Consider the following 115,343-nt stretch of genomic DNA (forward strand, 5'->3'; position numbering starts at 1 on the left):
GGTGCTGTCATGTGCTGTTGCGGCCCATGTGCAATGTACCGCCGGTCTTCTCTTCTTTCGCTGTTAGATCAATATGAGACGCAGCTGTTTCGGGGCAAGCCAAGCGACTTCGGCGAGGACCGCCATCTTACGATCCTGATGCTGAAAGCAGGCTTTCGAACGGAGTACGTTCCAGACGCCATCGCGGCAACAGTCGTTCCGGATAAGCTGCAGCCCTATCTGCGCCAACAACTCCGCTGGGCACGGAGCACTTTCCGCGATACGCTGCTCGCGCTGCGCCTATTGCCCAGCCTCGATCGCTATCTCACGTTGGACGTGGTTGGACAGAATCTCGGCCCATTGTTGCTCGCTATCGCTGTACTAGCCGGGTTCGCGGAGCTCGTAGTGACAAATACAGTGCCTTGGCCAGCGGCGATTATTATCGCCGGTATGACGATCATTCGATGCTCCGTGATAGCTTTTCGTTCTCGCCAACTTCGGTTTTTCGGCTTTTCTCTGCACACGTTCATCAACATATTTCTTTTACTTCCCTTGAAAGCTTATGCCTTGTGTACATTGAGCAATAGCGATTGGCTGTCGCGCAAAAGTGCTACCCTGCCCCACGAGAGCAAAAAGCCGATCATCCTCGCAAACCCGATCGCCAAAGCATATGGCACAGGCAGTTCGGGAACTGCGGAGCCAATTCAAATGGCGGCTCTTACGCGCGATTCTTCACAACTGGTTTAGTCTGGCAGCGTTCACAGCGCCGACCGACCGAGTACTTTGGGTAGCCGATTAGTCGTGAGCTTTGGCAAGATACATCATCGGTTAGAACGGGAAGTATCCGAAGGCGATCCGTAGCCTTTCGACCCTGTTTTTTGGGCAGGAGCGACACGCGTTTCTTCGGCTGTCATTTTCCAAAGGGGCCAGCACGGCTGCTCTGGACCAGAACCTCGAAAGTAAGCTGCCGGCCGGCCGATTGGCCTCCTTCAGCCTGAGATAGACCCATGTCCAATGTAGCAATCGACCTTAACGGCGTAACCAAGTCATTTGGCAACAAGCTCGTTGTGAACGGCTTGTCGTTCGCCGTTGCTTCGGGAGAGTGCTTCGGCCTGCTGGGGCCGAATGGTGCAGGCAAGAGCACGATTGCGCGCATGCTCCTCGGTATGACACGGCCTGACTCAGGTAAGATCAAAGTGCTCGGGGTGCCGGTGCCGGCACGAAGCCGCTTGGCCCGCAAGGGCATAGGCGTTGTTCCGCAATTCGACAATCTAGACCTGGAATTCACGGTGCGCGAGAACCTGTTGGTGTTCGGGCGCTACTTCGGCATGAGCACACGGGAGATTAAAGGGGTCATTCCATCTCTCCTTGAGTTTGCCCGCCTTGAGAGCAAGGCGGATGCACGTGTCGGCCAGCTATCCGGCGGCATGAAGCGGCGTTTAACGTTGGCACGTGCGCTGATCAACGATCCCCAGCTCCTCATAATGGACGAGCCGACCACCGGCCTCGACCCGCACGCCCGCCACCTAATCTGGGAGCGGCTCCGTTTTCTGCTGGCGAGCGGGAAGACGATCATTTTGACTACCCATTTCATGGAAGAGGCTGAGCGGCTATGCGATCGGCTATGTGTCCTCGAGCAGGGCCGCAAGATCGCCGAGGGCAGCCCTCATGCTCTGATTGAAGAGTATATTGGATGCAATGTGATCGAGATCTTCGGCGGCAATCCACAGGAGCTGATTTCGCTGATCAAGCCATACGTTCAACGCATTGAGGTAAGCGGCGAGACGCTCTTTTGCTATGCGCCCGATCCGGAGCAGGTGCGTGTCCAGCTTCGTGGGCGCGCGGGTCTGCGTTTTCTGGAGCGTCCACCTAGTCTGGAGGACGTTTTCTTGCGGCTAACCGGACGCGAGATGGAGAAGTGAATAATGGGTGAAGGTTTTGCGGCGGCCCTACCCGCCAACGCGTGGAATTGGATTGCGGTGTGGCGCCGCAACTATCTTGCGTGGAAGAAGGTCGCACTTGCGTCGCTTCTCGGCACTCTTGCCGATCCTCTGATCTACCTTTTCGGGCTCGGCACTGGCCTTGGACTATTGGTAGGTCGCGTTGAAGGTGCCTCGTATATTGCTTTCTTGGCAGCTGGCATGGTCGCGACAGGAGCGATGACCGCATCGACTTTCGAAACGATATACGCGGTTTTCGGTCGCATGCGCGACCAGGGCACCTGGGAAGCAATCCTCCATACACAACTTACCCTAGGCGACATCGTTCTCGGCGAATTGGCATGGGCAGCCACCAAGGCCTTTCTGGCCGGTACGGCAATTACCATTGTTGCTGCCACGCTAGGCTATGCCGCGTGGACGTCTGTCCCCTATGTGCTGCCGATCGTCGCTCTCACCGGGTTCGCCTTTGCGAGCTTGGCGATGGTCGTCATCGCACTCGCGCCCAGCTATCACTATTTTATATTCTATCAGACGCTCGTCATCACACCCATGCTGTTCCTGTCTGGCGCGGTCTTTCCAGTCGGCCAGTTGCCAGGCGCCTTTCAGCGCTTAGCGGCCTTCTCGCCACTGGCGAACTCTATCGACCTAATTCGTCCGCTGATGCTTGGTCACCTGGCAGACAATGTCGGGCTGCATATCGGCGCACTTTGCGTGTACGCGGTATTGCCGTTTTTCCTCTCGGCTGCGCTGTTTCGTCGACGCCTGCTGCGTTGACACTACTTACGACCGGCACGAGAAGGAGGCCCTCAATGCCGCATCGCGAACTGGCCGTCGGAGCTGGAGCCAAGCGTGGTGGCCTGGGGATTGTGGGTGGCACAGCAACACTAAAGCGGAGGCGCACTCAGCCATTGATGCAGGCACGCTCCGATCTTCGCTACTTACATGAGCGCGGATCTAATCCGCGTCGAGGACATGTCAGCCGAGCTTCTTGTGCCTGGCCTTCCCTCAACCCTCGCGATCACTATTAGCTGGAATTACATGCAATGACTCACCGCACGCCGACGCCTCAGCCTTTTGTCATTCTTGCTATGCCAAGGACCGGCACACATTATTTGGAAGAATTGCTAAACGAGCATCCGACGGTATTGAGTAACGGTGAGCTGCTCAACGAGTATGATACCAATTGGCCCGGAAAGGATCGCCTGCTACGCACCGATCGCGAGCTCCTCGAACAAGCCTACCTGAGCTATCCCATGAAAGACAAGAATGTGACGCATATTGGCTGCAAGATCAACGAGCCCCAGTTTCGCGATCGCCCAGCTTTTTTTGCGGAACTGACTCGTTGGCCAGCACTCAAGGTCATCCTTGTAACTCGAAACATATTGGAATCGCTGCGATCCTTTGTGCAGGCAAGGCAAAGCGGCCAATGGCTGAAGTTCAGTTCAGACAAGGAAGCCGCTCGGCCGCCGCGCGTCAGATTGTCAATCGATGACTGCGAGGCTTACTTCAAAGCCGCGGATGATTTTCACGCACGCGTCGAGCACTCCTTCACGTCGACCAACCTGCTTGTAGTCGAATACGAGAGCCTTCTCCATGAACCCTCTGCTTGCTTAAGAAAGGTTTGGGATTTCCTGGGCGCTCCAGCGCTTGAGCTATCTGATCGCGCCATCCTTCAGCGCCAGGAAACGCGACCCCTGGACCAAACGGTGCAGAACTTTGATGAGTTGCTGCTCCACTTCGCGGATGGACCTTACGCGCGATTCTTTGACGTCGGTGGCGGTGTCTGACTGCCCCCTCGCCGCCAGCAGTTCGCTTGCTGCCAGTGTCAGATTCCATCGCTTTCGGTGAACGCTGAAATCGGTTTCACACCGAGCCACCCGTGGGCTGCCGCCGTTGAGCTCAACAGGAATGGCGGCCGTTGCGGGTCCGAAGATCTCCCAGCCGAGTCATGACGCGTGGAGCGCCACGCGCCACGAAGAAATCAATCAGTCGACCACGAACAGGCCTGGCGAACGTCGTTGATGATGTCTGGCGGGGTGAGAGCCTGCCGAAGCCAAGCGTCCCGCCTTCTTGCCGTGAACTGCGAACAAAGGACTTAGTGAATGAAATACAGGCGCGATATCGACGGGCTCCGGGCGGTTGCGGTGCTGCCGGTTGTACTCTTCCATTTCGGAATCTCAGCAATTCCCGGTGGTTTTACCGGCGTTGATATCTTCTTCGTGATATCCGGCTACCTGATCAGCGGGAGTCTGCTGGACGACCTTGAAAACGGCCGGTTTTCGATCGTCAGCTTCTACTGGCGCCGTGCCCGGCGCATTCTGCCGGCACTGGTCTTTGTCGTGCTTCTCACTAGCATTTCGGCGTTGTTCATTCTTCTACCGTCAGATCTGCACGAGTTCAGTCTCAGCGTAATTGCAGCCTCGACATTTTGGTCGAACATCTATTTTTGGAAGACGTCAAACTACTTCTCCGTCGATGCCGCGCTCCGACCGCTATTGCACACGTGGTCTCTCTCAGTCGAGGAGCAGTATTATATCTTTGCCCCGATCCTGATATCCCTGATCTATCGCTATTTTGGGAAGCGTTGGCTGACGATACTGCTGCCGATTATTCTTGGCAGCTTCGTGCTGGCGGTCATGGCCACATCGGTTGCGCCAACGGCCGGATTCTATCTGCTGCCGACACGAATCTGGGAACTTATGCTGGGCGCCCTGCTGATGTTGAAACGGCCCTCGCCGCTTAGCAACCCTTTCCATATGGAACTGGTCGGGTTGGCCGGAATCGGCCTTCTCGCCATCGGATTCTTCGCGATTTCGGAGAACGACCCATTCCCCGGCTACAACGCCTTGTACCCGTGCCTCGGAACGGCCCTCCTTATTTATGCTGGCCAAAACACCTCTACGATCGCTACCCGGATGCTCGAAGTTCGACCGCTGGTCTGGATCGGCCTCATCTCGTATTCACTGTATCTTGTTCACTGGCCCATCAATGCATTCGCGCACTATCTTTCATTGCAAAAACTCGACCCGTCGATGACGGTCGCGATGACGGTTGCAAGCCTCGCACTGGCTGCATTTTCCTGGAAGTACATCGAGCAACCGTTTCGGCAGAAAAGGGCCTTCACCGCCCCGGTGCCCATCTTCGCCTTTTCGACGGGCGCGATCGCTCTTCTTTGTGTTGGGGGCGCGGCGGGGGCGCTCGGCAACGGATTTCCGCAACGGTTCCCGGACTATGCGCAGCAGCAGATACCTGCCGGCGATTGGGGGAATGGCATCTGTTTCAACGAGGGCTCCAGCCCGATCGAAAACTGGAATATCGAGCATTGCACGCGCACTCGCGGCTTTCCTGCAACTGTTTTGTTGTGGGGCGACTCCTTCGCCGCTCATTACGTTTCAGGCCTAGATGCCAACCAAAAGCAAATTCAAGCCAACATCGTGGAATATACTTATGCGGGCTGTCCACCCATTCTCTCTTACTTCTCCTATGCACGCCCGGATTGCACCCGGTTCAATCGGAAAGCCCTGAAGATCATCCAGGACGCCGGCATCAAGACCGTTGTTCTCAGCGGCCGGTGGACCGACTACGAGGCTAGAGGTTTCGACGGTCTCCAGCAAACGATCGATACGCTTCGTGACCTTGGCGCGCGTGTGTTTGTCATTGGCCAGTCGCCGCAGTTCATAACCGACGTTCGGAAAATCGCATTCTTCGCAAACCGCGAACATCTCAGTGATACGTCGTGGCCAATGGCCATGGATCCCAACATCAACGACCGTGTGCGCTCATTTACAAAAGGCGCCACTTTCATCGACCCGTTGAAATTCCTCTGCGATGCAGAACGCTGCGCGTACAGCGACGCCGGCCAGTTTCTCTATTTTGACTATGGTCATTTCTCTTCGACTGGGGCCGCGCTGGCAATTTCGAAATATTGGCCGGCTTTTCCTACAAACAAGGCCCCAGCCACGACGAAGTAGCGACTTGTGGCGGGCAAAGCGCGAGCGCGCCAAGAGAATCTCGACGTAATTGGTGGCTCAGTATCCGCGTGGTGCGGAGGTGATCTTTTGCTTGGGAGTGACAGGCTTTACACAAGTGCCGTTCTCGTTGATCAGGCATAATCAACTGTCTTACGGACCGAAAACAATGCCTTACGAGCTATGTCTACAATGGGACTGTTCGCCAGACCGTCCACCGCTGCCGCAGTCGTCAAGTTTGCGACCAGAAGCGTTCTTCGGTCTCTCCGCGAGCTACACCACGCCGCCGGGACATGATCCGAATGCACCCTCTGTGACCGACATGCTGCGCAAAGCGGCCATCCCTTCCAATTAGTCGTTAATGGTCAGAGGCGGTCGTCGTGTCCCAAGCAAGCCCTCGCTTGCCCGTATCTGCAAAGGTCTGTGTTTTCAGTGGTACAGGCATGGAATCGAAAAGTGGCCGGGAGAGTTTTCATGACAGAAGAAGCCGTCAGCAACATCGACACCCTCATCGAGCTCACCGCCGATGTCATTCCTTTGCCTTTGGAGCATCGGCAATTATGTCTGACGTGCGCCCACGCCGGCGCCTGGTCAAATGCCGTATGACCGATCTTTTTCATCAGCCCCGCCTCTTCCATGGAACTCCGGGCAATCCGCTGCCGGCAAACGCAGCCGGCGGCTTCTTCACCACGAGTGACGGCAAGAAGATCCGCTATGGGCTGTTTGCCGCGGTTAGCCGTCCGTTGAAGGGAACCGTGGTCATCCTGACCGGCCGCAACGAGTGCATCGAGAAGTATTTCGAGACCGTTCGCAACCTTGCCGACCGGGGGCTTGGCGTGGCAACCCTCGACTGGCGCGGCCAGGGCGCTTCCGACCGGCTGATCGGTGACCGCCAGCGCGGCTACGTCAGGAGCTTCTTCGACTATACCGGCGATCTGGAGCAGTTCTTCGAAGAGATCGTGCTGCCCGATTGCCAGGGACCCTACTACATACTGGCCCATTCCACCGGGGCGCTGATTGCGCTGCTCGCAGCGCCCTCGATGGCGAACCGCGTGCGTCGCATGGTGCTGATCGCGCCATTCCTCGCCGTGCCCAACCAGTCGATTTCGGTTAAAACCGTTCGCCGCATCTGTTCGCTGTCCTGCCTTCTCGGCCTTGGCCGGGTCAATGCCGCATGGGGTCCGCCACCGAAGGAATCTGTGCCCGTCTCCATGAACAAGCTGACCAGCGATCCGGCGCGCTATCGGCGCAACACGCTGATCTATGAAACCTATCCGCAGCTGGCGCTCGGCGGCCCGACGATCCGCTGGCTGAAGGCGGCCGCGGAGGCGTCCCTAATCGTCAGCGACCCGGATTTTACGGCGAAGATCCAGGTGCCTTTGCTGATGATCGCCGCCGGCGCCGATCAGGTCGTCTCGACCAGGGCAGTTGAAGCTTATGCGAGGCGTCTGCGAGTCGGCTCGTTGCTGATGATCGACGGCGCGCGCCATGAGATCCTGCAGGAAGCCGACCTCTATCGCGGGCAGCTGCTTGCTGCATTCGACGCTTTCATCCCCGCAGCCGGTGACGCCTGAGTTAGTTACCAGTGCCGGCTTCAGCCCATGCGGGCGAAATCCATGATCCGGTTGGTTCCCATGTCTTGGCGCCGACCGGCGAAAAAATCTGCTACTAGCGCGACGACCTCTCGGCGGCGGCACGCCGCATCAAAGGCGCAGGGAAGGCACGGCACCCTGCACCGCCATGTCGGACGTAACGACGCGGTCTGGCTGGACGTGTGGACCGACGCCCATGCACACGGACGGATCACCGTCCGTGACGACGGGAGATAGGTGCGGCACAATGTTACCAAGCTGACGCGCAGGCACGAGGCGGCCCAGCCTGTCCCGTGGACGATGGGTGACGCGCCGAGGGACTAAACGCGATGGTCAGGCAATCGTCGGACTGGCGATCGAAATCACCCGACTTGCCGGCAAACCTAAGCGCGGCCAGAAGGGAGGTCCATGACATCCGCAATGCAAAGCGAAAATGCTGAACGCCTAAGGCGACCGGCGCGTCAGTCAGGCGATGCTTGCAGCCGCTTCCCCGAGTCGTGGTAGGCTGAGCGCGCCCAATCGCACCTGATGAATATTGGCGGGGCTTCCGCACGCGGGCGGCTTGGGCGTCTACGATGTCCGCAGAAAGTGATCTGGCGGCCGAAAGCCGCGTTAATCGATTGATTGATATGCGGCTGCCTTAATAGAGACCAATTTAGTTGAAATCCGAATGCTGAATTCGGTGCTGGAACATGGCGCAGACGAGCCAGCGAGAGAAGAGGCCGGTTCCGCTTCCATCAGGTTCGACCACGAGTGTTCGGCGACTTGCCTTTCGACAACAGGCTTTTTACTGAACAGACGCCATGCGCCGCCGTCCGCGCGTATTTGGCTTCAAGGCCGCATCCGATCACCTGGTGCGTGCATGGAATAGAATTTACCGCCTGCCGATCCTCTTTCCATCCGGGGCGGCTGAAGATCACGCCTGTTGATGAACGGGCCTCCTGTGGATTGGCACGAGAGAACGCTTAAAGTCCATGAACATCGCGCTTACGCATCTGCAGCGGCTTGAAGCCGAATCCATCCATATCTTTCGCGAGGTTGCGGCGACCTTCGCCAAGCCGGTCATGCTCTATTCGGTCGGCAAGGATTCCTCCGTGCTGATGCATCTTGCGATGAAGGCGTTTTATCCGGCCAAGCCGCCCTTTCCCTTTCTCCACGTCGACACGACCTGGAAATTCCGCGAGATGATCGCCTTTCGCGATCAGATGGCGCAAAAACTCGGCTTCGATCTCCTGGTCCATGTCAACGGCGACGGTGTGCGCGATAATATCAATCCCTTCGACCATGGCTCGAACACCCATACGCATGTGATGAAGACCGTGGCGCTGCGCCAGGCGCTCGACAAATACGGCTTCGATGCAGCCTTCGGCGGGGCGCGGCGCGACGAGGAGAAATCGCGCGCCAAGGAGCGGATCTTCTCTTTCCGCAATGCCCAGCACGTCTGGGATCCGAAGAACCAGCGGCCGGAGATGTGGAAGATATTCAACACCCGCATCGCGACCGGTGAATCGATCCGGGTCTTTCCGTTGTCGAACTGGACCGAACTCGATATCTGGCAGTACATTCTCCAGGAAGACATCCCGATCGTGCCGCTCTATTTCGCCAAGGAGCGGCCGGTCGTCGAACGTGACGGCATGCTCATTCTGAGGGATGACGACCGCATGCAGTTGCGTCCCGGCGAGACGGTGGAGAACCGGCTGGTGCGGTTCCGCACGCTCGGCTGCTATCCGCTGACCGGCGCGATCGAATCGGCCGCCGACACGCTGGAGGCCATTGTCGGCGAAATGCTCACCGCGCGCACCTCAGAACGGCAGGGCCGCCTGATCGACCGTGATGAAGCCGGCTCGATGGAAAAGAAGAAGCGCGAGGGGTATTTCTGAGCATGCGCCACATCACGGCCGAGAGCCTCGCCCCCACCGACGGCATTCGCGACTATCTGGCGGTGCAGGAACAAAAATCGCTGCTGCGCTTCCTGACCTGCGGTTCCGTGGACGACGGCAAGTCGACGTTGATCGGGCGCCTGCTTTCGGACACCAAGCAGATTTTCGAGGACCAGCTTGCTGCGCTCGAGCGTGATTCGCGCAAGCACGGGACGACGGGCGACGACGTCGACTTCGCGCTGCTGGTCGATGGCCTCGAGGCCGAGCGCGAGCAGGGCATCACCATTGATGTCGCCTATCGCTTTTTCGCCACGCCAAAACGCAAATTCATCGTTGCCGACACACCCGGCCACGAACAATACACGCGCAACATGGCGACGGGCGCGTCGACTGCCGATCTGGCCATTGTGCTGATCGACGCCCGGCAGGGCGTGCTGCGCCAGACAAGGCGCCACTCGATCATTGCCTCGCTGCTCGGCATCCGGCACATTGTGCTCGCCGTCAACAAGATCGATCTCGTCGGCTTCGACAAGGCGGTGTTCGAACGGATCATCGAGGACTATCGGCAATTTTCGCACAAGCTTGGCTTCGAGACGATCGTGCCCATCCCGATGTCTGCCCGTTACGGCGACAACGTCACCAGCCGCTCGGATAAGACGACGTGGTATTCCGGCCCGACGCTGATCGAACATCTGGAAGCCGTGTCAGTCGATGAAGCCGTTGTCGAACTGCCGTTCCGTTTTCCGGTGCAGTATGTGAACCGCCCCAATCTCGATTTTCGCGGTTTTGCCGGCACGATTGCGTCCGGCTCGGTCTCACCAGGCGACGAGGTCGTTGTCGCCAAATCCGGCAAGTCCGCTCATGTCAGGCGCATTGTCTCGCATGGCGGCGATCTGAGCCAGGCGGTGGCCGGCCAGGCCATCACCCTAGTTCTCGACGACGAGGTCGAGGTCTCGCGCGGTAACATGCTGGTGTCACCTGCGGCGCGGCCGCAGGTCGCCGACCAGTTCGCCGCCAACATCGTCTGGTTCGACGAGCACGCGCTGCTGCCGGGCCGCTCCTATATCCTGCGGACCGAGACCGATCAGACCAGCGCTACCGTCACCGACCTGAAATACCGCGTCAACGTCAACGATTTTGCCCATGAGGCGGCCAAGTCGTTGGAAATGAACGAGGTCGGCATTTGCAACATCTCGACGCGGGCGCCGATCGCCTTCGATACGTTCGCCGAGAACCGCACGACCGGCGCCTTCATCCTGATCGACCGCATCACCAACGCCACGGTCGGCGCCGGCATGATCCTGCATTCGCTGCGCCGCGCCGAAAACATCCACTGGCAATCGCTCGATGTCGGCAAGCACGGCCGCGCCGATCTGAAGAACCAGCGACCTGCCGTGTTCTGGTTCACCGGGCTCTCGGGGTCGGGCAAGTCGACCATCGCCAACCTTTTCGAGAAGAAGCTGTTCGCCACCGGCCGCCACACCTACATCCTGGACGGCGATAATGTCCGCCACGGGCTCAATCGCGATCTTGGCTTCACCGACGCCGACCGCGTCGAAAACATTCGCCGCGTTGCCGAAGTGGCGCGCCTGATGGCCGATGCCGGGCTGATCGTCATCGTTTCGTTCATTTCGCCATTCAGCGCCGAGCGGCGCATGGCGAGGGAATTGATGGCCAGCGGTGAATTCGTCGAGGTGTTTGTCGACACACCCTTTGAGGAATGCGCCAGACGCGATCCGAAGGGCCTCTATGCGCGGGCATTGAATGGCGAAATCAAGAATTTCACCGGCGTCGATTCACCGTATGAAGCCCCGGAAAACCCCGAAATCCATCTCAAGACACTCGGCAAGTCTGCCGAGGAGATGGTAGAGGCCCTGGAACTCTGGCTGAACGAGCGCGACATTGCCGAAAACCAATACGATAGCGGCGGCGGTATCTGACGACGAAGCGATGCTGCATAACGCGCACGCTCGACGGTGAGCCGCTGGCCTACGGCAAGCGCAACGAGAGCGATGACGAGGACTACGCCAATCCGCATTTCATCGCCAGCGGCAAGCGCTAAATTTTGACTGGACCCGGACCGAGCCCCTCCGTCTAGAAAAGAAAGGCGCCTCGGCGAAGAATACTATCCGCTCCGATCGGCGATTCAGCGTTATTACAGCCCCAGCTTCCTCTTCAGTTCCGCGTTCTCCTTGCGCAGGCGTTCCGCGAGCAAACTCTTCAGTCGCTTGTTTTCTTCCTCAAGCGCGACAAGGTCCTTCAGATTGTCACCATCCGATGCAGGCGCCGCAGCCTTCTTCCATTGATAGTAGGTCTGTTCCGAGATGCCGGCCTGCTTTACGGCGCTCTTGTGAGTGGCGCCGCCACTGATAGACTTCTCGATCTGCGCGAGCATCTGGGCGCGCTCCTTTTCAGAGTATATCTTCCGCCGCACGGCCGCTGCTGGTGCTTTCTCCGCCTGAGACGGCGTATTGGCGGCATTCTTCCGAGCAGGCGGCTTGGGCTCAGCCTTCGCCTTCCGCGATCGTGGGGCTTTCTTCTTTTCAGGCGTCTCCACTTTGGCTGCCGATTCCGTTGCAGTTACTGATTCAACTTCCAGGGGATTTGCCATGAGGTACTCCGCTCGCGATTTGTGTATTTGTTCAGCATCAATCGCCACGACACTAGAGTCAATAAGGCGACGATTTGGCAACTCCATCTCGTTGAGTTCCCTTGTTGTCTCAGCCATTGCTGCGGAGAGATCGACATCACTCCAGATGGAACGGCTCCGTTTTTGAGAACTGCGCTTTTGTCTGATCTCCACAGTGAACGCTCGGGTCTGCCGCCTCATAGTTTCTTCCTTATTGGACAAGAACTGCGCAGGAAGTCGGCAAATGACGATTGAACGTCTGGCGCTTCCTCTGTCGCCCGAGGTATATGGATCCGACCGTCCGAGCAAGCCTGCTGGCGACGCACCCCAGAACAGACCGGTTCCTATGAGCAAGCAGGATACTTTCTAGCTTCAAATTAGCCACTGGTCGTCCGTCTCCCAATCATCCGCGTACACAGTTTAGCATTTGTTGGGCCACAGAGAGCGCGCCCGCCGCATCTTGGAAGCGGGATCCGCGTCCTGCACACGGCTGCCCGGCTGGATGCCCATAGCTGGGTCTCGATAAGTACGGTATGAGCCATCCAAATGACTTGAACGGGCGGAGCAAAAAGCATCTGGCGGCCAATGCTGTAAAAGTCTGTAATTGAGCTACTTGAGGAGCCTGATTATTGCGTTCTCGCAATATCAGCAATCGCGAGCTCTAGTAGACGCCTCCTGACAAGTTCCTTCAGCTTCTTTAGCGCTATCTGTCCATCACTGGGGGAACTCAAGCTGCAACACGTCCGGGAACCAATCAATGAATGAGGAGCGTAGTTCCAGCCCACCGGTCGGGGTGGAGCCGGTACCTCCATCGAGGCGAGCGTTGTATCTTGCTGCAATGCCGCACCGGGCACGAGACTTTCCACACGCCTACATCGAGCGCGGCCAATTTCAGGGCATGGATCAGGGGTACGCGCTCTACGATCTCGCCATCAGAGTCACTCCAAAAAGGAAATGTCACCGAGATCCAATCCAAGCGGACGAATACCTTCGCTCCAAGGGACCCGACTCGGGAGGTCTGCGGACAAGTCGCTAAAAGCAAGCCCGAAAGCCAACCGAGTGACTGACATCTGCTCGCGGTCGCGATACGGCGGACCAGCGCCGCGATTTTCGGACCGAATCAAGGCGTCCTTCGAAGGGCGGCTAACATCGGAGACCCTAGGCCAGTTCGCATTGAACTGCATGTCGGCGAGCGCCGCGATCCAAATCGTATTGTCCATGACCTTTAGAGGGTCCCAATCTGGGCATATTGACAGGGTTGAACGACATCGGTGCGACGATCGTCGATCAGCCGGACGCCAAGCCGATGTCCGATCAGGCGGGAGGGAATGGCGTAGTTGACCTTGCGCAAGGTGCAGCTGACGTTGCCCCCAGTTTCTATCCAGTTTTGAGTTCGTTTCCGGCGTGGGTTGTGCCCTGCTGGGCGGGTGAAGCGACGGGCGCTGGCGCGGAGCCTTTGGCATAGCGCAGCGCGAGCGACCGTCGCGGGTTGAAGGTGCTGGCGAACTCGGCCGGTGTCTGCCAGGCGATTTGGGAGTGCGGCCGCGCGGTGTTGTAGTCGGCGTGCCACAGGGCGATGGCTACGCGTGCCTGAGCCAGCGAGGTAAACAGCGTCTCGTTGAGCAGTTCATCGCGCAGTCGGCCGTTGAAGCTCTCGATGAAGCCATTCTGCATCGGCTTGCCGGGCGCAATGTAATGCCATTCGACGCGGCTCTGATCCGCCCAGGCGAGGATGGCGTTCGAGGTGAACTCGCTGCCATTGTCGCTGACGATCATCCTCGGCCGGCCCCGCTCGGTGATGAGCCGGTCCAATTCGCGGGCAACCCGCATGCCCGAGAGAGATGTATCAACGATGAGTGCCAGGCACTCTCTCGTACAGTCGTCGACGACGGCCATGATGCGGAAGCGGCGCCCGTCGATTGAGCTGGTCCGATACGAAGTCAAGCGACCAGCGCTCGTCGGGCCTCAGCGGCACCAGCATCGGCGCCCTGGTCCCGATCGCCCGTTTGCGGCCGCCACGGCGGCGAACGGCGAGCTTCTCCTCCCGATAAAGCCGATAAAGCCGGAACAGCTTCTTGTGGTTCACGACCAGGCCCTCCCGCCTCAGCATCACGAGAAGACGCCGGTAGCCGAACCGACGACGCTCCTGCGCGATCGCCTTCATCCGTTCGCGAACCTCGCGGTCGTCCGGCCTGCTGGTCTCGTAGCGAACCGTCATGCGGCAACAGCCGATGGCTTTACACGCCCGCCGTTCGCTCATCCCGAAGCCTTCCTTCAGGCGAGCGACAGCTTTCCGCTTGGCCGCGGGCGTCACCATTTCTTTCCCACAAGATCCTTCAACGCGGCATTGTCGAGCATGGCGTCGGCCAGAAGCCGCTTCAGCCGCGTGTTCTCGTCCTCCAGCGCCTTCAGCCGCCGAGCCTCGGACACATCCATCCCGCCGAAGCGGGCCTTCCAGTTGTAGATCGACGCGTCGCTGACGCCGTGCTTGCGGCACAGATCGGCAACCGATACCCCGGCCTCGTGTTCCTTCAAAATTCCGATGATCTGCTCTTCAGAGAAGCGGCTGCGTTTCATGTCCTGGTCCTCTCGATGGGCCAGAACGAACTTCAAACCGGATTAGATCAGAGGGGCAAGGTCACAGCCACTCGTCCGCAGGGCGCACATTCCAAAAGAGCCATCCGAGTTGGAAGGGGTTTGTCCCCTGCAGGTCGAAACTCAGAGCGTCGCTCTCGTATTGCTGACCCTCCTCCTAATAGCGAAGGGATCAACGCGAAACAGCTGGAACCCCGCTCCCAGTGGCCGCGCTTAGCGTACGGTCCAAGCCATGGAAGATCGAAAGGCACCAAAGTCGCCGCTGGTTTCAATAGTCGCGCGATCCAACTTTGATTCGGCTTCCGCGCGGCGCCCTTCGCCGAAAACTCACAGAGCGAACTACCGTTCAGGCACTTCCCGCCGACCAAACTGGGCGGGCGTCGCTGGCGAGACTAGGCCGGACGAACGACTGGCACGAAAGGTGCCGAAAGAGCTTTCCCCTAACGTGAAGGGGCTGTGCTTTCGCGCCGATTCCAAACCTTTTGCTCTTCGCCCCTCCCCTTGCCGTCTTGACTAGTACGAGCCTACAGCCTATCTCACCGCCACGTTAGCACTCGCCATTGGTGAGTGCTAACCCGCTCCGGCAACGGACAACATTCAACCTCCGCACCAGGACATCCAAAATGGCAAAATCGAATTTCCGCCCGCTTCATGACCGCGTGGTCGTTCGTCGGGTCGAATCCGAAGCGAAGACCGCGGGCGGGATTATCATCCCCGATACGGCTAAGGAGAAGCCGCAGGAAGGCGAGATCATCGCCGTTGGTTCCGGCGCCCGCGACGAAGCCGGCAAGCTCGTCCCGCTGGACGTCAAGGCCGGCGATCGCATCCTGTTCGGCAAGTGGTCGGGCACCGAAGTCAAGCTCAATGGCGAAGACCTTCTGATCATGAAGGAAGCCGACGTGATGGGCATCATCGGCTGACAAGCCGCTACCTTTCATCCGCACCATCCAATCTGAATTTAGGGCGAAATGCCCAAGGAGTAAAAAATGCCGGCAAAAGACGTAAAATTCTCCCGCGACGCTCGTGAGCGCATGCTGCGCGGCGTCAACATCCTCGCCGACGCGGTGAAGGTCACGCTCGGCCCCAAGGGCCGCAACGTCGTCATCGACAAGTCGTTCGGTGCACCGCGCATCACCAAGGACGGCGTCACCGTCGCCAAGGAAATCGAGCTTGAAGACAAGTTCGAGAACATGGGCGCGCAGATGGTCCGCGAAGTGGCTTCGAAGACCAACGACATCGCCGGCGACGGCACCACGACCGCGACCGTTCTGGCGCAGTCGATCGTCCAGGAAGGCCACAAGGCGGTTGCCGCCGGCATGAACCCGATGGACCTGAAGCGCGGCATCGACCTCGCGGTTAGCGACGTCGTCGCGACGCTGATCAAGAACGCCAAGAAGATCAAGACCTCGGAAGAGGTTGCCCAGGTCGGCACCATCGCCGGCAATGGCGATGCTTCGGTCGGCTCGATGATCGCCGAAGCGATGCAGAAGGTCGGCAATGAGGGCGTCATCACGGTCGAGGAAGCCAAGACCGCCGAGACCGAACTCGAAGTCGTCGAAGGCATGCAGTTCGACCGCGGCTATCTCTCGCCCTACTTCGTCACCAACGCCGACAAGATGGTTGCGGATCTGGAAGACGCCTACATCCTTCTCCACGAGAAGAAGCTCTCCAACCTGCAGGCCATGCTGCCAATCCTCGAGGCTGTCGTGCAGACCTCGAAGCCGCTGGTCATCATCTCGGAAGACGTCGAAGGCGAGGCCCTGGCCACGCTCGTCGTCAACAAGCTGCGTGGCGGCCTGAAGATCGCCGCCGTCAAGGCGCCGGGCTTCGGTGATCGCCGCAAGGCCATGCTGGAAGACATCGCCATCCTCACCGGTGGCCAGGTCATTTCCGAAGATCTCGGCATCAAGCTCGAGAATGTCGGCCTCAACATGCTCGGCCGCGCCAAGAAGGTGTCGATCTCCAAGGAGAACACCACCATCGTCGACGGCGCCGGCAAGAAGGCCGAGATCCAGGGCCGCGTCGCCCAGATCAAGCAGCAGATCGAGGAGACCACCTCGGACTACGACAAGGAGAAGCTGCAGGAACGTCTCGCCAAGCTGGCGGGCGGCGTTGCCGTCATCCGCGTCGGCGGTGCGACCGAGATCGAAGTCAAGGAAAAGAAGGACCGCGTCGACGACGCCCTCAACGCGACCCGTGCGGCCGTCGAAGAAGGCATCGTTCCCGGCGGCGGCGTCGCACTCCTGCGCGCTTCGCTGAGCATCAAGGCTGTCGGCGCCAACTCCGACCAGACCGCTGGCATCGCCATCGTGCGTCGCGCGCTGCAGGCTCCGGCCCGTCAGATCGCGGCCAACGCCGGTGCGGAAGCATCGATCGTTGCCGGCAAGATCCTCGAGAACACGGGCGCGACCTTCGGCTTCAACGCCCAGACCGGCGAATATGGCGACATGATCGCCATGGGTATCGTCGATCCGGTCAAGGTCGTGCGCACGGCTCTCCAGGACGCGGCCTCGGTCGCCGGCCTGCTGGTCACCACCGAAGCCATGATCGCGGAGGCTCCGAAGAAGGAGTCGGCTGGCGGCGGCATGCCTGGCGGCATGGGCGGCGGCGGCATGGGCGGCATGGATTTCTAAGGTCCACGCAGCTCGACAATCTCGATGGGCGGCAGTGATGCCGCCCTTTTCTCTGGCGCGGAGCCAAGCCGGCTGCCCGATCCACAAGGCTACATACGGCTGCACTTTCACGACGGACACCAATGACTGACTTCATCCTGTTCGCCATAGTCGGCTTCCTCGCCCAGGCGGTTGACGGCGCGCTAGGCATGGCCTATGGCGCGATCTCCTCCACCGTGCTGCTCTCCTTCGGTGTTCCGCCGGCGCAGGCTTCCGCCGCGGTGCACGCGGCGGAAGTGTTCACCACGGCCGCTTCAGGCACGGCGCACCACTACCACCGCAATATCGACTGGAAGCTGTTCTGGCGGCTTGTACCGTTCGGCATTCTCGGCGGCTGCCTCGGCGCCTTCGTGCTGACCTCGTTCGACGGCGACATGGTGAAGCCCTACGTCACGACCTATCTCGCAGTGATCGGGTTCTGGCTGTTCCTCCGGTCGTTCCGGAAGATCCCCAGCAATCCGGTTCCTACCCGCCTTGTGGCGCCGCTGGGCACCGTCGGCGGCTTCCTCGACGCGGCAGGCGGCGGCGGATGGGGTCCGATGGTCGTGACCGGGCTGCTCGGGGCCGGCGCGCCGCCCCGCTACGTGATCGGTACTGTCAATGCGGCCGAGTTCCTGATCACGCTTGCGGTGTCCATCGCCTTCATCGTCGCGCTCCTCACCGGGCACTGGCAGGAAGCGGGGGCGCTGTCGACACATGCAAGCTCGGTGCTGGGGCTGATCGTGGGCGGCATAGTCGCCGCCCCGCTTGCCGGATGGATGCTCAAGGCGATCGCCGAGCGGACGCTTTTGCGGCTCGTCGGCTGCCTGATTATGCTGCTCGCTTTGTTCCAAACCGCCCAACAACTGGGATTAGTCTGACCTAAGCAAGCCGACTGCCCTCATGACCGGCGTAACCGAAGTGAATCGCGGAGGCGACTTGCCACCCTGGAACCTGATCCCACCGCTCATGACACAACATTGGATCCGCAAAAAGGCGCCGCCGGGTCGGTAACGTTGGGATAGCGCAGATGGCTTGAGGAGCGGCGACAACCGTGGGGCTGAGGGGAGAATCAGACTCCGTTTGCGCATTTCGTAGGTGCGATGCTGCGCCACGGACGGCGGTGGTGCGAGTTCACCAAGCTCAATCGCGAGATGCTGAAAGTTACGCGTTTGGTAGATCTGCCGATGCGCTTTGGAAATCCAATACGCAGGAGCGTATTTCGCGCTTACGCCCACAACATCAAACCGGTGGAACCGATCGAGACGGTGGTGTCAGCAAGGCCGGCGGCACCATGATGCGAACCGGGCTGCTTTCTTCCAGGGAGACATCGATTTCCACATGGCAGCCAATGGCTGTTCCTCTCATAACGCTGGAGCCGATCGCTCGGACTCCGGTTCAACACCTTCATTCTGAGGGACAGCCACCCAACCTGGCCAAGCTCGGGAAACCGGCCATTACGGCATCTAGGCGCGTGCACCATGCTGCCTTAGCGGGCATGTTGTCGTCAGGTTCTCGACAGCTCTATGGCAGATGCAAGCCCAGCTTCAAACGGGCTTATATTACTGAAAGTGACGACGGATGGATTTAACCTCGACCAAGCGGGTACGCGGACAATCGAACAGGGCCGGCCTGCAAGGGAGCTCACCGGCGGCTCCGTCCGCAGGTACGGCGGCCTTTGAGCGGCAACTGAGTGAGATCGCCAATTCAGGCGGAGGTGGTGGAGCAATGCCGGCCGGCTCGGCGCCGCAGCCGAGTCAGTCGAGTCGACTTTTGAAAAGGCTCAGCAAGCTCCCTCTTCATCCCGAGGATCCTCCGCTTATTTTGGGGTTTGAGGAGGCGCTCATCAAGGCTAATGCCGCCGAGAAAACCGTCAACTCCTATGTAGGTGTTCTTGTGAGCTTTGGCCACTGGCTCTTCGCAAAGAATAAAGATCCCATTAAGGATCGGCTCGATAAGCAGTCGCTGGTCAAGGATGCGCGCGAGTTCATCGGAAAGGGTGACTCCGCAAAACTCTTTGCGGCGATTGGTCACCTCTCGACGGGGGGCGTAGTGCGGATCCGCGCTAATAGTCCGTATCCCCAAGACGCGGCTCTCATCAAAGAGTATAGAAACGAAGCCCGGATACGTAGCGGCGGGAGGATTGTAACTGCTCTTAGGAGCTTCAGTGACTATCTGCGTCAAAACAACAAGAAGGGCATTGTTGGTCGGCTTTCCGACGAGGCGTTGGATAGAGATGCCGAGGGCTATAGGAAGGACTGCGCTGATCCAACGATCGGATCCGCACTGGCTCAGCTCCGAAAATCGGACGCCGGCGCTACAGCGATGGAGCTCGAGCGCCATATTCCCCCCGTTCCTGATCCCGAAGACGCGGCACTGACGGAGCCGAGGCGGGGCGGCGAGGCGATTGCGCAGCACAGCGCGTCGCAGGAAGTCGGCAGTTGGCCAGAGAAGCTTGCTGCGGCAGCCCACGATCAGGATGTGCTTTTGGGGCTGATGGACGAACAGGGCCTGTCGTCTTCGGCGCCGCAGCCGGCTCGGTCAGCTCGGCTTGGCAGGAACCAGCCTCTCTATCCCGAGGATACTCAGCTTATTTTGGGGCTTAAGGAGGCCCAGGAAGCGGCTCTCATCAAAGAGTACAGAGACGAAGCAGCGATACCGACCAGCAAAAGGAATGCAACTGCCGGCAAGGCGTTGGCCGGTGGTGATCAAAGGATCGGCTCCGCACTGGCATCTCTCCGAAAACCGGACGCCGGCGCTAAAGCAATGGAGCGCGAACGCCATATTCCCCCGGTTCCTGATCCCGAAGACGCGGCACTGATGCAGCCAAGGCGGGTCGGCGACGCCGCTGCGCAGCACAGCGCGCCGCACGAAGCTAGCGGTTGGCCAAAGGAGACGGCTGCGGCAGCCCACGATCAGGACGTGCCTTTGGAGCGGATCGACCAACCCGGCCAGTCGTCTTCGGCGCCGCAGCCGGCTCAGTCAACTCGGCTTCGCAGGCAGCGGCCTCGGGAGCAGAAGCCTCTCTATCCCCAGGATGCTTCCCTTATTTTGGACCTTGAGAAGGCTTTCATCAAGGCCAACGCCTCCGACCACACCGTCAAGAATAATGTAGGCATTCTTCGCCGCTTTGGTGGCTGGCTCTTCGAAAAGAACAAAACGAGCATTGTTGCTCGGCTCAACAGCACGTCGCTGTCCGATGGCGGTGGGGTGCTCGAGTTCATCGGAGAGGGTGATCCCAGCAAACTCGTTGCGGCATTAGATCATCTCCGGACCTTTCAGTCGACGGGCAGAGTCGTGCTGCGCGCAAGCCGCGCTAAGCGCAATCCTCGCCCCCAGAACGTGACGCTCATCAATTCCGAAGGCGCGGCGCCGACGGAGTCGAGGCGGGTCGGCGACGCCGCTGCGCAGCACGGCGCGTCGCACCAAGCTGGCAACTGGGCACAGAAGCTTCCTGCGAAAGCGCACGATCAGGATGTGCTTTTGGGGCTGATGGACCAACCCGGCCTGTCGTCATCTCTCGAGCCCGCAGCGCACCATGACCAGGCACCAGATCCCGGAGTGTCCAATCACCAGCGGTCCCCGGACGAGCTGATGGGGGCACCTGCCTGGAGCAACCTGCTGCCAAGCGAGGAGGTCCTCATCGAGGATGAGCTTGACACAGCTGAGTTGCGCCCAGCGAAGAGGCAGCGGATCCTGGACGATCTGCAAGGCCTTGCCGCCGAGCGGCAGCTGAGCGAGATCGCTAATTCAGGCGGTCGCCTGCTGTCGCCGGCCGCCACCCATCAACTGGGTGCATCGCCATGGGAGGCGCGGCCGATGATGCAGGGGAGCGGGTACGAAGACGCCGCGGCGCCGCATGCGATCGCGACGTCCGTCGGGGACGCCGCTGCGCAGCAGGGACCTGTCAGTTGGCCATCGGTCGGCGCGGAAGGTTACGATCAGGATCTGATGGTTGAAGACGGCCCACCCTGGTCCGGAGTTCCCCCTGAGCAGGCGCAGGACATAGCCCAAGCTGGATGGCAGGAAGCTGCCAGGTCCACGTCAACCTGGTCGCTGCAGATGCCGCTCAACTTTGATTGGAGTATGTGGCCAACCTCGGAACCAGCGCCAGTGCACTATGTCAGGGCTCGCTCAGAGACCTACGGCGATTTTGAGGCAGCGGTTGATCCCAATCCGCCCGGGCCAGTACCGGGTCATCACCAGGACGCTCGACAGCCCGGCTCGCCGCTGGCGCTTTCTCCACTGCCAGACTCCTCGGACGAGGAAGCTATGGCGTGGTTGAGCGAGGAATTGGAACGGCGGCAGATGCTCCGCGATACGGAGTGGCAGACCATGATGCAAGGGACAGGGTCCGCCGCCGTTCCGGGGGCGGGAGAACCCAATGAGGTTCAGCTCATCCATCACCCTCGACCTCGGCCCATGGGTGAAGCTGCGCCAGCGGCACCGGCAAGAGCTCCCCAACCCGCCTCGCCAGTCACCGCCAGCCTGCCAGGCACCTACCGCGGTCTTCCAGTGGTTGATGTGACGCTGACGACCAGTTCCTCCGATGCTCAGATCGGGGCGTTCGGTCCGACAGCCTCGTCCAAGGTCGCCAACGGATCTGTGCTCGGCGCCACCGAGTGGCTGAGCGACGCCCATATTCAGAGGGATTACCATTTGCTGGAGGGGCAACTGCAGGGGATCAATCCGGAACTCGCCGCCCGGACACGGCTGGTGGATCCGTCGGTATCCCATCTCCTGCGTCATGTGGGGTCGAACACCGCGCAACACACATTGCAGTCCATCTATAATCAAAACACCGCCCCGGCCGACTTCCTGTTCCTGTCCGTGAACAATGGCACTCTTGATAGGCCCGGCACCCATTGGTCGCTGCTGCTCGTTGATCGCCGCGAGCCGGAAATACCGGTCGCCTATCACTACGACTCCCGCCAGCGAGAGGGATACAACGACGGGCCTGCAACACAGCTCGCAGGACTGCTGAACGCCACCTTGGCGCCAGCCCGCATGGCCCGACAGCCGAATGATTACGACTGCGGCGTGTTTGTGCTGGAGGGCACGCGGGCGCTGCTTGGACGCTTGCTGGACGGGCAGCGGCCAGAGCACGAGCCGCTGCAACTCGACGACCTCGTCGCCGATCGGCCGGCGCTGCAAGACCGGCTGAGGCGGCGCTTGCCGCACGAGCAAGAGCCCCGGCAGCTGTTGGATGATGAACCCGCCTCCCCACCAATGATGGCATTCGAGCCAGGGGAACTGCGGCAACTGTTGGAGGACGAGCCCGCCTCCCCACCAATGATGGCATTCGACTCAGCGGAACTGTGGCGACTGTTGGAGGACGAGCCCGCCTCCCCACCAATGATGGCATTCGAGCCAGGGGAACTGCGGCAACTGTTGGAGGACGAGCCCGCCTCCTCTTCACCACGAATTAATTCGACCCGACATGCGCGAACGGACGGTGTTCATCAGCCAACCCAGGCGCCGTGGCCCCCTCAACGCAAAACGTAACTTTGCGGTAGAGGAGCGGTCATTATTGGTGGCGCCGTGCGCCTTTCCACCCGGACGGGCGGGTGGGAGGGGATGGAGTGACTGATGACGATCCTGTCATCGCGAGGACTTCCCTCGCTAGAAAGCGCAGCACGCGTGCTGGTGCTGATCGGCGCGACACCCGGAATGCAAGAAGGAACCGATCGGCTTCAAGGTTGGCGTGCGCGAGAGTGTGCAGAGCTGGCGTGAGCTGTTGATCGGGATGTGTTGCAACATTTTGCCACTCGCGAGTGTGGAGTGCACCCCTATTGTGAGACAGAAAAATTGCGAGACAATTCCCTGCTCGTGAGTTCAAGTGCGGCATTTTCCGACGGTGTCGACAAGGTCTTTTCGTATTCCTCCGGGGTGAGATAGTCGAGTGCTGAATGCAGCCTTTGCCGATTGTAAACATCTTCAATGAAGCTCGCGATACGCCGCCGCGCATCTGGTGCATCGCGATAGGCCAATCCTGCGACTTCTTCCTGCTTCAAGGTTTTCATGAAGCTTTCCGCGCGTGCGTTATCATAAGGGTTCCCCACCCGGCTCATGCTCGGCTGGATCCCATGCCCATGGAGGATATCAGAATAGGTGGTGCAAGCGTATTGAATGCCCCTGTCCGAATGATGGATCAAACTGCCGGGAACCGGAACACGTGCGGAGATCGCCATTTTCAGGGCATCGACAGCAAGGCTGGCCCGCAAGTGTAGTTCGAGCGCCCATCCGATGACCTTGCGACTGAATGCATCGAGCACAACCGCCAGATAGGCGAACTGCTCGGCAAGGTGCAAATACGTGATGTCGGCGACCCAAAGCTGGTTGACGTATAGAAGTTTGTACTTGATCGGACAGTTGGCGTCTGAGAATGGTCGGTTTTGCCTGTCCGATAGGATCAGGCAGCGATCATTTTCTCCTTCGCCAGCGGGGCGGTTTCAAGGAAGGTCTGCATCGGCGTCTTGCCGAAGCACCAGCGGCCCTGATGTGGGCGCTGCTCATTGTAACTTCTGACCCATTCATCCAAATCGGCCTGCAGCTCCTCGATCGAGCCGTAGATCTTCTTCCTGAAGGCGACCCGGTAGAACTCGTCCAGCACCGTCTTGTGGAAGCGTTCAACGATGCCATTGGTCTGCGGGTTCTTGGTCTTGGTGCGGGAATGATCCACGTCCTCAACCGCCAGATAGAGCTCGTACTCGTGGTGTTCGGGATTGCCGCAATATTCGGTGCCGCGGTCGGTCAGCACCCGGCTTAGCTTCACCTCGTGGGCGTCGAAGAACGGCACCACGCGGTCGTTGAGGAGATCGGCGGCGGTGATCGGCGTCTTGCGGTCATAGAGCTTGGCGAAGGCGACCTTCGAATAGGTGTCGAGGAAGGTCTGCTGGTAGATGCGTCCGACCCCCTTCATGTTGCCGACATAGAAGGTGTCCTGGCCGCCGCAATAGCCCGGGCATTCACTCTCGAACTCACCATGCGCCTCCTTGTCCAGCTTGGCCTTTTCCAGCGCCGCCAATTGGCTCTCGGTGAGCACGATACCGTCCTTGGCGACCTTGGCCTCCAGCGCCTTCAGCCGCTTCTTCATCGTCTCCAGATCGTGACGCTGCCACACCCCGCGGACGCCCGACGGCGAGACCGAGTGGCCGCGCTTGCGCATTTCGTTGGCGATGCGGGTCTGCCGGGTCTGCCCATAGGCGGGATATTCCAGCGTCAGCTCGAGGATGATCGCCTCGACCTCGGGCGGCGTGCGGTTGGCCAGCAGCGGCTTCCGGCGCGTCAGTTCCTGCAGCGCCAGTTCGCCGCCGGTCTCGTAAAGCTCCCTGAAGCGGTAGAAGCTGTCGCGCGAATAGCCCATCATCTTGCAGGCCTGGCTGACATTGCCGAGCTGTTTGGCCAGCTCCAGCAGCCCCACCTTGGCGCGGATGATCTTTTGGTCCTTGGTCATGTCAGATGTCCTTTCCAACGCCGAGGCCGGGCGCTGCGAACCCTGACCACTCCGCGCCCGGCCTCGGCTCAAGCTTCAGCCTAGGACACCGTCTGTCAGATAAAGTTTAAACTTTTACATCGGGAAAGGCCGAGACCCGTTCGCGCAGATAGTCGACAAAGGGAACGATCTTGTTTGGCCGCCCCGCCTGTCGCGGGCCATAGGCGGGAAGTTCGAGCCCGCGCTCGATGTATTTGCGGACCGTCTTGGGATCGCGGCCCGTTCGCCGGGCAATCGCGGTCACGGACAGGCCCTGACGGTGTAGATCCAATATCATCAGAAGTTCTCCAAGTTGGACCACCAGCACCGCTCCGATTCCGATCAAATCGGGACGGACTATCGACGCCGGAGCGAAAGCCGCCAGTTCCGGGACGCGTCCCGGAACTGGCGGCAGCAGCGCCAACTAGGGAATTTTCGATGCCCACAATCAGAAAATATTCATCGCCCGATGACAGGCATTAGATTGCCACACGTCCGCAGCTGCTCACGCCAGGCATATAAGCGTTGGCGGTGAATACCCAGTTCATCAGCTAATCGGCTGACGTTCTCCCCGTTTTGCATCCGCAAGAGCATGGAGAGCTTCTCTCGTTCGCTAAATCTCGGCTTTCTTCCAACCATTTCCAGTTCCTGCAATCCAGAAACTGTCCCCTATTTATTTGTCTCAGTCGAGGGGTGCACTCCATCACTGTCCGGGATTTAGCGAAAAGGGTGTCCGGGATTTACCGAAACACGCACTTCTGCCGTTTGACGAAAGGCTTCACATAGGCGGGTGCGATCAGCCGCACGGTGTGGCCGAGCTTCCCGATATCCCGACCCCAATAGGGGGCACCCGGGCATGCCCCCATTGCCACCAAACACGGTGGCTCGGCGGCAAAGAAAGCCAGCACCTGGTCGCGCCGCAGCTTCCTACGGAAGATGACCGCTCCGGCAGAGCTCGCTCCGTGTGCTTGAAAGACATTCTTGGCCAGATCCAGGCCGATGGTGTTAACTTCCGTCATGGGCGCCTCCTTTGAGTGGCTGAGAACACCTCCACTCTGGCACATCGATGCCGTCGGGGGGCGTCCACATGGGGTAATCGCGGGAGCGACGCACCCTCGGAACCAATCATAGCCTTGGAGGGTGGCTGTTCCCCGATAAGATGAAAGTACGGGCTCACGACTCGACGCCGGGCCCAAGCATCGAATGGAGAACAGCCATGGAAGAATATATCGGTCTCGACGTGTCGATGAAAGAGACGGCGGTATCGATCCGCCGCGAAGGCAAGCGCGTCTGGCGCGGGACGTGCGCCTCAGACCCAAAGATCATTGCCAACCTTATCCGCAAGCGGGCGCCGGCCGCAAAGCGCGTCGTGTTCGAAACCGGCCCGCTGTCAGTTTGGTTCTATCATGCGCTGCGCGCCGAGAAAGTGCCGGCGATCTGCATCGATGCTCGCCATGCCAAAGCTGCGCTCGATATGGCGCCGAACAAAACCGACGCGAACGACGCCGACGGTTTGGCGCATCTTGCAGAAGTAGGGTTCTTCCGTGAGGTGCGGGTGAAAGGATTCGACAGCATGCTGACCCGCACGCTCGTGGCGGCACGCACCCGGCTGGTTCGGATCACCACCGAACTTTCTAACCAGATTCGTGGAATCATGAAAACGTTCGGCCTGCTCGTTCCTGCAGGCAAGGGGACCACGTTCGAGAAGAACGTTCGGCGCCTTCTTATCGATCACGAGGAACTTGCTCCTATCGTGCTGCCGATGTTGGAGGCCTGGCGCGGCATTCGCATCCGTGCCGCCGAGCTTGGGCGCCAACTCGTCGCAGATGCACGTCAGAGCCAGGCATGCTGCATACTCATGTCGATCCCCGGCATCGGCGCTATCACCGCAACCTCGTTCGCCACTGCCATTGAAGATCCGGGCAACTTCAAGAAGTCCCGATCTGTGGGCGCCTGGATAGGCCTGACGACGCGCCGCTACCAATCCGGAGAAGTCGATTATGATGGCCATATATCCCGACGCGGCGACCGCCATTTGCGAGGGCTTCTCTATGAAGCAGCGTCGGTCATTCTGACGCGTAGCTCAACCGAAAGCACCCTGCGCACATGGGGACTTCAACTGCGGGAGAGGATCGGCTTCAAAAGAGCTGCTGTGGCTGTGGCGCGCAAACTGGCGGTGATAATGCACACGATGCTTAAAACCGGTGAGCTCTTTAATCCGAATGCGGGAGCCACAGCGTAAAACCGGATAGCGTTCAGACTCTGAACGCCTGAGGCGTCCCTGCCGGGACGTGAGCCGAGCCATTCCGCTGATGGGGTTGCACAGCTGTCTCAGCGAAGTGCGTCGTCCACATTGAAGGCTCGCCCCGCGAAGCTCCATCATGCGGCGACCAATGTCGACCGCGAAGACAACCATGCACCCGGCAGCGTCGTCTAACAAACTTCAGGCTTGACGCCCCAACTGCGATTAGACAACCCCATCACTGGAAGACCACGACCTTCACCGGTGCGCTGCGGCTGACGGGCATGACTGCGCCCTTCGTCTACGACGGCGCTATGAACGGCAACGTGTTCCTGGCCTATGTCGAGCAGGTGCTGGTCCCGACATTGTCGGAGGCCGACGTAGTCGTCATGGACAACCTGCCCGCTCACAAGGCCGCCGGCGTGCGCGACGCGATTGAGGCCGCAGGCGCGAGCCTGCTCTACCTGCCGCCCTACAGTCCCGACTTCAAATCCGATTGAGAACGCCTTCGCCAAACTCACGGCGCTGCTGCCAGCAAAGGCGGAGAGAACCATCAAGGCTCTGTGGGACGCGGTCGGCGCGGTCGTCGACCTCTTCACCCCAGCCGAATGTGCCAACTACTTCAAAGCCGCAGGTATGAACCGGATTAAACAGGACGTGCTCTAGGCGCGTGCACCATGTTGCCTTAGCGGTCACGTTGTCGTCAGGTTCTCGACAGCTTCTCTGTGTCAGATGCAAGCCAGCTTCAAACGAGCTTATATTACTGAAAGAGACACGCATGGATTTAACCTCGACCAAGCGGGTACGCGGACAATCGAACAGAGCCGGCCTGCAAGGGAGCTCACCGGCGGCTCCGTCCGCAGGTACGGCGGCCTTTGAGCGGCAACTGAGTGAGATCGCCAATTCAGGCGGAGGTGGTGGAGCAATGCCGGCCGGCTCGGCGCCGCAGCCGAGTCAGTCGAGTCGACTTTTGAAAAGGCTCAGCAAGCTCCCTCTTTATCCCGGGGATTCTGAGTCTATTTTGGCGCTTAAGCCGGCCCTCATCAAGGGCAACGCTGCCAAGAACACCGCCAGGAACAAAGTACGTTCTCTTCTCAGATTTGGCCGGTGGCTCTTCGAAAAGAAGAAAGATCCCATTAAGGATCGGCTCGACGAGCAGTCGCTGACCGATGATGCGCGCGAGTTCATCGGAAATCCCAATCCCGCGAAACTCCTTACGGCAATAGGTCATCTCCGGACTTTGCAGTCGACGGGCGGCGTCGTGCCGGTCGCAGGTCGCGTTGAGTTGACTCCGTATCCGGAGGACGCGGCTCTCATCAAAGAATACAGAGATGAAATAAAAGAGTACGGACGCAAAGCAGCGATACAGACCGGAAGAAAGAATGCAACTGCTCTTAGGAGCTTCAGTGACTACCTGCGTCAAAATAACAAGAAGGGCATTGCTGGTCGGCTGTTCGACCGAGCGTTTGATCCAGACCTCAAGAGCTATAAGAAGGACGCTGATGGTTATCAGGACATCGGTTATGCACTGGGTTGTCTCCGAAAATCGCGTGCTGGCGCTAAAGCGATGGAGCGCGAACGCCATATTCCCCCCGGTCCTGATCCCGAAGCCGCGGCACTGACGGAGTCGATGCGGGTCGGCGACGCCGATGCGCAGCACAGCGCATCGCAGGAAGTCGGCAGTTGGCCAGAGAAGCTTGCTGCGGCAGCCCACGATCAGGATGTGCCTTTGGAGCTGATGGACGAACCCGCCCGGTGGTCTTCGGCGCCGCAGCCGGCTCAGTCAGCTCGGCTTCGTAGAAAGCAGCCTCTCTATCCCGAGGATACTCAGCTTATTTTGGGGCTTAAGGAGGCCCAGGACGCGGCTCTCGTCAAAGAGTACAGAGACGAAGCAACGATACCGACCAGCAAAAGGAATGCAACTGCCGGCAAGGCGTTGGCCGGTGGTGATCAAAGGATCGGTTCCGCACTGGCATCTCTCCGAAAGCCGGACGCCGGCGCTAAAGCAATGGAGCGCGAACGCCATATTCCCCCGGTTCCTGATCACGAAGACGCGGCACTGATGGAGCCAAGGCGGGTCGGCGACGCCGCTGCGCAGCACAGCGCGCCGCACGAAGCTAGCAGTTGGCCAAAGGAGACGGCTGCGGCAGCCCACGATCAGGACGTGCCTTTGGAGCTGATGGACCAACTCGGCCTGTCGTCTTCGGCGCCGCAGCCGGCTCGGCTTCACACGGAGCAGAAGCCTCTCTATCCCCAGGATGCTTCCCTTATTTTGGGGCTTAAGGAGGCTTTCATCAAGGTCAACGCCTCCGCCAGCACCGTCAAGCATAATGTAGGCATTCTTCGCCGCTTTGGTGGCTGGCTCTTCGAAAAGAACAAAACGAGCATTGTTGCTCGGCTCAACAGCAAGTCGCTGTCCGATGGCGGTGGGGTGCTCGAGTTCATCGGAGAGGGTGATCCCAGACCACTCGTTGTGGCATTAGATCATCTCCGGACCTTTCAGTCGACGGGCAGAGTCGTGCTGCGCACACGCCGCGCTCGCAATCCTCGCCCCCAGAACGTGACGCTCATCAATTCCGAAGGCGCGGCGCCGACGGAGTCGAGGCGGGTCGGCGACGCCGCTGCGCAGCACGGCGCGTCGCACCAAGCTGGCAACTGGGCACAGGAGCTTCCTGCGAAAGCGCACGATCAGGATGTGCGTTTGGGGCTGATGGACCAACCCGGCCTGTCGTCATCTCTCGAGCCCGCAGCGCACCATGACCAGGCACCAGATCCCGGAGTGTCCAATCACCAGCGGTCCCCGGACGAGCTGATGGGGGCACCTGCCTGGAGCAACCTGCTGCCAAGCGAGGAGGTCCTCATCGAGGATGAGCTTGACACAGCTGAGTTGAGGCCAGCGAAGAGGCAGCGGATCCTGGACGATCTGCAAGGCCTTGCCGCCGAGCGGCAGCTGAGCGAGATCGCTAATTCAGGCGGTCGCCTGCTGTCGCCGGCCGCCACCCATCAACTGGGTGCATCGCCATGGGAGGCGCGGCCGATGATGCAGGGGAGCGGGTACGAAGACGCCGCGGCGCCGCATGCGATCGCGAAGTCCGTCGGGGACGCCGCTGCGCAGCAGGGACCTGTCAGTTGGCCATCGGTCGGCGCGGAAGGTTACGATCAGGATCTGATGGTTGAAGACGGCCCACCCTGGTCCGGAGTTCCCCCTGAGCAGGCGCAGGACATAGCCCAAGCTGGATGGCAGGAAGCTGTCAGGTCCACGTCAACCTGGTCGCTGCAGATGCCGCTCAACTTTGATTGGAGTATGTGGCCAACCTCGGAACCAGCGCCAGTGCACTATGTCAGGGCTCGCTCAGAGACCTACGGCGATTTTGAGGCAGCGGTTGATCCCAATCCGCCCGGGCCAGTACCGGGTCATCACCAGGACGCTCGACAGCCCGGCTCGCCGCTGGCGCTTTCTCCACTGCCAGACTCCTCGGACGAGGAAGCTATGGCGTGGTTGAGCGAGGAATTGGAACGGCGGCAGATGCTCCGCGATACGGAGTGGCAGACCATGATGCAAGGGACAGGGTCCGCCGCCGTTCCGGGGGCGGGAGAACCCAATGAGGTTCAGCTCATCCATCACCCTCGACCTCGGCCCATGGGTGAAGCTGCGCCAGCGGCACCGGCAAGAGCTCCCCAACCCGCCTCGCCAGTCACCGCCAGCCTGCCAGGCACCTACCGCGGTCTTCCAGTGGTTGATGTGACGCTGACGACCAGTTCCTCCGATGCTCAGATCGGGGCGTTCGGTCCGACAGCCTCGTCCAAGGTCGCCAACGGATCTGTGCTCGGCGCCACCGAGTGGCTGAGCGACGCCCATATTCAGAGGGATTACCATTTGCTGGAGGGGCAACTGCAGGGGATCAATCCGGAGCTCGCCGCCCGGACACGGCTGGTGGATCCGTCGGTATCCCATCTCCTGCGTCACGTGGGGTCGAACACCGCGCAACACACATTGCAGTCCATCTATAATCAAAGCACCGCCCCGGCCGACTTCCTGTTCCTGCCCGTGAACAATGGCACTCCGACTAACCCCGGCACCCATTGGTCGCTGCTGCTCGTTGATCGCCGCGAGCCGGAAAGACCGGTCGCCTATCACTACGACTCCCGCCAGCGAGAGGGATACAACGACGGGCCTGCAACACAGCTCGCAGGACTGCTGAACGCCACCTTGGCGCCAGCCCCCATGGCCCGACAGCCGAACGATTATGATTGCGGCGTCTTTGTGCTGGACGGCACGTGGGCGCTGGTTGGACGATTGGTGGAAGGGCAGCGGCCAGACCGCGAGCCGCTGCCCCTCGACAACCTCGTCGCCGATCGGCAGGCGCTGCAAGACCGGCTGAGCGGGCGCTTGCCGCACGAGGAAGAGCCCCGGCAGCTGTTGGATGATGAACCCGCCTCCCCACCAATGATGGCATTCGAGCCAGGGGAACTGCGGCAGCTGTTGGAGGACGAGCCCGCCTCCCCACCAATGATGGCATTCGACTCAGCGGAACTGTGGCGACTGTTGGAGGACGAGCCCGCCTCCCCATCAATGATGGCATTCGAGCCAGGGGAACTGCGGCAACTGTTGGAGGACGAGCCCGCCTCCTCTTCGCCACGAATTAATTCGACCCGACATGCGCGAACGGACGGTGTTCATCAGCCAGCCCCGGCGCCGTGGCCCCCTCAACGCAAAACGTAACCTTGCGGTAGAGGCGCGGTCATTATTGATGGCGCCGGCGCCTTTCCACCCGGACGGGCGGGTGGGAGGGGATGGAGTGGCTGATGACGATCCTGTCATCGCGAGGACTTCCCTCGCTAGAAAGCGCAGCACGCGTGCTGGTGCTGATCGGCGCGACACCCGGAATGCAAGAAGGAACCGATCGGCTTCAAAGTTGGCGTGCGCGAGAGTGTGCAGAGCTGGCGTGAGCTGTTGATCGGGATGTGTTGCAACATTTTGCCACTCGCGAGTGGCAGGAATGCTTCAACAATTTCAGAGGATTGCGAATGCCAGCAGGCTCGCACGGGCGTCAGATATCAGCTCAAACTGAACGGGGCGACCTGTTTTTTTGCTGCCATCGCACGTGTGCGATCTTGAGGCCGACGACCACTGAGGGGCGGCTGTCATGGTAACGATTTCCTGGGTAGCCGCCAGACGAACGACCAAGGAAAATCGAGCCGGCATAGCTGCCTCGACGGACATCGATGCGGCATGAGGAGGTAGACGAAGCGCAGCATCTCGGTGGAATGCTGATTCTCACGCATCCTCGTATCGGACGTTCAAGGACACAGCCGACATTGCCTGTGCCGGTTCGATCCTCGCTGCAATAGGGGCGAGTGTCGATGTGCCTGATCGTTCGCGCCCACTACAGCAGTTGATTGGCACGAACCAGCAGGGAACGCGCGTGTTCAGATTTTCTAGAAAACCACCGCGAGCATGAGTCATATCAGATATTCGGGATCAGGCATGAGGCCACAAGGCAAAATTCTGGAAAACGAAGCCGATCTTCCTCTTCCAGACAGGGTCGTTTGTTACTGCTTGAGGTATAGAGATGAGTTTTGCGGTATCCCTCGTCGGTGCAATTCTTCGGTCAGGCAGCGTTTTCGGAGCGCCCCCATAAAGGTTCGCGTGGGCAATTGCACTCATTGTCGGCTTTATGACAACAACGGACATGAAGCGCGAGCGTATCAGAGTGGTCCCATTGTTATAAATGGATTTCCTGGATTGGTTCGCCATTTGCTTGGCTAATGCACAACTTCCCGATCAGCAGGATACTTCCGTGAACAGCCCTGGCAAACATATAGTCGTCACCGCGACATACGAGACACTTCGGCTCCACCGCGAGGGTCAGGCAATGGCCTTCGACGCCATCGGCGATCGCTATGACGAGGCCTTTCCGCACAAGGAACGCCAAGTCCTGGCGGGCGAATGGCTGATCAAGTCCTTGCCGACGGGTTCCCGGGTTCTGGATCTTGGCTGCGGGACCGGCGTCCCAACCGCACGTCAATTGCTCGACGCCGGTTTGGAGGTCGTGGGTGTCGACCTGTCTGCCGTGATGGTGAAACTCGCCCGCGAGCATGTTCAGGGCGCGACGTTCCATCAACTGGAGCTTGCTGACTTGCGACCCGGCGGGCCGAGGGACCTCGGCCGATTCCAGGCCGTTGCGGCCTTCTTCTCTCTGCTGATGCTTCCACGAGTGGAGATTCCCCTCGCGCTAGCGACGGTCCGTCATCTGCTCGCTCCTGGGGGCTTGTTCGCCCTCTCGATGGTGGAGGCGGATGTGGACGATTTCCCAGTCCCATTCCTCGGAAATACTATCCGGGTCTCAGGCTATCTGCGAGAGGAGTTGCGTATGGTGGTCGAAGCGGCAGGGTTCACAATCGTGCAGGAGACGTCTTCCGCCTGCGTCCCTGCAGTGGCCGACGTGCTGCCGGAGGAACAGATCTTCCTCTGCTGTGAGTTGCGCGGCTGAGTGCGAGCCAGCGTTGACCATTCAGCCCGACGAAGGCAGGGCTGTAGCTCCGCTTCGTATCGGCCACCTGCAGCTTCGCGAGAGCGCGCATTGCCTCACCGTGGAATGCGCCCGCGCAACGACCCGACGCCTGAAGACTGTCGGCGAGGGCCGCCAAATCGCTCGCAAGCTTATCCACCATCACATGCGCCCTCTTCGACCTTGCTGAGATGGTCCTTCATTTCCGGCGAAGTCGCGGCCGCCAGGATGCTTCTGCCTCCCAAGGCACGTGGACCAGGCTCTGCGCGGCCTGCAAGGAACACCATAGGCTTGTTGTCAGCGAGCACGCTGGCAAGTTCTGTCAAGCTGCAAGCAGCAGCCTGCCATCCAGGCGGAACTTGCCATGGCTCATATTTGGCCCGCTGTAGACTGACCAGTCGAGATGCACGAAACCTTTGTCGGCGGCCAGCGCGCAGCAAGCGGCACCGATCGCCGATCCGCTGTCGTTTGGAAACGGAGGCACCCAGACTGCGTCGAATAAACCGCTCGCTCGAAGGGCGCTGTTCCATTTGATATTCAGCCCGCATCCGCCGGCGATGCACAGGTTTCGCGTTTCGGGAACCGAGTGCCACGCAACGCGCTTGTCATCTCCCGGACGAGAAGACGCTCTACAAAGGCATGGAATGAAGCAAGTATGTCCTCGGGCGTTTCGGGGATTAACCGCGACGCGCTTGCATCGAAGAAGTCGTGCACATCCGTGAGTAACGCGTCTTCGCTGTGGCTGTTGTTCCTGTAGCCAAAGGCAAGGTCCGTGTCGCCGGCGAAATGGTCGTCGTAAAGCTCCTGAAACACATCTACGATGTGTTCATGGACCGCCCCGAGCGCGATATAGGCCATCAACTTGCCGGCGATACCGAGATTCCAGCCAGTCCGCAGTTCTTGCCTGTAAGGACCGAAATGTTGGCCCGCGGCGGCATAGGCATGACCTATCATCGGAAACAGGCATCCGATAAATCGGACTCCGCTTGGCTCGACATAGTAAAGCCGCGGAAAGATGCAGCCGTCCCATACCAGACAAAAAGCCGGTTCCTCTGCTTTGGCGAATGAGCTGGGGCAGTATGCGGAGGCCACGTGGCCAAGAACATGCGGGTAGCTTTCATAAGAAAATACCCCATTGTCGAGCACGAGACCCGAACCTTGATAGGTCTTCAGGGACTTTCGGCATCCCACTCCACATATGGCGCGCCGTTGAGAGTGATAGGGGAGCCCTTACTGAGAACCTGGAATTCCGACTCGATCTCACCGTCCCATCCGTCAGTGACGAACCGGTCAACATCGGCGGAGCGAGCCCATGTTCCGCCAAAGCGGCGACGACAGTCTCAAGCCGCTCGATATGTTGGTATGGTGGATTATTGTCGAGCTTCTCCTGCTCGATGCAAAAGACCAATCGGCCGTCTTCCACGACAGCGATTCCCCCGTCGCGCGTCAGCTTGATACCGCAAATGCGCATAGTAGATCCATGTCGAGGTCAGTGTAAGAACAACCGCAGAAACGGGCTGGAAAGCATAGGCGTGGACTTTCATGTCGCGCTATGCGGCAGCATGAGGGATCTGTAAATTCGATTTGGATATGAGGCATCCCCGCGGTGGATGATAAGGTTTGCCGCCTGATTTAGAACAAGATGACTGGCACGCAAAAATCAACGGAATTGCGCGGCACCACCCGCGCCACGCGAACTCGGAGATTTCCTCATGGAGAACGGAGGTCGCGCCAGCGAGTACTGAGTCTTCTCTCCTCAAACGGCGTCGAATTCTCAGATGAATATGCTAAGAAGCGTCGGGCTGATGCCGAGCAAGGATGCACCGACAACTTTCTCTATCCTAGGTGTGCCCCACACGGCCGAATGGCGAGAGGCGGATTTTGTTCGTCTCGCCCCTTTACCGGACGCTAGGAGCCTGTCCAGATAGCTTCGGCATATGGCTTGCGATGCCCTCACTGAAGCGGTTAGCTGGATCCGGTTTGCGCTCGCCACAAGCGAGCGTAAGCGCCTTCAGTTGTCAGCAGATCGGTATGCCGTCCCTCCGCAACGACCCGGCCCTTGTCCAAGACCACTATTTTGTCGGCCCCACGGACGGTGCTGAGTCGATGAGAGATGACGATGATCGTCTTGCCGTCCCGACGGAGGTCCTCAACCACCCGCAGGACAGAGGCCTCGGCGACCGAGTCGAGCGATGAGGTCGCTTCATCCAGGATCAGGATCTCCGGATCTCGATACAGAGCCCGAGCCAACGCGAGGCGTTGTTTCTCGCCCCCGGATAGGCGCACGCCGTTCTCGCCTAGATAGGCCTGGAAGCCGCCGGGCCAGCGCTCGATCGCCTCCCACAGCCCTGCTTGGTCGCAGATTCGCTGGATCTTCTCGATGTCCGGCTCGAACTCGCCAAGGGCGATGTTCTCGATGACGGAGCCCGAGAACACGTCGATCGATTGCGGCACCGCAGCGACAACCTTGCGCAGAGATACGGTCGAGAGGTCCTGGATAGCATAGGAGCCGATCCGGATGTGCCCACCCTCGAGCGGGTAGACATTCTGCAGCAGCGCCGCAAGGGTGCTCTTGCCCGAGCCGCTTTCACCCACCACCGCAGTCATTCCTCCGCGGGGGAAGGTGACGCTAAGATCCTGGAAAAGGTCCAGCTGCCCGCCATAGCGGAATGTGACATTCTCCAGGTGGATGTCGCCAATGCCGGATTTGGTGGCATCGATGCCGCCACTGCTTTCCGGCTCCAGGTCGAAGATATCGAACAGGCGATCTGCCGCTATAAAAGCATCCTGAACGATCCGGTTGGTCTGGATGAGACTGGCAACCGGCCGGGTGACATAGCCCAGCAAAGTATAGCAGGACAGTAATTCGCCGGGCGTGACGGTTTGATCCAGGGCAAGCGTCGTTCCGAACCACATCAGCACGATGGTGAGTAGATTTGCGAGTAAAGTCGAGGTGCTGTTTCCGAAGATCGAGATCAGGCCGGAGCTGTAGACGGAGTGCAGCATCTTGATGAAGCGGGTCTCCATCTTAAAGTTGGCGAAGCCCTCCATGCCGGAGGTCTTGATCGTGGAGACAGCTCCGAGTGATTCCACCAGTTGCGTCTCCAGTTCGGCAGCGTTCTCCATCATGGCGCGCTGGCGACCCCTATTCAGCCGGTTGATGGTCCAATAGACTGAGAGGTACAAGGGGATGGAGACCGCCACGGCCAAGGCGATCTTCCACGAGTAGATGAACATCAGCCCTAACGAGAACAGTATCGTTAGCACGTCGACGAACATGTTGATCGAGACGTCGTTCAAGAAGCTCCTGATCTTCACCGCGTCATTCATGCGGGAAATGATTTCGCCCATGCGCATGCTGTCGAAGAACTTCTGAGGCAAGCTTAGGATGTGATTGTAGTAGCCGAGGATCAGCAGGACGTCGATCTTCTGCCCCGTTTGCAGGACGAGCCGGTTTCTGAGGAGATCGAGTAGGATCTGCACGACCGAGATCAGCAGCATGGCGACGCTCATCAGGTTGAGCAGGTTGCGGTTGCCCGCTGTAATCACATGATCGACGATCTTCTGGACGTAAATGGCCGTCGAGAGGCCAAGGATCGTCGCCACCAGGGCCCCGACGAGAGCCTGCGCCATCGCCCCCTTGTGTGACGCAAGCAGACTCGCGAATCGAGCAAGGCGTGAGGTGGTCTGGTCGCAGCGCTTAAAGGTATCTGCCGGAACCAGGAGCACCAGGGCGCCAGTCCATTGCTTTTTGAATTCCTCATGCGCAAGCTTGCGGATTTCACCATAGGCTGGGTCCATAACGGTGACCCACCTGGCGTCGATCGCCTGGATTACGACGAAGTGGTGCAGGACCTCGTTGACGATTACGTGCGCGATGGCAGGCTTGGGGATCTTGTATAGGCTGTCGAAGCCACCCTTCACCCCCTTGGCGACGAAGCCCAGCTTCTGAGCCGCTTCCGTGAGCCCTAGGATCGTGGTGCCCGAGCGGCCGGTCGAGGCATACTGCCGGATCCGCGACAATGGCAGCTTGTAGCCGTAGAAGGCGGCGACAGAAGCAAGGCTGGTGGCCCCGCAATCGGTGATGTCGCGCTGCTTGAACTTGATGACCTTGCCCGACATGGCGGCTCGCTGACTGTTTGGAAGTCAAAGATCAGTGGCGGCCCGCCAGCAGCGGATTGAGCCAATCATCGACCTCATTGTAGAGGAGTTCCAGGAGCGTGCGGTCGCCCAGGAGGAAGCGGGCCCGCACGGTCATCCCTTTCTTCAGGTGACCGATCGCCCCGTGCTTTAGGGCGAGATGGCGGCGAGAGAGTGCGCAACGGACCTTGAAGACCACGCTCCCGTCATGGAGAGTAAAGTCCTCCGCCACGTCCAGCACTGTCGCGTCAATGACACCCCATTGATTGGAGTTGAAAGCATCCACTTGCAGACGCACCGACTGGCCCGGGCGCACAAAGCCGATGTTGTTGGGCGAAACGTAGATTTCCGCCACCAGTTCGCCATCCGGCGAAACCCAAGCGACGGTTTGCCCGGCCTGGACATAGCTGCTGGGGGTGAGACCTGAGAATTGCTGGAGAGCGCCTGACACGGGGGCTCGAATGCGTGTCAGATCCCGTTCGTTCTCGAGTTGATGCAAGGCGGCCGTGAGCTCCTTGCGCCGTAGGTTCACATCCAAAAGCTGCTGGTTCCATTCAGCGGATTTGCGCCGCACGAGGATCTCGCCCTGAACCTCGATTGTCTGGAGGGCGAAAGCCTTTTCCTCAACGGCCTCTGCGGGAGCTACAGCAGCGGAGAGCAGGCGCTTAGCACGCTCGAGTTCCGCGGCGGCATTACTGCGGGCATATTTGTTCTCCCGCAGCAGGTTGAGGAAATGTGCACGCTCGGCCGTGGCGGACTCGGTCAAGAGGCGGATCGGGTCCTCGGCTTGCGTACCGGAGGAGATCAGGGTTTCGAGGTCACGGGCAAGATCGCTCCTTGCGCGAATATCGCCTCGAAGCGCTCTGAGCTTTTCCTCAACCACCTCATCATCGAGGGCGAGGATCTCTTGCCCCTGAGCCACCAGATCGTTTTCAACGGCAAGGATGCGGGAGATGCGTCCCGAGACGGGCGCGACTAGGGGCGTCTTCTCGACAGTGGGTCGAATGATACCGGCACTTTGGACAGACACCGTTATAGTTATGAATGGCAGCGACGCCAATGCCGCAGCCACAGAGAGCACAATCACCTTGTAAATGACCAAAGATCGCCCTGATCCTCGGGCAAGGATGCTCTCTGCAGTGTAGCGGCCGATTCCAGAAGAAATGGGAACTTCTGATCTATGTTCACTCATAGTTGGGTCTGTACTTGCGTTCTATCCGTGTATCTGGCGTAATACCCCTTCCCCTACAGTTGCAGCTACAAAAGCTAGTAGCGTAACAGCTGCCCAAATTACTCCCCAAAATAGGCCTCCCGAAATTGTAGATGCTTCTTCGGGAGTCAATTCGGTCACATTATAACCTGACAGATCCGCCTTCATTGTTTCTCCTTTCCTAAAGCTCAAATGAGAGGACAAATCAGTGATTTCCGTCGACGGCTTTTGCGATGATGCTTACAGCTGCAAGGCCGAACGTCCCCAAAAACGCAAAAACTAGTGCCCAAATCATCCCTCCCGAAATCGCAGATGCTTCTTCGGGAGCCAATTCGGTCACACCATAAGCTGACATTCCCGCCTTCATTGTTTTCTCCTTTCCTAGAGCTTAAAATCAGCAATGCACGGTCGGCGGCGTGTGCCGCCGCACAAGGAGAACATCAAGAGTCGTGCCAAATGCACAGGAAGCCCCAGAACAGCGCTTATGCATTTTGAATCAACGGCTTAATTGAGAGCGCGGCGGCAGGGCGGGCCGAACATCGCCGTGTCGCGAACTCGACAAACCCGACAGTAGGGCCAACTCAAGGTACGTCGGTCGCCTTGGTTGGCGCTGGGGTTCGTATGTCGAGCCGTGATCGGACGTCCATTATGGAACCGAAGCTTCGTCATCGAAGGGACGCAGTGGAAGCGGAACTCGGGGTTAGCAACGTCAATGTCATTGAGGTCCCTGTCAAGCAAGCAATGATAAGGGCAGCCGACAGTGCCGTGCTGGTAGCCGACAGTTCTAAGTCAGGTAAGAGGCCATTCGCGAGGGTCTGCGGGATCAACGAACTTACGCAGATCGTGACCGACGGGCGTGTGGCTCCTGAGCAGCGCGAGGCATTCGGCGACAAGCTCAACATTGGGTTTTGTTGCAACGACTGAGTTGGGCTCAGGGAGGATTGGTGCGCGGCTGGTGAGGCAGCGAGAATGGAGAACTGTTCGGTCAGGGATGGGTTCGGGTTTGAAGGCGTACCTCGCCTGTGGCTTGCGCATCATGTCATCATGCGAGATTTGTTTGTACGTAGTCTGCGGAGCCTGCCTGAGCCTATCGGCGCAAAGGCGAAGGCGCTGTTGCCATGCCATTCCGAAATCTGAAGCTCGCTGCCCCGCAGTTCCATCCACAGCGCATTCGCGTCCCCGTCATTTCGAGCGATGGCTTCCGTCATCTACGGCCGCAGCTCTGCGACGCGGCTGTCGTCGGGGGCGAGCACTGATCGCACGTCGCGCCAATACGCGTCGTCGATGCTGGCGACAGAGAAGGAGAAACTTGGAAACGCTGTCGTCAACGCTCCCGCAAGTGCCGCCTCTTCGGCACCGTCCGGAAGCGCGGCCAGGGCAGCCTCGATCGAGGCACGGTCGGGGCAGCTTGGCGGGCGTGTTTTCCGAAATCTCAGCCATACGACAACCTTATCATTTCGGCCCCGTTTGGTCATCCCATGGCCTTGCCGGCCGATCTTTCGAAGTATCTCGGTCGCCCATCTAAACTAACGGGCTCCGCCGTTCAAAAGGAACCCCTTCATTGATGCTTCTGCGGTGAGCGCTCGCCGGGCTGAGCTGGTCAGGGTTGCGCCGCCCAAGCGAGCGCGGATCGGCTTGGCGACGGCCTGATCATCAGGCGCGATTCTTGAAGCGCCAGGATTCGTTGCCGGTCTCGATGATCTCGCAGTGATGGGTGAGACGGTCGAGCAGCGCAGTTGTCATCTTGGCGTCGCCAGCGAAGACACTCGGCCATTCGCCGAAGGCGAGGTTGGTGGTGACGATGATCGAGGTGCACTCGTAAAGCCTCGAGATCAGATGGAAGAGCAATTGTCCGCCGGCCTGGGCGAAGGGCAAATAGCCAAGCTCGTCGAGAACGTCGAAGTCGAGCCGGGTGAGGTAGTCGGCGATGCGTCCTGCTTTCCCGCACAGTGCTCGGTTTCCAGGCGGTTGACGAGATCGACGACGTTGAAGACGCGCCGCGCGAGCCGTTGCGGATCAGGGCCCGAGCAATGGCGATGGCCAGATGCGACTTGCCGGTTCCGGGCAGACAGGGCTCATAATGCCCGTTATTAGCAAGACAACGGAACACGGATATTCGCTACGCCTTTCATCCGCGCTCTGGCGAGGAGGCGGTCGTGGTCGCACGGCAGCGCTATTGCGGTCCTGCCATTGATCGAGGCCCTGCTCAGGGAAGCGGCGAAGAAGGCGAGGGAGGCGGATCATGAAGATCACGCCTGAGGATCTGGCGCGCGGTGCCTATGTCTATGGGCGGGACTGGCACACATTAGTCGAGTTTTGCGGCTTCGTCGGTACGCTCATCACGTCATTCCAATGACCGGCTGTTGCTCGGCATGAAGGGCACGATGAACGGACAAATGATGCGTGGGAACAAAGCGCGTTCAGCGGCGCTATCGACGGGATTATGGTCCATACATGCCGATCGATGGCGTCTTAGCAATTGCAGTGAATTTGAGAATCCGGCTGCTCGGATTCTCAGTTTTGGCGGTCGGCGCTTCTTTCGCTGATCGGGCAATTGCGGAAACTGCACGAGATCGTCAGCGAAATGGATCGCCAGATTCATGCCTGGCATCGCTCAGAACTGAGCCGACGCCTGGAGACAGTTCCGTCATTCGATCTCTCGGAAATGCGCGAGGTCGCGAGATGCGCGCAGCCCCCCGAAGTGCTAGCCTTGGCCAAGCGGTGCCACGACTGACCGGGCCATTCTGGATGCGCCGACGAAACGATCCGGCAGCGAAAAAGGCATCCGGGCCTGGAAACTGGGAAAGACGGTGGGCAACCGACACTACTGCCGGGTTTGTCGAGTGAGCGACACGGGTTGTCGGCTTGGCTCCTGCTCTCCCCATCATTCAAGTCATTGAATAGTATCGAGAACACTTTTCTGGGGCTTTTCCTGCGCAGTTGGCACGACTTTTGAAGCTTCCTTCTAGAATGGCGGCAGGAGCTGCCGACCGATTTCACGTCGTGGATAATATCGCGATCGATGGAACGAAGGGAGGAAAGCAGCATGCCACATCTGCGTCGGCTGCCTATACCATCGGAAAGAGGGCGTGACATGCGGAACCCGGGCGGCAATACAAGCGAATGTGTATCTACGCTTCGTGACCTCATTTGCACCGGTGACGGACCGTCATTCCTTATGGAAGCCCATGACGCGCTCTCCGCGGCGATCGCGCAGCGGTCCGGTTTCAAGGCGCTATGGGCGTCCGGCCTCTCGATCTCCTCCATCCTCGGCTACCGCGATGCGAACGAGGCCTCTTGGACCCAGGTGGTCGACGTCGTGGAACGGATGGCGGACGCAGCGGAAATTCCAATCCTCGTCGACGGAGATAGCGGATTCGGCAATTTCAACAATGCCCGTCTTCTCGCTCGCAAGCTGCGGCAGCACGGCGCGAGCGGCGTTTGCCTCGAAGACAAGGCGTTCCCGAAGATGAACTCCTTCGTCGGTGACCGCCATCCGCTGGCGGAGATCGGCGAGTTCTGCGGTCGCCTGAAGGCGGTCAAGGACCAGGTTCCGGATCCGGAGTTCGTTCTCGTCGCTCGAATCGAGGCGCTGATCGCCGGATACAGTCAGCAGGAGGCGCTTGCACGAGCGAACGCCTATGCGGACGCCGGCGCCGATGCGATCCTGATCCACTCCTGCAAGTCCGATGCGGAGGAGATCTTCACCTTCACGCGAGCCTGGCAGAACCGACTGCCCGTCGTGATCGTACCGACAAAATACCACCGTACGCCCGTTGCTGATTATCGGGCGGCCGGTATTTCCACCGTCATCTGGGCCAACCACAACGTGCGCGCCGCGATCTCGGCGATGCGTCAGGTGTGCGACCGCATCATCCAGGAAGAGAGCATTGCCGGTGTCGAAGGTGAAGTCGCGACGCTCGACGAGCTGTTCGAACTGATGAACTACGGCGAGCTCTCAGCGGCAAATGAGAAATACCTTCCTCGGGCAGTGGACGGCCAAGGACCGCAGCGAGGGGTTCCTTCGAAAAGGATGGATGGAGACGCGCATGTTGGCGCAACGGACAAACTTGTTTAGATCGTCGGGGACAGCGGCCGCCCGCGCCGCGGCGAAGGCTGCCGCTGATGCCGGGGTGGAGATTGTTGATCTCACGGCCGGCGAGATCTGGAGCGATCTGGCACCGACGATCCGGGACGGAGCGATCGAGGCGATTCGACAAGGCGTGAACCGCTACACTGACACAATCGGCTCGATGGAGTTGCGCGAGGCGCTGGCACGGAAGGTATCAGTCGAGACGGGGCAGCTTTGGCGGGCCGATGAGCTGGCCGTGACGAACGGCGCCAAGCAGGCTCTTTTCAACGTGGCGATGACGCTGATCAATCCCGGCGACCAGGTCATCATTCCCGCGCCCTACTGGACAACATTCCCAGCGCAGGTTCAGATCGCCGGCGGCACCCCAGTACATATCGACACGCGAGGAAACGGCTACGTTCCACGGATCGACGACATCCAACGCGTAATCACGCCGCTAACCCGGGCCATCGTCGTCAACACGCCCGCCAACCCCAGCGGCGCCGTCTACGACGCGGAGACTCTTTCGGGCATCGCCCAGCTGGCGATGGATCGGGACCTCTGGATCATCTTCGATGAATGTTACGGCCCCTTCACCCATGATGGCCATCGGCATCATCCGGTTGTGTCACTGACCCCCGAGGTCCGGACCCGGACGGTGATCGTCAATGCCTTCTCCAAAAGCCTGGCCCTCACCGGCTGGCGCGTTGGCTATCTCGTTGCGCCGAAAGAACTGATCTCGGCTGTCAAGGCGCTTCAGTCGCACACGACATCGAACCCGAATGTAGTTGCCCAGCATGCCGTGCTGCACCACCTCCGTGAGGGAGATGGCGCCTTTGAAGCCCGGCTCAAGTGTCGATTGACGGCGGCGCGGCAGGCTGGGCTTACTGCCCTCTCCGAGCTGCAGCTCGTGCCGATACCTGAAGCACAGGGCGGGTTCTATTTCTATCTCGATCTGTCCAGCCTGTTGCGGCCGACGCTCGCCAATGATGACGCCAGGACAGCCGACGACATCGTGGCCGCGCTGCTCGCCCAGGCCGGCGTGGCCGGCGTGTCAGGCACTGCCTTCGGTGATCCCATGGGGCTCAGGCTCTCCTATGGCGTTCCGCCGGAGCAACTCGAGGTGGGCCTCGAGCGTGTCGTTGGCGTCCTTAACGGCTGGAACCGAAAGAATCGTCGTAGCAAGCGAAATAGAAGGGCTTAGACCCATGACTGCAATTGCTCCGAGAGAGGCGGTGATTCTTGCCGCCGGGTTTGGCTCGCGCCTGCGTCCGCTCACCGATCTGCGGCCGAAGCCGCTGGTCGAGGTCAACGGCACGCCGATCCTTCACAACGCCTTGCAGAACCTTGAGGCAGTCGGCGTAAGGGAGGTGACGATCGTTGTCGGCTATCGCAAAGACGCGATCCAATATTCCTGCGGCCGACGCTTCGGTGGGCTCGATATCAATTATGTCGAGTCGACGGTCTTCGACCGCACGGGCAGCGCCTATTCGCTGTGGTTGGCCCGGGATGCGCTTTTGGCCGGGGGCACCTATCTGCTCGAAGGCGACGTGTTTTTCGAACCGGAGGTGCTTCGCTACCTGACGCTGGACGACGCGGACAATGTCGCGGCCGTCGCGCCGTTCAGCCCGGAGATGGAAGGCTCGGCCGTCGTCCTGACGAACGGCGGTTACATTGCCGAAGTGCGGATGAAGCAGACGGCAGCGAATCTCAATGATAGTTCGCCGCCACTCTTCAAAACGATGAACCTGATCCGCTTTTCCGGAGAAGATTTGCGCCGGACGATAGTTCCGTATCTCAATGACATCATAAGCGCTGGAGCCGTCAAGTCGTATATCGAGGAGCTGCTGTCGAATCTCATCCAGCTGAAAGGGCTCCGGATCGCGGCTGGCAGGTGCGACAGCCTCAAATGGTACGAGATCGACAATGAAGCCGACCTGCGCATCGCGGAGGCAATGTTCTCGACCGCGCGCGAGATTGCCTGCTGACCGCAAGCCTGGGGAATGGAAGATGCTTCGCTACCTCGTTGATCCCGCCAATGCCATCACCACGGTCGGGCTACTGTGCTCCTCGATTGCTCTCTATTTCACATTGGCGGGCCACATCGAGCTGGCGGTCGGCGCTGCCCTGTGGGCCGTTCTCGCGGATCACCTGGATGGAGTGGTCGCCGGCAGAACCCGAAACCGCTCGCCCGACATGGCGAAGATGGGGAAGAGCCTCGACGGGTTTGGCGACATCATGTATGGCGCCATCCTTCCCGCGATCATTCTCGTGCAGCTGAATGGCGCCTCGCACGTCTCCTTCTTCGTCGCCACGGCGCTGCTGCTCGCCGGTGCCATTCGCCTGAGCTATTTCGCGAATTTCGGAAAGTCAGATGACGGTCGGTTTTTCGGTGTGCCGCTGTCCTACGACATTCCCTTGATGGCCGCCTTTGTCCTCGTCCAGCCCTTCCTGCCCGCGGCGACGTTCCTGCCGGCCGTGAACATCGTCTTCGCTCTTTTGAGCCTTGCCCACGTGGCGTCGGTTCGCGTGCCATCGCCGAACCGGGCCATGTACTTAGCGATCACGCTCTTCGCCGTCACCGCGTCGACGATCCTCGTTCACCGGGGGACGGTGTGATGCCCGCATTGCCCCTCTCCACTGACGCGTCGATCTTGTTTCCGCCAAAGCTCAAGTCGCCCCGGGTGGATCTACCGTTCATTCGGCCAACGCTGGCTAGTCGCCGAGCAGCCGATGTGCAAGGCATCGACGACGTAGGGTTTTTGCTGTCGCGATCGGAAGGTCCATCTAGACGAGCCATCCCGCCTGTTTGATAGGCGTGATCATATCGCGGCCCGCACGGCGCGGATCACCCGCGACAGATGCCTGTCGCCGGCGTCGAGGCCGAGACTAGCGAACGTCGCAATGCCCCTAAGATACTCATCGGTCACTGCTCCAGGCCGGGTCATCATTCGCAAAGGCATCTGTCCAAATCTCAAATATCAGCATGTTCCAAAGCGTCTGGAACCGCGCCTTCGTGAAGCTGTCTTTGCTTTCGCATATACACGCCTGCACATCGCCAAGTGATACGATCGCATGTCGTTCAACGCGGTCCTTCGTCAGGTACCTTCGCGAGAGTTCCAATAGGGCGTCGCGCATGTCGCCATCATAGCGCAATTGTTGAATCCCCTTCGGGCGCTGAAGAATTTCAGGAGGAAGCAGTTTGCTGATGCTCTCCCGGAAGAAAGACTTGACGTGAGATTCCGTCACTTTTTGTTGAGCGGGGAGGCGTAGGGACAAGTCGAGCAAGGATCGTCTCGATAGCGGCATAACCAACTCAAGTTCCGCGCGTGAAGCGAGCAAGGTCTGCGCACCGATACGTTCGTCCCAGTCAGTGAGTGATTGGCGAAGATTGTCGAAAAGGAGGTCTTTGGGACCTTCTTGATTAGCTGGCTTGATATCTAGCGATCCTGATTGGTCCTTGCGCGAAAGGTCATCGCGCGCGTTGTTCATCCTAAGCCAAAGATCCCTATGGTAGGGCATGCCGCCAAAAAGCGTGTCGCTGAGATTGCCAGAAAAAAGCGTTTGCACGGATCTTGACGCGTCTCGCCACAGGGCGAAAAGGCACGGAAACTCATCATAGCCGCCCGGATTACCCAGAGCTCGTACGGCTTCCTGCATGAGGGAAGCCAAGTCTCGCGCGCCGACGATAATTTCATGATGCTCCAAGCCAAGATGGGAGGCGGTCGCGCGGGCACCTTGGATCTCCGGATCCTCCTCGCCGTAACCAACGGTGAAGCTCCGTATTACACGGCGCGGATCGGCTTCTTTCAGCAGCGCTGCGATCGCGGCGGAATCGATGCCGCCGCTGAGTGAAACGCCGATATCGCCATGTGAACGTTGAAGTGATTCCGCCACAATCCGACGAAGAAGCGACAACAATTCGTCGGACGACAGTAAGTCTCTGGGCTGAGTATACTCATTCGCCTGAGGCGGCAGGCGACGAAGACTGTGCAACGCACGGTCGAATATCTCAACGAAGCCAGCTCGCGCCGGCCGTATATCGCGATGGAAGGTCAATCCAGCCGGCGCCCAACCACGCTCAATGAATGCACGAACGGCAGCGACATCGAAGGCGGGATGAAGTTCCGGAAGCTTGCATAGTGGTGAGTAGGTCGTGGAAAATGCAATGCCAGACGGAAGATGTGCGATGAACAGCGGACGGGTACCGAAGGTATCCCGTGCAATGTGCAATCTGCCACTCGCGGCGTCGTGCAGCGCAATGGCATATTGACCATCAAGGTCGTCGAACGCGTCTTGTCCGCGTGATCGATATTCCTCCACGAAACGATCAGGATCGAATGCAATGCGCTGACGCTTTTCCGTCGCAATATAAGCTACTTCATCGAACAACAGACTCACACCACCACGGCGGAATTGCGAAAGTTCATTTGGCAGATGGTTATCATCGGAACGAGCTTCACCTTGTTCGTTACGTTCGCAGCTGACTAACTCGCTGGCCACAGAGAACTCGCCGTGCTCGTACCTGCCTATGATCGCTGTCATTGCATTCCGCCCCACTCTTTACTCGCGTGAAGAGTGCTCCCGCCGACGACGTTGAACATCCTGCGGCCTTCCAGGCCTGTCGGCTAGGCGGTCCAGCCGGTCCGCCGATTCAGCTTGTCCGGTCTGCCGACTCATACAGCCTCCGATTCATTGACGACGTCTCGCTGAAGCGTTCGGAGAACCCGTGCATGGACCGTGCCAGAGAAAGAAACACTTCAAAGTAATGAGTTAGAGGGATTTACCGCCTGTCGTAGATCCGACATTGATCGGATATAGGACGCCGCGCGGCGGGCGCCCTTCCCATCACCACGAAGCATAGGGGTCACGTATGACGGCAGTTCGACCGAATTAAAGCTTGAGAGCAGACGTAGACGAGCTCGTTGAAGTAGTGGTTGGGCAGGGCGTGTTAGACCGCCGGGTGTCATGACATGCGCCAGAAGCCGTTGGCGACCCGCAGCACTCGCGGCGGCGGACCTCGGCAAGCCGGCGACTGAAGGCGGCGGCTCCGTCAGATCAGCGATGTCGCCGTATAGTTCGGTCTACCCGCTTCATGGAACGTAGGCCACCGCCTGTTCTGGAAGGCGATCGGCTTGATCTTGGCCGGGGCGTGAAGACCACAACGCGCAAGAGTTCGTCCGGGCAAGCGGCAAGCCAATCCCGGCAGGCCCTGCCGCTGGCACTTCGGGCAATGCATGCCGGTTCAAGCGCAGCCATGTACGGCCGAGCCGGCGCTAAACTTCTGTGGGCCAGGGTGCTGCCGGTTCATGTCCTGGGTCACCACCTGGCGATCGTCCCCGATTCCTTTGTTGAAGGCCTGCCTCTGCGCAAACATGCGGCCTACCCTTCCGCCGTCCCGCTCTCGATATAAGTCGAGGGTCCAACGTGAACACGCCGAAGAACCTGCCTGAAACGGCCAAGCCCCACATCGAAAGCTTCACTGCGAATTTCGGGGGCAGCCTTATGTCTTGGCTCAACGATTTCGGTCAGAACGCGGCCGGTCATGCTTCCCGGCTGCGCTATTCTAAGTAGATGCAGAATGGTCGGTGCAAAATCGCAGATGCCGGAAGGGGTTGTGGAGACGGAACCTGCGGCAGGGAAAGCTGAACCAGCGATGATTCCCAGGGCGGCCAACTCCTTCGGATGCAGACCACCATGGACGCCTAGACAGAGGTTGTCTTCGTAGAAAGTACCGCCGACAAGGCCGAATGGATCGATACTGTCATTCGCGCGGAAGGAGAAAGACACATCCGGTGCGCGAGAATGATCGATAAAGACCAGATGTTTGCCAAGGCTTCCCGGGGCGATGCCCTCGGTCTCGTTCTTCGCCTGGGTAAAAACCGGCCCGCACCACGGCTCGCCGGTGATCGTCGCCACGATCCGGGCGACCCGTTCGTCGCTTGGGTCAGCGAGATAGAGCGCGCCGACCTGCCCGGGCACCACCACGACATCGACGTCTAGTGCGGGTGCGGTACCGGGTCGGTAGCCCGCACGACGCAGGCTGTCGACGACCGAAACCTGGGTTTGACCCGTGATGTGTCCGTGGTCGGAGATCGCGATGACCTGTACGCCTTCAGCACGTCCCTCTGCTTCCCACCAGTCTAGCACCCGGCCAAACTGGCGGTCGCAATGCGCGATGATCGACCGAGTTGCCTCAGCGCCTGTGCCATGGAAGTGCGAAGTGATGTCTGGCTCGCCGTAGGAGAGGACTGTCACATCAGGCCGGTATTTCGGCCAGACCACCTCAAGAAATGCTGAGGTGATCCAATCTTGGCCGGCCTTGTCAGGCTCGGTGCTGGGCGGATCTGGCAGCAACGGCCCAAGCAACTCTTCGGCTTCAGCCAGCAGATCGTCCGGCGTGCAGGCCCCGCGGAAATGCCCTGAAAGCCGAACCTGCCGGAAATCCTCCGCCTTGTGGTGGAAAAAGCGAGTCGTGCCGGGCGAGTTGGTGGCCAAGACGGCAAGACTGCGACCGTCCGAAGCGAGGATTTCCCCTAGCGTCTGTGTGGACATCAGCCGCCCACCGCTTTCGAGGTCAAGCTTGCGCAGGAGAACCTCGTCTGCTGTGTCGATGTAGCGGGACGGAGTTACCGAACGGTCGACATATTTGTTCCCAACCATGCCATGCCGGCTCGTCGTCGAACCGGTCACGAAACTGGGAAAGGCCGAGCGGGTTTCGCTTGGATAGACCGTGCGATGGTTCGACAAGGTGATGCCATAGGCCTGTAGTCGGCAGAGGTTCGGTGTCAGGTCGGGTGCGACCAGGTCAGGACGCAGGCCGTCGAAGCTGACGATGAGAAAGCGCATACCGTGTATCTCGCAGTCACGTTTGACAAAGACGCCATTTCGCTAGCAGTCGCATATCGCGAGCTCACGCGACAACGACCAGCATGGTTCGGAAGAGTCGGCGCCGATAATGAATTGATCTTCCAGCATGAACGCTCCGAGGCCACGGATATACCAGGGCAACTCATATGCGAGCACCATGCCGGGCTCGATTTCCGTCGTTTCATCCGCCGAGATGAACGGCCATTCCTCGACGAATATCGACGCCCCGACACCGTGGCCAAAATGGCCGCGACAATACATGTCAAACCCTTGCACATGCATTGTCTTCATCGCAGTCGTATAGACCTCTCGCAATGGCACCCCGGGGCGGAGGCGTTCCAACCCGGATTCGAACGCGATACGCAGGGCACCGTAAATTGCCTGCTGATCCGCGCTCGGCCGACCGAGCACAGCGGTGCGTGCGCAATCGGAAGTGTAGCCGTCAACGACACAGCCAAGATCGAGACGGATCACGTCTCCTCGTTGTGCCGGTCGGCCTTTGCCGGTCGCTCCAGGTCCGATCGTGATGGCGCCGTTCGGCAAAACCGGGCCATGGTATCCCAGCTCGGCTGCGCGTTGCGCAGAGGCCGTGCGGAAAATTGAGAACAGCTCGTCAGCGGTACGGCCGGGCCGGATGTGGGCGATGGCCGCTGCCGTGCCAGCTTCGGCTGATTGGGCAGCGAGCTTCAGCCGGTTGATTTCGCCGGTGGACTTGATCATTCGAAGGCGACCGACGAGCGTCGAGGCATCCGACCAGCGAACATTGGGGCATGCTTCATTGAACAAGGCTTGGTCTTCAACCGGCAGGAAAGCGTTTTCGGTTCCGAGCCGTGCAGTTGAAAGCCCGCGGCCGGCCAGGGCCCCAGCAAGCAGCGCAAATGTTTGTTTGCGGTCAAAGGTTGCTGGTCTCAGACGCACTTGCTCTGGCGGGCGAGCGGTCGAAAGCCGCTCAATGAGATACCCATCGGGGATCTCACTAATGTCGATCAGATCGACCCAAACAGGAAAGGTGACGATGTCGTCAATTCCGGAAGCAGCTCGGAATTCTTCAGCGTAGAAATCGCCGATAATCGCGGTGATCGGCTCTCGTGAATCGGCGGGCACGATCACAAAAGCAGCGCCAGCCCGTCGCCAGCCGGCCGCGCTGCCTGGGCGTGCTCCTGTGCCATAGATGATCGACTCGGGTTGGATTAGTATGATTCCGTCCAGCCCATCCTGCTCCATGAGGATCTGCGCACGCTTACGATTAAGTGGGCGGAGAAACACCATTGATGTATTCCTATTCATAGAAACGGTTCTAGTGGCCGTTCCCACATGCAAATCTTTTAGTTGGCGCTGCTCAAACATCCGACGGTCGTTTCGGCGCTCTGGACTGAGGAGGCTGAACACCAGAACGAGGCAGCTGTATGGGCGTCAACGTGGGCCGTTATCCAACCGGTCGAGCAGCCAGTCGCCCAACAAGCTGATGGAGAGTGTCGTCGCGACGATCAGCACAGCAGGCGCAAGCATGATCCAGGGCGCACGTGTCATATACTCCCGGCCATAGCCGAGCATGTTTCCGAGGCTCGTCATCGGGGGCTGAACGCCAAGGCCCAGAAAGGACAGGCTGGTTTCCATGAGGATGATCTCCGGGAAGGTCAGCGTCATGGAAACAATGAGCGTCGACGAGATATTCGGAAGGATGTGCCGCAGATATACCTGCATTGGGCTCGCACCCAACTGACGAACAGCTCCGGCGTAGCCTTGCGCGCTGGCGGCGACCGCAAGCCCGCGTGCGATACGCGCGTAGCGTTCCCAGCCATAAAGTCCCATCAGTCCAATGAACAGCGGCAAAGCGTTTCCGAAAAACGCAAGCACCGACAGGGAAAGGATGAGGAAAGGCATGGCTGCCTGAAAGTCAGCGAGCATCAGGATGAACTGCTCGACGCGCCCACCAAAGTGGGCCGCAGCAAAGCCCATGGTCGTGCCCAAGCACGCCGAAATCAGCGTTGCCCCAAGGGCGACCAGAATTGAGATACGAACAGATACGATCAGTCGCGATAGAATATCGCGTCCGAGTTCGTCTGTTCCAAGCACATGGTGAGGGTGTAACGGCGAGGCCAGCCGGTTAGGCAGATCAAGCGCGGTGTATTGGTACGGGGCGATTCCATCAGCGAGCAGCGCCACTATGACGATAAAAACGATCCAGAGCACGCTGGCGATGACGGAGAAAGGAATTCGGCGGTGTTTCGTGGTCTCTCGCGTGCCAGTCGCCGTTTCGGTTACTTTTCCCATCATGTTCATTGCTCAGCGCCCCCCGGTCGAGTTCGCGTTGGCCAGGCGCGGATCGAGGATGCCGTAGAGGAAGTCCACGATGAGGTTGGAGACCACCATTGTGGCGGCCACCAGCAGGAGAATACACTGCACAACCGCCAGATCGCGGGCTGTCACCGACACAACCAGCAGATTGCCGACACCCGGCCAGGAGAACACGCTCTCGACCACAACCGAACCAGCGATCAGATTGCCGACCATGAAGCCGACAATGGTAACGGCAGGAATTGCGGCGTTCGGCAGGGCGTGACCACGCACAACCGCGGCCCAGGGGATACCCTTGGCACTGGCAGTGCGAATGTACGGCTGCCCCAGTACCTCCAGCATAGCGCTCCGAATGAACCGTGCGAGCACGGCAGCACCACCAACGCCGAGAGTGATGATCGGCAGGATTAGATGCTGCAGACTGCCCGTGCCGCCGGTCGGCAGCCACGCAAGCCAGATTGCAAGGACTTGAACCAATACGAGACCGAGGACAAAGCTCGGCACCGTATATCCTGCGACCGCCGTGACCATGACGGCACGGTCAATGGCGCTGTCCCGATGCAAAGCGGCATAGATACCGGCTGGAATACCGATGGCCAGTTTCATCAGAAGTGCAGGAAGGGTCAGCATAAGCGTTGCCGGGATACGTCCCAGAACAAGGTCAAGCGCAGGCCCGCCTCCACGCATCGACCGGCCGAGTTCGCCCTGAAAGATCGCTGCGAAGTAATGGAGATATTGGATCCAGAGTGGCAGATCCAGCCCCCACTCCCGGCGAAAGGCGGCCATGGCCTCGGGCGAGGCGTCGTCCCCCATGACGCTGCGGGCCGGATCTCCCGAGAGCCTCAGGACGATGAAGGCGAACGTGACCACCAGCGCGATGGTCAGAACGGCACGCAAGACACGGATAGCAAAAAACCGAAACATCAGGTTTCAACCTTCTTGCTCGGCGGGTTGGTATGGACGGCATGACAAGCAACGGATCGTCCGTCCGGCAGAGTCGAGAATGTGGGGGAGACTCTCACGCACTGCGGCCGCGCGATGGAACAGCGAGGGTGAAACGCGCAGCCGGTCGGACGGGCTGCAGGGTTGGGTGGTTCGCCTTTGAGCATGATGCGCTCGCGCGTGCGCCGGCCTACAACAGGTACCGCTGAGACAAGCGCCTTAGTATAGGGGTGGGTTGGGCTCGAGAGCAAAAGATTTGTCTCGCCATATTCAACGATACGACCGAGATACATCACAGCCGTATGCTGACTGACCTGGCGAACCACTTTCAAATCGTGACTGATGAAGAGGAGAGTAAGACGTAGGTCCTTTTGAAGGTCCATGAGTAGGTTCACGACCTGGGCCTGGATCGAGACGTCAAGAGCCGAGACCGGCTCATCGCAGACCAACAACGCCGGTCGCATGATAAGCGCCCGAGCAAGAACAGCACGCTGACTCTGCCCACCCGACAGTTGATAAGGCAGGCTCGAGGCATGACTCGCATTCAGGCCAACTGCATCGAGCATAGCCAGCGCTTCATTGTTCCGCTTCGATGCAGACCCGATGTCATGGATGTCCAGTGGTTCCCTGACCTGATTGAGGATCGACAGTCGGCGGTCCAGCGCGGCGAGTGGATCCTGGTGGATCAGTTGCATATGCGTGCGCATGCGGCGCCACGCTGGTGTATTGGCGGGCGGCAGTTCAGTACCTCGGAAGAGCACATATCCGCTGTTCGGCCGTTCAAGGCCGAGCGCGATCCGTCCTGTGGTTGATTTTCCCGATCCTGATTCGCCGACGAGAGCCAGCGTCTGCCCCTCTTTCAGAGACAGTGAGACTTCATCAACAGCGTGGACAGGCACCTTTGTTCCGAAGAGCCCCTTCCGCGTCGAATAGCTGCGCGAAATGCCGTGCAGGTCAAGAATGCTTGCAGTCATGCCGGCACGCTCGCCTTTAGTTTTAAGGGCTGCTGGGCCTCCGTGGCGGGCCCTGCTATGCAGGCGGAGAAGCGGCCGGCTTCGGTTTGCGTGAGTGGCGGAATGGTCGCGTCACAAACCGGCATGCGTTGCGGACAGCGGGGCGCAAACGGGCACCCTGGAGGCACGTTTGCCGGCTCCGGCACCTGGCCCTCGATGGGAATGAGCCGTTTCAACGCGCCTTCGAAAGGCGGCAAGGCCGCAAGGAGCCCCTGCGTATAGGGATGCCGCGGACTGGCAAAAATCGAGGCTGACGGCGCTGTCTCGACGATGCGGCCGCCATACATCACTATGATGCGCTCGCAGGTTTCGGAAACGACGCCGAGATCGTGGCTGATGAGAACAAGAGCCATGCCCGTCTCGCGCCGAATGGTAGTCAAGAGGTCCAGTATCTGGGCCTGGATTGTCGCGTCGAGCGCGGTGGTCGGCTCGTCGGCAACCAGGACGTCCGGCTTTCCGGCGAGCGCCGTGGCGATCATGACCCGTTGGTTCTGACCGCCGGACAGTTCATGGGGATAAGCGTCGAAGCGACGTCCCGCGTCCGGCAGGCCAACGAGCTCAAAAAGACGTTTTGTCTCGCCCCGAATGTTCGAGCCCGACACCCCCTGATGTCGCGCGAGAACTTCGCCAATCTGCCGACCAATTCGGATGACAGGATTGAGCGCGCTGGACGGATCCTGGAAGATCATCGCCACGCGCCCGCCCCTAATCCGGTCGAGCCGCATCGCTGATGCGCCACGCAGTTCTTCGCCTTCCAGCCGAATGCTTCCCGACACTGTAGCCGTGCGAGGCAGCAACCCGAGCGCAGCAAGCCAGGTAACGGACTTGCCGCTACCTGACTCGCCGACAATACCGATTGACTCGCCCCGTGCGACCGTGAGGTCGACCCCCCTAATTACCTGGACGCCGCTGAAGTCGACGGAGAGGCCTTCGATCGTGAGCAACGGTTGCGACGACGAAGCCGCCGGCAATGCGGATGCTGGTGCAGTGCCGGCGAGATTTGCCATCGCCGTCCCTCCTCGCGTGGGCATCAGTTTTGCGTATAGGCGGCGTTAAATGGACCGAAGTTCAGGTCAAGTGTCTGCCCCGGGACCCAGGCGATATCCTTGCGCTTGCCATAGAACTGACCGGAGCCATGCAGCAGGACGCAGGGCGGATTCTCGTGATCGATGATTTCCAGCATCCTGCGGATGACCGCGCGGCGAGCCGCTGCGTCCACCGTTGATTTGAGTTTCTCGCCAAGAGCGAAGAATTCCTTGTCTTGCCACATGCCCAGCTTCGGAAGTTCGCCGTTTGGACCCAAGAGACGCCAAGCGTGGGCCAACAAGTCCGGAAAGATTGCCGTGGTCGAATTGTCATAAATCGCGTTGATCGGCTTCTGTTGAATCTGGGCGAAGTTCTCCATCATCTGGATTTCGACATTGAGGCCGACGGTCCGCCACATCTCGACCATGACCTGAGCGCCGGCCACCTGATTGGGATAATAGTTGTTGAGAAGTTTGTACGTGACGGTTTCGCCGTTGTAGCGGCTTTCGCTAAGAAGTTCTCGCGCCAGGTCAGGATCGTAGGCAAGAGCAGCAAAGTCCTCGATATAACCTTCTCCGAAGCTGGGGAACTGAAAGCCGTTCGGCACCAGAACTCGGTTCTGCCACAGCGCTTCGACCAAGGCCTTACGGTCGAGCGCCAGGCTGAGCGCCCGCCGTACGCCGACCTTTGAGACAACGGGTCCCGTTGTGTCGATCGCCAAAGAGCGCGTATTCTGGACCGCGCCACCTGCTACTTCGAGCCCCTGCTGGCTTTCGATGCCAGAGAACATGTCCGGCGAGAGGTCGGTGATGAAACCGACTTCGCCCGCAGTGAGCGCGTTGATACGTGAAGCAAGCTCCGGGATTATCCGATACTCGATACCAGCGTATGGCGGCTTTCCACCCCAGTAGTCATCGAATGCCGCCAGCACGATGTTCACGTCGAGCGACTGGCTGACGATGCGATACGGACCGGTGCCGACGGGCGCAGCGATCCACTTGTCCCAGGATCCCGCGGCTTCATAAGCGCGGCTACCGACGATTTCCGATGCCCAGGAGGCGAGACGCATCTCCAAAAGCGCATCATCGCCCTTAGCGTGAACGAGGACGGTGTGGTCGTCGGCAATTTCAACGCGGTCAACGGTATCGAGCGTTTGCATGGCGACGGTCTTGCCGGCCTTACCGGGTCCGAGCAGATGATCGGGGCTGAGCGAAAAAGCGACGTCGCGGGCGGTAAAGGGACTGCCATCGTGAAAGGTCACGCCTTTGCGCAGGAACAGGCGTAGCGACTGCCCGTCAACGCGCTCCCAGCGCTCGGCGAGTGCCGGGCGTAATGCCATCTTTTCCGTCTGATCAAAGCCAATGAGCGTATCGAACATCTGTGGGACGACGCGTCGCGTGGCTGTACTGTTGTAGAGGACTGGTTCAATGGCCGCTGGGAAGCCGGACATGCCGATCCTAAGCGTGCGGCGATCGGCGTCCTGGGCCTTCGCTGAAGGTACTCCAGTCATTGTCAGAAGACCGCTTGCCGCCCCGGCTACCAATAGATTGCGTCGCGTTGTCAAAAACATGTGCGTACCTGTCTCCTGTGCAGCTTCGCGAACAACCACGTCGCTCCGGGCTTGTGGGATCTCTTTCTACGCCCACGGATACTCTCTCAGTCCAGCCGAGCGCGGCGGAAAACCACCTCATTGATGAACTATTGTCGCGGCAGAAGATCAAAGCATTTTGTTACAGGCAGGTGACATGTATCGAATATTGCGATAGCAAACCATCGATTCCGGATGGGTTGCCGCGCGTGCTCAAGGGGGGGATTTGGCCGAGGAAAAAGATCTTTCGCTCAACGCCGTTCGGGCTTTCGTGCAGGTCGCACGCGACAAGACCGTCACCAGGGCCTCGAAGACGCTTGGCATCACCCAGAGCTCCGTGAGCCGCCACATCGCGGTGCTGGAGGAATATTTCGGCGCCAAGCTGCTCGAACGGCGCGGGCGTCAAAGCCAGCTCACGGATTTCGGGCGGCTGTTCGCCGATGCCGTCGCCGAACCTCTCGAGACGATCCTCTTCACGGCAATGCGGATGCGCCGCCGCGGTGACAGGAAGGATGCCAACCGGCTCGTCGTCAGAACCTCGCTCTCGACCTTCGCCTATACGCTGCTCATTCCCAACTTGAGCGACTTCTCGAAGGAAATGGGCGGCGTCACGGTCGACGTCATCAGCACTCTGTCGGCCCCTGCTTCGGACGACAGTTTCGACGTGCTCCTCACCCGGGACCTAACAGTGAGCGAACCGGCGGATCGCTGGGATTTCTATGACGAGCACCTCGTCTGCGTCGGATCGCCAAACTGTGTCGCCGGCCGCGGGCTCGAAGCGCTGCGCACCACCCCGATGATTGCCGTCACCTCGCGGCCGGACATCTTGCCGATCTGGCTTCGCGGCATGGACCTGAAGACGTCGGATATTCTTTCGGGGGCGCGCTACGACCACCACTATCTGGCCCTCCCGGCGGTAACGACCGGCCAGACCTTGCTGGTGACACCCTATATCATCGTAGCGGACCTGATCAGGCAGTGCCTTCTGGACGTGCTTCCCGGCTCGCGGGCACCGAGCGGCATGCAATATCGGGCCTATGCGGTCGATCGCAGCGGCAACCCCGATCTCGCCCGAGCCTTCTGCCGCTGGCTCACTAGGCTCTGCCGGAAAAAGACCGAAGAGGAGAGCACCGGGAAATAAATCCTGGCCGCAATGATGCATCGCAGAACGCGATCCTTTTGGCCGCTTTTCGCGATGCCAAAACTAGCGAGCTTGGGGCGCCCCATCTAGCTCTGGGCATAACTCGCTGCTTTGAGGAAAGTCCATTGCCCTTACTCGCCAAAAGACTGCAGGCCGTCCGACCCTCCCAGACAAAGGCCATGACTGCCAAGGCGTGTGCCTTGCGCGAACAAGGTGTCGATATCGTCACGCTGAGCCAGGGCGAACCGGACTTCGACACGCCAGAGGCCGTCCAGCAAGCCGGCATTGCCGCCATTCTCAATGGCAAGACGCGATATACCCCGGTTGCTGGCGTCAAGCCGCTGCGCGAGGCGATCCGGCAGAAGCTTCTCCGCGACAACGGGCTCGATTACGACATCGATCAGATCACCGTCGGCTGCGGCGCAAAGCAGGTGGTCTTCAACGCACTTTTCGCCAGCCTCGACACCGGGGACGAGGTCATCATCCCTACGCCCTGCTGGGTTTCCTATCCCGACATGGTGCGGCTTGCCGGCGGCGAACCGGTGCTCGTTCCCTGCCCTGAGCGGCTGGGTTTCAAGCTGAAGCCACAAGATCTCGCGGCAGCTATCACGCCGCGCACCAAATGGTTGATGCTGAACTCGCCGAACAATCCGACCGGCGCGGTCTACTCCAGGGCCGATCTGGCCGCCCTGGCCGAGGTCCTACGCCGACACAGCCATGTCCACGTCCTTTCGGACGATATCTATGAAAAGCTCGTCTATGACGTGCCCTTCGCGACGATGGCCGAGGCCGCGCCGGACCTCATTGAAAGGGTGCTGACGGTCAACGGCGTATCGAAGTCCAGCGCCATGACCGGCTGGCGCCTTGGTTACGGGGCTGGTCCGAAAGAGCTCATCAAGGCGATGAACACGATCGAGGGCCAGACCTCGTCGCATACAAGTTCCATCTCGCAATATGCCACGATCGAGGCCATTGCCGGCAACCAGGATCACATCGCCGAGTTCGTGTCCGCCTTCCGAAAGCGTCGCGATCTCGTCGTGGAGCAAATCAATGAGGCCGAGGGCCTGAGCTGCCGCGTGCCGGACGGCGCGTTCTATGTTTTCGTCTCCTGCGCCGGCGTCATTGGCAAGGTGACCGCCACGGGCAAGGTGATCGAGAGCGACATGGATTTCGCCATGTATCTGCTGGAGCAGTTCGGTGTCGCCGTGGTGCCCGGCAGCGGGTTCATGGCCTCACCCTATATTCGCGTTTCCTATGCCGCATCAGAAGACGAGTTGAAGCGCGCCTGCGGCCGCATTTTCGCCGCCTGCACCGCCCTGTCCACAAGCGAGAAGACGTATGAGCAAAGCGAAGCAACTGCGTGACCGCATGGCCGAACGCGGCCTCGTCCGGATCATGGCCGCCCATAGCCCGCTTTCGGCCGTCCTGGCCGAGGAAGCCGGTTTCGACGGGATCTGGGCCTCAGGCTTCGAGCTCTCCGCCCTTTACGGTCTGCCGGACATGAGCCTCATCTCGATGACGCAGCACCTTGACATGCTGCGGGCGATCGCTGGCCGGTCGTCGCTGCCGATCGTCGCCGATATCGACACCGGCTACGGCAATGCGATCAATGTCATCCATGCCATCTCCGAATATGAACGCGCCGGCGCCTCGGCGGTTGTCATCGAGGACAAGACCTTCCCGAAGGTCACCAGCCTCGCCGCCGGCGGCCGCCAGGAACTACTTCGGGTCGAGGAGTTTCAGGGCAAGATCAACGCGGCCATCAGCACCCGCACCGACCCTAACTTCCTCGTCATCGCTCGGACAGAAGCGCTGATCGCCGGTCTCGGCGAAGAGGAGGCCCTGAAGCGCGCAGCAGCCTATGAAGCGGCCGGCGCCGACATGATCCTCATCCACTCGAAACAGAAGGCGCCGGACGAAGTTGAAAGCTTCGTGCGTGCCTGGAGCGGCAAGGCGCCGATCGTGATCGTGCCGACGGCGTATCCGGAGATGAACGAGGAACGTATCAAGGCGCTCGGCAGGATCGCGATCGTGATCTATGGCAACCACGCGATCCGCGCTTCGGTCACGGCGATGAAGGATGTCTTCGCGCGTATTCTCAAGGATCGCGGCATCCACAACGTCAACCTAGACATCGTTTCCGTCGAGGAGGTGTTCCGTCTGCAAAGGATGGATCAGGTCAAAGTCGACGAGGACCGCTTTCTGGAGTAACGGCCGACCGAACATTGTGTCTGACTCTGACCAGTGGATGAGCTGTCGCCATGACGAAGCGAGAAATTTGCCGGCTGCGGGAAGTCGTCCAAGCCGACATTGGCGCGACGAGGCCGCACGGCTGATCGCTGTCGAGGTGGAACTCATCCTGCGAGGTCAGAACGTGCCGATGACACGAGAGACCATTGGATGTGGCGGGAGACGTGCTTGTGCCAGTTTCGTGGGCGATCCGGCACAAGCCGTGCAACGACCTTCCCGCGCCGGGTGACGGCGATTTCCTCGCCCGCCTCGACCTCAACCAGCAAGGCCGAGAACCGGGATTTTGCCTCAACGACGGCAATGTTCTTCATGACGCCCCCAAAAAACTGACCATATGGCCAGAATATAAGCGAAGGTGACCTGTCGTCCAAGCGGTCAGAACACGAGCTGCTCAGAATGTCCGCTAAGGTCGAACGGAGCATGAACATCATGCCGCCCGTCGGATTGGTGCTGGCAAGCGAAGCGATCGACGCCTTCGGGCATCTGGTGCTCAGAATCCCAGGTGAGGTTGATGTGTTCCCAACTGCGTGGCGATACGTGTTTGAGTAGGTCATTCGGGATAGTCCGCACTGCGCAGGTGCGTCGCTGCTTGGTCAAGATAGACGGAGTTCCATGAACGATGGCGCTGACGACGAAATTGAGACCGGAAGCGCGGGATGCCTTGGCTCTAGAATCCCACTTAGTCGGTGGATGCCGTTTCAGGGACTGACCCTCACGAAGCCCTCCCTTTCGCAACGTTCAGGTTGGTCCCTCAGACTGACAGCCCAACGCCGGATTGGGCAGTAGGGCGCCCCTTGTTCCACTGATGAGCACTTTGCACAATTGCGCTGTTAACTAAATCTTTTAACCCGCCAATGCTTATTTGCGAAGCTGAAGGCGTGAGGTGATCGATGGGTGAATCAAATATAATCGCGTTTCCGCTGCATCGTCGGCGGAAATTGGTCGAAGGTATCGCGCGGGTTCTGGAATCCAAGGACGGGGAGGACGCGAACGCGTTCTGGCGCAGCACCGTCAAGACAATTCTCGTCCAACTGTCCGAATCAGGAATTGGACCGGGGCTCGCCGAACAGGAAATTGGAATGCTTCTCCGTTCTGTCTTACGCGACATAGCCACCCGGTCTGCGAAACTGGCACGATAGCATCGGCTCGCGAGGAAGGCTTGCCGTGTGAGAACCCCGGGGCCAGGAAAGACCCTCGACCTAATCCTGTTGCCTGGCACGGCGGCCGCGAGCGCAGCAAGCCCATGAGTACTTCGAACATTCGTGGCGATCGGCTCAACGCGACGATTCCGTGGTGTTCGGGCAACCTGCCTGCGACCAAGAGCGAAACGGAGGGAAAACGGCCATAATCGCCAGCATCGGGTCGATGCCGCTGAAAAAGTCGATTCTGTTTTCTTGATGTTTGCCAGGAGAACGGACGATCATGGCTGGTCGCTAATGTCCAATCGGCGAGCTCGGTTTCGTCTTCTGCTGCTCGGCAACAGGAACTCTTGAACCCAATCCAGCTTTCACCAACTCCATTTTTACGCGTCGCCCGCGCTATAGACGCCGCGACGTATACAGCGCCCCTCTCAGAGTGGGTGTGAGCGCGGGATTCCGTACGAGATCCGATGTGTTGGCAGGGAGGCCTGAAATGCGCCGGGATTATCGGAACTGGGATGCTGTGATGTTTGGTCGGGCATCGGATTCATTCTGATTCTATGGTCCACGCCGATCCTCAAGGCCCTAAGCGAGTGATTCAGAAAGACAGGGCGGCGCTTAGCACGCCCTCCGGTATCGAATGTGAATTGTCAGAAGCAGCCGAACTGCAAATCCGCATCCCGCCCTCGACACTGGTGACAACCAAAGTGCGAGAGCTTCCGCGAGTGACTTCGAGAGCCCAGTCGATGTCCCGAAAAGCGTGAAGAGGCTCCTAGTCGCCTCTGATCTTGAACCCCAGTTTCTATCCCTTTGAGTTCGTTTCCGGCATTGGTGTGCCCTGCTGGGCGGGTGAAGCGACGGGCGCTGGCGCGGAGCCTTTCGCATAGCGCAGCGCGAGCGACCGTCGCGGACTGAAGGTGGTGGCAACTCGGCCGGTGTCTACCAGGCTCTATGGCAGGAAGGCCTCGCGGTCGGTTCGAGGCGCATCGTATCCTCCGCGAAGCAGCACGCGAAATTATCGTCACAAGCCTTATAAGCGCTTCGCGTTCGACGCTGTCCAATTTCCGACAATGTCGGATACGGAGTCCGATCCACCGGATTGCGATTAAATGGTTTTCGCATCTGGCACAGTACATGCACGTTGTCGGCGAACACGTGATCGACCAATAAGATGTCACATGATCAGCTCATCATAAACGCCGCCACGGAAAAAATTACTTCGCCCGATGCTTATCGCCCGTCTCGTCACCACAACCGGAGCCATCGATGTCTGAAGGGCTGCCCAGGATACCTACTGCGACCGCGCTTGCCCTGGTGACGGACTACTCCGGCTACCCCTTTACCGACGAGGGTAAATTGACGGATTTCCTGCTTGATGACGGCATGCAGGTCGTCATCCCCCGATCACCTTCGCCGATCGTCGCCCATATGGTGTGGTGGAAAGTCGGCAACATCGCGCCCACTGAGGAGATTCCAATGTCTGAAGCGAGTCAGGAAAAGTTGGACGCATTCTTGGGGAAAATGATCGGCGATCTTGGTGCGATCGCTACGGGCGCGGGAGTCGTGCTGGGAGACAGACTCGGCCTGTTCAAGGCATTGCGCGAAGGCGGCAAGATGACGGCCGCCGAACTTTCGACACGCACCGGCACCCAGGAACGCCTTGTAAGGGAATGGCTTTCCGGGCAGGCGGCTGCGGGCTACGTCGACTACGATGAAGCCAACGACGAGTTCTATCTCAACGCCGAGCAGGAACTGGTGTTCGCCGACGAAGATAGCCCGGCCTTCATGGCTGGCGCATTCGAGTTCCTATCCGCGCTGTGGCTCGATGAAGAAAAGGTCAGGCAGGCATTTCGGTCCGGTAAGGGCGTTGCATGGCACGATCATAGCGCGTGTCTGTTTCGCGGCACGGAACGGTTCTTCCGGCCAGGCTACAATGCCAATCTGATCGACTCCTGGCTGCCCGCTCTGGAGGGCGTGGTCGAGAAGCTCGAACGCGGCGCGGCGGTCGCGGATGTCGGATGCGGTCATGGCGCATCGACGGTGCTGATGGCACGTGCTTTCCCCAATTCGCGCTTCGTCGGCTTCGATTATCACGCCCCTTCGATCGAGCGCGCCCGAAAGGCGGCCGAGGAAGCCGGTGTCGGCGCCAACACGCGCTTCGAGGTCGCGGCCGCCAAGACCTATCCCGGCACCTATGACCTCGTCGCTTTTTTCGATTGCCTTCACGACATGGGCGACCCAGAGGGCGCCGCCACCCATGTCCACGGGTCGCTCAAGCCGGATGGCACGTGGATGATCGTCGAGCCGTTCGCGCATGATCATCTGGCGGCGAATCTCAATCCCGTCGGACGCGTCTACTATGCCGCGTCCACGTTCCTGTGCACACCTGCGTCCGTGTCACAGGAAGTCGGGCTCGGGCTTGGCGCCCAGGCCGGCGAGGCGAGGCTGCGCAAGGTTGTGACCGCCGGCGGCTTCAAGCGATTCCGCCGCGCCGCGGAGACGCCGTTCAACTTGGTGCTGGAGGCCCGCCCCTAGCGCGGGCGTCGCTAGAAGGGAAATTGCAGCTCATCGCATTTGGTTAAGATCGCCGCCAAAATTCGGACGCACGCTTATCGGGTAGATTTTCAAGGAAGGCACACGCAGCCAAGCTCGCCGCCTAAGGCATTCTCAAAGAATTCGATATCCGACGACACGCACCGGGCTTCCGGGGTTTACGCAGAGATCTCTGCCGAGCCGCCTTCTCTAAACCACTGACGTCGATGTCCGGCGGCAGATTCTTTTCCTCGCTGCGGCCACAAGGCGAGCAGCCTCGCTGTAGGGGTCTTCCCGCCCGTGCTTTTTCGACCCACTTACCTGAAGGTAGCGCCGCGGTGGCTGATCGTCTCGGGTCGCCGTCATCATGGCGGCTGGTGTCAAAGGGGACGGCGGTGGGAAGTCAGGGCATGGAGATCGGCACGTCGGAGGTCGAGCGGATCTGAACGGAGTTCAAGCTGACTCGCCGCAGCCTTCAAATGTCCAGCTCGTCCTCTCCGGCGACAAAAGCGAAACGCCAGGGGCGGCACGCGACCAGTGGCCTATCGGATGCGCTTCCACCTTCGTAATGCGTTCCATCAGTACCATCTGGATAGCCTCTCGTTCTTGCAGCTTCACGACGCCTTGCGGCGCAAAGCTGTTCGGTATCCCAACCATTGATGAATTTCGGCGGCGATGCGCTCGGCATGCGCGGTGACTTCGGGAATTCCCATCAGTTCGCCAACGCTGCCGCGCGCCAGCGGCCCGCTGACGAAAATGCTGCCAATCGGCCGCCCGGATGTGCCGACCGCACGGCCTTGGCTGTCGGTCGCCAAGCCAAGTCCAATCGGGTCGAGCCGGGCCAATCCCATCCGCGCGAGCGCCGCAATCGCCGTGTTGGTCCGCAAGATATCGGCATGCGCCGGCCCGGTTGTCACGATCACGCTGTCAAAAGCCTCGGCAATGAGACGCCGTTGGCCACGCAGTCGCTGCCCGACGCGAATGCGTCCGGCGATCTGATCGGCGCCGACAATCGATGCGGCGCGATAGGCAAGCCTGCCCTCGGCAACCTGGCGATCGAGCACGTCCATGATCTGTGGCGCAACACGGAAGCGATGCACATCCCACAGCGCGCGAAGATGGCGCACCACACGGCGCTGCTCAGCGAGCGGCAAAGCCTGCCAGATGACCTGTCCCTGCCGCCGGACGGCGTCGAGGACGGGATGCCAGTCTTCGCCAGCCCGAGCGGCTGTAGCAATCGCGGTGCGGATGCGCCTGAGCAGCACTGTGGCGCTGCGTGAAGGCAGGGTGGTAAAGTCGCCGGCCGGATCGACTGCTTTCAAAGCATGTCCGCGCGATCTGTAACCATGGCGCGAAAGTGCCGTGATGCGGCCGCGATGGCCCTTGCGGTGAAGCGTCGCGATCACGTCCGCCGATGTCAGTCCGGTGCCGACGATGAGAACATTGTCATTGCGGCCGACCGCTTCCAGCCTCTCCAGATCATAGGGATTGGCCACCAGCCCGGCCTTGCCAGCCACGGACTGCAGGGCCAACGGCAAGGCCGGGGGCGGATGCGTCGTCGCAATGACCAGAGCGTCTGCCACAAGCGCTGCGCCGTCAGCAAGGATCAGCCGGTAGCGCTCACCACTGCGTTCGACCGAAGCAACGGCGGATCTGACATGCCGGATCGTTTTGCTTTGGAGAAAGCGCTGGAGGTGGTCTTCCACGTAACGGCCGAAAACGCGACGCTGCGGGTAGAGCGCTCCATTGGCGGCAACAGCCTCGACATCGTCCACGATGGCGCTGGTTTGCTCCAGCCAGTCGGCGAAGTGGCTGTCCTGGCCGGAGATCAGCGTCATCCTCGACGCCGGCACATTGATGCGGTGTGAAGGATCGGGCGTCGAATAGGCCAGACCATAGCCGAGCCCCTCTCGGGGCTCGACGACCACGATATCGGCAGTTCCGGCGGGCAGAAGCCGCGCAAGATGAAACGCAGTCGCCGCGCCGGAAAAGCCGCCGCCGATGATGACTACGACCGGCCCTCTGCCCGATTCTCTGGCGCTCAAGATTGACTCGCGCGCAGCGCCGATGGCCGATGATCGCCGGCCACCGTTTCGCCAAAAGGTCCCATGTTCACGGCCGTCGGCCGCGTCGAGATTTCATGATCGAGCGGCAATAGCGGTAGCACCAGTTCGCCAAAACGATAGGCTTCCTCCAGATGCGGATAACCGGAGAGGATGAAGGTATCGATGCCGATACGCCGGTATTCGTCGATCCGTTCCGCCACCGTGGCCGCATCGCCGACCAGGGCGGTGCCGGCGCCGCCGCGAACCAGGCCGACCCCGGCCCACAGGTTGGGGCTGATTTCCAGCTTGTCGCGACGGCCGCCATGCAGCCGGCTCATGCGCGACTGGCCGACAGAATCCATGCGCGCGAAAACCTTCTGCGCCTCGGCGATCGTCCTATCGTCGAGGCGGCTGATCAGCCGGTCGGCATCGGCCCACGCCTCGTCATTTGTTTCGCGGACGATGACATGCAATCGGATTCCAAAACTCACCGCTCGTCCCGCCTTCTCGGCAAGGCCGCGCACATGGTCAACCTTGGCGGCGACGTCGGCCGGCGGTTCGCCCCAGGTCAGATACTTGTCGATCTGTTCGGCGGCGACCGCGTTGGCTGCTTCCGACGAGCCGCCGAAATAGAGCGGCGGATGTGGCGTCTGCACGGGCGGAAACAGCAGCCGGCCGTCCTCGATACGGAAGTGCTTGCCTGCGAAGGCAACAGTCTCGCCACGCAGCACGGCCTTGTAGATGTCGAGGAATTCCCGCGTCACCTCATAGCGCTCGTCATGGCTGAGGAAGATGCCGTCGCCCTGGTTCTCGACGGGGTCGCCGCCGGTGACAACATTGATCAGCAGGCGTCCGCTGGAAATGCGGTCGAGTGTCGAGGTCATGCGGGCGGCGAGCGTCGGAGATTGCAGGCCCGGCCGGACGGCGACAAGGAAGCGAAGCCGCTGCGTCAGCGGCGCCACAGCCGACGCCACGACCCAGCTGTCCTCGCAACTGCGTCCGGTCGGCAGCAGCGCGCCATAGTAGCCGATGGCATCGGCAGCTTTGGCGACCTGGGTGAGGTAGGGCAAGTCGACCGCCCTGCCCCCCTCGGAGGTGCCGAGATAGCGACTGTCGCCATGGGTCGGAAGAAACCACAGGACCTTGATCCTGTCGTTAGTGGCAATGCTCATGAATGGTCCTCTGTGCCTTGAAGATGCCCGCGGTCAGCTCCAGGCATGGAACGGCGGATTGACGTCATTGAGGTAGTAATTGCCCAAGATCGCGTATTTCCAGCGCACCGGATCGTGCAGCGTGTGGGTGCGGGCGTTGCGCCAGTGCCGGTCGAGATTGTGCTCGGCCAGCGTCGAGCGTGTGCCGGCGAGCTCGAACAGCTTGTTCGTGGCATTGATGGCGATCTCGGTGGTGAGGATCTTGGATTCCGCCACAGCGATCTGCGCTTCAGCGACGGTCTTCTCGTTCGGGTCGGCGACGGCGCGATCGACGGCAAGCCCGGCCTTTTCCAGAACCGCCTCTGCCGCATTGGCGCGCAGACGAAGGTCGCCGATCGCTTGGATCGTATAAGGATCCTGCCAGGCATGATCGACGCCGCTGTCTATCCAGGCGCGCGACTTGGTGCGCACGAAATCGACCGTCTCGTCGATCGCCGCCTTGGCGATGCCGAGATCGACGGCGGCCTGGATGATCTGGAAGATGGCGCCGTCGGCCGTCGGCCGGTCGTAGCCCTTATAGCCGGGAACCAGATGCGTCTTCGGCACTTTCACGTTGTCGAGAAGAACCGTGCCTGACAACGTCGTCTTCTGGCCGAAGCTCGACCAGTCGTCGATGACCGTCAGTCCTGGCGCGCCGCGATCGGCGATGGCATACCAGGCGCGGCCCTCGTCATCGAGCGCCACGATCGGCACCAGATGGGCGAGTAGCGCGCCGCTCGAATAGAATTTCTGGCCGTGGACGACGACATGGTCACCGGCGTCGACGAACTTGGTTTCGAAGTCGGCCGCCCGCTTGGAGCCGAATTCGGAGAACGCGTTGCCGAAGCGCGTGCCGGACAACACCTCGGCGAAAAGCAGCTTCTTCTGGGCCTCGTCGGAGACGGTGCGGATGGCGGCGACGACGCCGAGATGGTTCTGCGGAATCTGACCCAGCGACGGATCGGCCGCCGAGATGATGGTGATCACTTTCGACAGCGTCACATAGGAGAGCTCCGGCCCGCCATAGGCTTTCGGCACGTTGATCGACCACAGGCCGCTCTGCGAAAACGCATCGAGCTCTTCCGTCGGCCAGAGGCGTTCACGGTCCCGCCTGGAGGCATCCTTGGCGAATTCGGCGGCCAGTTTTTCGGCGACAGCGATCGCCTCGGCGTCGGTCCTGATAACATGCGCCTTGGCTGACGGACGCTCGACCGGTGGCACGGCGCTGCGGATATCGGACGGCTGCTTCGATTGGATGGTCATGCTGCGGTCTCCTTGGGGAAATGGTCGGATGGAAGCGGCGCGCCGCCGAGATAGTAGGTCTTGATATCGGCGCGCTGGCGCAGGTCGGCAGCCGATCCTTCGAGGACGCTGACGCCGTTCTCGATCACGGTGGCGCGGTCGGCGTATTTCAGCGCGACCGCCGAATTCTGTTCGGCAACCAGCATCGAAAGGCCTTCGTCGCGGTTTAGCCGTTTCAGGGCGCTGAAGATCTCGTCGACGATCAGCGGCGCGAGCCCCATCGACGGCTCGTCCAGAACAAAGAGCTTCGGCCGCGACATCAGGCCCCGGCCGATTGCCGTCATCTGCTGCTCGCCCCCGGAAGTGAGGCCGGACCGGGTTCGCCGCCTTTCGGCGAGCCTTGGGAAAAGTGAATAGACACGGTCGAGGTCGGCCTTGACGCCGGTGCGAGAGGACGAGCGCCCGAGCGCGCCGGTGAAGAGGTTCTCTTCGACCGTCAGCGAACGGAAGCAATGCCGGCCCTCGAGGACCTGGACGAGGCCGCTGCGGACGAGCTGCGAGGGGCTTGCCCTTGAAACATCCTCGCCATCGAAGGTGATCCGACCGGCGGTAATGGCGCCGCGCTCGGCCGGGAGGAGATTGGATACGGCGCGCAGCAGCGTGGTCTTGCCGGCGCCGTTAGAGCCGAGAAGCGCGACGATCTCGCCCCTCCCAACCGACAGGTCGACGCCGTGCAGGGCGGCAATGGCGCCGTTGTAGACAGCTTCCACGCTGCTGACTGACAGTATCGGGTATTGGCTGGACATCTATGACTCCGCTGGGAAGCTGGATGGCGTGGCCGGCCAGTTTGTCGGCCGCGCCATGGCAAACTCAGTTGCTGACCACTGCGTCGGCGTCCTCGGCCGTGCGGATCTTGATGCCCTTCTCCTTGGCGTAGGCCTCGGACGACTTCTCGATGATCGGGCGCAGCAACTTCCAGTCGGGCGCGATCCAGTCGGACACGACGTCCCACTTCTTGCCGTCCCACTGCTGGAAGGTCACGTAGCCGTCACCCTCGTGATTGTCCCAGGAGACATTGATCGAGTGGAACAGATCCTTGGCACCGAGCGCCTCGACGCGCGCCGGATCGAGCTTGAGATGCTCGAAGCCCCAGCGCACTTCGTCGCCGGTCAGCGTGCGGTTGCCGAACTTGGCCTGTGCGATGCGGACCGCCTCGACGTTGAGGATGCCATTAACGATGCCTAGATTGTGGTAGACCGAGCCGATGCGGCTTTTGTCATCGAGATTGCCTTTGCCGTCGCTGTAGACCGTTTTCACGATCTCCTGGACCACCGGATACTGCTCACCCGAGGCCTGGGTGGTGATGGCCGTATAGCCCTTGGCGGCACCGCCCGCGGGGATGACGTCCTCTTCCGAATTCGACCAGACATTGCCGACAATGTGATCGGCCGGGAAGCCGGTCTTCTGCGCGGTCTTAAGCGCAACCGGATTCATCACGCCCCAGCCGCGCAGCACGACATAGTCGGGACGCTCGCGACGGATCGTCAGCCATTGTGCCTGCTGCTCGTTGCCCGGATGCGGAACCTCGATCTGCGACAGTTCGAAGCCGTATTTCTGCGCCAAAAGCTCGTAGATCGGGATCGTCTCCTTGCCGTAGGGCGAGCCGTGATAGAGCACCACAATCTTCTTGCCCTTGAGCTTGTCCAGGCTGCCTTCCTTGGAGGCGATGTAGTTCACGATTCCGGAAGTCTCGCTGTAGGGATTGAGCAGCAGCGGGAAGACGTAAGGGAACACGCGCCCGTCCGTGGTGTCGGTGCGGCCGTGATTGATGGTGATCAGCGGCACCTTGTCGTCGGTTATGCGGTCGATCATGGCGTAGGCGATGCCGACCGAAAGCGGGTTCCAGGCTGCAATATCCGGATTGCTCTTCAGCCGTTCGTAGACCTCGACGCCCTTCTCGACCTCATACTGGGTCTCGCCTTCGCTCCAGGTCAGCTTGACGCCGTTGACGCCACCGTCGCGGATGTTGATCAGGTTGAGGTAGTCGATGAAGCCGCCGAAGAAGCCGGTCCCGCCGGCGGCATAGGGGCCGACGCGATAGCTCTGCAGGGGGAAATACTGTTCGTCGGCGTGGACAGCCGTCGCGCCGAGCACGAAGGCCGTGGCGATCGCCGCTTTCTTGAGATGACTGAAGAAGGTCATGAGTTGCGTCTCCTGAGGTGTGGGTCCGTGAGAGGATGTCGAGCGGCGCTCAGCTGGACCTTGAGCCGATCCGTCGTTTCAGGCGGTCGAAGAGGGCCGACAGCCCGCTCGGTTCCGCGATGAGGAAGATGATGATGAGGGCGCCGAGCACGATGCGCTGGCTCATGTCGAGCACGCCCGAATCGAACAGGCCGCCAAACGCGAAGGCGCCGATGCGGGACAGAAGAAGCGGGAAGACGACGATGAAGGCCGCGCCCAGAAACGCACCGCGCATCGAAGCCAGCCCGCCGATGATGATGATGAACAGTATCTGGAAGGAGCGGTCGAGGTTGAAGCCGGCCGGCTCTACGGTGCGCAGATAGGTGAAGGCCCACAGCACACCGGCGACGCCGATAATGAAGGACGAGATGGCGAAGGCCAGCAGCTTGGTTCGCAGCACCGGCACGCCGATGACGTGCGCCGCCGTTTCATTATCGCGCACGGCAATGAAGTTGCGGCCGATGGCGCTGTTGACCAGCCGCCAGACGAGAGCGGTGAGCACGATGACCGTGGTGACCGAAAGCAGGTAGCGGCCGGTGGCGCCGTCGAGCGGGAATCCACCGACGATGAGATGCGGCGCCGAAATCACGCCGGATGGGTTGTAGTTGGAGAACCAGCCGAACTTGGTCAGCGCCCATTGCACGAAGAACTGGGCGGCGAGCGTCGACACGGCGAGATAGAAGCCGCGCAGCCGCAGGCTCGGCAGGCCGAACACGACGCCGATGCCGGCGGCCGAAATCCCGACCAGGATCATGGTCGCTGGCAGCGGCAGTCCGTCGAAACGCAGATTGAAATTGTAGGCAGCAAAAGCACCGACCGCCATGAAGGCGGAGGAGCCAAGCGAAAGCTGGCCGCAGTAGCCGGTGAGAAGGTTAAGGCCGACCGCCGCCAGGCTGAGTGCCAGGAACGGCAGCAGGATCGCCTCGATGAGATAGCTCGACGCATAGGCGGGGATCAGGCCGTAGCCGGCGACGACCAGCACGGCCGGCAGAGCTAATCTCTGCCAGTCGGTTGGAGGCCTTGCGGCATCGAGCGCTTGCACGGCCATCGGTCAGACCCTTTCGACGGTTTTCTGGCCAAACAGGCCGGATGGGCGCACCAGCAGCACCACCAGCGCCAGCGCATAGGCGAACCAGCCTTCGATGCCGCCGCCGACGAAGGGGCCGAGATAGACGCCAGCGAGTTTCTCGCTGGCGCCGATGATGAGGCCGCCGACGATGGCGCCGAGGATGGAATCGAAGCCGCCAAGCACCAGCACCGGCAGCGCCTTCAAAACGATCAGCGACAGAGAGAACTGGACACCGAGACGCGCACCCCACAGCAGTCCCGCGACCAGCGCCACGAACCCCGCGGCCGTCCACACCGTTCCCCATATCCGGGGCAGCCGCAGCCCGACGGCGAGCGCCGCGAACTGGTCGTCGGCGACGGCACGAAACGCCAGCCCGATCCGGGTCCAATAGAAAAATGCGCTCAAGCCCGCCACCATCGCCGCGGCAATGCCTGCGGCGAGAAGGTCAAACGACGAGATCAGGATGCCGCCGACCTCAAAGGGCGTGTCGTCTATGCCGAGATCGAGCCCGTGCACCTGCGTGCCCCACATCAGCTGGGCAGCGCCCTCGATGATGTAGGACAGGCCGAGTGTGGCCATGAACAGGGTCATCGGCGAGCGATTGACCAGCGGCCTGAGCACAGTCCGCTCGATGGTGAAGCCCAGCGCGACCATGACCGCGAAGGTGATGAGCAGCGAAAGCGCGAAGGGGATGCCGCGTTCGACGAGGCTGACAAAGGTGAGCGCTGCGAACAGCACCATCGACCCTTGCGCGAAGTTCAGCACGCCCGACGTCTTGTAGATCAGCACGAAACCTATGGCGACAAGCGAATACATGACGCCAGAGAGCAGGCCGCCGACCAGCACTTCGATGACGAAGAGGAAATCATAGTAGCTCATCAGATGTCCTCGCCATTCCCGCCCTCGGCGGTGCCGATATAGGCCCGGATCACTGCCGGATCGGCCCTGACCTCGGCCGGCGTCCCATCTGCGATCTTGCGGCCGTAGTCGAGCACGGCGACCCGGTCGGAGAGCCCCATGACCACGCCGATATCGTGCTCGATCAGGATGATGGTGACGCCGTGTCGGTCGCGCGCGGCGCGCACAAACCCGGCCATCTCAGCTTTCTCTGTCGCCGTCATGCCGGCCATCGGTTCGTCGAGCAGCAGGATCTTCGGCTCGGCGACTAGGGCGCGGGCCAGTTCGACCCGCTTCTGCAGGCCGTATGGCAACGTGGCGACCAGACGGTCGGCGACGGCCTCGAGGTGCAGAAAGGCAATTGTCTGTTCGACCTTTTCGGCGATTCCCGCATCTTCACGCCGGGCGCGTGGCAGACTGGCAATATGTTCGACAAAACTGGCGCGCCTGGTGTAGACGCGGCCGGACGCGATGTTGTCGCGCACGGAGAGACCGCCGAACAGCGCCAGGTTCTGAAAGGTTCGCGCAACGCCCAGTCGTGCCAGACGACTCGGCGGCACCTGGGAGAAGGACTGTCCGTCGATCGCAATCGTGCCGTGGTCGGCATGATAGAGGCCGCTGATGATGTTGATCAGCGAAGATTTGCCAGCGCCGTTGGGGCCGATCACCGCGCGGATCTCACCGCCTTTGACCTCGAGAGCAATGTCGCTCAGCGCCTTGACGCCGCCAAAGGAAATGCCGATCCCGCTCAGGGCCAGCATCGCATCAGCCTTTGCCGATTGGCGCGCCTGGCGCGTGTCCTCCACGGGACGGGCACCAGCAAGAATGCCGGAAATTTCGGGCGCGCGCTCGTATGCGGCGGCTCCCAGCGAAGCACCAAACATGAAACGTCCCTGATTTGAAGGAGAGCTGGCAGCGGCCCGAGGGCCGCGCCTGACCTATTCCGCGGCGACAAGTTCCCTGTCGCGAGCCACTTCCAGTTCGCGCACCAGCGGGATGACGCGCTTGCCGAAGAATTCGACCTCTTCCTGGAAATGCAGGAAGCCGAGCAGGATCAGGTCGGCGCCGGCGTCCTTGAGCTTGAGGATGCGTTCAGCGATCTGTTCCGGCGTGCCGATGAGGTTGCTGCGGAAGCCGTCATTGTATTGCACGAGATCCTCGAAGGAGGATTTCGCCCAATTGCCTTCGCCTTCCGGCGAGGCCTTGCCGGCATTCTTGACCTGATCGGCAAAACCCTGGACTGCCTCGGGATTGGCCTTGGCGATGATCTCGTCGAGCACTGCGCGCGCCTCTGCCTCGGTCTCGCGAGCGATGGCGAAGGCATTGACGCCGATCTTGACGTTGTGGCCATTGGCTTTCGCCTTGGCGCGGATGTCGTCGACCTGCTTCCGGATCTCCTCCGGCGTGTTGCCGTTGGTAAAATACCAGTCGGAGACCCGCGAAGCCATGTCGCGCGCGGCGCGCGACGAGCCGCCCTGGAAGATCTCGGGCAAGGGCTCGATCGGCTTGGGCTTCATCGAATAGTTGGTGAAGCGGTAGAAGTCGCCCTTAAGCGTGAAACTGTCTTCGGTCCAGATGCCACGCAGCGCTCGGATAAATTCCTCCGACCGGCGATAGCGCTCGTCATGGTCGAGCCAGAGTTCGCCAATGGCGGCGAACTCGCCACGGAACCAGCCGCTGACGACATTGACGGCGACGCGGCCATTGGTCAGGTGGTTGATGGTAGCGATCTGCTTGGCCGCCAGCGCAGGATTCCACGGGCCGGGCAGGATCGCCGCGATGACCTTCAGCGTTGTGGTGGCGGCAAGCAAGGCATGACTGAACGACACCGATTCGTGCTGGTTGTCGGCGCCGTAGCCGGCGGTGAAGCGTATCTGGCTCAGCGCGTAATCGAAGCCATTGGCCTCGGCGATCTGGGCGAGCTTGCGATTGTAATCGATATCCCAGCCGGTCCGCTGCTCGATGTTGGAGATGACCAGTCCGCCCGAGACGTTCGGAACCCAGTAGGCGAATTTGAGGCTGTCGGAATGCGAGGCCATGTCGTTGTTCCCTTTTTTTGATTGATTCAGCCGACGCGCGTGGCGACGGCATCGTTTGCATGACTGGAATTGAGCAAGGAGACCGCTTCAGTAGCGGCCCTCGAAATGCGCTCGATGATGGCCGCACCGGCGATCTCGCCTTCGATGAAATCGTCGGGGGCGCCGTAGACGCCGGTCGGAACGGTGACGGCACCGAAAAAGCCGAACAATGGCCGAAGCTGATGTTCGAGCACCAGGCCATGGTAAGGGCTGCCGCCGGTTGCCGCGAGCAGCACGGTCTTGCCGGTCAACGCGCGATAGTCGACGAGGTCGAACAGGTGCTTGAGGGCGCCGGTGTAGGATGCTCGATAGACAGGCGTTCCGACCACGAGCAGGTCGGCCTTCTCGACACGCTGGATGATCGCTTCTCCGGATGCACCGAGTGAGTCGCGGGATAGCCCGGCGAAAAGCGAGGGTGCCGCCTCGGTGATTTCAATCAGACCGGTGTCTGCAGGCACGCGCAACGCAACCGCCTTGACCAGCGCATTAACCACCGCCGTGGTGCGGGACGGCGTGCCTACACCGCCCGATATTCCGAGAACCGATAATCGTGCCAAGTCATCTATCTCCCACACTTTGCATGCGCCTTAGGCCAGCACCAAACCGAGTCAAACGATATTCTATGAAATCTGTAGACATAAGGTACTTTGTTCTGATGTTCTCACGTCAATGGGAAAAACGGCGCTGCTAGAAGCGGCACGCTCACCGCGTTTGATCTCAAACGGGGTTGACTTGGCAGGGGCCATAGGCATCACCCGCATTCGACTTTGGCGAAAACAGCTCCGCCGATCTGTTGGCGAGCGACTTCATCCAAGGCCGGAAGTGGTCACGGCCCGCTGATCCGCCACACGGCTTTGAACGCAATGGCGATCCCCTGCCCCACCCCGATGCAAATGGTGGAAGCGACTTCTCGGCCGGCTTCAGCTAGAGCATCGCCGTGCCGTTGATCCGTGCACCGAATATGCCGAGCGGGTCGCCAAGTGCGATCGCCGCCGTTCGGATTCACGCGGGATCGTCGTCGGCGATAGCCAGATCGCGAAGCGTCGCAGGATCCGGGAAGCCGGGCTGCCTCGAGCTCAATCACGGCGAAGTCCCCTGGCCGGACAAGTTTATTGGGCCGGGTATAAAAACGCGAAAAGGCTTTATAGGCAATCTCTTGGTGCGACAGCCAGAGCATCTACCGCTGGTGTATGTCAGGGGGTAACACGGTGTATCTCTCAGTCAAACGTCATGACAGACGTTGCGCCGATGCCGTCTAGGGTCCGCCGCGTCGAACTCAACGGCAAATCCCGCGTCGATGGCGCTTCTCGCAATGAGATCGCCAATTTGCCAATCCGTGAGTTCGCAGAGTGGAAACATCTTCCTCACGGCGCTGATCACTTCGACTATCGAGACGCTCGGATTGTCGACATGATCGATCAGGTAGCGGACAATCGCTTGCCGAACATCCAATGAATTTGGCTTCTGCAGCGGCGCGGACATTTCCGGCCTACGAATGGAGCCGTGGTTCCAGGCCATCGGCTGTTTTGGCGTCGAAGGCAACGGGCACGCCGTGCACTACGCATGCCGCCGCCAGCATCTCCTCCAACTCGTGGTTGGTGGCCTTGCAAGCCGGCATGAGTGTTCGAATGGCGCGGATCGCCTGCGCGATCGAGAGATACCGAGCCTTGCCTCTGGAAAGGACATAGGCCTCCGCTGCGCCTTCAACCGTGACTGTGTGAAAAGTGTGGCTCATCAACAGGTCCTCCCTGCCAACACTACGACTTTCGTCTAACATGCTGCGGCCTTCAAGCATATGTCTGATATCGGACAATCAGGCGGCGGCTGGGCCGAAGTGACGTTGCTCCTCGTCGCCATAGGCGCCATGTGTGAGCTTTATCATTCCGGGACGGTCGACGATTGTGTACGCGGCGCGGGCTATGTCTTTGCCTGTTGCCAGGACGGCGACACATAAGTCATGCGCAACAGCCTTTTCGTCAAGATCTACCTCACCGTACTCGTCAGCCTCGCTGCAGTGGCGATCGCCAGCGCGATCTTCGTTCACATGGACCAGGAACGCGAAAATGCCGCGTGCGACGCTTTCTACGCGGCGATGCCGCCGGCGGACTCCGACCCCGCTCTGCTGCAGGCGGCGGCCGAGCGGCTTTCGGCAGACTTCAATGCCGAGATCTCCGTCTACGGTCCGCAATGGCGGCTGCTCGCAGCGATCGGCCGGCCGATCCCCCCGCAAGAGATCGAATCTCAGCGCAGGATCCTCCCCGGCGGGCATCACCTGCTGATCAGCCGGCAGCCGGACGGAGCGTGACCGCGGCGCGGCTGCGAATGCCGTTCGGCCCGGCAGACTTTCTCGCGCTGATCGCCGCGGCGATAGGGGTTGCCGCCTTTCCAGTCGTGCGTCATCTCACACTCCGCCTTGAAGCATTGCGCCAGGGCGTCGATCGCTGGGGCGCAGGCGCTCTCGACACGTGCGTCGCCGTGCGCGGCAGCCACGAGGTGGCGGCGGTGGCGGCGAGCTTCAACCGCGCCGCCGAGCAGATCGAGCGGCTGCTTGCCGCGCATAGCTCGCTGCTTGCCAATGCCAGCCACGAGTTGCGCTCGCCGCTTGCGCGGCTGCGCATAGCGATCGACCTCAACGCCAACGAACAAAGCGGCCCGATGCGCGATGAGATTGTGCACAACCTCACCGAACTCGATGAGCTGGTGGAGGAAATCCTGCTTGCCAGCCGGCTCGACCATATCGAGAAGCTGGAGCGGGTGGATCTGCTGGCGCTAACGGCCGAGGAAGGCGCACGCTCCGGCGTCGACGTCTCAGGCGAACCTGGCGTCGTGTCGGGCGACCCGAAGCTGCTCACGCGGCTGGTTCGCAATCTCATGCAGAACGCGCAGAGACATGGCGGCCCGCCGGTTAGCGCGCATGTGGGGATCGAAGGCGGCTCGGTGGTGCTCAAGGTGTGCGATCACGGGCCGGGCCTGCCGGAAGGAACCGGTGAGCGTGTCTTCGAGCCTTCTCCCGGCCACAGGGCCGCAGCGAGACGGCCGGCGGCTGGGGCCTCGGCCTGTCGCTGGTGCGCAAAATCGCCTTGCGTCACGGCGCAACCGTGCACCACGAATCGCCATCCGGCAGGCGGCGCCTGCTTTGTCGTCACGTTTCCGGCAATATCTTGATGCTGCGGGCGCATATCCTTGTGAAAGCGGCCCCCAGGCAGGGCGGAAGGAAGAGGTATGATTAACGCACCAATTCCCGACGGGTACTGGTTGCGACGAAAAGATCAGCAGACGCGGAGGGCAGCGAACCTCGAAGGAGGACGGATTTCATGAACGATCCGGCCGTCCGTCGGCGGGAGCGCGCGAGGGCCCCGGCTGCCTGCCGCTTTGTGGAAATGAGTTTGGAGGTAGCGCTCAGCGAGGAGCCGCGCTCCGGCGCGGAGCGCAAGCTCACGGCAAGGAAGAAGAATTTAGACGCTAGCAGACTTTGATGGTAGGCACATAAGATCACACACCGATCACACCTAACTTCGCTTGAACGGGGCAAGCCTCCGACGTTCGTTGAGACGCTCTGTACGACACGTCGCTAATCAAAACGCTGCAACAGATCCTTCAAATCAATTTACAAAAGCTTTACGACCGCCAGTCGTTGACAATGTTACGTTGACCGCAAGTCTGAGGTCCGGCACGGCTAACAAAAGTGATGCCGACTACCCTCGGACCGCCGCACAGCACGCAACATCGGGTTAACAGCAATGGTAAGAAGAGCGCTCATCTTGGCTGAAGGTCATAGGGGTACTGGTCTGCTATACATCCAAGCGGCTCAGTGTCTTGGTCTTCATCCAATTACTCTGACGGCTGATCCAGATCGGTACGACTATCTGGGTGGGGCGTTCGGGCGGCCCAGCGGTTCTGTACGGACTCGTAATTGTCGTTCGACTTCCATCGCTTAGAGAGTGAAGTGCCACCATGTCCGAACAACCCTTGCCGACGCTGCCGATGTGGCGGGTCGATCACATCGAGCCCTCGCCCGAGATGTTGGCGCTACGCGCCAACGGTCCGATCCACCGCGTGCGCTTCCCGTCCGGGCACGAAGGCTGGTGGGTGACAGGCTACGACGAGGCCAAGGCGGTGCTGTCCGACGCGGCGTTCCGCCCCGCGGGAATGCCGCCGGCGGCATTCACCCCGGATTCTGTGATGCTCGGTTCGCCGGGGTGGCTGGTCTCGCACGAGGGGGGCGAGCATGCCCGGTTACGCACGATCGTCGCCCCGGCCTTCAGCAACCGCAGGGTGGAGCTGCTCGCGCAGCAGCTCGAAGCGATCGCCGCGCAGTTGTTCGAGACGCTGGCGGCCCAGCCCCAGCCCGCCGACCTGCGGCGCCACCTCTCCTTTCCGCTTCCGGCCATGGTCATCAGCGCGCTGATGGGCGTGCTCTACGAGGATCACGCCTTTTTCGCCGGGCTGTCCGACGAGGTGATGACGCATCAGCATGAATGCGGCCCGCGCAGCGCGTCGCGCGTGGCCTGGGAAGAACTGCGCGCCTACATTCGCGGCAAGATGCGGGACAAGCGCCAGGATCCGGGCGACAACCTGCTGACCGATCTGCTCGCGGCGGTCGACCAGGGCAAGGCGACCGAGGAAGAGGCGATCGGGCTGGCGGCGGGTATGCTGGTGGCGGGGCACGAGAGCACTGCCGCCCAGATCGAATTCGGCCTGCTGGCCATGTTCCGCCATCCCCAACAGCGCGAACGCCTGGTCGGCGATCCATCCCTGGTGGACAAGGCGGTGGAGGAAATCCTGCGCATGTACCCGCCGGGCGCGGGCTGGGACGGCATCATGCGCTATCCAAGGACCGACGTGACTATTGCGGGCGTGCATATTCCCGCGGAGAGCAAGGTGCTGGTCGGCCTGCCGGCGACGTCCTTCGATCCGCGCCATTTCAAAGACCCGGAAATCTTCGACATCGGACGCGAAGAAAACCCGCACCTGACGTTCTCCCACGGGCCCCACTACTGCATGGGCTTGGCGCTGGCCAGGCTGGAACTCAAGGTGGTGTTCGGTTCGATCTTCCAGCGCTTTCCCGCGCTGCGCCTGGCGGTGGCGCCCGAAGAACTGAAGTTGCGCAAGGAGATCATCACTGGCGGGTTCGAGGAGCTCCCGGTGCTCTGGTGATGCGTTGACGCCGCCGGAAATCGCAATTTTCTCCGCATTTACCCTCGCGCCTGGCGCGCCGGTCAGATCAGCCAGCCAAGAGGTAACCAAGATGGACGTGCAAGAAACCACGGCAGCATGCCGGGACGCCTTCGCCGAACTGGCGTCGCCAGCGTGCATCCACGACCCGTATCCGTTTATGCGGTGGTTACGCGAGCACGATCCGGTGCATCGCGCGGCCTCGGGTCTCTTTCTGTTGAGCCGCCACGCCGATATCTACTGGGCGCTGGAGGCCACGGGCGATGCGTTTCGGGGACCGGCGCCGGGCGAACTGGCGCGCTATTTCCCGCGTGCGGCCACCAGCCTGTCGCTCAATCTGATGGCGTCCACGATAGCGATGAAGGACCCACCGACGCATACGCGTCTGCGCCGGCTGATCTCTCGTGATTTTACCATGCGCCAGATCGACAGCCTGCGGCCGAGCATCGCGCGCATCGTCGCAGCGCGCCTGGACGGCATGGCGCCCGCGCTGGAGCGCGGGGAGGCGGTGGACCTGCATCGGGAATTCGCGCTGGCCTTGCCCATGCTGGTCTTCGCCGAACTGTTCGGTATGCCCCAGGACGACATGTTCGGGCTCGCCGCCGGCATCGGCGCCATTCTGGAAGGCCTGAGCCCGCACGCCAGCGATGCCCAGCTCGCCGCGGCGGACGCGGGCAGCGCCAGGGTGCAGGCCTACTTCGGCGACCTCATACAGCGCAAGCGCACCGATCCCCGCCACGACATCGTGTCGATGCTGGTCGGCGCACACGACGACGATGCCGACACGCTGTCGGATGTGGAGTTGATCAGCATGCTGTGGGGCATGCTGTTGGGCGGCTTCACCACCACTGCTGCGACCATCGACCATGCGGTCCTGGCGATGCTGGCGTATCCCGAACAGCGGCACTGGCTGCAGGGAGAGGCCGTGGGGGTGAAGGCATTCGTCGAAGAAGTCCTGCGCTGCGACGCGCCCGCCATGTTCAGCGCCACTCCGCGTATCGCCCAGCGCGACATCGAACTGGGCGGCGTCGTGATCCCGAAGAACGCGGACGTGCGCGTGCTGATCGCGGCCGGCAATCGCGACCCGGACGCCTTCGCCGATCCCGACCGCTTCGATCCCGCCCGGTTCTACGGGACCAGTCCCGGCATGTCGACCGACGGGAAGATCATGCTTAGCTTCGGCCACGGCATCCACTTCTGCCCCGGTGCGCAACTGGCCCGGGTGGAGTTGGCCGAGAGCCTGCCGCGGATCCTCGCGCGCTTCCCCACGCTGGCATTGGCCGAGCAGCCGACCCGGGAGCCCTCCGCGTTCCTTAGGACGTTCCGCGCGCTGCCGGTGCGGCTGCATGCGCATGCGGGGGGCTGAGATGCGTGTCGTGGTCGACCAGGATCTGTGCGGAACCACCGGGCAGTGCGTGCTGACGCTGCCGAGCACATTTCGCCAGCGCGAACGGGACGGCGTAGCCGAAGTGTGCGTGGCGACGGTGCCGCAGGCGTTGCATGCCGCCGTGCGGCTGGCGGCCAGCCAGTGCCCGGTCGCCGCCATTCGGGTCATAGAAAGCGACGCTGGCGATGACGAGCGCACCAGCGCCGACCCTGCGCCTTCTCCGGCGGAGCCCGGGCGGCATGCCGCGAAAGACCAACGCAATCCAGGAGGACACGATGGGACGGTCTGAAGGCAAGGTGGCCGTGGTGACCGGCGCCGGCGCCGGCATCGGCAAGGCATGTGCCCTCGCCATCGCGGCCGAGGGCGGCAGAGTGGTGGTGGCCGACATTGATGGCTCGGCGGGCATCGCCTGCACCGCGCAGATCGCGGCCGAAGCGTGGCCACGCGCTGGCTCTAGCCAAGGACATCGCCGATGCGCAGGCGGTGGCAGCGCTGTTCGAGAGGGCGGAGCGGCACTTCGGTCGGGTCGACCTGCTGGTGAACAACGCGAGCGCCATGCATCTGACCCGCACGACCGCGCGATCCTGGGCCTGGACCTGGCGGTCTGGGATCAGACCATGGCGACTAATCTGAGCTCGCCCGCGGCGGTGGCGCGATCGTCAACATATCGTCGTGCCAGGGGCTCAGCGGTGACACCGCGCAGACGTCCTACGCCGCGTCGAAGGCGGCGATGAACATGCTGTCGGCCTCGCTCGCCACCCAGTACGGTCGTGCGCAGATCCGCCGCAACGCGGTTGCGCCGGGTCTCATCATGACCGAGCGTCTCCTCGCCAAACTGGACGAGTGCATGCAACGGCATCTGCGCCGGCACCAGCTCCTGCGGCGCGTCGGCCGCCCCAAGAACGTGGCCGCGCAGGTGACGTTCCTGCTCTTCGATGATGCTGCGTTCATCGCCGGCCAGGTCGTGTGCATCGGACGGCGGCATGCTGGCGCATGTGCCGACGTACGCCGACGGTGGCAACAACCGCGCCGCGCGGCCTGCCGGCGACACCCCCGGAGCGGCCGCGGCGCCGCGCTGCTGATGGAGCTGATGGACATGCTGCTCAACCCGCTGAACCGTCGCCACAGGCTGCGGCACGACATCCCGGTCGTGCCCGGCGCTTTCCCCCTGGTCGGGCATCTTCCCGCCATCGTCTGCGACCTGCCGCGCCTGCTGCGGCGCGCGGAACGGACGCTGGGCAGCCATTTCTGGCTGGATTTCGGCCCTGCCGGACACCTGATGACCTGCGTGGATCCGGACGCGTTCGCACTGCTTCGGCACAAGGACGTGTCCTCGGCGCTGATCGCAGGGATCGCGCCAGAATTGCTCGGCGGAACGTTGGTCGCCCAGGACGGCAGCGCGCACCGGCAGGCGCGCGATGCGATCAAGGCGGCGTTCCTGCCCAAGGGGCTGACCCAGGCCGGCATCGGCGACCTGTTCGAGCCCGTCATCCGGGCGCGGGTGCAGGCGTGGCGCGACCGCGGGGACGTAACCATCCTGCGCGAAACCGGCGACCTGATGCTAAAGCTCATCTTCAGCCTCATGGGAATCCCGGCGCAGGACCTGCCGGGATGGCATCGCAAGTACCGGCAACTGGTGAGGTTGATCGTCGCGCCCCCGATCGACCTGCCCGGACTGCCCTTGCGGCGCGGCCGCGCCGCTCGCGACTGGATCAACGCGCAGTTGCGCCAGTTCGTCCGCGACGCGCGCGCGCATGCCGCGCGCACCGGGTTGATCAAGGACATGGTGAGCGCCTTCGATCGCAGCGACGATGCGCTCTCCGATGAGGTCCTGGTCGCCAATATCCGCTTGCTGCTGCTTGGCGGTCACGAGACCACCGCCTCGACGATGGCCTGGATGGTGATCGAGCTGGCGCGACAGCCTGTGCTGTGGGACGCCCTGGTCGAAGAGGCGCAACGCGTGGGCGCGGTGCCGACCCGGCACGCGGACCTGGCGCAGTGTCCGGTCGCCGAGGCGCTGTTCCGCGAGACGCTTCGTCTGCATCCGGCGGTCACGCTCCTGCCGCGTCGCGCGCTGCAGGAATTGCAACTCGGCCAACGGCGCATTCCCGCGGGCACCCATCTGTGCATCCCGCTGCTGCATTTCTCGACCTCGGCGCTGCTGCACGAGGCGCCTGATCAGTTCAGCTTGGCGCGGTGGCTGCAACGCACGGAGCCGATCCGGTCGGTGGACATGCTGCAGTTCGGTACCGGCCCACACGTCTGCATTGGCTACCACCTGGTATGGCTGGAACTGGTGCAGTTCTGCATCGCCTTGGCGCTGACCATGCACAAGGCCGGGGTGCGGCCGCGGTTGCTGAGCGACGTCGAAAAAGGCCGGCGCTATTACCCGACCGCAAATCCGTCCATGACAATCCGCATCGGATTCTCATGAACTGGTCTCGCATGCGTGTGGCGAGGCAGCGGCGCCAGCGACGCGCGGCATTGCTGCACTGGGCACGCGCGCTCGGTGCCACGCCGGCAACACCGCGGCGGCTCGCCGCTCGCCGTGGCCGTCTCCTGTCAGGTACACGGACATGAACAACATGCAGGCCGGTTCCACGCTACACGACGACCGAACTGGCGTTTCCGCGCTCGGCGAATTAGGCGCGCAGGCGCGCGGCGCATCCGGCAGGCTGCTGCCGGAGATCTGGATGCAGGACGGCGCAAAGCGGGTCGAACAGGCGTTGGCGCGCCTTCTCTGCGCCGAAGACGAAGGTGAGACCGAGCTGATGGCGGCGATGCGCTACGCCACCTTGCATGGCGGGAAGCGCACCCGCGCCTTGCTCTGTCTAGCTGCCGGCGCGCTGGCCGACACACCCGCGCACATGCTGGACGACGTCGGCGCCGCTATCGAGATGATTCACGCCTGTACCCTGGTCCATGACGACCTGCCCGCGATGGACAACGACGTGCTTCGCCGCGGCCTTCCGACCGTGCACGTCAAGTTCGGCGAAGCCACTGCGATCCTGGTCGGCGATGCGCTGCAGGCGCACGCCTTCCTGACCCTGGCGAGCCTGGATGCGCCGGGCGACAACCGTATCGCGCTCGTGCGCGAACTGGCGCAGGCGGTGTCCGCAAACGGTGCCGCAGGCGGGCAGGCCATCGATCTGTCGCTGGTTGGAAAGCACGTCGAGCTGGACAGGATCGTGGCGATGCACCGGATGAAGAGCGGAGCGCTGGTGCGCGCGTCCGTTCGCATGGGCGCGCTATGCGCCATCCCGGGGGATGCCGCGCACGCTGCGCTGTACTGTGCGCTCGATCGCTACAGCGCCTGTTTCGGCCTGACGCTGCAGGTGGTCGACGACATTCTCGACGCGACAGCGGATACCGCGACGCTGGGTAAAACCCCCGGCAAGGACGCGGCGGCGCAGAAGCCGACCTGCGCGTCGATCATGGGGCTGCAGGCAGCGCGCCAGTTCGCGCTGGATCTGTTGCGCGACGCCGGGGAGGCCATCGCCCCGCTGGGGTCGCGTGCGGAACGGTTGAGGCAGATGCTGCAGCGGGCCAACGCGTATCTGTTCCAGCACGCGCCATGCGCATGAGCGCGCCCGTCCGCATGGAGTCGCCCCCGTGCCGCTGCGATCGGCCGGCGGCAGCGGTGCATGCTGCACTCGTCCGAGTCCGCGGCGCCGACCGCAGCGGTTGCCCAGCAGTCCGCGGCGCGCGCGGCGCGCTGCGCGCAAGCCTATGCGGCGGACCGGCGCCAGCATCGGGGCGCGTCGCCGCGCCGGGAACAGGGCGGCCGTCCGGCGCTGCACATGTGCCGGGCCGCGACGGGCCTGCGGCGACGTGCGCGGCGGCTGCCCGATCCTGGTTCTCGTCAACCGCCTGCAGAAGGAACATCCCGCGTGAACGCGCTGTCCGAACAGATCCTTTCCGAATTGCGCCACTTGCTGGGCGAGATGAGCGACGGCGGCAGCGTCGGTCCGTCCGTCTACGACACGGCGCGAGCTCTGCAGTTCCACGGCACCGTCACCGGACGGCAGGACGCATACGCGTGGCTCATTGCGCAGCAACAGGCCGATGGCGGATGGGGAAGCGCGGACTTCCCGCTGTTCCGCCATGCGCCGACGTGGGCGGCGTTGCTGGCATTGCAGCGTGCCGATCCTCTTCCCGGCGCTGCCGATGCGGTCCAGGCTGCAACCCGGTTCCTCGAGCGCCAGCCCGATCCCTACGCGCATGCGGTGCCGGAAGACGCACCGATCGGCGCGGAGCTGATCCTGCCGCAGTTGTGCGGCGAGGCCGCATCATTGCTGGGCGGCGTGGCGTTTCCGCGCCACCAGGCGCTGTTGCCGTTGCGGCAAGCGCGCCTGGTCAAGCTGGGGGCGGTGGCGACCTTGCCGAGCGGCCATCCGTTGCTGCACTCCTGGGAAGCCTGGGGGACGTCGCCGACCACCGCATGCCCGGATGACGACGGCAGCATCGGCATCAGTCCCGCGGCCACCGTCGCGTGGCGTGCGCACGCCGTGACACAGGGGAGCACGCCGCAGGTCGCGCGCGCGGACGCGTATCTGCAGGCGGCATCGCGGGCGACGCGCAGCGGCATCGAAGGTGTCGTTCCCAACGTCTGGCCGATCAATGTGTTCGAGCCATGCTGGTCGCTGTACACCCTGCATCTGGCCGGGCTGTTCGCGCATCCCGCACTCGCCGAGGCGGTGCGCGTGATCGTCGCGCAGCTCGACGCCCGTCTGGGCGTGCGCGGTCTGGGCCCGGCCTTGCACTTCGCGGCCGATGCGGACGACACCGCTGTTGCGATGTGCGTCCTGCGCCTTGCAGGCCGCGACCCGACGGTCGATGCGTTGCACCAATTTGAAATCGGCGAGCTGTTCGTCACCTTCCCCGGCGAGCGCAACGCCTCGGTGTCGACCAACATCCATGCCCTGCATGCGTTGCGACTGTTGGGTAAGCCCGCCGCCGGCACCAGCGCTTACGTCGAGGCCAATCGCAACTCACACGGTCGATGGGACAATGAAAAATGGCACGTTTCGTGGCTGTATCCCACCGCGCATGCGGTCGCTGCGCTGGCGCAAGGCAAGCCCCAGTGGCGCGACGAGCGCGCGCTGGCGGCGCTGCTGCAGGCGCAGCGCGACGACGGCGGCTGGGGCGCCGGTCGCGCACCCACATTCGAGGAAACCGCCTATGCGCTGTTCGCGTTGCACGTGATGGACGGGAGCGAAGAGCCGACGGGGCGCCGGCGCATCGCGCAGGCGGTGGCGCGTGCGCTGGAGTGGATGCTCGCCCGTCATGCGGCGCATGCATTGCCGCAGACGCCGCTGTGGATCGGCAAGGAACTGTATTGCCCCATCCGGGTCGTGCGCGTGGCCGAACTCGCCGGGTTGTGGCTGGCGCTTCGTTGGGGGCGGCGCGTCCTGGCCGAGGGAGCAGGAGCGGAGCCATGATCCAGACCGAACGCGCGCTGCAGAAGGTGCTGGAGTGGGGGCGTTCCCTGACCGGGTTCGCCGACGAGCATGCCGTGGAAGCGGTCAGGGGCGGCCAGTACATCCTGCGGCGCATCCACCCGAGCCTGCGCGACATCAGCGCCCGCACCGGCCGCGATCCGCAGGACGAAACGCTGATCGTGGCGTTCTATCGCGAACTGGCGCTGCTGTTCTGGCTCGACGATTGCAACGACCTTGGCCTGATCGCGCCGGAGCAGCTCGCCGCGGTGGAGCAGGCGCTGGGGCACGGCGTGCCGTGCGTGCTCCCCGGATTCGAGGGCTGCGCTGTGCTGCGCGCTTCGCTGGCCGCGCTCGCCTACGATCGTCGCGACTATGCTCAGCTTCTCGACGATACCCGGTGCTACTGCGCGGCGCTGCGCGCGGGACACGCGCAGCCGGCAGGGGCGGAACGCTGGTCCTACGCCGAGTACCTGCACAACGGCATCGATTCGATCGCCTACGCGAATGTGTTCTGTTGCCTGTCGTTGCTGTGGGGGCTGGACATGGCGACCTTGCGCGCGCGTCCGGCGTTTCGCCAGGTCCTGCGGCTCATCTCCGCGATAGGGCGCCTGCAGAACGATCTGCATGGACGCGACAAGGACAGGTCGGCCGGCGAGGCCGACAACGCGGCGATCCTGCTGCTGCAGCGCTATCCGGCTATGGCTGTGATGGAGTTCCTCAAAGACGAGCTGGCCGGCCATACGCGCATGCTGCACCGGGTGATGGCGGAAGAACGCTTTCCCGCGCCGTGGGCACCGTTGATCGAGGCCATGGCGGCCATCCGCGCGCAGTACTACCAGACCTCGACCAGCCGCTACCGCAGCGACGCTGCGGGGGAAGGCCAGCGTGCGCCGGCCTGAACGCGCCGGAGGCGGCGGCGTGCGCGCGCTGCCGTTGGTCCGATCCGACGCAACGCCGTCGCCCGATGCGACGGATGGAGCGAGCATGACCGACACCGCCCTGAGCGGGCGCAAGGACGACCATCTGGACATCGTGCTGGATCGGCGAACGGCGCCGGCCACGGTCGCCGCCGGCTGGGAGTACATCCGTTTCGAACACTGCGCATTGCCCGAGTTGGACCTGACGCAGATCGACCTGCGCGCCTCGCTGCTGGGCAAGACCATGCGCGCGCCGCTGCTGATCAGCTCCATGACCGGCGGCATGCCACGCGCCGAGGCCATCAACCGGCATCTGAGCGAGGCAGCGCAAGCCTTAGGGATCGCCATGTGCGTCGGTTCGCAGCGCGTGAGCCTGCAATCCCGCAACTCCCAGGGGCTGACGCGCGCGCTGCGCCGCCTGGCCCCAGACATTCCCTTGCTGGCCAATATCGGCGCCGCGCAACTGCGCGAGGCCGACGGCCTGGACCTGGCGCGCCGGGCGGTTGATGCGCTGGAGGCCGATGGACTCATCGTCCATCTCAATCCGCTGCAGGAAGCGGTACAGCCGGAGGGCGACAGCGACTGGCGCGGCGTCCTGGCGCAGATCGCTCGCGCCGCGCGCAGCGTGGGCGTGCCGATCGTGGCCAAGGAAGTGGGGGCGGGCCTGTCCGCCTCGGTGGCCTGTGCGCTCGTCGAGGCGGGCGTGGCGGTGATCGATGTCGCTGGCGCCGGCGGCACCTGTTGGGCCGCGGTGGAAGGCGAGCGCGCCCGCGATGCCGCCGACCGTGCAGTGGCGATGGCGTTCGCAGATTGGGGGATTCCGACCCCGGCCAGCGTGCAGGCGGTACGTCGGGCGCTGCCGACGGTGAAGCTGATCGCGTCGGGCGGGATCCGCGACGGCGTCGACGTGGCCAAGGCCATCCGCCTGGGCGCGGACATCGCCGGGCAGGCGGCCGGCGTGCTGCGCGCGGGGACGGTGTCCACCGAGGCGGTTGTCGCGCATTTCGAGATCGTCATCCGCCAGTTGGCCGTCGCCTGCTTCTGCACCGGCTCGGCTGATCTGGCGGCATTGCGTAAGGCGCGTTTGTTGCCCTCGGCGCATGTGACCGCCGGTCGATGCCGGCGTCGCCCGCACGTGGCGGCGGGCGGCTAACAGGGAGAAACCGGACGAAGTCCCGGTCGGCATCAGGACCGTTGACGAGGCTGGTGCCCAGGTCGGTGACATCGCTGAATGCCCCGACCTCCATGGCGAGGCCCCTTCGGGGAACATTCTGGCTTTCGCCTGCGCGACCGGTCTGCTCGTCGTCACGCATGGAGACAGCGCGCCGGACATCCGCCATCTGCCCTATGCGGATTCTTTGCCGGGCGGCGACGACGCTAATCGGTGGCCGGGGACTGCAGTATTTCCTCGGCAACTACGGGCCCGACCAGGTGGTGCTAATCGACCCTACGTCGGAAAGCGACAGCGTTCCGCCTGATCAAATTGCCGACCCGGCGCGTGCACTTCGCCGCCGATCCGGTGCGGCCGAAGTTCGCGTATCACCGAGGATGGCCACTTTCACCAGTTCGACGTCATCAAGGGCGAACTCACGGCCTCGCTGGGCCTGACCGAGCCCTATTCGATGGAGGTGCTGGAGCGATCCCCGCCCGCGCATCGCCGTGGCAGGGGACAACATCGTCGTGACCGACCCGCTGGCAGGCAAGCTCCATCTCGTGTCGGCGGAATCGTTCACCAGGACCGGCGAGATCGCCGTGAGGGCAAGCCCTTCAATATCGTGGCCGTCGGCGGAAGCGGCAAGGTCCACGCTCACAGCTGTGAAAGTTCACGCACTTAGCCACGATCCGGCGGTCCAGCAGATTTACAGGGCTACTTTGAGGACCGGCAGGTGAAGGACCGCGCCTGTCGGACTGGGCCGGCGATTGGCAGTCGGTCTACCTGAAGGAGGGAACGCTCGATCCAGTCATGGCGCACAAGGCAGAGAGCGGCGACCAGAGCGCCGACGAGTACCGGGCCTATTACGAGATCGGCTATCGGACCAACGTCGAGCGGATCAAAATCGATGGCGACACAGTGACCTTTTTCGAGGGCGAGAAACCGATCGAAGCCCGCTATGTCAGCGATGGATATGAGATCCTGACCTATGAAAAGGGCAATCGTGGCGTACCCTTTATCTTCAAGAAGGCGAAAGGGGACGCCGCCGCGCCGCAGTACATACAGTTCAGCGACCACAAGATCGCGCCAGAGACCGCTGACCACTATCACCTCTACTGGGGTATGATCGCGCCGCGCTGCTCGACGAAGTGACGAACTGGCCGACCTACTACCCATCGTCTCTGAGTGCGTACGAGATTGTGCGCGAGATGATGGCGCACTGACCGCGGGCATTTTCTCTCGTCTGCGCTCGGCCGCTCAGGCCGCGCGCACGTCCGTAGGATCAAAAAGCAAGCCATGCTCAACACAGCAAAATCCTCGAACCGTGTTCCCGTCCCCGTGCTCTCCGCCTTTCTCGGCGCCGGGAAGACAACTTTGCTCAACCACATCCTCAACAAGCGCGAAGGCCGGCGCGTGGTGGTCATTGTTAACGACATGAGGGAGGTGAATATCCACGCGCTTAACAAGGTATCCGACGCCTCGGCGAACGATCTCGATCGAACTTGTTGTTGTGCAGTGCAGCAACGATATTGCTGCGCGCGCGTTGTGCGCAGCGTGGGCATCGTAGGACGACCACGAGGAATTAAGGAATTCTGATTTGCGAAAAATCTCCGACACCATCACCCGCCTTGCGGCATTCCGCGCCGGGCAGGGTTTTCAGACCAATGGCCAAGGCCGCGATCGGTTATCGGATCTGGCCGATTTCGGCTCCAATCCGGGCGCCTTGCGGGCGAGGATCTACGTTCCGGATGACTTGCCTGAAGCGGCGCCTCTTGTCGTGGTGCTGCATGGCTGCACGCAGACCGCAGCAGGGTACGACCATGGTTCCGGCTGGTCGCAACTGGCCGATCAGGAAGGTTTTGCCCTGCTGTTTCCGGAGCAGCAACGCGCAAACAACGCCAACCTCTGCTTCAACTGGTTCGTGCCCAGCGGTACAAAGCGGAACGGCGGGGAGGCACTTTCCATCCGCCAAATGATCGAAGCAATGGTCCTGGCCCATGGCCTCGATCCTAAGCGAATCTTTATCACCGGTCTCTCCGCCGGAGGCGCCATGACATCTGCCATGCTGGCTTGCTACCCGGAGGTTTTTGCAGGCGGCGCGATAATCGCGGGCCTGCCGTATGGAAGCGCGAAGACCGTCCCTGAGGCCTTCGACCGCATGCGCGGTCATGGCATGCCCTCGGAACGGCAATTGCAGAAAGCCCTACGCGATGCCTCGCCGCACCAAGGTCCTTGGCCCTCGATATCCGTCTGGCACGGCTCCGCCGATCAAACCGTAGCTTCTTCCAACGCTGATGCGGTCATTGGGCAATGGCGGGCCGTTCACGGACTCGTTCCCGGACTTGATGCACGTTCGACCCGATCAGAAATGGTGGATGGTCATTCACGGCGCGTCTGGTGCAATGCCCAAGGGCAGGAGCTGATCGAGGAATATCGCATCGCCGGAATGGGCCACGGTACGCCACTTGACACGGCCGGCGATGCCGCGCTTGGCGCTGGGGGACCGTACATGCTGGACGTCGGTATCTCCTCTACCCGGCATATCGCGCGGTTCTGGGGAATAGCGAAGCCGTGCGTAAAGCGAGATGCGAATATCAAGCCGGCAAAAGCCAACAACGAGGCGCTCGCGCCCGGCTTCGCACGCACTTTATTGACGCCCAAGGCTGGGGTTCCCAATGTCCGTCACTATTCGAAACGTGCAAACACCCCGCCTTCTCAAAAGCCCAACTCCGCCGGGGCGATACGAAAAGTCATAGAGGACGCCCTGCGATCGGCAGGCTTGATGCACTAGATGTTTGATCCCGGGCTTTGATGGGGCATCCTTATCTTCCGAATCAAAGGATGCGCTATGGGCCAAGTTCTGCATGGGAGCGCCACAACGACAGAGGCGGTCCGTCGAGCGATACAACATAGTCAAGAGAGCCTGAGGACGCTGGCCAAGCGCTACGGGATCAACCAGAAGACGGTTGCGAAGTGGAAGGGGCGAGCTTCGGTCTCCGATCTACCAACTGGTCCGAAGGAACCGAGATCGACGGTGCTCTCGATTGAGGAGGAGGCGGTCATTGTCGCTTTCCGCCGCTACACGCTGCTGCCGCTCGACGACTGCCTCTATGCGCTTCAAGCGACCATCCCGCAGCTGACGCGGTCTTCATTGCATCGCTGCCTGCAACGCCATGGCATCGGCCGGCTCCCGGATGTCGAGGGCGACAAACCGGCGAAGAGGAAATTCAAGAGCTACCCGATCGGCTACTTCCACATCGACATTGCCGAGGTCAGGACCGAGCAGGGCAAGCTGCACATGTTCGTCGCCATCGACCGCACCTCGAAGTTCGCCTTCGTCGAGTTGCACGAGAAGGCCCCCACAGCCGTATCAAGAGACTTTCTACTGCGGTTGATCGCGGCCGTGCCCTACAAGATCCATACCGTGCTTACCGACAATGGCATCCAGTTCACGACCCCCGGTGCCGGTGGCTCGGCGGTGCCGTTGATCAAGGAGGCAATCGCCAATGGCGAGATCTTCCGCGCTCACGCCTTCGAATACGCCTGCGCCAGGAACGACATCGAGCACCGCACGACCAAGGCCAGGCATCCGTGGACCAACGGCCAGGTCGAGAGAATGAACCGGACTATCAAGGACGCTACCGTCAAGCGCTTCTACTACGAGAGCCACGACCAACTCCGCACCCATCTCGCCGACTTCGTCGCCGCCTACAACTTCGCCCGCAGGCTCAAGACCCTCAAGGGTCTCACACCCTACGAGTTCATCTGCAAGGCGTGGGCGTCACAACCGGAACGCTTCAAACTCAATCCGCTCCAGCAAATGCCGGGACCAAACAGTGGATGTCGCTTCGATCGTGGGGGACTTAGCTGACCTGAAGATCAAGATCCGCTTCGGAGAAGGTGCGCCGAACATCCAGGCGCGTGAGGACATCAAGATCACGGACGTGACGCCGATCATCAGGACTATCGAGGGCGTCCGAGGCGAAGGCGATATGGTGCAACGGCGCTGGAGCTGGCCCGGACCGAACAAGCGGCCGGTCTATAATTTCCGTTCAGAGGGCCGGGAGCTCTCGTCGAACCGGTGCCTCATCGTGGCGGACGGCTTCTACGAGTTCACCGATCCGATAGACCCCAACAAGAAGCGAAAAGACAAGTGGCTCTTCACAAAGAAGGACGAGCCGATCTTCTGCATTGCTGGAATCTGGCGTGACACGCCGGAGGTCGGCGAAGCCTTTACCATGCTGACGATGGAGCCTGGGCCCGATATCGCGCCCTATCATGACAGGCAGATTGTTATCCTCGATCGCAGCGCGTGGGCGGACTGGCTTGACCCTACGGTGTCGGCGAAGTCGCTGATCAAGGCCCTTCCCCTCGGCACACTGCAGGTAGAGCAAGTCGGGTGACTTGAAACGAAACGGCGCCCGATGTCGATCAGGGATGGGGCGGGGAGCGCACCACCTGCCGGGCTGGCTTGTCCTGACGCTCGCCTTGGTACGAGACCTGGCGCAGGAGATTGTCTTCCGTCCAGGTGAGATAGGTGACCTCGACCACCACTTCAGGCCTGACCCAATGCACGCGCGACAGCTCAAGCGGCGAGCCGAACCGGCTCTCGCGCGGCGGCGGAACGTCGAGGGGCATTCGAGCTGTCTGAAGTGGCCCAAGCCGGCGAGCCAATCGCTTGAGCTCTGCAACCGTGATGCCCGTGCCGGCGCGGCCCGCGTACAGCAGACGACCATCATCGGTGTAGTAGCCCAGAAGCAGCGAGCCGATATGCGGCCGGCTTCCAGTCGGATCGGTCCAGCCGACGACGATGAATTCCTCCCTGTTGAGACACTTTGACTTGACCCACAGGCCGCGATTGCCGGATGCATAGGCGCGGTCGATCCGCTTTGAGATAGCGCCCTCGAGTGCAAGCCGGCAGGCGTGCTTGCGGAACGTAGGCCCGTCGCCGATCACGTGATCGCTGAAGCGCAGGCCAGGCATGTCGGTCGAAAACAGGCCTTCCAGTCGCGCCTTGCGCTCGATGAGCGGCAGCTTCGCAATGCTTTCTCCGTTCAGGAACAGAAGATCGAAAGCAAAGAAGACAAGATCGCCCGTGCGCCCCTCGTCCATAGCCGCCTGCAGGCGGCTGAAGGAGGTGACCCCGTCTGCCCGAACTGCGCACAGCTCCCCGTCGACATATGCCTCTTTCACCGGGAGCGCGCGGAGGGCCGCTATCGTCGCTTGATAGCGATGCGACCAATCGAGGCCGGTGCGGGTGAGCAAGCGGATGTCGCTGCCGTCGATCCGCGCGTGCATGCGGTATCCGTCGTACTTGATTTCGTGAAGCCAATCGGGGCCGTTGGGCGCTTCGTCGACCAGGCGCGTCAGCTGAGGCTCGATCCATTTCGGCGGATGCGTTCTATTCGGCTTTGCCGGATTCACCGTCTTCCGCGCCAAATGAGATAAAGCGTCGTCATGCGGGCCAGACTACCACATGATGACGGTACATCAGCTGCAGCTTTTATCGGAAATCGCGGGTCTTCACCTTGATGCTGCCGATATGCTCGTAGGGATCTTATCGCGAGCCGGCGACTTGCTGATTAAGCTGCGTAAAGCCACGGGGCTTTCGATAAGAACGGCCGCGCTCAGTCGCCCTCCTTGCAATAACGCAAAGGAGAGCAAAATGACCAGCACCATTAATCTCCACAGCCGCCAGCTATGGCAACGATTTGGTGGGTTGGATCTTTCGAGACAATGTCGATGCATACACCCAGGTAAACGCTTTCGCAGATGCGATATGCAATTTGTGCATTGCAATATCTGCGGCGATCGATATGATCCTGTTGTCGGCCATCTACTCCTCCCGGATGCGATGCCGGCGCTGAATGCGGTGCACCTCCTCCCGCGCCGCATTTCAAATCGAGCCCACTGCCACCTCCTCCCGGCAGTGGGCTTTTTCTTTGGATGAGCGGCAAAGAAGGCTGTAAAGGACACGCTTTTCGGCTTAACGAAGACGACCGAAACCGCCACGCACACCGTTATCGTCTCGGCTAAACGGCCCACGCAGGCCGCCGGAAAACAACTCTACCCGACAACGCTTTGTTTGCGAGCGTCATATTTTTGACGAAGACAGTCTGATCCGGCACTATTCTCTTGCGCCGGCCGATTTGTTGGAAATCCAGCTACGGCGGCGCGAACACAATCAGCTCGGCTTCGCGATCCAACTCTGCTTGATGCGCTATCCCGGCCGGCCACTGTTCGCCAACGAGGGTTCCGCCGAAAGCTATGCTTGACTATGTTGCTGGGCAAGTAGGTGCTCGACCGCATTCAGGTTGTATGCCCGTCGTGAGGAGACCCGCAGGAATCACATTGCTCATCTCCTCGGTTATCTACGGAAGCGAAACGCAACTGCCGAAGATCGGCGTGCCGCATTGCTGACGGCTATCGAGACGGGCTCAACAACAGACGCCGGTGCTTCGATAGCTGGCGCCATTGTGGCGGAGTTCCACAATCGAAATTCGCTGCTCCCGGCGGCCAACATTATCGAGCTGATGGGGATCGCGGGTCGCGCTGTCGCTCGTCGGCGTGCGGAAAAGACGCTGATCGAAGGCCTTTCGTCTGATAGGCTGCAATCCCTCGACCGTCTTCTGGAGGTTGACCAAACCATCGGGTTAGACGCGCTTTCTTGGCTGCGATCCTCGCCAGAAGCACCTGGTGCATCGAACCTGGTCGGGCTTGCCGACCGTATCGCCTATCTGCGGACGCTGGAGATCGATCCGAAACTGCAGGTCCGCATATCTTCGGGCCGCTGGTACCAGATGATCCGTGAAGGCAATGCTACGCCGGCCTGGCTGGCCAACGACTTCAATGCCAGTCGTCGACACGCTCTGATCGTGGCGCAGGTCATCTAACTCAGCCAGGGCTCACCGACGATGCTGTTACGATGTTCATCAATTGATGGGAAGGCTGTTCTCTCAGGCCAACAACCATAAGAAGCAACGGCACATGGACTGCAGGCCCGATACCGCCGAGGCGCTGCGCATGTTCCTCGACACGATCACTGCCCTGCAATCGGCGAACGACTACGGCCGGAATGCATTGGAGGCCCTCGATCAAGAAGTTGGCTGGCACCGGCTGCTCTGAATGAAGCCTGAACTCGAGTCGATGGTCGAGGACAACGAGGCATCGCCACGGCTGAGCAATATGCGACCGTCAACAAATAATGCCCGTGTTTCTGCAGGCGTTCACATTCCGCTCGGCGCGTCGCCACGAACCTTGTCTTGTCGCAGTGGATGTATTGAAACGCCTCTATGCCGACAGGCGACGAACGCTCCCGGATCGCGTTTCTGTCACTCATCTCAGTCAAGCCGATCGAAAGCTCATCTTCGGCCAGGATCAGTCTGATCGGCGTCTCTATGAGATCGCAACACTTGCGCTTTTACGCGATCGGCTTCGATCCGCGGACATCTGGGTCGACGGGAGCCGATCGTTCCGACCGATCGACGAGCATCTGATGCCGCGGTCAACGTTCACAACTATGAAGGAGCAGGACCGACTCGGACTTGGTCTCCAGGAAGATGGCGCGGCCTGGCTCGCGGAGGCTCGTCAGATGCTCGACTTCAACCTGAAGCGCCTTGCGCACAGGGCCCGAACCGGAAAGCTCGAAGGTGTTCGTCTTGAAGAGGGAACGTTGATCGTCACGCCGATCGCCGTTGAGGTGCCTGCCGCAGCCGAAGAATTGAATGCCGAGATCAGCGACCTGTATCCACTGGTCGAGGTACCGGATCTTTGACAGAAATGCACGAATGGACCGGCTTCGCCGATCATTTCACGCATGGTTCGCACGGGTGAGAGCCCCAGGAACGTCTCGGCCATGCTGCCGGTGATAGCACTGACGACAGGATTGAGGCCAGATGCTCGGAACGCCTGACTCTCGAACGACCGATCATGAACAGCGATCGCTCAATACGACCCAGTTCCCGCAGCGCCCTGGCAAGCTGACTTTCCTTCGGAGACGCGTAAGCCCGAAGTACGCTCCTGCGTATTGGAGTTTCCAAAGCGATCGGGTCGTCCACCGCCGAGCGATAGGCGTCCATTGGAACACGGTCTATCTCGACCGCGCGGTTACACAGCTCAAACGAGCCGGACGGAACATTCCCGAGACGCTGCTGAAGCACATCTCGCCGCTAAGTTGGGAGCACATCAACCCGACCGGCATCTATACTTGGGATGCAGAGCATCAAAATGCCTGAAGGAATCCGGTCGCTCAGACATCCAACCCCAATCCGTCGAGCAGCATAGGGTTCACGATCCGTTCGCTCTTTGCGCGCCCACAAACATCAAACCGGTGGAACCGATCGAGACGGTGGTGTCAGCAAGGCCGGCGGCACCATGATGCGAACCGGGCTGCTTTCTTCCAGGGAGACATCGATTTCCACATGGCAGCCAATGGCTGTTCCTCTCATAACGCTGGAGCCGATCGCTCGGACTCCGGTTCAACACCTTCATTCTGAGGGACAGCCACCCAACCTGGCCAAGCTCGGGAAACCGGCCATTACGGCATCTAGGCGCGTGCACCATGCTGCCTTAGCGGGCATGTTGTCGTCAGGTTCTCGACAGCTCTATGGCAGATGCAAGCCCAGCTTCAAACGGGCTTATATTACTGAAAGTGACGACGGATGGATTTAACCTCGACCAAGCGGGTACGCGGACAATCGAACAGGGCCGGCCTGCAAGGGAGCTCACCGGCGGCTCCGTCCGCAGGTACGGCGGCCTTTGAGCGGCAACTGAGTGAGATCGCCAATTCAGGCGGAGGTGGTGGAGCAATGCCGGCCGGCTCGGCGCCGCAGCCGAGTCAGTCGAGTCGACTTTTGAAAAGGCTCAGCAAGCTCCCTCTTCATCCCGAGGATCCTCCGCTTATTTTGGGTCATCTCCAGACCTCGCACTCGACGGGGGGCGTCGTGCCCATCGCAGGCCGCGCTAAGTTGAGTCCGTATCCCCAGGACGCGGCTCTCATCAAAGAGTATAGAAACGCAGCCCGGACACCTAGCGGCAGGAGGAATGCAACTGCTCTTAGGAGCTTCAGTGACTACCTGCGTCAAAACAACAAGAAGGGCATTGTTGGTCGGCTTTCCGACGATGCGTTCGATGTAGATGTCAAGGTCTACAAGGAGGACGCTGATGATCGGTGCATCAGTGCCGCGCTGGCTCACCTCCGAGAATCGGACGCCGGCGCTAAAGCGATGGAGCTCGAGCGCCATACCCCCGTTCCTGATCCCAAAGACGCGGCACCGATGGAGCTGAGGCGGGGCGGCGAGGCGATTGCGCAGCATAGCGCGTCGCAGGAAGCTGGCAGTTGGCCAAAGGAGCTTCCTGCGGCAGCCCACGATCAGGATGTGCTTTTGGGGCTGATGGACGAACAGGGCCTGTCGTCTTCGGCGCCGCAGCCGAGTCAGTCAAGTCGACTTTTGAGAAGGCTCAGCAAGCTCCCTCTTTATCCCGAGGATACTTCACTTATTTTGGGGCTTGAGGAGGCCCTCATCAAGGGTAATGCCACCGAACCAACCGCCAAGAATAGTGTCCGTTCTCTTCTCAGCTTTGGCCAGTGGCTCTTCGAAAAGAAGAAAGATCCCATTAAGGATCGGCTTGACCAGGAGTCACTGACCGAGGATGCGCTTACGTTCATCGGAGAGCGCGATCCCGCGAGAATCCTTACGGCAATAAATCATCTCCGGACCTCGCAGTCGATGGGGGGGGTCGTGCCCATCGCAGGCCGCGCTAAGTTGAGTCCGTATCCCCAGGACGCGGCTCTCATCAAAGAATACAGAGATAAAATAAATGAGAACGGACACAAAGCAGCGATACAGACCGGAAAAAGGAATTCAGCTGCTCTTAGGAGCTTCAGTGACTACCTGCGTCAACACAACAAGAAGGGCATTGTTGGTCGGCTTTCCGGCGAGGCGTTGGATGGAGATGTCAAGGTGTATAAGGAGGACGCCTATGGTAATCGGAGCATCGGTTCCGCACTGACTCATCTGCGAAAATCGGACGCCGGCGCTAAAGCGATGGAGCTCGAGCGCCATACCCCCGCTCCTGATCCCGAAGGCGCGGCACTGATGGAGCCGAGGCGGGGCGGCGAGGCGATTGCGCAGCATAGCGCGTCGCAGGAAGGCGGCAGTTGGCCAAAGGAGCTTCCTGCGGCAGCCCACGATCAGGATGCGCTTTTGGGGCTGATGGACGAACAGGGCCTGTCGTCTTCGGCGCCGCAGCCGGCTAAGTCAGCTCGGCTTGGCAGGAACCAGCCTCTTTATCCCGAGGATACTTCACTTATTTTGGGGCTTGAAAAGGCCCTCATCAAGGGCAAAGCGTCCGAGCACACTGTTAACGACTATGTACGTTCTGTTCGCAGCTTTGGCCGGTGGCTCTTCGCAAACAACAAGGATCCTATTAAGGATCGGCTCGACCACGGGTCCCTGACCGAGGATGCGCGCGAGTTCCTCGGAAAGCGTAATCCCAAGACACTCCTTCCGGCAATAGCTCATCTCCGAACCTCGCAGTCGACGGAGGGCGTCGTGCTGATCGCAGGCCGCGCTGAGTTAACTCCGCATCCGGAAGACGCGGCTCTCATCGCTGCTCTCATCAAAGAGTACAGAGACAAAGCAGCGATACAGACCGGCAAAAGGAATGCAACTGCTCTTAGGAGCTTCAGTGACTACCTGCGTCAAAACAACAAGAAGGGCATTGCTGGTCGGCTTTCCGGGAAGGCGTTGGCTGAAGATGTCAAGGCCTATAAGAAGGACGCCGGTGGTGATTCAAAGATCGGTTCCGCACTGATTTTTCTCCGAAACTCGGACGCCGGCACTAAAGCAATGGAGCTCGAGCGCCATATTCCCCCGGTTCTTGATCCCGAAGACGCGGCACTGATGGAGCCAAGGCGGGTCGGCGAGGCGATTGCGCAGCACAGCGCGTGGCAGGAAGCTGGCGGTTGGCCAAAGGAGCCTCCTGCGGCAGACCACGATCAGCATGTGCCTTTGGAGCTGATCGACCAACCCGGCTTGTCACCTTCGGCGCCGCAGCCGGCTCAGTCAACTCGGCTTGGCAGAAAGCAGCAGCGTCTCTATCCCCAGGATGCTTCCCTCATTTTGGGCCTTGAGGAGGCTCTCATCAAGAATAATGCCGCCGAATTCACCGTCAAGAATAATGTACGTATTCTTCGCAACTTTGGCAGCTGGCTTTTCGAAAATAAAAAAACGAGCATTGTTGCTCGGCTCAACCGCAAGTCCCTGAGCGATGACGGTGTGGTGTTCGAGTTCATCGGAGAGGGTGATCCCAGAAAACTCGTTACGGCAATCGGTCATCTCCGGACCTTGCGGTCGACGGGCGTCGCAGGCCGCGCTAAGCTGAATCGTCCCACCCAGAACGTGACGCTCATCAATTCCGAAGGCGCGGCGCCGATGGAGTCGAGGCGGGTCGGCGACGCCGCTGCGCAGCACGGCGCGTCGCACCAAGCTGGCAACTGGGCACAGGAGCTTCCTGCGAAAGCGCACGATCAGGAGGTGCTTTTGGGGCCGATGGACCAACCCGGCCTGTCGTCATCTCTCGAGCCCGCAGCGCACCATGACCAGGCACCAGATCCCGGAGTGTCCAATCACCAGCGGTCCCCGGACGAGCTGATGGGGGCACCTGCCTGGAGCAACCTGCTGCCAAGCGAGGAGGTCCTCATCGAGGATGAGCTTGACACAGCTGAGTTGAGGCCAGCGAAGAGGCAGCGGATCCTGGACGATCTGCAAGGCCTTGCCGCCGAGCGGCAGCTGAGCGAGATCGCTAATTCAGGCGGTCGCCTGCTGTCGCCGGCCGCCACCCATCAACTGGGTGCATCGCCATGGGAGGCGCGGCCGATGATGCAGGGGAGCGGGTACGAAGACGCCGCGGCGCCGCATGCGATCGCGACGTCCGTCGGGGACGCCGCTGCGCAGCAGGGACCTGTCAGTTGGCCATCGGTCGGCGCGGAAGGTTACGGTCAGGATCTGATGGTTGAAGACGGCCCACCCTGGTCCGGAGTTCCCCCTGAGCAGGCGCAGGACATAGTCCAAGCTGGATGGCAGGAAGCTGCCAGGTCCACGTCAACCTTGTCGCTGCAGATGCCGCTCAACTTTGATTGGAGTATGTGGCCAACCTCGGAACCAGCGCCAGTGCACTATGTCAGGGCTCGCTCAGAGACCTATGGCGATTTTGAGGCAGCGGTTGATCCCAATCCGCCCGGGCCAGTACCGGGTCATCACCAGGACGCTCGACAGCCCGGCTCGCCGCTGGCGCTTTCTCCACTGCCAGACTCCTCGGACGAGGAAGCTATGGCGTGGTTGAGCCAGGAATTGGAACGGCGGCAGATGCTCCGCGATACGGAGTGGCAGTCCATGATGCAAGGGACAGGGTCCGCCGCCGTTCCGGGGGCGGGAGAACCCAATGAGGTTCAACTCATCCATCACCCTCGACCTCGGCCCATGGGTGAAGTTGCGCCAGCGGCACCGGCAAGAGCTTCCCAACCCGCCTCGCCAGCAACCGCCAGCCTGCCAGGCACCTACCGCGGTCTTCCAGTGGTTGATGTCACGACGCTAACGACCAGTTCCTCCGATGCTCAGATCGGGGCGTTCGGTCCGACAGCCTCGTCCAAGGTCGCCAACGGATCTGTGCTCGGCGCCACCGAGTGGCTGAGCGACGCCCATATCCAGAGGGATTACCATTTGCTGGAGGGGCAACTGCAGGGGATTGATCCGGAGCTCGCCGCCCGGACACGGCTGGTGGATCCGTCGGTATCCCATCTCCTGCGTCACGCGGGGTCGAACACCGCGCAACACACATTGCAGTCCATCTATAATCAAAGCACCGCCCCGGCCGACTTCCTGTTCCTGCCCGTGAACAATGGCACTCCGACTAACCCCGGCACCCATTGGTCGCTGCTGCTCGTTGATCGCCGCGAGCCGGAAATACCGGTCGCCTATCACTACGACTCCCGCCAGCGAGAGGGATACAACGACGGGCCTGCAACACAGCTCGCAGGACTGCTGAACGCCACCTTGGCGCCAGCCCCCATGGCCCGACAGCCGAACGATTATGATTGCGGCGTCTTTGTGCTGGACGGCACGTGGGCGCTGGTTGGACGATTGGTGGAAGGGCAGCGGCCAGACCGCGAGCCGCTGCCCCTCGACAACCTCGTCGCCGATCGGCAGGCGCTGCAAGACCGGCTGAGCGGGCGCTTGCCGCACGAGGAAGAGCCCCGGCAGCTGTTGGATGATGAACCCGCCTCCCCACCAATGATGGCATTCGAGCCAGGGGAACTGCGGCAGCTGTTGGAGGACGAGCCCGCCTCCCCACCAATGATGGCATTCGACTCAGCGGAACTGTGGCGACTGTTGGACGACGAACCCGCCTCCTCTTCGCCACGAATTAATTCGACCCGACATGCGCGAACGGACGGTGTTCATCAGCCAACCCAGGCGCCGTGGCCCCCTCAACGCAAAACGTAACTTTGCGGTAGAGGCGCGGTCATTATTGGTGGCGCAGGGCGCCTTTCCACCCGGACGGGCGGGTGGGAGGGGGATGGAGTGGCTGATGACGATCCTGTCATCGCCGGCGAGGACTTCCCTCGCTAGACGAACGAGCCGGTTGCCGCGGTCTAGATTCCCTTGAGCACTCTCGCTGACGTTCACCCGACTCGTTGTCACAGAACGCCATCCAACTTCCTGATCGAGAACTTCCAATGCGTTCCGGCCATAATCGTTCGCGGACTGCAGGGCTGTGATCGTGTCCAGGAACATGCGTAGCGCTTTGGCGGTATCCGGCCTGCAGTGCATGTGCCGCTGCTTCTTGCGGTTATTGGCTTGCGAGAACAACCGGCCTATCAGCTTGATGAACATCGACACTGCATCGTCCGTGAGCTTCTGGCCAAGTTTGATAATCTGCGCCACAATCAGCGCGTGTCGACGGCTGGCATTGAAGTCGTTGGCCAGCCATGCCGGTGTGGCATTGCCCTCACGGATCATCTGATCCCACCGTCCAGACGATATGCGCATCTGCAATTTCGGATCGATTTCTAGCTTGCGCAGGAAGGCGATCCGTTCGGTCAGCCCGACCAGGTTTGACGCACCTGGCGCATCCGGCGCTGATCGCAGCCAATGAAAGCGCGTTTGGCCAATGGCCGGGTCAACCTCCAACAGCTTATCCAATGATTGAAGCGTATCGACCGAAATTTCTTCGATCAGCGCTCTCTCCGCCCGCCGACGGGCAATGGCGCGGGCGGCAAGACCGATCCGTTCGATCGTGTCAATTGACGGCAGTAGAGATCCGCATTCACGAAACATGGCGACAGTAGCACTCGCTATCGCGCCACCGTCGTCGGAGATCGCGGCCGCCTGAATTGCAGCCAACAGCAGCTCTACGGCTTGCCCCGTCGCGCTCCGCGCGGCCAAATAAACCATCAAACGAGCAATGTGATCGCGACGCGCTTCTTCACGGCGTGCTTAGAGCGCAAATTTTCCAAGAGTCGGCGCCAATCTGCTCGGCAACGTACCTTAGCATTGCGCGAGGCGGAGTTTCATCGGTCGCCAACACCCTGCCTGGATATCGCATCAGGCAGAGCTGAACGGCAAATCCGAGCTGATTGTGTTCTCGTCTGCGAAGTCCAATCTCAAGCCTGTCAGCCGACGACAACGAATAGTGTCGGATGAGGCCGTCCTCATCGGTTGGTACATCGAAAGCCTCTGTCGATCCTGAACTCTTGAGAAGCCACCGTTTACCCATCGCCCAACTCCTTCCACGACTAATCTGCCGGGAGCGTTGTCGAGTCGGACCGGCGAAGAAATCAAACCTGGATGCCCCTGCGATGGCATCCACGGGGATCGGATGCTGCACAGCCACACTACAGTAGAGTTCATGATCCGTTCGCCCTTAGCGTACGATTTCGCACTGCTCTTGTTCCGACCCCATGACGGCGTGAAGCGGCTGATGACCATTTCTGGTGTCGACTAGACCGTCGCGTTGGCGACGAAGGGGGTGATCGGCAGCGCGTCCCGCTTCGACGAGCCACAGAAGCTTGTAAGCTAGCTGTGAGCTTTCAGTAGGTTATCCATCCGGTCCGAACCGAGGATGCTGAGGTTGTCAAAGCTTCAGAGTCCAAGGAGGGACCGGATGAACGTCCACAAGAATGCCCGTTTGACGTCGTGGGGTCGAGAGCGTCTTGCACGAGCGGTGCTGAGCGGGCAGACGCCGGAGGCCGCCGCACGAGCCGCAGGCGTCTGCCCGCGGACGGCACGCAAGTGGGTTGCGCGGTTCGAGGCTGAAGGCATTGAGGGACTGAAGGATCGCTCGTCGCGGCCGCATCGGCTGCACCGGCCGACCACGATGGCCGTGGTCGAACAGGTTGAGGCCTTGCGCCGGCAGCGCTTCACCGGCAAGCAGATCGCCGCCGAGGGACTGTCAGGAATTCTGTGCGCGAGGCCGTTTTCGTCATTGGCTGACGAACCTTTCGCCGAAGACGACGGCGAACTGGGTTTTGGCCTCGAACCACTCGCGCGGCGGTCGTTTCCAATCCTCGGCGGCGTGGTTCAGGACCAGATATAACAGTTTCATTGCCGCGTCGTCATTGGGGAAATGGCCTCGGGTGCGAACGGCGCGGCGCAGTTTCGAGTTCAGCGCCTCGATCGCGTTCGTGGTGTAGATGATCCGGCGCACGCTTTCGGGGAAGGCGAAGAACGGTACCACGTGTTGCCAGTTGCGCCGCCAGCTCTGGGTGATCGCCGGATACCGCTGGCCCCAGTAGCCGGCCTCGAATTCCTCCAGGGCCTTCATGCCGGCTTCGGCATCCTTTGCCCGGTAGATCGCGCGCAGCGCCGGCACGACCGGCTTACGATCCTTCCACGACACGAACTCCAGCGAATGGCGGATCAGATGCACGATGCAGGTTTGGACCACGGTCTGGGGGAAGACGGCGTTGATCGCCTCGGGGAAGCCCTTCAGGCCGTCGACGACGGCGATCAGGACGTCGGCGACGCCACGGCTCTTCAGTTCGTTCATGACGCGCAGCCAGAACTTGGCCCCCTCGGTCTGCTCGATCCAAATGCCGAGGATCTCCTTCGTGCCGTCCGGCAGGATGCCGAGCGCGATGTAGACGGCCTTGTTGCGCACGAAGCCCTCGTCCCTGATCTTGACGCGGATCGCATCGAAGAAGACGAGCGGATAGACCGCATCCAGCGGGCGGTTCTGCCACTCGGCCACTTCCTCCAGGACGGCGTCGGTGACGGCCGAAATCAGGTCCGGCGACACGTCGATGCCGTAGAGCTCCTCCAGATGGCCGCGGATCTCGCGCACCGTCATGCCGCGCGCGTACATGGAGATGATCTTGTCGTCGAAATCGGGAAAGCGGCGCTGGTATTTGGCGATCAGCTTCGGATCGAAGGTCCCGGCCCGGTCGCGCGGGATCGACAGCGTCATCTTCGACGTGCCCGTCAGAACCGACTTCCTCGAATGGCCGTTGCGGCGATTGGCGCTGCCGTCGGTGCGGTCGTCCTCGAGGTGCTCGTCGAGTTCAGCGTTCAGAATCCGTTCCGAAAGCGCCTTCTTCAGGTCGTCGAGTAGCCCGTCCTTGGCGAACACCTCGTTGGGATCGCGGCCGGCAAGCAGTTGGTCCAGAAGTTCCTTCTCGATAGCCATGTGATGATTCTCTCCTTTCCATCATCATGGCCTCGCGCACAGAATTCCTGACAGTCCCCCGCCGAGCTGGGCGTATCGCCGGCCACCGTCAGCCGGGTTCTCAGCCGCCTCGGCCTCAATCGCATTCAGGCGCTCGAACCGGCGGAACCGATCCGCCGCTACGAGCGCGAGCATCCGGGCGAACTGATCCACATCGACATCAAGAAGCTCGGCCGCTTCGACAGGGCCGGCCACCGCATCACCGGCGATCGCCAGGCCGGCCGCTCGCGAGCCGTCGGCTGGGAGTTCGTCCACGTCTCAATCGACGATGCCTCCCGCGTCGGCTTCTCCCAGATCCTACCCGACGAGAAAAAGGAGAGCGCCGTCGCTTTCCTCAGGACAGCCGTCGCCTACTACCTCAGCCTGGGCATAACTGTTGCGCGGGTGATGACCGACAACGGCTAATGCTATCGCTCAAAAGCCTTCCGCGATGCTTGCCGCGATCTCGGGCTCAAGCACATCCGCACCCGACCCTACACCCCCAAAACCAATGGCAAAGCCGAACGCTTCATCCAGACGGCGCTCCGGGAATGGGCCTATGCCCAAGCCTATCCGACCTCAGACCACCGCGCGCTCACGAGCTGCCGATCTGGCTGCACAGATACAACTGGCATCGTCCGCACGGCAGTCTAAAATCCAAGCCGCCCATCAGCCGCCTCGCGCTGGATCGGGACAACCTGTTGAGGCTCCACAGCTAGCTCGGGCTGAATCCCAACGTCAGGCAGTGCGTGCCAGGGGCGGATCAGGAAATAGGGCCGTGGACATGCCCGCGGCATGCTCGTCGAAGCGGCTCGGGCGGCAGCACGCGCGCCGGCGCCACTCCGTGATTTCGCTTTACATACTGAAGGCGACCGACCGGTGCCGACCACATGGTGTTTCAATCCTCCAAACAATACTGTCGCTATTGACCCAAACTGTCGACTATCGAACAGACGCACCATAGCGAAACGCGTTGCATTTCGTGCGCTGCCCTCAACGCGAAAAGAAGGAAGAGCGCGACGCGAAGGTGCGCCGGCCCAACTTGAGTATCAGCGCGCGCAGCTACGTCCTCAGGATGGCACCTCACTTGCACATCAACTTTGGGAAGCCGTTGTAACGGCTATGCCCCCAACCAACGGAGATGACATGGCAATTGGCGCAGAAGTACTGAATTGCCCTTTCGCAGCGCCTGGTGGGGATTCTCGGCACTGTTGTTGATGCCCTAGCGCGCGGTGCTCGCCATTCGGCATGACCTGCCGTTTCTCCGCTCCACGGGAACGCAGCTTGGCAGTGATGATGCTTTGCTGCCAGGCAGTCCTGATCGACAGCCCGCCACAACCAAAGTTTCTTCCCGGGGATGGTGATTAGGACTTCGTCCAGGTGCCAAACATCATTGGGGCTGGGGCGCTTTGCGCGTAGTCGTCGAACGCACTCGGGGCCGAACTTCTTCCTCCAGCGGCGGATCGTTTCACAGGAGACGACGATCCCTCGCTCCAGAATTTCCTCGACCAGGCGCAGGCCCAAAGGGACCGCTAATAAAGCCACACCGCATGGGGGATAACCTCGGCGGTAGAGCGCTGGCGTTTGTAGCTGGTGTGCATGAACCTGCGTCTACTCAGCGCCTCCCCACGAGAAGTTACCGCGACAACGCCCCAAATAATAAAGACCCGGGTGGGACATTTTGGACAATGCACTCAAAAAATATCTTTCTGCCGAACTCGCCCGCGGAACCATATCGGTTGAAATCGATCGCAGCCTAATGCCCCCCGATGCAATGTTCGGGTTCGCGGAGCGCATCAATCCCAAACGGTCTTTCCTGTTCGCTTCCAAGCTGCTTGGACGTCACAGTCCCGTTCGGCCTTCGCTGATGCGAAAGACGTACAAACTTCTGGCCGACCAAATTTCACCCGATCTCGAAGGGCCAATCCTGTTCATAGGCATGGCCGAAACTGCTGTCGGGCTGGGAGCGGGCGTGCACCAGCAATATTCAGAACAATATGACCGGGACGACACCGTTTACATTTGCACTACCAGACACGCACTAGGTTTGCCCCTAATCTGCGAGTTCCAGGAGGAGCACAGTCACGCCACAGGACATCTCGTACACTGGCCGCTCGTGCCAGGCCTGGTCTCGATAGTCAAGAACGCCCGGACGCTTGTATTAATTGACGATGAAGCGTCGACCGGAAAAACATTCGGTAATCTGTTCGCAGCTCTGCCTGCCAGCATCAGGTCGAATCTTCGAAATACGGTGCTCGTCACCCTTACGGATTGGTCAGATGGTGCTGCCGAACAGATGATCGCAGCCAACGTGAATCGCGCGTCAATCCTTTCCGGGCGGTATCGCTGGGATGCAAACGGTTTGAACATCGACGCGCCGGAAGTGCCGTCTGTTGAGACAAAAAGGGGTAAAGTCATTTCGCCCGACAAGGATATCGACTGGGCTCGGCTGGGTGTCTCCCGGCACCGTCTTCAACTGGATGGTGAGGCGGCATCGTCGGGCGCTACGCTGGTACTTGGTACAGGAGAAAACGTTTGGCAGCCGTTCCTGCTTGCGGAAAAATTGGAGACGGAAGGAGCTGACGTCCATTACTCATCGGTTACCCGATCACCGATTTCAGTGGGTCACGCAATTGTAAAGAAAATCGCATTTGAGGACAATTATGGCGGGCATGTGTTCAATTATCTGTACAATGTCGCCCCGTCAGAATACGTGAAAATTCTCCTGTGCTCTGAGACGAATGAAGCGGAGATAAGTCCTATACTTATGCACTTCTTGGAACGGGCAACCGTAGTAATTCCCCAGTAAGTGTTTTCTCATTGAGACTCCTTATCATACTAACATGCCAGTGGTGTTGCAGTCGTACGCCTGAAGCCCGGTAAGTGGCGGAGAAGGGAAGACTTTGTTGAAGACGCAAAGTAAATTCATTTCTGGCACGTATCGCAGTACGGACGTCACGTTTCTTTTGAAGCTCGTTACTTTGGAGGCAATCGACGACGCTTCGAAGGAAGCGGCGATACAGTCTGGCCTACGCCATTATTCGGAAATGATTTCTTTCGAAAGCGTGCCCGAAGCCGGCTACATGGCGATATTCTATGAAGCGATGTCAGTTGGCGCTGCGAGAATGGGACGCGAGGTAGCAGCTCTCGCGCGGTCTATCTCAAATCAAATTAAAGGCCCGATCACGTTGGCGAGCCTCGTTCGGGCGGGGGTGCCTTTGGGTGTTCTCCTCAAGCGTGCGTTGTCGCGCATGGGAAAGGACGTCCAACACTATGGCATTTCGGTCATCCGGGACCGCGGAATTGACAGCAATGCAATGCGCCACATCATTGAGCGACGGCCCATTGAAGGCCTGCTGTTTGTTGATGGCTGGACCGGCAAAGGCGCTATCGCCACCGAGCTGGAACGGAGCTTCCCTTCATTTTCTGCACAACCGCCAAGGCTGGTGGTTCTGTCTGACCCGTGTGGCCGGGCGTGGCTTGCGGCGTCGGGTGAAGACTGGCTCATTCCATCGGGAATACTCGGAAGCACCGTGTCCGGGCTGATCAGCCGTTCGATACTGAACGAGAAGGTCACAGGTCCGGAAGATTTTCACGGTACAGTCAGATGGGATCACTTGATGTCCCACGACATCTCAGCTGCTTTCGTGGACAGTGTATGGACACATGCCGTCACCGCATTGGACCAAAATATTGATCTCGCGCAGTGGACGGTCAACGACCGCTCAAGCCATCAGAGACGATCTCGCCAGGCAATCAATCGAATTGCTGCAGAGTTTGCCGTTGAGAATACCAATCGGATCAAGCCAGGAATTGCGGAAGCCACGAGGGCGATTCTGCGCCGCATGCCTCAAATTGTCCTCCTGTCTTCCGGTGAAGACGCTGAGCTGGCAGCGCTGCGGCATTTGATTCGGGAGAAAAATGTCCACTTCCAAGTCGTTCCTAAAAAAATCCAGCCATATCGCGCCATTACCTTGATCCGAAAGGTTTGAAAAAGTTGATTACAAATACATCGCCGTTTGAGCCAAATTTCCGCACCGATTCGACCAAGATCGAGCGCGGGGCCGGCGCTTTGAGGGAAGCGGTTGGTATAGATGTGAACGCAAAACCAAAGCATCTGCCCGGGATCTTTCCGAGTTGACGAAAACGGATTCCAAACATGTATGACGGATCGAGTGCAGTGCCTGATCAACCCGTCAAATTCGCAGATCACGCCATGCAGCCAATCGTCTTTGCCGATCTGGATGACACATTGTTCCAAACGCGCGCAAAGTGTCCGAAAGGCAGCCAGCATAAACTGGCGCTAGCTGCGATCTCGTCGAACGGACATCATTCCATGATGACCCCGCGGCAGGTTGCGATGATCGATTGGCTGCTGAGTACGTCACAAGTCATTCCCGTCACGGCACGTGGCACGACGGCCTACGGGAACGTCAAGATCGCGTTCAACAGCTATGCAATTGTTGCCAACGGCGCTGTCATACTTAAACCGGACGGTGCGCATCTGAAGGAATGGCACGATGTCATTTCTAAGGAACTGATCCCTCACAGGGAGGCACTGAACAAGGTACTTGAAGTAGGTCGGCAAGGAGCCGCAGCTGGCAAAATGTCTGTTCGTTCGTGGATCGTTGAAGAAATGGAGATGGCCACATACGCAGTCTTCAAAGAAAACAACGGTGATGGCAAGAGGCTGGCGGAACTGAAATTTGAGTTCGACGATGCGGGTTGGATACGGCATCACAACGGAAACAACTTCGCGCTTATTCCCCCACCGGTTTCAAAGCGCCGGGCAGTAGAGTTCCTCTTGAAGAAAATCCGCTCGGAGTCCGGAGATAGGCCAGCGATCGGATTCGGTGACAGCGCAAGCGATCTCGGCTATCTCAATTTGTGCGACTGGTGGGGTGCGCCATCGCGCTCCCAGATTTCGGCGATGCTGAACGTGCCAACGAAGACTTTTTTTGCGGACCTTGCTTGAACGACGGGAAAACCATGCACCGCGTGGCCCCGCGCCGCGGCCGCCTGATGGCTATGGCCTGCTCGATGCGGGGGCTCCGCTGATCTAGCCGGACGACAGCAAGCCGCCGATTGCAACGCTTGAGCGAACAGATTTTGGCGCATGCGGGCGGTTTGCCCGAGGGTACGCCCGTGTCCGCGAAGAGCTTGCTTCACCTCGGCAATCGGGCTGCGGTGGATCAGGCGTTGTCGCGCCTGGTGGAGCGTGGCCAACTGATCCGCGCTGACCGCGGCGTCTATCTGCGTCCCGTGACGAGCCGGTTTGGCACGCGGTCGCCTTCGGTGGAACAGGCGGTCGAGGCGCTCGCCAGCCAGCGCGGCGAAGTCATCGTGTCCAGCGGTGCGGCGGCCGCCAACACCCTTGGCCTCACGACACAGGTTCCGATCCGCTCGGTCTATTTGACCTCGGGTCGCACCCGGAAAATGAACCTCGGCAAGCAGGTGGTCGAACTGCGGCACGCACCGCGCTGGCAGCTCCCCGCGCACAGAATTCCTGACAGTCCCCAGCCGGTGAATTGCCGAGTAGGTGGGGGCGTTACTGCCCCCACCCCTCACAGACCCGGACGTGCAGTTTTCCCGCATCCGGTTCCTCATGGTAGAGTTTCGCTCACGGTGGCAAACGAATGAAGAATCCTGGCTGGCGGCAGCGGATGGCGTTTCAGGATTTCGTTAAGGCGGTTCCATCGGAACACGCTTTGACGATCTCGCCGAGATAGCCATTTCCGCCATATCCTCACGACCTGGTGGGCGAACCATCGCAATCGCCGAGCATTTCCCCCGACGCCATAGTAGGCGAAGTGGCCCCGCATCATGGACGAGAGATGGCGATGCTGATCGCGGATCGACCAGTTCCGGTGTTTCCGGCACCAGTAACTTACCGCAGCCAGCGCACGAGCAAAACGGCCCTTGGCCGTGACTTGCATCACCATGTCCTTGCCTCTGCGCGACCGTCCCCACACGTGGGTCAGGCCGAGAAAGTCGAACTTGGTGCCATCCGTCTCCGGATGCCGTGTGCTCTCCGTCCTTCGCGGGCGAAAGTCGACGAGACGCGTCTTGTCGGGATGGAGCGTAAGCCCGAACCGTCCAAGACGTTTGTCCAGCACTGCCAGGACACGCTGGGCGTCGACGATGTTGTCGAACGCCATGAGCGCATCGTCAGCGTAGCGGGCAATGGTACAGCCCCCACGGAGCCGCGGCCGCACCTCGGTCTCGAACCATTCGTCCAGCACGTGGTGCAGGAAGATGTTCGAGAGGCAGGGCGAGACCACGCCTCCTTGCGGGGATCCTTCGGCCGTTCGGTGCAGAAGACCGTCTTCGACGGCTCCTGCGTTCAGCCATTTATCGATCATCCGTCGGATGACGCCGTCCGTGACTCGCTGGTCGAGGAACGCCCGGAGGTGAGAGTGCGGAATCGAGTCGAAGTATTTCTGTATGTCGAGATCGATCACCCAATAGAGCCGCTTTGCCCACAGCACGTTCTGCATATTGCGGAGCGCCTGATGGGCCGAGCGGCCCGGTCGGAACCCATATGAGCAGGGGTAGAAATCCTCCTCATAGACGGTCTCCAGCACCATCATAATGGCGCGTTGCGCCACCTTGTCCTCGAAGGTCGGAATGCCGAGCATCCTTTGCGACCCATCCGCCTTGGGTATATAGGCCCGCCGGACCGGCGGCGCACGATATCGGCCGGACTTGATGCGCTCCAGGAGGTCCAGAAGTCTGGTCTCCAGGTTCACCTCATAGTCCGCCGCCGTGACGCCGTCGATGCCAGGGGCACCATCCTTGCGGGTCAGCCGGTAGGCCTCCTTCATCCAGTCCAGATCGATGACATGGTGGAGCGAGCACAGCGCCACACCCCGTTTCGTCCTCGCCAGTTCGGCTATCCGTTGTCGGTTCGTAGACAGGTTTGTGGGGTTCAGAGCCCCCTCCCATGTTTCAGGTCAACGGTTCTCTACACATGACGCCTCCCTTCGCTCCGTCGGGTCCCGGTGAGCCCAGTTCCCCGTCTTCACTGCTACTATGAAGGCGCTACGACTTCCCGCTCACGCATACCTGCTCCCTTATAGTTTCGGTAACAGGCCCCACATGCGCCTCCCATGTTCGTGCTCGCCGAGGCGCTCCCGATGAGCGTGGAGGACGCTCATCGAGCCTGGACCCATGGTCAACCGGCGGTCCCTGTTCCGGCGTACTTCGCTTGTGGACGTAAGCGGGATCTCACAGGTTCCCTGGCGATCCATCCCATGCCTTTGCCTTGCTCCAAGACCCCGGCCGAGCCGCCAGAACCTCGCCCTTGGCGGTTCCGACGATGCTGCCCCCGGGCTACCCACGCCGAAGGCCTCCGCATGCACATAATCTCGAGGCTGACACATGGCTTCAGCATCCGCTGTCTACGCTTCACGAGCGATGTTGCCGCCGCCCATGCAAGACTCGCTTCCGGCTGGCGTGCTGCGCCTTTGCCGGGAGGGGGTCGAACCCTCTGGATCGCTTCGAAAGGTTTCAGGATCTACATTCCATTCTCCTTTCCAGGGCTTAGCCTGTCGCAAGAGTAGTTGCACGCCAAGCACACTTGCAGCCGAACATCATCTCTCCGCTGCTTTGGCCCGCAAGTAGACGGCGCTCAGCGGGCTAGAAACAGGCCTGCGGTTTCTCCGCGGCGTCAGCCACACGATCACAGAACCGTCGATGCAGGCCCTCGCCTTTGCCGAGCGACTGCTCAGACAACCCCAATTCGACGTGCCGCGGCACCATGGCTGCGAAAGTGCGCGCCACTGAGCCAATCAGTGCGATAGGCCAGGCCTGACTACCCACACACCAACCGCCTCCCAATGCCTCGATCGCAACTGCGCTCTTGGCCGGCGTCTCGCTTGTCCGCGGCCCAAACCGTTGCAGATTCAGCGCTCCTCAAGCAGATAAACAGGTTGCGCATGACATCAGGTCCGAAGATGACCGATAGGACGGACGGCCTTCTATCGCTTCATTCGTCCTTCCAAGCGCCGCCTTTTTTCCAATGAGCCCTCTTTGTCTTCGCTAAAATAGCCGAAGTTAAATCTCGAGCGTTTCGGGTGCGTGCGCGCATTGCGGAACTGGAGCGCGACCTCATCGCGCCCACACCTCAAGTACGCCATCGACGTTTCGAAGCCGGACATGAACTTCGCAATGCGAAGTTGCCTGGAGCGTCTTGAGGAATGCATCTCCGAAATACCGGAGAAACACAGGCGTTAGCGGAAGCTTCGTCGCTCTCAATGCTTGTAGCCGAACATCATCTCTCCGCTGCGATCAAATCGAGCCTCAGAAAATGCGGAATGGAAGGCGGTCCCGCCAGGGCGCGAATGGCTGGCCCCATCACCAAGTTCAGCCGGCTTTGCAGTCCTGTACAAGAATTCCGAAAGCCACCTGTCGCTCGCGTCCCCTGGGGTTTCACACTGCTCGTCGATAGGTCCAGAGTTGTGCGGGGGGAACATTGCGAATGACGAAATCGTAGTGAGAAACGATGTAACGGTCGGGCATTTTGAGCACCGGTGACAGAAGACCGTAGGTGATTTGGATCACAGGTCGCCCGGCGGGGATTCGTGCAAGCAAATCCTCGAGCAGTGTGAGGCGCTGTTGCATCGGAAAGCTCAACATCGGCACTGCGCTTATGACACAATCGAACTTTCCCCGGCGCTCCCCAAGAATTTCTCCCAGGGCAAACGCATCGCCCAAGCGGAAATCCACTCCCGGAAAGCGTCGCACCAGGCCATCATAGAAATCCTTGGAATATTCGACCGAAGTCAACCGATGCGGTTTGATGCCTCTTTCCAGGATGGCCCTGGTGATGACACCAGTCCCGGCACCAAGCTCCAAAACCGGCAATCCAGAATGCGGGTTGACCACACTAGCCATGCGGCGCGCCGCATGGATCGACGTGGGCATGAGTGCGCCCACACCTTTCTTATCCTTCTGCCAACATTTGAAGAATTGCACTTCTTCCTCAAGTTTCTTGCCAAGTCGCTCTTTCAATCGAAAGACCATATCCGCTCCCTTCTCCCGATCCGAGTCGGAGCGACTTTTTGTCGAACTTTCGCTATATAGACAAGCCTGATTCACAGGGTTGATTGCCGCGCTGGAGGCGCGAAACGCCCGCGCCGGCTGGCACGCCCTTGTCCACCAGGATGAGTTTTTCTCGCTCAGATGCGCGCCAGTTCTTCCTGTAATGAAATCTCGGTCATGGCTCCTCGAGCAGCCGTATCTCCGGCTGCACCATCAGCGCCAGCGCGACGCACGCAGGGTTTCTCATCTGCTGCGCGCTTCGTCAGGCGCACAGCAGACAGCGAGGCGGCCACGGCCGCGAAAAACCCGCGACGGCGGCTCGATTCCGGGGAAGAGGACAAACAGTGTCCGCAGTCAGAGATGATCTGCCGGAACTTAGTGGACCCAAGCGGGCTAGTGGGTGACGTCAGCAGACCGCAGATCAAATTCCACATCAGTTCGGCCATCTCCCCAGCTTTTTCCCCGGTCATCTGATCGAGCGTGGCATGCAGATGACCCTGCTGCGGATTGCTCGCCTTCACGGCGGTAAGCCGCGACATGATCTCTTGTACCGCGCTGCCATTTCATGACTGTTAAGTGCTTGCTCGGACAGGGTGGAATGACATGTACGCGCCTTCCAGCCGTTTGCGGATGTCGCCGGGCGACACCAGGCTGGACATGGCGATCACGAATTTCTCACGGGCATACTCTTGTCCCATCTTCTTTCCTTTCGACCTGGAGCGTCGCCCTAGCACGGCAACCATCTCTTGCAAATCCGGCGCTCGGCGTCACGCGATCGATGGGTGATCGCTAACAGCGACGCCCGGCGGTCGGCAGGCCGGTAGACAATCGTCTGAGGCCGGTCTACCCCTGACCCGCTGCCCCCGCCCGGTTATTCTCGTCCTTGCGATCCCCCTGAAAGAGTAGTTCCGGAGGCCATGTATCAGGCCATGACGACCCTGGGCTTCGCGCAGGAGTCGCCCTACAAGGGTCCGATCAAGCTGGACGGCGATCCGAAAGGGGCTTCCGTTCTCGTACTCGGCGGCGGACTGGCCGGCATGGTCGCTGCGTACGAGCTCAGCAAGGTCGGTTACAAGGTG

At 60.8% G+C, this 115,343-nt stretch carries 81 protein-coding genes and 18 pseudogenes (2 of these 99 only partly in view); 58 read left to right on the plus strand and 41 right to left on the minus strand.

Annotated features, from left to right (window positions below; translation table 11 throughout):
* The 10 genes and pseudogenes from nodC to IHQ72_RS34955 form a co-directional block, all read left to right on the plus strand.
* Window positions 1–726 carry the 3' portion of a chitooligosaccharide synthase NodC gene (gene nodC / locus IHQ72_RS34910; protein WP_258120321.1) on the plus strand. The gene continues 603 nt to the left of window position 1, outside the view, so 726 of the gene's 1,329 nt are visible here — the last part of the coding sequence; its start codon lies beyond the left edge, outside the window; its stop codon occupies window positions 724–726.
* 260 nt (window positions 727–986) lie between these two features.
* Window positions 987–1,901, plus strand: coding sequence for a nodulation factor ABC transporter ATP-binding protein NodI (nodI, locus tag IHQ72_RS34915; RefSeq protein ID WP_258120322.1), 915 nt, complete (start codon window positions 987–989; stop codon window positions 1,899–1,901).
* A gap of 3 nt (window positions 1,902–1,904) precedes the next feature.
* The gene (locus tag IHQ72_RS34920) at window positions 1,905–2,693 is read left to right on the plus strand and encodes an ABC transporter permease (protein WP_258120323.1); all 789 of its coding nucleotides are present in this window, start codon (window positions 1,905–1,907) and stop codon (window positions 2,691–2,693) included.
* 269 nt (window positions 2,694–2,962) lie between these two features.
* Entirely contained in the window at window positions 2,963–3,706 is a 744-nt protein-coding gene (locus tag IHQ72_RS34925; protein ID WP_258120325.1) for a sulfotransferase, read from the plus strand.
* Between the two features lie 315 nt (window positions 3,707–4,021).
* A complete protein-coding gene (locus IHQ72_RS34930; RefSeq protein ID WP_258120327.1) occupies window positions 4,022–5,890 on the plus strand; it encodes an acyltransferase family protein in 1,869 nt (622 codons plus the stop codon).
* A gap of 471 nt (window positions 5,891–6,361) precedes the next feature.
* Window positions 6,362–6,493, plus strand: a complete 132-nt coding sequence (locus IHQ72_RS34935; RefSeq protein WP_258120329.1) for a hypothetical protein — start codon at window positions 6,362–6,364, stop codon at window positions 6,491–6,493.
* Window positions 6,490–7,461: an alpha/beta fold hydrolase gene (locus IHQ72_RS34940; RefSeq protein WP_258120330.1), complete on the plus strand. Its 972-nt coding sequence runs from the start codon at window positions 6,490–6,492 to the stop codon at window positions 7,459–7,461. The genes IHQ72_RS34935 and IHQ72_RS34940 overlap by 4 nt, the downstream gene beginning before the upstream one ends.
* A gap of 992 nt (window positions 7,462–8,453) precedes the next feature.
* Window positions 8,454–9,359, plus strand: coding sequence for a sulfate adenylyltransferase subunit CysD (cysD, locus tag IHQ72_RS34945; protein WP_258120331.1), 906 nt, complete (start codon window positions 8,454–8,456; stop codon window positions 9,357–9,359).
* Between the two features lie 2 nt (window positions 9,360–9,361).
* Window positions 9,362–11,299 carry a sulfate adenylyltransferase subunit CysN gene (gene cysN / locus IHQ72_RS34950; RefSeq protein ID WP_258120332.1) on the plus strand — a complete coding sequence of 646 codons (1,938 nt, stop codon included), beginning with the start codon at window positions 9,362–9,364 and terminating at the stop codon, window positions 11,297–11,299.
* A 17-nt stretch (window positions 11,300–11,316) separates the two neighbouring features.
* Window positions 11,317–11,421 (plus strand): annotated as a pseudogene (locus IHQ72_RS34955) (3'(2'),5'-bisphosphate nucleotidase CysQ); the annotation flags it as partial.
* 93 nt (window positions 11,422–11,514) lie between these two features.
* On the opposite strand, the gene IHQ72_RS34960 reads toward IHQ72_RS34955, so the two are convergent.
* Window positions 11,515–12,189: a transposase gene (locus IHQ72_RS34960; RefSeq protein WP_258120334.1), complete on the minus strand. Its 675-nt coding sequence runs from the start codon at window positions 12,187–12,189 to the stop codon at window positions 11,515–11,517.
* Window positions 12,190–13,365: 1,176 nt separating this feature from the next.
* Window positions 13,366–14,565, minus strand: a pseudogene (locus IHQ72_RS34965) (IS3 family transposase).
* Between the two features lie 641 nt (window positions 14,566–15,206).
* Between IHQ72_RS34965 and groES the strand changes: the two are divergent.
* From groES to IHQ72_RS34985, 4 genes are all read left to right on the plus strand, one after another.
* Window positions 15,207–15,503: a co-chaperone GroES gene (gene groES, locus IHQ72_RS34970; protein WP_258120336.1), complete on the plus strand. Its 297-nt coding sequence runs from the start codon at window positions 15,207–15,209 to the stop codon at window positions 15,501–15,503.
* 66 nt (window positions 15,504–15,569) lie between these two features.
* Entirely contained in the window at window positions 15,570–17,216 is a 1,647-nt protein-coding gene (groL, locus tag IHQ72_RS34975; protein ID WP_258120337.1) for a chaperonin GroEL, read from the plus strand.
* Between the two features lie 122 nt (window positions 17,217–17,338).
* Window positions 17,339–18,115, plus strand: a complete 777-nt coding sequence (locus tag IHQ72_RS34980) for a sulfite exporter TauE/SafE family protein (protein WP_258120339.1) — start codon at window positions 17,339–17,341, stop codon at window positions 18,113–18,115.
* Between the two features lie 847 nt (window positions 18,116–18,962).
* Complete coding sequence (locus IHQ72_RS34985; RefSeq protein ID WP_258120340.1) at window positions 18,963–22,739, plus strand: GNAT family N-acetyltransferase; 3,777 nt, start codon at window positions 18,963–18,965, stop codon at window positions 22,737–22,739.
* Between the two features lie 284 nt (window positions 22,740–23,023).
* Here the strand turns inward: IHQ72_RS34985 and IHQ72_RS34990 are convergent, their stop codons facing one another.
* The 5 genes and pseudogenes from IHQ72_RS34990 to IHQ72_RS35010 form a co-directional block, all read right to left on the minus strand.
* On the minus strand, window positions 23,024–23,545 hold the full coding sequence (locus IHQ72_RS34990; protein ID WP_258120341.1) for an IS3 family transposase: 522 nt from the start codon (window positions 23,543–23,545) through the stop codon (window positions 23,024–23,026).
* A gap of 101 nt (window positions 23,546–23,646) precedes the next feature.
* Window positions 23,647–24,690 carry an IS481 family transposase gene (locus tag IHQ72_RS34995; RefSeq protein ID WP_258120343.1) on the minus strand — a complete coding sequence of 348 codons (1,044 nt, stop codon included), beginning with the start codon at window positions 24,688–24,690 and terminating at the stop codon, window positions 23,647–23,649.
* Window positions 24,691–24,805: 115 nt separating this feature from the next.
* A pseudogene (locus IHQ72_RS35000) lies at window positions 24,806–25,030 on the minus strand (helix-turn-helix domain-containing protein); the annotation flags it as partial.
* Between the two features lie 137 nt (window positions 25,031–25,167).
* Window positions 25,168–25,347, minus strand: coding sequence for a transposase (locus IHQ72_RS35005; RefSeq protein ID WP_309508985.1), 180 nt, complete (start codon window positions 25,345–25,347; stop codon window positions 25,168–25,170).
* Window positions 25,348–25,463: 116 nt separating this feature from the next.
* Window positions 25,464–25,727, minus strand: a pseudogene (locus IHQ72_RS35010) (IS110 family transposase); the annotation flags it as partial.
* Window positions 25,728–25,924: 197 nt separating this feature from the next.
* On the opposite strand from IHQ72_RS35010, the gene IHQ72_RS35015 reads away from it, so the two are divergent.
* The 4 genes and pseudogenes from IHQ72_RS35015 (at window position 25,925) to IHQ72_RS35030 (ending at window position 33,444) form a co-directional block, all read left to right on the plus strand.
* On the plus strand, window positions 25,925–26,950 hold the full coding sequence (locus IHQ72_RS35015; RefSeq protein WP_258120345.1) for an IS110 family RNA-guided transposase: 1,026 nt from the start codon (window positions 25,925–25,927) through the stop codon (window positions 26,948–26,950).
* A gap of 233 nt (window positions 26,951–27,183) precedes the next feature.
* Window positions 27,184–27,616, plus strand: a pseudogene (locus IHQ72_RS35020) (IS630 family transposase); the annotation flags it as partial.
* Window positions 27,617–27,728: 112 nt separating this feature from the next.
* Window positions 27,729–31,673 carry a Ulp1 family isopeptidase gene (locus tag IHQ72_RS35025; RefSeq protein WP_258120347.1) on the plus strand — a complete coding sequence of 1,315 codons (3,945 nt, stop codon included), beginning with the start codon at window positions 27,729–27,731 and terminating at the stop codon, window positions 31,671–31,673.
* A gap of 1,153 nt (window positions 31,674–32,826) precedes the next feature.
* Window positions 32,827–33,444 (plus strand): class I SAM-dependent DNA methyltransferase, encoded by a 618-nt coding sequence (locus IHQ72_RS35030; RefSeq protein WP_258120349.1) that lies wholly within the window; start codon window positions 32,827–32,829, stop codon window positions 33,442–33,444.
* 194 nt (window positions 33,445–33,638) lie between these two features.
* On the opposite strand, the pseudogene IHQ72_RS35035 reads toward IHQ72_RS35030, so the two are convergent.
* The 4 genes and pseudogenes from IHQ72_RS35035 to IHQ72_RS35050 form a co-directional block, all read right to left on the minus strand.
* A pseudogene (locus tag IHQ72_RS35035) lies at window positions 33,639–34,933 on the minus strand (carbamoyltransferase N-terminal domain-containing protein); the annotation flags it as partial.
* Between the two features lie 494 nt (window positions 34,934–35,427).
* Window positions 35,428–37,584, minus strand: coding sequence for a peptidase domain-containing ABC transporter (locus tag IHQ72_RS35040; RefSeq protein ID WP_258120351.1), 2,157 nt, complete (start codon window positions 37,582–37,584; stop codon window positions 35,428–35,430).
* A gap of 31 nt (window positions 37,585–37,615) precedes the next feature.
* Window positions 37,616–38,704 carry an HlyD family secretion protein gene (locus IHQ72_RS35045; RefSeq protein ID WP_258120352.1) on the minus strand — a complete coding sequence of 363 codons (1,089 nt, stop codon included), beginning with the start codon at window positions 38,702–38,704 and terminating at the stop codon, window positions 37,616–37,618.
* A 313-nt stretch (window positions 38,705–39,017) separates the two neighbouring features.
* Window positions 39,018–39,179, minus strand: coding sequence for a hypothetical protein (locus IHQ72_RS35050; protein ID WP_258120353.1), 162 nt, complete (start codon window positions 39,177–39,179; stop codon window positions 39,018–39,020).
* A gap of 281 nt (window positions 39,180–39,460) precedes the next feature.
* Here IHQ72_RS35050 and IHQ72_RS35055 point away from each other — a divergent pair, with 281 nt between their 5' ends.
* Entirely contained in the window at window positions 39,461–39,736 is a 276-nt protein-coding gene (locus IHQ72_RS35055) for a DeoR/GlpR family DNA-binding transcription regulator (RefSeq protein WP_258120354.1), read from the plus strand.
* A gap of 729 nt (window positions 39,737–40,465) precedes the next feature.
* Here IHQ72_RS35055 and IHQ72_RS35060 read toward each other — a convergent pair.
* A pseudogene (locus tag IHQ72_RS35060) lies at window positions 40,466–40,874 on the minus strand (ATP-binding protein); the annotation flags it as partial.
* Window positions 40,875–41,336: 462 nt separating this feature from the next.
* Here IHQ72_RS35060 and IHQ72_RS35065 point away from each other — a divergent pair.
* From IHQ72_RS35065 to IHQ72_RS35085, 5 genes and pseudogenes are all read left to right on the plus strand, one after another.
* Window positions 41,337–41,459: pseudogene (locus IHQ72_RS35065) on the plus strand (IS110 family transposase); the annotation flags it as partial.
* Between the two features lie 447 nt (window positions 41,460–41,906).
* Window positions 41,907–42,890 (plus strand): phosphoenolpyruvate mutase, encoded by a 984-nt coding sequence (aepX, locus tag IHQ72_RS35070; protein WP_258120355.1) that lies wholly within the window; start codon window positions 41,907–41,909, stop codon window positions 42,888–42,890.
* Complete coding sequence (locus IHQ72_RS35075; RefSeq protein ID WP_258120356.1) at window positions 42,862–44,088, plus strand: aminotransferase class I/II-fold pyridoxal phosphate-dependent enzyme; 1,227 nt, start codon at window positions 42,862–42,864, stop codon at window positions 44,086–44,088. Before aepX ends, IHQ72_RS35075 begins: the two co-directional genes overlap by 29 nt.
* 4 nt (window positions 44,089–44,092) lie before the next feature.
* Window positions 44,093–44,872 carry a phosphocholine cytidylyltransferase family protein gene (locus tag IHQ72_RS35080; RefSeq protein WP_258120358.1) on the plus strand — a complete coding sequence of 260 codons (780 nt, stop codon included), beginning with the start codon at window positions 44,093–44,095 and terminating at the stop codon, window positions 44,870–44,872.
* Between the two features lie 22 nt (window positions 44,873–44,894).
* The gene (locus IHQ72_RS35085) at window positions 44,895–45,503 is read left to right on the plus strand and encodes a CDP-alcohol phosphatidyltransferase family protein (RefSeq protein WP_258120360.1); all 609 of its coding nucleotides are present in this window, start codon (window positions 44,895–44,897) and stop codon (window positions 45,501–45,503) included.
* Between the two features lie 300 nt (window positions 45,504–45,803).
* Here the strand turns inward: IHQ72_RS35085 and IHQ72_RS35090 are convergent, their stop codons facing one another.
* The 8 genes from IHQ72_RS35090 to IHQ72_RS35125 form a co-directional block, all read right to left on the minus strand.
* Window positions 45,804–47,429, minus strand: a complete 1,626-nt coding sequence (locus IHQ72_RS35090; protein ID WP_258120361.1) for an asparagine synthase-related protein — start codon at window positions 47,427–47,429, stop codon at window positions 45,804–45,806.
* An 837-nt stretch (window positions 47,430–48,266) separates the two neighbouring features.
* The gene (locus tag IHQ72_RS35095) at window positions 48,267–49,733 is read right to left on the minus strand and encodes an alkaline phosphatase family protein (protein WP_258120363.1); all 1,467 of its coding nucleotides are present in this window, start codon (window positions 49,731–49,733) and stop codon (window positions 48,267–48,269) included.
* A gap of 42 nt (window positions 49,734–49,775) precedes the next feature.
* Window positions 49,776–51,023 carry a M24 family metallopeptidase gene (locus IHQ72_RS35100; protein ID WP_258120365.1) on the minus strand — a complete coding sequence of 416 codons (1,248 nt, stop codon included), beginning with the start codon at window positions 51,021–51,023 and terminating at the stop codon, window positions 49,776–49,778.
* Between the two features lie 144 nt (window positions 51,024–51,167).
* Window positions 51,168–52,028, minus strand: coding sequence for an ABC transporter permease (locus IHQ72_RS35105; RefSeq protein WP_258124050.1), 861 nt, complete (start codon window positions 52,026–52,028; stop codon window positions 51,168–51,170).
* Between the two features lie 12 nt (window positions 52,029–52,040).
* Window positions 52,041–52,976, minus strand: coding sequence for an ABC transporter permease (locus IHQ72_RS35110; RefSeq protein ID WP_258120367.1), 936 nt, complete (start codon window positions 52,974–52,976; stop codon window positions 52,041–52,043).
* On the minus strand, window positions 52,976–53,968 hold the full coding sequence (locus IHQ72_RS35115) for an ABC transporter ATP-binding protein (protein WP_258120369.1): 993 nt from the start codon (window positions 53,966–53,968) through the stop codon (window positions 52,976–52,978). The genes IHQ72_RS35110 and IHQ72_RS35115 overlap by 1 nt, the downstream gene beginning before the upstream one ends.
* On the minus strand, window positions 53,965–55,014 hold the full coding sequence (locus IHQ72_RS35120) for an ABC transporter ATP-binding protein (protein ID WP_258120370.1): 1,050 nt from the start codon (window positions 55,012–55,014) through the stop codon (window positions 53,965–53,967). The genes IHQ72_RS35115 and IHQ72_RS35120 overlap by 4 nt, the downstream gene beginning before the upstream one ends.
* Before the next feature lie 23 nt (window positions 55,015–55,037).
* Window positions 55,038–56,603 (minus strand): ABC transporter substrate-binding protein, encoded by a 1,566-nt coding sequence (locus IHQ72_RS35125; RefSeq protein WP_258120372.1) that lies wholly within the window; start codon window positions 56,601–56,603, stop codon window positions 55,038–55,040.
* Window positions 56,604–56,847: 244 nt separating this feature from the next.
* Between IHQ72_RS35125 and IHQ72_RS35130 the strand changes: the two genes are divergently transcribed.
* The 3 genes from IHQ72_RS35130 (at window position 56,848) to IHQ72_RS35140 (ending at window position 59,973) form a co-directional block, all read left to right on the plus strand.
* Complete coding sequence (locus IHQ72_RS35130) at window positions 56,848–57,762, plus strand: LysR family transcriptional regulator (RefSeq protein WP_258120374.1); 915 nt, start codon at window positions 56,848–56,850, stop codon at window positions 57,760–57,762.
* A 179-nt stretch (window positions 57,763–57,941) separates the two neighbouring features.
* Window positions 57,942–59,126, plus strand: a complete 1,185-nt coding sequence (locus IHQ72_RS35135; RefSeq protein WP_258120375.1) for a pyridoxal phosphate-dependent aminotransferase — start codon at window positions 57,942–57,944, stop codon at window positions 59,124–59,126.
* A complete protein-coding gene (locus tag IHQ72_RS35140) occupies window positions 59,101–59,973 on the plus strand; it encodes a phosphonopyruvate hydrolase (RefSeq protein WP_258120376.1) in 873 nt (290 codons plus the stop codon). The genes IHQ72_RS35135 and IHQ72_RS35140 overlap by 26 nt, the downstream gene beginning before the upstream one ends.
* A gap of 143 nt (window positions 59,974–60,116) precedes the next feature.
* Here IHQ72_RS35140 and IHQ72_RS35145 read toward each other — a convergent pair whose 3' ends face one another.
* Both IHQ72_RS35145 and IHQ72_RS37370 read right to left on the minus strand, forming a co-directional pair.
* Window positions 60,117–60,323, minus strand: a complete 207-nt coding sequence (locus tag IHQ72_RS35145) for a type II toxin-antitoxin system Phd/YefM family antitoxin (RefSeq protein WP_258120377.1) — start codon at window positions 60,321–60,323, stop codon at window positions 60,117–60,119.
* A gap of 116 nt (window positions 60,324–60,439) precedes the next feature.
* Window positions 60,440–60,678 (minus strand): annotated as a pseudogene (locus IHQ72_RS37370) (Tn3 family transposase); the annotation flags it as partial.
* A 224-nt stretch (window positions 60,679–60,902) separates the two neighbouring features.
* On the opposite strand from IHQ72_RS37370, the gene IHQ72_RS35155 reads away from it, so the two are divergent.
* Window positions 60,903–61,151, plus strand: a complete 249-nt coding sequence (locus IHQ72_RS35155) for a DUF6074 family protein (protein WP_258120381.1) — start codon at window positions 60,903–60,905, stop codon at window positions 61,149–61,151.
* A gap of 1,266 nt (window positions 61,152–62,417) precedes the next feature.
* Complete coding sequence (locus IHQ72_RS35160) at window positions 62,418–63,686, plus strand: class I SAM-dependent methyltransferase (RefSeq protein WP_258120383.1); 1,269 nt, start codon at window positions 62,418–62,420, stop codon at window positions 63,684–63,686.
* A 611-nt stretch (window positions 63,687–64,297) separates the two neighbouring features.
* On the opposite strand, the gene IHQ72_RS35165 is transcribed toward IHQ72_RS35160, so the two are convergent.
* From IHQ72_RS35165 to IHQ72_RS35220, 12 genes are all read right to left on the minus strand, one after another.
* Window positions 64,298–65,728 (minus strand): FAD/NAD(P)-binding protein, encoded by a 1,431-nt coding sequence (locus IHQ72_RS35165; protein ID WP_258120385.1) that lies wholly within the window; start codon window positions 65,726–65,728, stop codon window positions 64,298–64,300.
* Window positions 65,725–66,900 (minus strand): FMNH2-dependent alkanesulfonate monooxygenase, encoded by a 1,176-nt coding sequence (ssuD, locus tag IHQ72_RS35170; RefSeq protein WP_258120387.1) that lies wholly within the window; start codon window positions 66,898–66,900, stop codon window positions 65,725–65,727. The genes IHQ72_RS35165 and ssuD overlap by 4 nt, the downstream gene beginning before the upstream one ends.
* Before the next feature lie 33 nt (window positions 66,901–66,933).
* Window positions 66,934–68,181 carry an SfnB family sulfur acquisition oxidoreductase gene (locus IHQ72_RS35175; RefSeq protein WP_258120389.1) on the minus strand — a complete coding sequence of 416 codons (1,248 nt, stop codon included), beginning with the start codon at window positions 68,179–68,181 and terminating at the stop codon, window positions 66,934–66,936.
* Window positions 68,178–68,966 carry an ABC transporter ATP-binding protein gene (locus IHQ72_RS35180; protein WP_258120390.1) on the minus strand — a complete coding sequence of 263 codons (789 nt, stop codon included), beginning with the start codon at window positions 68,964–68,966 and terminating at the stop codon, window positions 68,178–68,180. Before IHQ72_RS35180 ends, IHQ72_RS35175 begins: the two co-directional genes overlap by 4 nt.
* Window positions 68,967–69,030: 64 nt before the next feature.
* Window positions 69,031–70,362, minus strand: a complete 1,332-nt coding sequence (locus IHQ72_RS35185) for an ABC transporter substrate-binding protein (protein ID WP_258120391.1) — start codon at window positions 70,360–70,362, stop codon at window positions 69,031–69,033.
* A 49-nt stretch (window positions 70,363–70,411) separates the two neighbouring features.
* Window positions 70,412–71,449, minus strand: a complete 1,038-nt coding sequence (locus IHQ72_RS35190; protein ID WP_258120392.1) for a branched-chain amino acid ABC transporter permease — start codon at window positions 71,447–71,449, stop codon at window positions 70,412–70,414.
* Window positions 71,450–71,452: 3 nt separating this feature from the next.
* The gene (locus IHQ72_RS35195; RefSeq protein ID WP_258120402.1) at window positions 71,453–72,349 is read right to left on the minus strand and encodes a branched-chain amino acid ABC transporter permease; all 897 of its coding nucleotides are present in this window, start codon (window positions 72,347–72,349) and stop codon (window positions 71,453–71,455) included.
* Window positions 72,349–73,251, minus strand: coding sequence for an ABC transporter ATP-binding protein (locus IHQ72_RS35200; protein ID WP_374120317.1), 903 nt, complete (start codon window positions 73,249–73,251; stop codon window positions 72,349–72,351). The genes IHQ72_RS35195 and IHQ72_RS35200 overlap by 1 nt, the downstream gene beginning before the upstream one ends.
* Window positions 73,252–73,305: 54 nt before the next feature.
* Window positions 73,306–74,406, minus strand: coding sequence for a dimethylsulfone monooxygenase SfnG (gene sfnG / locus IHQ72_RS35205; RefSeq protein ID WP_258120404.1), 1,101 nt, complete (start codon window positions 74,404–74,406; stop codon window positions 73,306–73,308).
* Between the two features lie 26 nt (window positions 74,407–74,432).
* Window positions 74,433–75,002: an FMN reductase gene (gene msuE, locus IHQ72_RS35210; RefSeq protein WP_258120405.1), complete on the minus strand. Its 570-nt coding sequence runs from the start codon at window positions 75,000–75,002 to the stop codon at window positions 74,433–74,435.
* A gap of 664 nt (window positions 75,003–75,666) precedes the next feature.
* Window positions 75,667–75,927 carry a hypothetical protein gene (locus IHQ72_RS35215; protein WP_258120407.1) on the minus strand — a complete coding sequence of 87 codons (261 nt, stop codon included), beginning with the start codon at window positions 75,925–75,927 and terminating at the stop codon, window positions 75,667–75,669.
* A 7-nt stretch (window positions 75,928–75,934) separates the two neighbouring features.
* Window positions 75,935–76,180, minus strand: coding sequence for a hypothetical protein (locus IHQ72_RS35220; RefSeq protein ID WP_027155570.1), 246 nt, complete (start codon window positions 76,178–76,180; stop codon window positions 75,935–75,937).
* A 222-nt stretch (window positions 76,181–76,402) separates the two neighbouring features.
* On the opposite strand from IHQ72_RS35220, the gene IHQ72_RS35225 reads away from it, so the two are divergent.
* The 17 genes and pseudogenes from IHQ72_RS35225 to IHQ72_RS35300 all read left to right on the plus strand — a co-directional run bounded on the left by IHQ72_RS35225 (window position 76,403) and on the right by IHQ72_RS35300 (window position 92,921).
* Complete coding sequence (locus tag IHQ72_RS35225; protein WP_258120411.1) at window positions 76,403–76,750, plus strand: hypothetical protein; 348 nt, start codon at window positions 76,403–76,405, stop codon at window positions 76,748–76,750.
* Window positions 76,747–77,610 carry a sensor histidine kinase gene (locus tag IHQ72_RS35230; RefSeq protein ID WP_258120412.1) on the plus strand — a complete coding sequence of 288 codons (864 nt, stop codon included), beginning with the start codon at window positions 76,747–76,749 and terminating at the stop codon, window positions 77,608–77,610. The genes IHQ72_RS35225 and IHQ72_RS35230 overlap by 4 nt, the downstream gene beginning before the upstream one ends.
* Window positions 77,611–78,185: 575 nt before the next feature.
* A pseudogene (locus tag IHQ72_RS37475) lies at window positions 78,186–78,314 on the plus strand (ATP-grasp domain-containing protein); the annotation flags it as partial.
* 85 nt (window positions 78,315–78,399) lie between these two features.
* Window positions 78,400–79,602: a cytochrome P450 gene (locus tag IHQ72_RS35235; RefSeq protein WP_258120417.1), complete on the plus strand. Its 1,203-nt coding sequence runs from the start codon at window positions 78,400–78,402 to the stop codon at window positions 79,600–79,602.
* Window positions 79,603–79,693: 91 nt separating this feature from the next.
* Complete coding sequence (locus IHQ72_RS35240) at window positions 79,694–80,986, plus strand: cytochrome P450 (RefSeq protein ID WP_258120418.1); 1,293 nt, start codon at window positions 79,694–79,696, stop codon at window positions 80,984–80,986.
* A 1-nt stretch (window position 80,987) separates the two neighbouring features.
* Complete coding sequence (locus IHQ72_RS35245; RefSeq protein WP_258120419.1) at window positions 80,988–81,296, plus strand: ferredoxin; 309 nt, start codon at window positions 80,988–80,990, stop codon at window positions 81,294–81,296.
* Window positions 81,283–82,089: pseudogene (locus IHQ72_RS35250) on the plus strand (SDR family oxidoreductase). The gene IHQ72_RS35245 and the pseudogene IHQ72_RS35250 overlap by 14 nt, the downstream one beginning before the upstream one ends.
* Before the next feature lie 8 nt (window positions 82,090–82,097).
* Window positions 82,098–83,441, plus strand: a complete 1,344-nt coding sequence (locus IHQ72_RS35255) for a cytochrome P450 (RefSeq protein ID WP_258120420.1) — start codon at window positions 82,098–82,100, stop codon at window positions 83,439–83,441.
* 151 nt (window positions 83,442–83,592) lie between these two features.
* The gene (locus IHQ72_RS35260) at window positions 83,593–84,591 is read left to right on the plus strand and encodes a polyprenyl synthetase family protein (RefSeq protein ID WP_258124053.1); all 999 of its coding nucleotides are present in this window, start codon (window positions 83,593–83,595) and stop codon (window positions 84,589–84,591) included.
* Window positions 84,592–84,897: 306 nt separating this feature from the next.
* Window positions 84,898–86,448, plus strand: a complete 1,551-nt coding sequence (locus tag IHQ72_RS35265) for a hypothetical protein (RefSeq protein WP_258120422.1) — start codon at window positions 84,898–84,900, stop codon at window positions 86,446–86,448.
* Entirely contained in the window at window positions 86,445–87,347 is a 903-nt protein-coding gene (locus IHQ72_RS35270; RefSeq protein WP_258120424.1) for a terpene synthase family protein, read from the plus strand. Before IHQ72_RS35265 ends, IHQ72_RS35270 begins: the two co-directional genes overlap by 4 nt.
* Window positions 87,348–87,432: 85 nt before the next feature.
* Entirely contained in the window at window positions 87,433–88,518 is a 1,086-nt protein-coding gene (gene fni / locus IHQ72_RS35275) for a type 2 isopentenyl-diphosphate Delta-isomerase (protein ID WP_258120425.1), read from the plus strand.
* 617 nt (window positions 88,519–89,135) lie between these two features.
* A pseudogene (locus IHQ72_RS35280) lies at window positions 89,136–89,741 on the plus strand (metal-binding protein ZinT).
* 73 nt (window positions 89,742–89,814) lie between these two features.
* Window positions 89,815–89,980: pseudogene (locus IHQ72_RS35285) on the plus strand (GTP-binding protein); the annotation flags it as partial.
* A 135-nt stretch (window positions 89,981–90,115) separates the two neighbouring features.
* A complete protein-coding gene (locus tag IHQ72_RS35290; protein ID WP_258120426.1) occupies window positions 90,116–91,309 on the plus strand; it encodes an extracellular catalytic domain type 1 short-chain-length polyhydroxyalkanoate depolymerase in 1,194 nt (397 codons plus the stop codon).
* 57 nt (window positions 91,310–91,366) lie between these two features.
* Window positions 91,367–92,389, plus strand: coding sequence for an IS481 family transposase (locus tag IHQ72_RS35295; RefSeq protein WP_258120427.1), 1,023 nt, complete (start codon window positions 91,367–91,369; stop codon window positions 92,387–92,389).
* Window positions 92,325–92,921 carry an SOS response-associated peptidase family protein gene (locus IHQ72_RS35300; protein ID WP_258124055.1) on the plus strand — a complete coding sequence of 199 codons (597 nt, stop codon included), beginning with the start codon at window positions 92,325–92,327 and terminating at the stop codon, window positions 92,919–92,921. The genes IHQ72_RS35295 and IHQ72_RS35300 overlap by 65 nt, the downstream gene beginning before the upstream one ends.
* A 28-nt stretch (window positions 92,922–92,949) precedes the next feature.
* Here the strand turns inward: IHQ72_RS35300 and ligD are convergent, their stop codons facing one another.
* On the minus strand, window positions 92,950–93,942 hold the full coding sequence (ligD, locus tag IHQ72_RS35305) for a non-homologous end-joining DNA ligase (RefSeq protein ID WP_258120428.1): 993 nt from the start codon (window positions 93,940–93,942) through the stop codon (window positions 92,950–92,952).
* Window positions 93,943–94,637: 695 nt separating this feature from the next.
* Between ligD and IHQ72_RS35310 the strand changes: the two are divergent.
* The 5 genes and pseudogenes from IHQ72_RS35310 to IHQ72_RS35330 all read left to right on the plus strand — a co-directional run bounded on the left by IHQ72_RS35310 (window position 94,638) and on the right by IHQ72_RS35330 (window position 102,023).
* A pseudogene (locus tag IHQ72_RS35310) lies at window positions 94,638–95,411 on the plus strand (DUF4158 domain-containing protein).
* Between the two features lie 46 nt (window positions 95,412–95,457).
* On the plus strand, window positions 95,458–95,643 hold the full coding sequence (locus IHQ72_RS35315; RefSeq protein WP_258120438.1) for a hypothetical protein: 186 nt from the start codon (window positions 95,458–95,460) through the stop codon (window positions 95,641–95,643).
* A 79-nt stretch (window positions 95,644–95,722) separates the two neighbouring features.
* Window positions 95,723–96,292 (plus strand): hypothetical protein, encoded by a 570-nt coding sequence (locus IHQ72_RS35320; RefSeq protein WP_258124083.1) that lies wholly within the window; start codon window positions 95,723–95,725, stop codon window positions 96,290–96,292.
* 292 nt (window positions 96,293–96,584) lie between these two features.
* Entirely contained in the window at window positions 96,585–96,752 is a 168-nt protein-coding gene (locus tag IHQ72_RS35325) for a Tn3 family transposase (protein ID WP_258124057.1), read from the plus strand.
* 426 nt (window positions 96,753–97,178) lie between these two features.
* On the plus strand, window positions 97,179–102,023 hold the full coding sequence (locus IHQ72_RS35330; protein ID WP_258120440.1) for a Ulp1 family isopeptidase: 4,845 nt from the start codon (window positions 97,179–97,181) through the stop codon (window positions 102,021–102,023).
* A gap of 162 nt (window positions 102,024–102,185) precedes the next feature.
* Here the strand turns inward: IHQ72_RS35330 and IHQ72_RS35335 are convergent.
* Window positions 102,186–103,296 (minus strand): annotated as a pseudogene (locus IHQ72_RS35335) (DUF4158 domain-containing protein); the annotation flags it as partial.
* Between the two features lie 387 nt (window positions 103,297–103,683).
* On the opposite strand from IHQ72_RS35335, the pseudogene IHQ72_RS35340 reads away from it, so the two are divergent.
* Window positions 103,684–103,992: pseudogene (locus IHQ72_RS35340) on the plus strand (leucine zipper domain-containing protein); the annotation flags it as partial.
* Window positions 103,993–104,001: 9 nt separating this feature from the next.
* On the opposite strand, the gene IHQ72_RS35345 reads toward IHQ72_RS35340, so the two are convergent.
* On the minus strand, window positions 104,002–105,204 hold the full coding sequence (locus IHQ72_RS35345; RefSeq protein ID WP_258120442.1) for an IS256 family transposase: 1,203 nt from the start codon (window positions 105,202–105,204) through the stop codon (window positions 104,002–104,004).
* A gap of 63 nt (window positions 105,205–105,267) precedes the next feature.
* Between IHQ72_RS35345 and IHQ72_RS35350 the strand changes: the two are divergent.
* A pseudogene (locus IHQ72_RS35350) lies at window positions 105,268–105,941 on the plus strand (IS481 family transposase); the annotation flags it as partial.
* Window positions 105,942–106,378: 437 nt separating this feature from the next.
* Here the strand turns inward: IHQ72_RS35350 and IHQ72_RS35355 are convergent.
* A pseudogene (locus IHQ72_RS35355) lies at window positions 106,379–106,823 on the minus strand (transposase family protein); the annotation flags it as partial.
* Between the two features lie 80 nt (window positions 106,824–106,903).
* Here IHQ72_RS35355 and IHQ72_RS35360 point away from each other — a divergent pair.
* The 4 genes from IHQ72_RS35360 (at window position 106,904) to IHQ72_RS35375 (ending at window position 110,862) form a co-directional block, all read left to right on the plus strand.
* Window positions 106,904–108,031, plus strand: a complete 1,128-nt coding sequence (locus IHQ72_RS35360; RefSeq protein ID WP_258120444.1) for a phosphoribosyltransferase domain-containing protein — start codon at window positions 106,904–106,906, stop codon at window positions 108,029–108,031.
* 97 nt (window positions 108,032–108,128) lie between these two features.
* Entirely contained in the window at window positions 108,129–109,214 is a 1,086-nt protein-coding gene (locus tag IHQ72_RS35365) for a cysteine protease StiP domain-containing protein (protein ID WP_258120446.1), read from the plus strand.
* A gap of 167 nt (window positions 109,215–109,381) precedes the next feature.
* Complete coding sequence (locus tag IHQ72_RS35370; RefSeq protein ID WP_258120448.1) at window positions 109,382–110,197, plus strand: HAD family hydrolase; 816 nt, start codon at window positions 109,382–109,384, stop codon at window positions 110,195–110,197.
* A 110-nt stretch (window positions 110,198–110,307) separates the two neighbouring features.
* Window positions 110,308–110,862 carry a DUF6088 family protein gene (locus IHQ72_RS35375; protein ID WP_258120450.1) on the plus strand — a complete coding sequence of 185 codons (555 nt, stop codon included), beginning with the start codon at window positions 110,308–110,310 and terminating at the stop codon, window positions 110,860–110,862.
* Here IHQ72_RS35375 and ltrA read toward each other — a convergent pair.
* The 3 genes from ltrA to IHQ72_RS35390 all read right to left on the minus strand — a co-directional run bounded on the left by ltrA (window position 110,826) and on the right by IHQ72_RS35390 (window position 114,803).
* A complete protein-coding gene (gene ltrA, locus IHQ72_RS35380) occupies window positions 110,826–112,088 on the minus strand; it encodes a group II intron reverse transcriptase/maturase (protein WP_258120451.1) in 1,263 nt (420 codons plus the stop codon). The two genes, IHQ72_RS35375 and ltrA, sit on opposite strands and share 37 nt — an antisense overlap.
* 1,564 nt (window positions 112,089–113,652) lie before the next feature.
* Window positions 113,653–114,246, minus strand: a complete 594-nt coding sequence (gene pmtA / locus IHQ72_RS35385; RefSeq protein WP_258120460.1) for a phospholipid N-methyltransferase PmtA — start codon at window positions 114,244–114,246, stop codon at window positions 113,653–113,655.
* Between the two features lie 155 nt (window positions 114,247–114,401).
* Window positions 114,402–114,803 (minus strand): hypothetical protein, encoded by a 402-nt coding sequence (locus IHQ72_RS35390; protein ID WP_258120463.1) that lies wholly within the window; start codon window positions 114,801–114,803, stop codon window positions 114,402–114,404.
* Between the two features lie 378 nt (window positions 114,804–115,181).
* Here IHQ72_RS35390 and IHQ72_RS35395 point away from each other — a divergent pair, with 378 nt between their 5' ends.
* Window positions 115,182–115,343 carry the 5' portion of an NAD(P)-binding protein gene (locus IHQ72_RS35395; protein ID WP_258120465.1) on the plus strand. The gene runs 84 nt beyond the window's last position, so 162 of the gene's 246 nt are visible here — the first part of the coding sequence; the start codon lies at window positions 115,182–115,184; its stop codon lies off the right edge, out of view.

Source organism: Mesorhizobium onobrychidis (assembly GCF_024707545.1).
Classification (GTDB): Bacteria; Pseudomonadota; Alphaproteobacteria; order Rhizobiales; family Rhizobiaceae; genus Mesorhizobium; species Mesorhizobium onobrychidis.

Excerpts from the sequence above, each read along its gene's own strand:
- nodI (WP_258120322.1), top strand. The coding sequence starts at position 987 with ATGTCCAATGTAGCAATCGACCTTAACGGCGTAACCAAGTCATTTGGC.
- IHQ72_RS34920 (WP_258120323.1), top strand. The coding sequence starts at position 1,905 with ATGGGTGAAGGTTTTGCGGCGGCCCTACCCGCCAACGCGTGGAATTGG.
- IHQ72_RS34925 (WP_258120325.1), top strand. The coding sequence starts at position 2,963 with ATGACTCACCGCACGCCGACGCCTCAGCCTTTTGTCATTCTTGCTATG.
- IHQ72_RS34930 (WP_258120327.1), top strand. The coding sequence starts at position 4,022 with ATGAAATACAGGCGCGATATCGACGGGCTCCGGGCGGTTGCGGTGCTG.
- IHQ72_RS34935 (WP_258120329.1), top strand. The coding sequence starts at position 6,362 with ATGACAGAAGAAGCCGTCAGCAACATCGACACCCTCATCGAGCTCACC.
- IHQ72_RS34940 (WP_258120330.1), top strand. The coding sequence starts at position 6,490 with ATGACCGATCTTTTTCATCAGCCCCGCCTCTTCCATGGAACTCCGGGC.
- cysD (WP_258120331.1), top strand. The coding sequence starts at position 8,454 with ATGAACATCGCGCTTACGCATCTGCAGCGGCTTGAAGCCGAATCCATC.
- cysN (WP_258120332.1), top strand. The coding sequence starts at position 9,362 with ATGCGCCACATCACGGCCGAGAGCCTCGCCCCCACCGACGGCATTCGC.
- IHQ72_RS34960 (WP_258120334.1), bottom strand. The coding sequence starts at position 12,189 with ATGAGGCGGCAGACCCGAGCGTTCACTGTGGAGATCAGACAAAAGCGC.
- groES (WP_258120336.1), top strand. The coding sequence starts at position 15,207 with ATGGCAAAATCGAATTTCCGCCCGCTTCATGACCGCGTGGTCGTTCGT.
- groL (WP_258120337.1), top strand. The coding sequence starts at position 15,570 with ATGCCGGCAAAAGACGTAAAATTCTCCCGCGACGCTCGTGAGCGCATG.
- IHQ72_RS34980 (WP_258120339.1), top strand. The coding sequence starts at position 17,339 with ATGACTGACTTCATCCTGTTCGCCATAGTCGGCTTCCTCGCCCAGGCG.
- IHQ72_RS34985 (WP_258120340.1), top strand. The coding sequence starts at position 18,963 with ATGCCGGCCGGCTCGGCGCCGCAGCCGAGTCAGTCGAGTCGACTTTTG.
- IHQ72_RS34995 (WP_258120343.1), bottom strand. The coding sequence starts at position 24,690 with ATGACCAAGGACCAAAAGATCATCCGCGCCAAGGTGGGGCTGCTGGAG.
- IHQ72_RS35005 (WP_309508985.1), bottom strand. The coding sequence starts at position 25,347 with ATGGTTGGAAGAAAGCCGAGATTTAGCGAACGAGAGAAGCTCTCCATG.
- IHQ72_RS35015 (WP_258120345.1), top strand. The coding sequence starts at position 25,925 with ATGGAAGAATATATCGGTCTCGACGTGTCGATGAAAGAGACGGCGGTA.
- IHQ72_RS35025 (WP_258120347.1), top strand. The coding sequence starts at position 27,729 with ATGGATTTAACCTCGACCAAGCGGGTACGCGGACAATCGAACAGAGCC.
- IHQ72_RS35030 (WP_258120349.1), top strand. The coding sequence starts at position 32,827 with ATGGCCTTCGACGCCATCGGCGATCGCTATGACGAGGCCTTTCCGCAC.
- IHQ72_RS35040 (WP_258120351.1), bottom strand. The coding sequence starts at position 37,584 with ATGTCGGGCAAGGTCATCAAGTTCAAGCAGCGCGACATCACCGATTGC.
- IHQ72_RS35050 (WP_258120353.1), bottom strand. The coding sequence starts at position 39,179 with ATGAAGGCGGGAATGTCAGCTTATGGTGTGACCGAATTGGCTCCCGAA.
- IHQ72_RS35055 (WP_258120354.1), top strand. The coding sequence starts at position 39,461 with ATGGAACCGAAGCTTCGTCATCGAAGGGACGCAGTGGAAGCGGAACTC.
- aepX (WP_258120355.1), top strand. The coding sequence starts at position 41,907 with ATGCGGAACCCGGGCGGCAATACAAGCGAATGTGTATCTACGCTTCGT.
- IHQ72_RS35075 (WP_258120356.1), top strand. The coding sequence starts at position 42,862 with ATGTTGGCGCAACGGACAAACTTGTTTAGATCGTCGGGGACAGCGGCC.
- IHQ72_RS35080 (WP_258120358.1), top strand. The coding sequence starts at position 44,093 with ATGACTGCAATTGCTCCGAGAGAGGCGGTGATTCTTGCCGCCGGGTTT.
- IHQ72_RS35085 (WP_258120360.1), top strand. The coding sequence starts at position 44,895 with ATGCTTCGCTACCTCGTTGATCCCGCCAATGCCATCACCACGGTCGGG.
- IHQ72_RS35090 (WP_258120361.1), bottom strand. The coding sequence starts at position 47,429 with ATGACAGCGATCATAGGCAGGTACGAGCACGGCGAGTTCTCTGTGGCC.
- IHQ72_RS35095 (WP_258120363.1), bottom strand. The coding sequence starts at position 49,733 with ATGCGCTTTCTCATCGTCAGCTTCGACGGCCTGCGTCCTGACCTGGTC.
- IHQ72_RS35100 (WP_258120365.1), bottom strand. The coding sequence starts at position 51,023 with ATGGTGTTTCTCCGCCCACTTAATCGTAAGCGTGCGCAGATCCTCATG.
- IHQ72_RS35105 (WP_258124050.1), bottom strand. The coding sequence starts at position 52,028 with ATGGGAAAAGTAACCGAAACGGCGACTGGCACGCGAGAGACCACGAAA.
- IHQ72_RS35110 (WP_258120367.1), bottom strand. The coding sequence starts at position 52,976 with ATGTTTCGGTTTTTTGCTATCCGTGTCTTGCGTGCCGTTCTGACCATC.
- IHQ72_RS35115 (WP_258120369.1), bottom strand. The coding sequence starts at position 53,968 with ATGACTGCAAGCATTCTTGACCTGCACGGCATTTCGCGCAGCTATTCG.
- IHQ72_RS35120 (WP_258120370.1), bottom strand. The coding sequence starts at position 55,014 with ATGGCAAATCTCGCCGGCACTGCACCAGCATCCGCATTGCCGGCGGCT.
- IHQ72_RS35125 (WP_258120372.1), bottom strand. The coding sequence starts at position 56,603 with ATGTTTTTGACAACGCGACGCAATCTATTGGTAGCCGGGGCGGCAAGC.
- IHQ72_RS35135 (WP_258120375.1), top strand. The coding sequence starts at position 57,942 with ATGACTGCCAAGGCGTGTGCCTTGCGCGAACAAGGTGTCGATATCGTC.
- IHQ72_RS35140 (WP_258120376.1), top strand. The coding sequence starts at position 59,101 with ATGAGCAAAGCGAAGCAACTGCGTGACCGCATGGCCGAACGCGGCCTC.
- IHQ72_RS35145 (WP_258120377.1), bottom strand. The coding sequence starts at position 60,323 with ATGAAGAACATTGCCGTCGTTGAGGCAAAATCCCGGTTCTCGGCCTTG.
- IHQ72_RS35155 (WP_258120381.1), top strand. The coding sequence starts at position 60,903 with ATGGGTGAATCAAATATAATCGCGTTTCCGCTGCATCGTCGGCGGAAA.
- IHQ72_RS35160 (WP_258120383.1), top strand. The coding sequence starts at position 62,418 with ATGTCTGAAGGGCTGCCCAGGATACCTACTGCGACCGCGCTTGCCCTG.
- ssuD (WP_258120387.1), bottom strand. The coding sequence starts at position 66,900 with ATGAGCATTGCCACTAACGACAGGATCAAGGTCCTGTGGTTTCTTCCG.
- IHQ72_RS35175 (WP_258120389.1), bottom strand. The coding sequence starts at position 68,181 with ATGACCATCCAATCGAAGCAGCCGTCCGATATCCGCAGCGCCGTGCCA.
- IHQ72_RS35180 (WP_258120390.1), bottom strand. The coding sequence starts at position 68,966 with ATGTCCAGCCAATACCCGATACTGTCAGTCAGCAGCGTGGAAGCTGTC.
- IHQ72_RS35185 (WP_258120391.1), bottom strand. The coding sequence starts at position 70,362 with ATGACCTTCTTCAGTCATCTCAAGAAAGCGGCGATCGCCACGGCCTTC.
- IHQ72_RS35190 (WP_258120392.1), bottom strand. The coding sequence starts at position 71,449 with ATGGCCGTGCAAGCGCTCGATGCCGCAAGGCCTCCAACCGACTGGCAG.
- IHQ72_RS35195 (WP_258120402.1), bottom strand. The coding sequence starts at position 72,349 with ATGAGCTACTATGATTTCCTCTTCGTCATCGAAGTGCTGGTCGGCGGC.
- IHQ72_RS35200 (WP_374120317.1), bottom strand. The coding sequence starts at position 73,251 with ATGTTTGGTGCTTCGCTGGGAGCCGCCGCATACGAGCGCGCGCCCGAA.
- sfnG (WP_258120404.1), bottom strand. The coding sequence starts at position 74,406 with ATGGCCTCGCATTCCGACAGCCTCAAATTCGCCTACTGGGTTCCGAAC.
- IHQ72_RS35215 (WP_258120407.1), bottom strand. The coding sequence starts at position 75,927 with ATGTCCGCGCCGCTGCAGAAGCCAAATTCATTGGATGTTCGGCAAGCG.
- IHQ72_RS35220 (WP_027155570.1), bottom strand. The coding sequence starts at position 76,180 with ATGAGCCACACTTTTCACACAGTCACGGTTGAAGGCGCAGCGGAGGCC.
- IHQ72_RS35225 (WP_258120411.1), top strand. The coding sequence starts at position 76,403 with ATGCGCAACAGCCTTTTCGTCAAGATCTACCTCACCGTACTCGTCAGC.
- IHQ72_RS35235 (WP_258120417.1), top strand. The coding sequence starts at position 78,400 with ATGTCCGAACAACCCTTGCCGACGCTGCCGATGTGGCGGGTCGATCAC.
- IHQ72_RS35240 (WP_258120418.1), top strand. The coding sequence starts at position 79,694 with ATGGACGTGCAAGAAACCACGGCAGCATGCCGGGACGCCTTCGCCGAA.
- IHQ72_RS35245 (WP_258120419.1), top strand. The coding sequence starts at position 80,988 with ATGCGTGTCGTGGTCGACCAGGATCTGTGCGGAACCACCGGGCAGTGC.
- IHQ72_RS35255 (WP_258120420.1), top strand. The coding sequence starts at position 82,098 with ATGGACATGCTGCTCAACCCGCTGAACCGTCGCCACAGGCTGCGGCAC.
- IHQ72_RS35260 (WP_258124053.1), top strand. The coding sequence starts at position 83,593 with ATGCAGGCCGGTTCCACGCTACACGACGACCGAACTGGCGTTTCCGCG.
- IHQ72_RS35270 (WP_258120424.1), top strand. The coding sequence starts at position 86,445 with ATGATCCAGACCGAACGCGCGCTGCAGAAGGTGCTGGAGTGGGGGCGT.
- fni (WP_258120425.1), top strand. The coding sequence starts at position 87,433 with ATGACCGACACCGCCCTGAGCGGGCGCAAGGACGACCATCTGGACATC.
- IHQ72_RS35295 (WP_258120427.1), top strand. The coding sequence starts at position 91,367 with ATGGGCCAAGTTCTGCATGGGAGCGCCACAACGACAGAGGCGGTCCGT.
- IHQ72_RS35315 (WP_258120438.1), top strand. The coding sequence starts at position 95,458 with ATGGGAAGGCTGTTCTCTCAGGCCAACAACCATAAGAAGCAACGGCAC.
- IHQ72_RS35320 (WP_258124083.1), top strand. The coding sequence starts at position 95,723 with ATGCCCGTGTTTCTGCAGGCGTTCACATTCCGCTCGGCGCGTCGCCAC.
- IHQ72_RS35330 (WP_258120440.1), top strand. The coding sequence starts at position 97,179 with ATGGATTTAACCTCGACCAAGCGGGTACGCGGACAATCGAACAGGGCC.
- IHQ72_RS35345 (WP_258120442.1), bottom strand. The coding sequence starts at position 105,204 with ATGGCTATCGAGAAGGAACTTCTGGACCAACTGCTTGCCGGCCGCGAT.
- IHQ72_RS35370 (WP_258120448.1), top strand. The coding sequence starts at position 109,382 with ATGTATGACGGATCGAGTGCAGTGCCTGATCAACCCGTCAAATTCGCA.
- pmtA (WP_258120460.1), bottom strand. The coding sequence starts at position 114,246 with ATGGTCTTTCGATTGAAAGAGCGACTTGGCAAGAAACTTGAGGAAGAA.
- IHQ72_RS35390 (WP_258120463.1), bottom strand. The coding sequence starts at position 114,803 with ATGTCGCGGCTTACCGCCGTGAAGGCGAGCAATCCGCAGCAGGGTCAT.